Source organism: Mucilaginibacter sp. L196 (genome assembly GCF_009765905.1).
Lineage (GTDB): Bacteria > Bacteroidota > Bacteroidia > Sphingobacteriales > Sphingobacteriaceae > Mucilaginibacter.
Genome location: NZ_LMUO01000006.1, coordinates 166,018 through 281,360, shown reverse-complemented (window position 1 = coordinate 281,360; position 115,343 = coordinate 166,018). Strand labels below are relative to the sequence as shown.

The 115,343-nt window shown below is 40.2% G+C and carries 104 protein-coding genes and 1 tRNA gene (2 of these 105 only partly in view); 69 read left to right on the top strand and 36 right to left on the bottom strand.

Translation table 11 applies throughout. The features are described from left to right. The 4 genes from secA to GSQ74_RS02295 all read left to right on the top strand — a co-directional run. Positions 1 to 1,761: the 3' portion of a preprotein translocase subunit SecA gene (secA, locus tag GSQ74_RS02310; protein ID WP_158989629.1), read on the top strand. The gene continues 1,551 nt to the left of window position 1, outside the view; 1,761 of the gene's 3,312 nt are visible here — the last part of the coding sequence; its start codon lies beyond the left edge, outside the window; the stop codon is at positions 1,759 to 1,761. Next, the gene (locus tag GSQ74_RS02305; RefSeq protein ID WP_158989627.1) at positions 1,697 to 2,236 is read left to right on the top strand and encodes an SPOR domain-containing protein; all 540 of its coding nucleotides are present in this window, start codon (positions 1,697 to 1,699) and stop codon (positions 2,234 to 2,236) included. The genes secA and GSQ74_RS02305 overlap by 65 nt, the downstream gene beginning before the upstream one ends. Next, the gene (locus tag GSQ74_RS02300) at positions 2,233 to 3,417 is read left to right on the top strand and encodes a M20 family metallopeptidase (protein ID WP_158989924.1); all 1,185 of its coding nucleotides are present in this window, start codon (positions 2,233 to 2,235) and stop codon (positions 3,415 to 3,417) included. Before GSQ74_RS02305 ends, GSQ74_RS02300 begins: the two co-directional genes overlap by 4 nt. A gap of 119 nt (positions 3,418 to 3,536) precedes the next feature. Further along, positions 3,537 to 4,463 carry a hypothetical protein gene (locus GSQ74_RS02295; RefSeq protein WP_158989625.1) on the top strand — a complete coding sequence of 309 codons (927 nt, stop codon included), beginning with the start codon at positions 3,537 to 3,539 and terminating at the stop codon, positions 4,461 to 4,463. A 102-nt stretch (positions 4,464 to 4,565) separates the two neighbouring features. On the opposite strand, the gene asnS is transcribed toward GSQ74_RS02295, so the two are convergent. After that, positions 4,566 to 6,014 carry an asparagine--tRNA ligase gene (gene asnS / locus GSQ74_RS02290; protein ID WP_158989623.1) on the bottom strand — a complete coding sequence of 483 codons (1,449 nt, stop codon included), beginning with the start codon at positions 6,012 to 6,014 and terminating at the stop codon, positions 4,566 to 4,568. A gap of 172 nt (positions 6,015 to 6,186) precedes the next feature. Between asnS and GSQ74_RS02285 the strand changes: the two genes are divergently transcribed. From GSQ74_RS02285 to GSQ74_RS02270, 4 genes are read left to right on the top strand one after another with little or no spacing between them, the layout of a single operon-like run. Continuing rightward, the gene (locus GSQ74_RS02285; RefSeq protein ID WP_158989621.1) at positions 6,187 to 7,056 is read left to right on the top strand and encodes a DMT family transporter; all 870 of its coding nucleotides are present in this window, start codon (positions 6,187 to 6,189) and stop codon (positions 7,054 to 7,056) included. 48 nt (positions 7,057 to 7,104) lie between these two features. Beyond that, positions 7,105 to 9,051 (top strand): DNA primase, encoded by a 1,947-nt coding sequence (dnaG, locus tag GSQ74_RS02280; RefSeq protein ID WP_158989619.1) that lies wholly within the window; start codon positions 7,105 to 7,107, stop codon positions 9,049 to 9,051. Beyond that, a complete protein-coding gene (locus GSQ74_RS02275; protein WP_158989617.1) occupies positions 9,051 to 9,419 on the top strand; it encodes a YraN family protein in 369 nt (122 codons plus the stop codon). The genes dnaG and GSQ74_RS02275 overlap by 1 nt, the downstream gene beginning before the upstream one ends. Positions 9,420 to 9,423: 4 nt before the next feature. Then, positions 9,424 to 10,491 (top strand): glutaminyl-peptide cyclotransferase, encoded by a 1,068-nt coding sequence (locus GSQ74_RS02270; protein WP_158989615.1) that lies wholly within the window; start codon positions 9,424 to 9,426, stop codon positions 10,489 to 10,491. A gap of 102 nt (positions 10,492 to 10,593) precedes the next feature. Here the strand turns inward: GSQ74_RS02270 and pgi are convergent, their stop codons facing one another. Then, positions 10,594 to 12,240 carry a glucose-6-phosphate isomerase gene (gene pgi, locus GSQ74_RS02265; protein WP_158989613.1) on the bottom strand — a complete coding sequence of 549 codons (1,647 nt, stop codon included), beginning with the start codon at positions 12,238 to 12,240 and terminating at the stop codon, positions 10,594 to 10,596. A gap of 253 nt (positions 12,241 to 12,493) precedes the next feature. Between pgi and GSQ74_RS02260 the strand changes: the two genes are divergently transcribed. The 6 genes from GSQ74_RS02260 to GSQ74_RS02235 all read left to right on the top strand — a co-directional run bounded on the left by GSQ74_RS02260 (position 12,494) and on the right by GSQ74_RS02235 (position 20,242). Further along, positions 12,494 to 12,931 (top strand): hypothetical protein, encoded by a 438-nt coding sequence (locus tag GSQ74_RS02260; protein ID WP_158989611.1) that lies wholly within the window; start codon positions 12,494 to 12,496, stop codon positions 12,929 to 12,931. Positions 12,932 to 13,078: 147 nt separating this feature from the next. Continuing rightward, positions 13,079 to 14,171, top strand: a protein-coding gene (gene prfB / locus GSQ74_RS02255) for a peptide chain release factor 2 (RefSeq protein ID WP_158989609.1) whose coding sequence is annotated in 2 segments (ribosomal slippage) — positions 13,079 to 13,138 and positions 13,140 to 14,171 — 1,092 coding nt in all. Because the reading frame shifts where the segments join, the coding sequence is not laid out codon by codon here. A gap of 6 nt (positions 14,172 to 14,177) precedes the next feature. Continuing rightward, entirely contained in the window at positions 14,178 to 15,083 is a 906-nt protein-coding gene (locus GSQ74_RS02250; RefSeq protein ID WP_158989607.1) for an alpha/beta hydrolase, read from the top strand. 194 nt (positions 15,084 to 15,277) lie between these two features. Further along, positions 15,278 to 17,575 carry a Tex family protein gene (locus GSQ74_RS02245; RefSeq protein WP_158989605.1) on the top strand — a complete coding sequence of 766 codons (2,298 nt, stop codon included), beginning with the start codon at positions 15,278 to 15,280 and terminating at the stop codon, positions 17,573 to 17,575. A 255-nt stretch (positions 17,576 to 17,830) separates the two neighbouring features. Then, the gene (locus GSQ74_RS02240; RefSeq protein ID WP_158989603.1) at positions 17,831 to 18,814 is read left to right on the top strand and encodes an aspartyl protease family protein; all 984 of its coding nucleotides are present in this window, start codon (positions 17,831 to 17,833) and stop codon (positions 18,812 to 18,814) included. After that, positions 18,815 to 20,242 carry a glycogen-binding domain-containing protein gene (locus GSQ74_RS02235; RefSeq protein WP_158989601.1) on the top strand — a complete coding sequence of 476 codons (1,428 nt, stop codon included), beginning with the start codon at positions 18,815 to 18,817 and terminating at the stop codon, positions 20,240 to 20,242. 230 nt (positions 20,243 to 20,472) lie between these two features. Here the strand turns inward: GSQ74_RS02235 and GSQ74_RS02230 are convergent, their stop codons facing one another. Further along, positions 20,473 to 20,949, bottom strand: coding sequence for an Lrp/AsnC ligand binding domain-containing protein (locus GSQ74_RS02230; protein ID WP_158989599.1), 477 nt, complete (start codon positions 20,947 to 20,949; stop codon positions 20,473 to 20,475). A 153-nt stretch (positions 20,950 to 21,102) separates the two neighbouring features. Here GSQ74_RS02230 and GSQ74_RS02225 point away from each other — a divergent pair. Next, positions 21,103 to 21,214: transfer RNA gene (locus GSQ74_RS02225), tRNA-Asp, on the top strand. Positions 21,215 to 21,605: 391 nt separating this feature from the next. Here the strand turns inward: GSQ74_RS02225 and GSQ74_RS02220 are convergent. Then, positions 21,606 to 22,187, bottom strand: coding sequence for a porin family protein (locus GSQ74_RS02220; RefSeq protein WP_158989597.1), 582 nt, complete (start codon positions 22,185 to 22,187; stop codon positions 21,606 to 21,608). A gap of 128 nt (positions 22,188 to 22,315) precedes the next feature. Between GSQ74_RS02220 and GSQ74_RS02215 the strand changes: the two genes are divergently transcribed. Further along, a complete protein-coding gene (locus GSQ74_RS02215) occupies positions 22,316 to 22,531 on the top strand; it encodes a hypothetical protein (RefSeq protein WP_158989595.1) in 216 nt (71 codons plus the stop codon). Positions 22,532 to 22,725: 194 nt separating this feature from the next. Continuing rightward, entirely contained in the window at positions 22,726 to 24,471 is a 1,746-nt protein-coding gene (locus GSQ74_RS02210) for a S41 family peptidase (RefSeq protein ID WP_158989593.1), read from the top strand. On the opposite strand, the gene GSQ74_RS02205 is transcribed toward GSQ74_RS02210, so the two are convergent. Beyond that, the gene (locus GSQ74_RS02205) at positions 24,472 to 25,032 is read right to left on the bottom strand and encodes an isoprenylcysteine carboxylmethyltransferase family protein (RefSeq protein WP_158989591.1); all 561 of its coding nucleotides are present in this window, start codon (positions 25,030 to 25,032) and stop codon (positions 24,472 to 24,474) included. It abuts the gene before it with no gap. 173 nt (positions 25,033 to 25,205) lie between these two features. Continuing rightward, on the bottom strand, positions 25,206 to 27,257 hold the full coding sequence (locus tag GSQ74_RS02200; protein WP_254060798.1) for a prolyl oligopeptidase family protein: 2,052 nt from the start codon (positions 27,255 to 27,257) through the stop codon (positions 25,206 to 25,208). A gap of 534 nt (positions 27,258 to 27,791) precedes the next feature. Between GSQ74_RS02200 and GSQ74_RS02195 the strand changes: the two genes are divergently transcribed. The 10 genes from GSQ74_RS02195 to pdeM all read left to right on the top strand — a co-directional run bounded on the left by GSQ74_RS02195 (position 27,792) and on the right by pdeM (position 36,416). Beyond that, the gene (locus tag GSQ74_RS02195; RefSeq protein ID WP_158989587.1) at positions 27,792 to 28,286 is read left to right on the top strand and encodes a hypothetical protein; all 495 of its coding nucleotides are present in this window, start codon (positions 27,792 to 27,794) and stop codon (positions 28,284 to 28,286) included. A 128-nt stretch (positions 28,287 to 28,414) separates the two neighbouring features. Further along, positions 28,415 to 28,867: a hypothetical protein gene (locus tag GSQ74_RS02190; RefSeq protein ID WP_158989585.1), complete on the top strand. Its 453-nt coding sequence runs from the start codon at positions 28,415 to 28,417 to the stop codon at positions 28,865 to 28,867. A 61-nt stretch (positions 28,868 to 28,928) separates the two neighbouring features. After that, the gene (locus GSQ74_RS02185; RefSeq protein WP_158989583.1) at positions 28,929 to 29,675 is read left to right on the top strand and encodes a UDP-2,3-diacylglucosamine diphosphatase; all 747 of its coding nucleotides are present in this window, start codon (positions 28,929 to 28,931) and stop codon (positions 29,673 to 29,675) included. Between the two features lie 177 nt (positions 29,676 to 29,852). Next, on the top strand, positions 29,853 to 30,926 hold the full coding sequence (gene prfA / locus GSQ74_RS02180) for a peptide chain release factor 1 (protein WP_158989581.1): 1,074 nt from the start codon (positions 29,853 to 29,855) through the stop codon (positions 30,924 to 30,926). A gap of 335 nt (positions 30,927 to 31,261) precedes the next feature. Beyond that, positions 31,262 to 32,194: an FAD:protein FMN transferase gene (locus tag GSQ74_RS02175; protein WP_158989579.1), complete on the top strand. Its 933-nt coding sequence runs from the start codon at positions 31,262 to 31,264 to the stop codon at positions 32,192 to 32,194. Positions 32,195 to 32,401: 207 nt separating this feature from the next. Beyond that, a complete protein-coding gene (locus GSQ74_RS02170; protein WP_158989577.1) occupies positions 32,402 to 32,749 on the top strand; it encodes a hypothetical protein in 348 nt (115 codons plus the stop codon). 20 nt (positions 32,750 to 32,769) lie between these two features. After that, the gene (locus tag GSQ74_RS02165) at positions 32,770 to 33,651 is read left to right on the top strand and encodes a hypothetical protein (protein ID WP_158989575.1); all 882 of its coding nucleotides are present in this window, start codon (positions 32,770 to 32,772) and stop codon (positions 33,649 to 33,651) included. A 6-nt stretch (positions 33,652 to 33,657) separates the two neighbouring features. Continuing rightward, positions 33,658 to 34,341, top strand: coding sequence for a response regulator transcription factor (locus GSQ74_RS02160; protein WP_158989573.1), 684 nt, complete (start codon positions 33,658 to 33,660; stop codon positions 34,339 to 34,341). 3 nt (positions 34,342 to 34,344) lie between these two features. Next, positions 34,345 to 35,673: a cell wall metabolism sensor histidine kinase WalK gene (locus GSQ74_RS02155; RefSeq protein WP_158989571.1), complete on the top strand. Its 1,329-nt coding sequence runs from the start codon at positions 34,345 to 34,347 to the stop codon at positions 35,671 to 35,673. Between the two features lie 77 nt (positions 35,674 to 35,750). Continuing rightward, positions 35,751 to 36,416: a ligase-associated DNA damage response endonuclease PdeM gene (gene pdeM / locus GSQ74_RS02150; RefSeq protein WP_158989569.1), complete on the top strand. Its 666-nt coding sequence runs from the start codon at positions 35,751 to 35,753 to the stop codon at positions 36,414 to 36,416. On the opposite strand, the gene GSQ74_RS02145 is transcribed toward pdeM, so the two are convergent. Further along, a complete protein-coding gene (locus tag GSQ74_RS02145; protein ID WP_158989567.1) occupies positions 36,417 to 37,559 on the bottom strand; it encodes a TlpA disulfide reductase family protein in 1,143 nt (380 codons plus the stop codon). Between the two features lie 165 nt (positions 37,560 to 37,724). Here GSQ74_RS02145 and GSQ74_RS02140 point away from each other — a divergent pair, with 165 nt between their 5' ends. From GSQ74_RS02140 to GSQ74_RS02125, 4 genes are all read left to right on the top strand, one after another. After that, a complete protein-coding gene (locus GSQ74_RS02140) occupies positions 37,725 to 38,510 on the top strand; it encodes a succinate dehydrogenase cytochrome b subunit (protein WP_158989565.1) in 786 nt (261 codons plus the stop codon). Positions 38,511 to 38,592: 82 nt separating this feature from the next. Then, on the top strand, positions 38,593 to 40,527 hold the full coding sequence (locus GSQ74_RS02135) for a fumarate reductase/succinate dehydrogenase flavoprotein subunit (protein ID WP_158989564.1): 1,935 nt from the start codon (positions 38,593 to 38,595) through the stop codon (positions 40,525 to 40,527). Between the two features lie 88 nt (positions 40,528 to 40,615). Beyond that, the gene (locus GSQ74_RS02130; RefSeq protein WP_158989562.1) at positions 40,616 to 41,404 is read left to right on the top strand and encodes a succinate dehydrogenase/fumarate reductase iron-sulfur subunit; all 789 of its coding nucleotides are present in this window, start codon (positions 40,616 to 40,618) and stop codon (positions 41,402 to 41,404) included. A 377-nt stretch (positions 41,405 to 41,781) separates the two neighbouring features. Beyond that, on the top strand, positions 41,782 to 42,849 hold the full coding sequence (locus GSQ74_RS02125; RefSeq protein ID WP_158989560.1) for an ankyrin repeat domain-containing protein: 1,068 nt from the start codon (positions 41,782 to 41,784) through the stop codon (positions 42,847 to 42,849). Between the two features lie 224 nt (positions 42,850 to 43,073). On the opposite strand, the gene GSQ74_RS02120 is transcribed toward GSQ74_RS02125, so the two are convergent. After that, positions 43,074 to 43,334, bottom strand: coding sequence for a hypothetical protein (locus GSQ74_RS02120; RefSeq protein WP_158989558.1), 261 nt, complete (start codon positions 43,332 to 43,334; stop codon positions 43,074 to 43,076). Positions 43,335 to 43,395: 61 nt separating this feature from the next. Here GSQ74_RS02120 and GSQ74_RS02115 point away from each other — a divergent pair, with 61 nt between their 5' ends. Then, positions 43,396 to 45,312, top strand: coding sequence for a S9 family peptidase (locus GSQ74_RS02115; RefSeq protein ID WP_158989556.1), 1,917 nt, complete (start codon positions 43,396 to 43,398; stop codon positions 45,310 to 45,312). Between the two features lie 188 nt (positions 45,313 to 45,500). Here the strand turns inward: GSQ74_RS02115 and GSQ74_RS02110 are convergent, their stop codons facing one another. Continuing rightward, the gene (locus tag GSQ74_RS02110; RefSeq protein ID WP_158989554.1) at positions 45,501 to 46,097 is read right to left on the bottom strand and encodes a hypothetical protein; all 597 of its coding nucleotides are present in this window, start codon (positions 46,095 to 46,097) and stop codon (positions 45,501 to 45,503) included. Further along, positions 46,087 to 46,557: an RNA polymerase sigma factor gene (locus GSQ74_RS02105; RefSeq protein WP_158989552.1), complete on the bottom strand. Its 471-nt coding sequence runs from the start codon at positions 46,555 to 46,557 to the stop codon at positions 46,087 to 46,089. The genes GSQ74_RS02110 and GSQ74_RS02105 overlap by 11 nt, the downstream gene beginning before the upstream one ends. Positions 46,558 to 47,068: 511 nt before the next feature. Here GSQ74_RS02105 and GSQ74_RS02100 point away from each other — a divergent pair. Further along, entirely contained in the window at positions 47,069 to 48,373 is a 1,305-nt protein-coding gene (locus GSQ74_RS02100; RefSeq protein WP_158989550.1) for an APC family permease, read from the top strand. 2 nt (positions 48,374 to 48,375) lie between these two features. Here the strand turns inward: GSQ74_RS02100 and GSQ74_RS02095 are convergent, their stop codons facing one another. The 5 genes from GSQ74_RS02095 to GSQ74_RS02075 form a co-directional block, all read right to left on the bottom strand. Continuing rightward, complete coding sequence (locus GSQ74_RS02095) at positions 48,376 to 48,801, bottom strand: DUF1801 domain-containing protein (RefSeq protein WP_158989548.1); 426 nt, start codon at positions 48,799 to 48,801, stop codon at positions 48,376 to 48,378. Positions 48,802 to 48,973: 172 nt separating this feature from the next. Next, complete coding sequence (locus GSQ74_RS02090) at positions 48,974 to 49,552, bottom strand: STM3941 family protein (protein WP_158989546.1); 579 nt, start codon at positions 49,550 to 49,552, stop codon at positions 48,974 to 48,976. 117 nt (positions 49,553 to 49,669) lie between these two features. After that, positions 49,670 to 50,437 carry a Ku protein gene (locus tag GSQ74_RS02085; protein WP_158989544.1) on the bottom strand — a complete coding sequence of 256 codons (768 nt, stop codon included), beginning with the start codon at positions 50,435 to 50,437 and terminating at the stop codon, positions 49,670 to 49,672. Positions 50,438 to 50,573: 136 nt separating this feature from the next. Continuing rightward, the gene (locus GSQ74_RS02080) at positions 50,574 to 50,729 is read right to left on the bottom strand and encodes a lmo0937 family membrane protein (protein ID WP_158989542.1); all 156 of its coding nucleotides are present in this window, start codon (positions 50,727 to 50,729) and stop codon (positions 50,574 to 50,576) included. A 106-nt stretch (positions 50,730 to 50,835) separates the two neighbouring features. After that, positions 50,836 to 52,635 carry a M61 family metallopeptidase gene (locus GSQ74_RS02075; RefSeq protein WP_254060790.1) on the bottom strand — a complete coding sequence of 600 codons (1,800 nt, stop codon included), beginning with the start codon at positions 52,633 to 52,635 and terminating at the stop codon, positions 50,836 to 50,838. Between the two features lie 224 nt (positions 52,636 to 52,859). Here GSQ74_RS02075 and GSQ74_RS02070 point away from each other — a divergent pair, with 224 nt between their 5' ends. Next, positions 52,860 to 53,261, top strand: coding sequence for a response regulator (locus GSQ74_RS02070; protein WP_158989540.1), 402 nt, complete (start codon positions 52,860 to 52,862; stop codon positions 53,259 to 53,261). Continuing rightward, the gene (locus GSQ74_RS02065) at positions 53,245 to 54,096 is read left to right on the top strand and encodes an N-acetylglucosamine kinase (protein WP_158989538.1); all 852 of its coding nucleotides are present in this window, start codon (positions 53,245 to 53,247) and stop codon (positions 54,094 to 54,096) included. The genes GSQ74_RS02070 and GSQ74_RS02065 overlap by 17 nt, the downstream gene beginning before the upstream one ends. A gap of 224 nt (positions 54,097 to 54,320) precedes the next feature. On the opposite strand, the gene lnt is transcribed toward GSQ74_RS02065, so the two are convergent. The 5 genes from lnt to rsmI form a co-directional block, all read right to left on the bottom strand. Continuing rightward, on the bottom strand, positions 54,321 to 55,940 hold the full coding sequence (gene lnt / locus GSQ74_RS02060) for an apolipoprotein N-acyltransferase (protein WP_158989536.1): 1,620 nt from the start codon (positions 55,938 to 55,940) through the stop codon (positions 54,321 to 54,323). Then, complete coding sequence (locus GSQ74_RS02055; RefSeq protein ID WP_158989534.1) at positions 55,937 to 56,452, bottom strand: DUF1572 family protein; 516 nt, start codon at positions 56,450 to 56,452, stop codon at positions 55,937 to 55,939. The genes lnt and GSQ74_RS02055 overlap by 4 nt, the downstream gene beginning before the upstream one ends. A gap of 63 nt (positions 56,453 to 56,515) precedes the next feature. Next, the gene (locus GSQ74_RS02050; RefSeq protein WP_158989532.1) at positions 56,516 to 58,813 is read right to left on the bottom strand and encodes a hypothetical protein; all 2,298 of its coding nucleotides are present in this window, start codon (positions 58,811 to 58,813) and stop codon (positions 56,516 to 56,518) included. Continuing rightward, the gene (locus tag GSQ74_RS02045) at positions 58,743 to 59,792 is read right to left on the bottom strand and encodes a hypothetical protein (protein ID WP_254060789.1); all 1,050 of its coding nucleotides are present in this window, start codon (positions 59,790 to 59,792) and stop codon (positions 58,743 to 58,745) included. The genes GSQ74_RS02050 and GSQ74_RS02045 overlap by 71 nt, the downstream gene beginning before the upstream one ends. Positions 59,793 to 59,967: 175 nt before the next feature. Then, on the bottom strand, positions 59,968 to 60,684 hold the full coding sequence (rsmI, locus tag GSQ74_RS02040; RefSeq protein ID WP_158989530.1) for a 16S rRNA (cytidine(1402)-2'-O)-methyltransferase: 717 nt from the start codon (positions 60,682 to 60,684) through the stop codon (positions 59,968 to 59,970). Positions 60,685 to 60,813: 129 nt separating this feature from the next. Between rsmI and serS the strand changes: the two genes are divergently transcribed. Continuing rightward, entirely contained in the window at positions 60,814 to 62,085 is a 1,272-nt protein-coding gene (gene serS / locus GSQ74_RS02035) for a serine--tRNA ligase (protein WP_158989528.1), read from the top strand. Positions 62,086 to 62,223: 138 nt separating this feature from the next. Here serS and GSQ74_RS02030 read toward each other — a convergent pair whose 3' ends face one another. The 6 genes from GSQ74_RS02030 to aspS all read right to left on the bottom strand — a co-directional run bounded on the left by GSQ74_RS02030 (position 62,224) and on the right by aspS (position 66,839). After that, positions 62,224 to 62,637, bottom strand: a complete 414-nt coding sequence (locus GSQ74_RS02030) for a hypothetical protein (protein ID WP_158989526.1) — start codon at positions 62,635 to 62,637, stop codon at positions 62,224 to 62,226. A 212-nt stretch (positions 62,638 to 62,849) separates the two neighbouring features. After that, the gene (locus GSQ74_RS02025) at positions 62,850 to 63,539 is read right to left on the bottom strand and encodes an SIMPL domain-containing protein (RefSeq protein WP_158989524.1); all 690 of its coding nucleotides are present in this window, start codon (positions 63,537 to 63,539) and stop codon (positions 62,850 to 62,852) included. A 92-nt stretch (positions 63,540 to 63,631) separates the two neighbouring features. Continuing rightward, entirely contained in the window at positions 63,632 to 63,952 is a 321-nt protein-coding gene (locus tag GSQ74_RS02020; protein ID WP_158989523.1) for a low molecular weight protein tyrosine phosphatase family protein, read from the bottom strand. Beyond that, entirely contained in the window at positions 63,953 to 64,441 is a 489-nt protein-coding gene (locus GSQ74_RS02015; protein WP_158989521.1) for an FKBP-type peptidyl-prolyl cis-trans isomerase, read from the bottom strand. A gap of 164 nt (positions 64,442 to 64,605) precedes the next feature. Then, positions 64,606 to 65,085, bottom strand: a complete 480-nt coding sequence (locus tag GSQ74_RS02010) for an FKBP-type peptidyl-prolyl cis-trans isomerase (RefSeq protein ID WP_158989519.1) — start codon at positions 65,083 to 65,085, stop codon at positions 64,606 to 64,608. A 2-nt stretch (positions 65,086 to 65,087) separates the two neighbouring features. Next, complete coding sequence (gene aspS, locus GSQ74_RS02005; RefSeq protein ID WP_158989517.1) at positions 65,088 to 66,839, bottom strand: aspartate--tRNA ligase; 1,752 nt, start codon at positions 66,837 to 66,839, stop codon at positions 65,088 to 65,090. A 530-nt stretch (positions 66,840 to 67,369) separates the two neighbouring features. Here aspS and GSQ74_RS02000 point away from each other — a divergent pair. From GSQ74_RS02000 to gap, 4 genes are all read left to right on the top strand, one after another. Beyond that, the gene (locus GSQ74_RS02000; protein ID WP_254060788.1) at positions 67,370 to 69,787 is read left to right on the top strand and encodes a TonB-dependent receptor; all 2,418 of its coding nucleotides are present in this window, start codon (positions 67,370 to 67,372) and stop codon (positions 69,785 to 69,787) included. Positions 69,788 to 70,039: 252 nt separating this feature from the next. Continuing rightward, positions 70,040 to 71,737 carry an alkaline phosphatase PafA gene (pafA, locus tag GSQ74_RS01995; protein WP_158989515.1) on the top strand — a complete coding sequence of 566 codons (1,698 nt, stop codon included), beginning with the start codon at positions 70,040 to 70,042 and terminating at the stop codon, positions 71,735 to 71,737. A gap of 92 nt (positions 71,738 to 71,829) precedes the next feature. Then, positions 71,830 to 72,456, top strand: coding sequence for a thiamine phosphate synthase (locus tag GSQ74_RS01990; RefSeq protein ID WP_158989513.1), 627 nt, complete (start codon positions 71,830 to 71,832; stop codon positions 72,454 to 72,456). Positions 72,457 to 72,669: 213 nt separating this feature from the next. Then, on the top strand, positions 72,670 to 73,662 hold the full coding sequence (gap, locus tag GSQ74_RS01985; RefSeq protein WP_174236897.1) for a type I glyceraldehyde-3-phosphate dehydrogenase: 993 nt from the start codon (positions 72,670 to 72,672) through the stop codon (positions 73,660 to 73,662). Here the strand turns inward: gap and GSQ74_RS01980 are convergent, their stop codons facing one another. Further along, the gene (locus GSQ74_RS01980; protein WP_158989511.1) at positions 73,663 to 74,256 is read right to left on the bottom strand and encodes a hypothetical protein; all 594 of its coding nucleotides are present in this window, start codon (positions 74,254 to 74,256) and stop codon (positions 73,663 to 73,665) included. A gap of 150 nt (positions 74,257 to 74,406) precedes the next feature. Between GSQ74_RS01980 and GSQ74_RS01975 the strand changes: the two genes are divergently transcribed. The 5 genes from GSQ74_RS01975 to GSQ74_RS01955 all read left to right on the top strand — a co-directional run bounded on the left by GSQ74_RS01975 (position 74,407) and on the right by GSQ74_RS01955 (position 79,765). Continuing rightward, complete coding sequence (locus tag GSQ74_RS01975; protein WP_158989509.1) at positions 74,407 to 74,838, top strand: GNAT family N-acetyltransferase; 432 nt, start codon at positions 74,407 to 74,409, stop codon at positions 74,836 to 74,838. 97 nt (positions 74,839 to 74,935) lie between these two features. Further along, on the top strand, positions 74,936 to 76,126 hold the full coding sequence (gene pgk, locus GSQ74_RS01970) for a phosphoglycerate kinase (protein WP_158989507.1): 1,191 nt from the start codon (positions 74,936 to 74,938) through the stop codon (positions 76,124 to 76,126). 100 nt (positions 76,127 to 76,226) lie between these two features. Continuing rightward, entirely contained in the window at positions 76,227 to 77,351 is a 1,125-nt protein-coding gene (locus GSQ74_RS01965) for an acyltransferase (RefSeq protein ID WP_158989505.1), read from the top strand. 192 nt (positions 77,352 to 77,543) lie between these two features. Beyond that, entirely contained in the window at positions 77,544 to 79,391 is a 1,848-nt protein-coding gene (locus GSQ74_RS01960; RefSeq protein ID WP_216846662.1) for a CocE/NonD family hydrolase, read from the top strand. Between the two features lie 32 nt (positions 79,392 to 79,423). After that, entirely contained in the window at positions 79,424 to 79,765 is a 342-nt protein-coding gene (locus tag GSQ74_RS01955) for a hypothetical protein (protein ID WP_158989503.1), read from the top strand. Positions 79,766 to 79,848: 83 nt separating this feature from the next. On the opposite strand, the gene GSQ74_RS01950 is transcribed toward GSQ74_RS01955, so the two are convergent. Next, on the bottom strand, positions 79,849 to 80,415 hold the full coding sequence (locus GSQ74_RS01950; RefSeq protein WP_158989502.1) for a thioredoxin family protein: 567 nt from the start codon (positions 80,413 to 80,415) through the stop codon (positions 79,849 to 79,851). Positions 80,416 to 80,542: 127 nt separating this feature from the next. Between GSQ74_RS01950 and GSQ74_RS01945 the strand changes: the two genes are divergently transcribed. From GSQ74_RS01945 to GSQ74_RS01865, 17 genes are all read left to right on the top strand, one after another. After that, the gene (locus GSQ74_RS01945) at positions 80,543 to 80,989 is read left to right on the top strand and encodes a hypothetical protein (RefSeq protein ID WP_158989500.1); all 447 of its coding nucleotides are present in this window, start codon (positions 80,543 to 80,545) and stop codon (positions 80,987 to 80,989) included. Between the two features lie 269 nt (positions 80,990 to 81,258). Continuing rightward, positions 81,259 to 81,732 carry a division/cell wall cluster transcriptional repressor MraZ gene (locus tag GSQ74_RS01940; RefSeq protein ID WP_158989498.1) on the top strand — a complete coding sequence of 158 codons (474 nt, stop codon included), beginning with the start codon at positions 81,259 to 81,261 and terminating at the stop codon, positions 81,730 to 81,732. Beyond that, complete coding sequence (gene rsmH, locus GSQ74_RS01935) at positions 81,725 to 82,630, top strand: 16S rRNA (cytosine(1402)-N(4))-methyltransferase RsmH (protein WP_158989496.1); 906 nt, start codon at positions 81,725 to 81,727, stop codon at positions 82,628 to 82,630. Before GSQ74_RS01940 ends, rsmH begins: the two co-directional genes overlap by 8 nt. Next, complete coding sequence (locus GSQ74_RS01930) at positions 82,627 to 83,034, top strand: FtsL-like putative cell division protein (RefSeq protein ID WP_158989494.1); 408 nt, start codon at positions 82,627 to 82,629, stop codon at positions 83,032 to 83,034. The genes rsmH and GSQ74_RS01930 overlap by 4 nt, the downstream gene beginning before the upstream one ends. After that, on the top strand, positions 83,031 to 85,139 hold the full coding sequence (locus GSQ74_RS01925; RefSeq protein ID WP_158989492.1) for a penicillin-binding protein: 2,109 nt from the start codon (positions 83,031 to 83,033) through the stop codon (positions 85,137 to 85,139). The genes GSQ74_RS01930 and GSQ74_RS01925 overlap by 4 nt, the downstream gene beginning before the upstream one ends. Then, positions 85,136 to 86,599, top strand: coding sequence for a UDP-N-acetylmuramoyl-L-alanyl-D-glutamate--2,6-diaminopimelate ligase (locus tag GSQ74_RS01920; RefSeq protein WP_158989490.1), 1,464 nt, complete (start codon positions 85,136 to 85,138; stop codon positions 86,597 to 86,599). The genes GSQ74_RS01925 and GSQ74_RS01920 overlap by 4 nt, the downstream gene beginning before the upstream one ends. An 18-nt stretch (positions 86,600 to 86,617) precedes the next feature. Continuing rightward, positions 86,618 to 87,859, top strand: coding sequence for a phospho-N-acetylmuramoyl-pentapeptide-transferase (gene mraY / locus GSQ74_RS01915; protein WP_158989488.1), 1,242 nt, complete (start codon positions 86,618 to 86,620; stop codon positions 87,857 to 87,859). Between the two features lie 54 nt (positions 87,860 to 87,913). Next, the gene (gene murD, locus GSQ74_RS01910) at positions 87,914 to 89,302 is read left to right on the top strand and encodes a UDP-N-acetylmuramoyl-L-alanine--D-glutamate ligase (protein WP_158989486.1); all 1,389 of its coding nucleotides are present in this window, start codon (positions 87,914 to 87,916) and stop codon (positions 89,300 to 89,302) included. Between the two features lie 51 nt (positions 89,303 to 89,353). After that, positions 89,354 to 90,505, top strand: coding sequence for an FtsW/RodA/SpoVE family cell cycle protein (locus GSQ74_RS01905; RefSeq protein WP_158989484.1), 1,152 nt, complete (start codon positions 89,354 to 89,356; stop codon positions 90,503 to 90,505). A 107-nt stretch (positions 90,506 to 90,612) separates the two neighbouring features. Then, entirely contained in the window at positions 90,613 to 91,722 is a 1,110-nt protein-coding gene (murG, locus tag GSQ74_RS01900; protein ID WP_158989482.1) for an undecaprenyldiphospho-muramoylpentapeptide beta-N-acetylglucosaminyltransferase, read from the top strand. A 68-nt stretch (positions 91,723 to 91,790) separates the two neighbouring features. Then, complete coding sequence (murC, locus tag GSQ74_RS01895; RefSeq protein ID WP_158989480.1) at positions 91,791 to 93,146, top strand: UDP-N-acetylmuramate--L-alanine ligase; 1,356 nt, start codon at positions 91,791 to 91,793, stop codon at positions 93,144 to 93,146. Continuing rightward, positions 93,139 to 94,014, top strand: coding sequence for a cell division protein FtsQ/DivIB (locus GSQ74_RS01890; RefSeq protein WP_216846661.1), 876 nt, complete (start codon positions 93,139 to 93,141; stop codon positions 94,012 to 94,014). The genes murC and GSQ74_RS01890 overlap by 8 nt, the downstream gene beginning before the upstream one ends. A 1-nt stretch (position 94,015) precedes the next feature. Continuing rightward, positions 94,016 to 95,362: a cell division protein FtsA gene (ftsA, locus tag GSQ74_RS01885; RefSeq protein ID WP_158989478.1), complete on the top strand. Its 1,347-nt coding sequence runs from the start codon at positions 94,016 to 94,018 to the stop codon at positions 95,360 to 95,362. A gap of 172 nt (positions 95,363 to 95,534) precedes the next feature. Then, positions 95,535 to 97,136 carry a cell division protein FtsZ gene (ftsZ, locus tag GSQ74_RS01880; RefSeq protein WP_158989476.1) on the top strand — a complete coding sequence of 534 codons (1,602 nt, stop codon included), beginning with the start codon at positions 95,535 to 95,537 and terminating at the stop codon, positions 97,134 to 97,136. A 125-nt stretch (positions 97,137 to 97,261) separates the two neighbouring features. Then, entirely contained in the window at positions 97,262 to 98,506 is a 1,245-nt protein-coding gene (locus GSQ74_RS01875; RefSeq protein WP_158989474.1) for an aminotransferase class I/II-fold pyridoxal phosphate-dependent enzyme, read from the top strand. Positions 98,507 to 98,582: 76 nt separating this feature from the next. Then, entirely contained in the window at positions 98,583 to 100,013 is a 1,431-nt protein-coding gene (locus tag GSQ74_RS01870) for a glycoside hydrolase family 125 protein (protein ID WP_254060797.1), read from the top strand. 241 nt (positions 100,014 to 100,254) lie between these two features. Continuing rightward, positions 100,255 to 100,431, top strand: a complete 177-nt coding sequence (locus GSQ74_RS01865) for a histone H1 (protein ID WP_158989470.1) — start codon at positions 100,255 to 100,257, stop codon at positions 100,429 to 100,431. Between the two features lie 64 nt (positions 100,432 to 100,495). Here the strand turns inward: GSQ74_RS01865 and dapA are convergent, their stop codons facing one another. From dapA to ligA, 3 genes are all read right to left on the bottom strand, one after another. After that, positions 100,496 to 101,377, bottom strand: a complete 882-nt coding sequence (gene dapA / locus GSQ74_RS01860) for a 4-hydroxy-tetrahydrodipicolinate synthase (protein ID WP_158989468.1) — start codon at positions 101,375 to 101,377, stop codon at positions 100,496 to 100,498. 124 nt (positions 101,378 to 101,501) lie between these two features. After that, positions 101,502 to 101,729: a hypothetical protein gene (locus GSQ74_RS01855; protein ID WP_158989466.1), complete on the bottom strand. Its 228-nt coding sequence runs from the start codon at positions 101,727 to 101,729 to the stop codon at positions 101,502 to 101,504. Between the two features lie 106 nt (positions 101,730 to 101,835). After that, positions 101,836 to 103,848, bottom strand: coding sequence for an NAD-dependent DNA ligase LigA (gene ligA / locus GSQ74_RS01850; RefSeq protein WP_158989464.1), 2,013 nt, complete (start codon positions 103,846 to 103,848; stop codon positions 101,836 to 101,838). Positions 103,849 to 104,041: 193 nt separating this feature from the next. Between ligA and GSQ74_RS01845 the strand changes: the two genes are divergently transcribed. Further along, positions 104,042 to 104,815: a porin family protein gene (locus GSQ74_RS01845; RefSeq protein WP_158989462.1), complete on the top strand. Its 774-nt coding sequence runs from the start codon at positions 104,042 to 104,044 to the stop codon at positions 104,813 to 104,815. 160 nt (positions 104,816 to 104,975) lie between these two features. Next, on the top strand, positions 104,976 to 105,281 hold the full coding sequence (locus GSQ74_RS01840; RefSeq protein WP_158989460.1) for a YXWGXW repeat-containing protein: 306 nt from the start codon (positions 104,976 to 104,978) through the stop codon (positions 105,279 to 105,281). Between the two features lie 64 nt (positions 105,282 to 105,345). Here the strand turns inward: GSQ74_RS01840 and GSQ74_RS01835 are convergent, their stop codons facing one another. After that, on the bottom strand, positions 105,346 to 107,118 hold the full coding sequence (locus GSQ74_RS01835; RefSeq protein ID WP_254060787.1) for a DUF885 domain-containing protein: 1,773 nt from the start codon (positions 107,116 to 107,118) through the stop codon (positions 105,346 to 105,348). 163 nt (positions 107,119 to 107,281) lie between these two features. On the opposite strand from GSQ74_RS01835, the gene GSQ74_RS01830 reads away from it, so the two are divergent. Next, positions 107,282 to 107,758 carry a DinB family protein gene (locus tag GSQ74_RS01830; protein ID WP_174236896.1) on the top strand — a complete coding sequence of 159 codons (477 nt, stop codon included), beginning with the start codon at positions 107,282 to 107,284 and terminating at the stop codon, positions 107,756 to 107,758. A 35-nt stretch (positions 107,759 to 107,793) separates the two neighbouring features. Further along, complete coding sequence (locus tag GSQ74_RS01825) at positions 107,794 to 108,378, top strand: pentapeptide repeat-containing protein (RefSeq protein WP_158989458.1); 585 nt, start codon at positions 107,794 to 107,796, stop codon at positions 108,376 to 108,378. Between the two features lie 7 nt (positions 108,379 to 108,385). Here the strand turns inward: GSQ74_RS01825 and GSQ74_RS01820 are convergent, their stop codons facing one another. Continuing rightward, positions 108,386 to 109,669, bottom strand: a complete 1,284-nt coding sequence (locus tag GSQ74_RS01820) for a DUF3887 domain-containing protein (RefSeq protein WP_158989456.1) — start codon at positions 109,667 to 109,669, stop codon at positions 108,386 to 108,388. Positions 109,670 to 109,853: 184 nt separating this feature from the next. On the opposite strand from GSQ74_RS01820, the gene GSQ74_RS01815 reads away from it, so the two are divergent. Further along, on the top strand, positions 109,854 to 112,280 hold the full coding sequence (locus GSQ74_RS01815; protein ID WP_158989454.1) for an outer membrane beta-barrel protein: 2,427 nt from the start codon (positions 109,854 to 109,856) through the stop codon (positions 112,278 to 112,280). 6 nt (positions 112,281 to 112,286) lie between these two features. On the opposite strand, the gene GSQ74_RS01810 is transcribed toward GSQ74_RS01815, so the two are convergent. Continuing rightward, on the bottom strand, positions 112,287 to 112,673 hold the full coding sequence (locus GSQ74_RS01810) for a DUF1634 domain-containing protein (protein WP_158989452.1): 387 nt from the start codon (positions 112,671 to 112,673) through the stop codon (positions 112,287 to 112,289). A 1-nt stretch (position 112,674) separates the two neighbouring features. Continuing rightward, entirely contained in the window at positions 112,675 to 113,511 is an 837-nt protein-coding gene (locus GSQ74_RS01805) for a sulfite exporter TauE/SafE family protein (protein ID WP_158989450.1), read from the bottom strand. A gap of 151 nt (positions 113,512 to 113,662) precedes the next feature. Between GSQ74_RS01805 and GSQ74_RS01800 the strand changes: the two genes are divergently transcribed. Further along, on the top strand, positions 113,663 to 114,721 hold the full coding sequence (locus GSQ74_RS01800; protein WP_158989448.1) for a class I fructose-bisphosphate aldolase: 1,059 nt from the start codon (positions 113,663 to 113,665) through the stop codon (positions 114,719 to 114,721). 195 nt (positions 114,722 to 114,916) lie between these two features. Here the strand turns inward: GSQ74_RS01800 and GSQ74_RS22645 are convergent, their stop codons facing one another. After that, the gene (locus GSQ74_RS22645; protein WP_216846666.1) at positions 114,917 to 115,099 is read right to left on the bottom strand and encodes a response regulator; all 183 of its coding nucleotides are present in this window, start codon (positions 115,097 to 115,099) and stop codon (positions 114,917 to 114,919) included. Between GSQ74_RS22645 and GSQ74_RS22955 the strand changes: the two genes are divergently transcribed. Then, positions 115,062 to 115,343 carry the 5' portion of a GNAT family N-acetyltransferase gene (locus GSQ74_RS22955; RefSeq protein ID WP_158989446.1) on the top strand. 3 nt of this gene lie beyond the right edge of the window, so only the first 282 of its 285 coding nucleotides appear in the window; the start codon lies at positions 115,062 to 115,064; its stop codon lies beyond the right edge, outside the window. The genes GSQ74_RS22645 and GSQ74_RS22955 overlap by 38 nt on opposite strands.

The window sequence follows — 115,343 nt, the reverse complement described above, 5'->3', positions numbered from 1 at the left end:
GTTGATGAGCAAACCGGCCGTGTATTGGATGGCCGCCGTTACTCTGATGGTTTACACCAGGCAATTGAGGCTAAAGAAAATGTTAAGGTTGAGGATGCTACCCAAACAATGGCAACCATCACCCTGCAAAACTACTTCCGTATGTACCACAAACTTTGCGGTATGACGGGTACTGCTGTTACTGAAGCAGGTGAGTTCTGGGAAATATACAAACTGGATGTGGTTGAAATACCAACCAACACCCCGGCCAGCCGTGCAGATATGCAAGATTTGGTTTACCGTACCGTTCGCGAAAAGTATAATGCAGTAGCCGACGAGATTGTAAACTTAACCCAGGCAGGCAGACCGGTATTGGTGGGTACTACATCGGTAGAAATATCAGAATTATTGAGCCGCATGCTTAAACTGCGCGGTATTAAACATAACGTACTGAATGCCAAAATGCACCAGAAAGAGGCCGATATTGTGGCTGAAGCAGGTAAAACAGGCACCGTAACTATTGCTACCAACATGGCTGGTCGTGGTACGGATATAAAATTAGGTGCAGGTGTTAAGGAAGCCGGTGGTTTAGCCATTGTAGGTACCGAAAGGCATGAATCCCGCCGTGTAGACAGGCAGTTGCGTGGTCGTGCGGGTAGGCAGGGTGATCCTGGATCGTCACAATTCTTTGTGTCGTTAGAGGATAACCTGATGCGTTTATTTGGTTCTGAGCGTATTTCAAACCTGATGGTGCGTATGGGCGTTGAAGAAGGTGAAGTGATCCAGCATTCGATGATCTCAAAATCTATCGAACGTGCGCAGAAGAAAGTAGAAGAAAATAACTTTGGTGTACGTAAACGTTTGTTAGAGTATGATGATGTGATGAACTCACAGCGTACTGTTATCTACTCAAAACGTAAAAACGCTTTATTTGGTGATCGCCTTGATGTGGATTTGAGTAACACCATTTTTGATGTGGTTGAGGATGTGGTTACGGAATACAAAGAGCAAAATAATTTTGAAGGTTTACAGCTGGAGATAATTAGATTGTTCTCTTTAGATATTGAGATCAGTCATGACGATTTTACTGCCTCATCGGTTGATAGCTTGACCGATTTGATATATGCTGAGGCGATGGGCTTTTACAAACGTAAAGCTGAGGCAATAGCTCAACAAGCTTACCCGGTTTTAAAAGATGTATATGATACCCGTGGCCAATATGTAGAAAATATTATAGTGCCATTTACCGACGGTGTACATGGTTTGCAAATTGCCGTTCCACTTAAAAAAGCTATTGATAATCACGGTTTAGAAGTGTTTAAATCGTTTGAAAAGAACGTAACATTGAGCGAGATTGATGACTCATGGAAAGAGCACTTACGCGAGATGGATGAGTTAAAACAATCAGTACAAAACGCGGTGTACGAACAAAAAGACCCTTTGTTGGTTTATAAATTTGAGGCTTTCGAATTATTCAGGAACATGCTTGCAGCCGTGAATAAAGAGATGGTGAGTTTCCTTTTCAGAGGGGGGATTGCGGTGCAACAACAGCCTGATGAAATTCGCGAAGCAAAACCATTGCCACGTACTGATTTGAAACAAATGCGTACATCAAAACCAGAATTGGCTACCGAAACTAACGGTGTACCAACCATGACCGATACCCGCGAAGTGCAGAAACCAACTCCTGTTAGAGTAGAGCAAAAAACTAATAGGAATGATCCTTGTCCTTGCGGTAGCGGCAAAAAGTTTAAAAACTGCCACGGCCAGGGCCAGGCATAAAAAGTTGTTGATGAAGAGTGGGGTATCTGTTTGGAGAACTGTATTCGCCGTGTCGATAAAATGTACGGTATTTATTGGCTTGCTTAGTCTGCCTGCCTTAGTATTAGCGCAAACGCGTGGTAAGGTAGAAGTGGATAGAGACCCAAAAGTTGATTCGCTGATCGGTAATTATTTGGTAGGAGGGGGTAAAACCAATACTGGTGAACCCGCTTTTTCGTCTTCAAATGGTTACCGGATACAAATATTCAGCGGATCTGACCGGAAACAAGCTTACAATGTACAGTCGAAATTCCAAAACAGGTTTCCCGATACGCATACTTATTTATCCTACCGCGATCCAAACTTTAAAGTAAAAGTTGGTGATTTCAGATCGCGCATAGAAGCTGAAAAAATGGTTGAAGAAATGAAGCCTGCTTTTGGCGGACTTTTCATCATATCCGAAAAAATAAACCTACCAAAACTCGATACAGAATAATGAAAGAGAAGATACAGGACTTAGCCAAAACTATTTTTGATGATGTGGTAGCCAATCGCCGCCACCTCCATTCTCATCCTGAACTTTCATTTCACGAAGTAGAAACTTCGGCTTTTATAGCTAAAAAATTAAATGAGTTAGGCTTAGCGTACGAGCGCATGGCCGACAATGGTTTGGTTGCCCTGATAAAAGGCGAAAAACCATCAGACCAGGTTGTAGCGCTGCGCGCCGATATGGACGCATTGCCAATATTGGAAGCTAACGATGTTCCTTATAAATCACAAAATACAGGTGTGATGCACGCTTGCGGGCACGATGCGCACACCTCATCATTATTAGGTACAGCTAAAATATTAACCAGCTTAAGAAGCGAATTTGGCGGCACTGTTAAGCTGATATTTCAACCTGCGGAAGAAAAACTGCCGGGTGGTGCCAGTTTAATGATCAAAGAAGGCGTATTACAAAACCCAACACCGCAGGCTGTTATCGGCCAGCATGTGATGCCTTTTATAGATGCCGGTAAAGTAGGTTTCCGTGCGGGTAAATACATGGCTTCGGCTGATGAGATTTATGTTACCGTAAAAGGTAAAGGCGGCCATGCCGCGCAACCACAACAAAATATTGATCCGGTATTAATTACCGCGCATATCTTAACTGCCTTACAACAGGTAGTAAGCAGGTTTGCTGATCCTAAAACACCATCGGTTTTATCGTTTGGCAAAGTGATAGCAAATGGAGCTACCAATGTTATTCCTAACGAAGTTTATTTGGAGGGCACCTTCCGTACCATGGATGAAGCATGGCGCGCGGAGGCCCACATCAAAATGAAAAAACTTGCTGAAGGTATTGCTGAAAGCATGGGCGGCAGCTGCGATTTTAACATTATGAAAGGCTATCCTTTTTTAGTGAACGAAGAAAAGCTAACGGCATCGGCCCGTGGCTTTGCTGTGGAATATTTAGGCGAAGAAAATGTACTCGACCTGGATATATGGATGGCTGCAGAAGATTTCGCCTATTACTCACAGGTAGCGGATTCATGCTTTTACCGTTTAGGTACCCGTAACGAAAGCCGTGGCATAACTTCATCAGTGCATACACCAACTTTTGATGTGGAAGAATCTGCACTGCAATTGAGCACCGGTTTAATGGCGTATTTGGCTATTAAGCAATTAGGTAATTAAAAGATTTTAAACCATGTCATTGCGAGCGAAGCGCGGCAAACTTGTAGTTAGCATGGCGAACAATGCAAGCTACGAATTTGCTTCGTCGTTCCTCCTCGCAATAACATAGAAGAATAAATATGGTTAAAAAGATAATATTCTCCTTATTCTTCATCACCATCAGTTATTGCTCTTTCGCGCAACAACCACGCTACAACCCCGATACTATCCGCACCATTGTTATTGATTCCGTTGTCAATATCCACTCCCACAAATTAAATGTGCAGGATTTTATTGATGCCGTGCTTGCGGATACCAGCTTCTTTCAGGCGTTTCGCAACATGAAGAAGTATTCTTTTATCGGCGAGAACTACATCTACACTTACGATAAGAATAATAAGATAAACGGAAAGGTATACCGCAAATTCAAACGCATCGAATCAGGTGGTAAACAAACCATTGATTATATAGCTAAACGTGATAGTGGTAATGTGTACAAGAAAGACGGTAAGTACCAACTATACACCGTAAATATGTTCGACTACATATTTATGAATGCTTACAAGTCTGGCTACGGTTCAGGGTCGATGATCCAGGGCAAACCCGATAGCAAAGATCAATCTTATAAAGACAAACTCAAGATATTAATTTTCGCGCCCGGGCATAGGGTGGATGGCATCCCGTTCATCAGCAACAAAACAGAAATATTTTCGCCGGATATGCGGCCACTGTATGACTACCAATTCGCGCGGGGAACTTATTTAGATTCTATCCCTGTTTACCGTTTCCGGGTGGTGCAGAAAGCAAGTACATCAAACAGCGATGTAGTGATCAAGGAACTCACCACGATATTCGACACCCGTACATTCCAGATATTGGGCCGCTATGTAAACATTCAATACCACAACTTGTTTATTGATTTGGATGTAAAGATGAACATGGAACTCAACCGCTTTAACGGTGATTTAGTGCCTACTAAAATAACTTACCAGGGCGATTGGAATATCCCCTTTCATAAGGATGAGAAAGCAAGCTTTTTGATTGTGCAGAAGGAGTATACGAAGTAGTTCTTTAACTTTTGTCATTGCGAGGAACGAAGCAATCGCGAACTATGCAAGGTCGCTTTTCTCCGTGCGATTGCTTCGTTCCTCGCAATGACATGGTTGTTATTAAAATTCCGCGTTTTTAGGGGACCTTGGGAAAGGGATCACATCTCTGATGTTACCCATGCCGGTAACAAACAGTACCAAACGCTCAAAGCCCAAACCAAAACCAGCATGCGGACAAGCGCCGAACCTGCGGGTATCTAAATACCACCAAAGTTCATCTTTTGGGATACCCATCTCGTCCATGCGTTGTTCCAGTTTGTCTAAACGTTCCTCACGTTGCGATCCGCCTACAATTTCGCCAATGCCTGGGAATAGAATATCCATAGCACGTACCGTTTCTCGGCCTTGCGCGTCAGGCTCATTTTGGCGCATGTAGAAGGCTTTTATATCTTTAGGGTAATCTGTTAGGATTACCGGTTTTTTAAAGTGCTTCTCTACCAAATAACGCTCATGTTCCGATTGCAGATCAGTTCCCCAGCCTTCAACCGGGTATTGGAACTTTTTCTTTTTATTTGGGGTTGATTCTTTTAAAATATCGATAGCTTCGGTATAAGTCAATCGCTCAAAATCGTTATCCAAGCAAAATTGAAGTTTGTCTAATAACGACATATCCGAGCGTTCGTTCTGAGGCTTCTGTTTTTCTTCCTCCTCTAAACGCTGACTTAAAAACTCAATATCTTCTTTGTTTTTATCCAAAGCATAACGGATCACATATTTCAGTAATTCTTCAGCCAGGTTCATGTTATCGGTTAGGTCATAAAAAGCCATTTCCGGCTCTATCATCCAAAACTCGGCTAAGTGGCGGGTAGTGTTTGAGTTTTCCGCACGGAATGTTGGTCCGAATGTATAAATATCGCTCAAAGCCATCGCGCCAAGCTCGCCCTCTAACTGACCAGAAACCGTAAGGTTAGTCGGCCTGCCGAAGAAATCCTGTTTGAAATCTATTTCACCATCTTCTGTTTTTGGCGGATTTAATAGGTCAAAGTTAGTTACGTGGAAAGTTTCGCCCGCGCCTTCCGCATCGGATGCGGTGATGATCGGTGTATGCAGGTAAACAAACCCTTTCTCCTGAAAAAACTGATGTACGGCAAATGACAGACTGTTACGCACACGGAATATCGCACCAAAAGTATTGGTACGGAAACGTAAATGCGCAATCTCCCTTAAAAACTCCAAACTGTGTTTTTTAGGCTGAAGCGGATATTTCTCAGGATCGCTATCACCCAAAACCTCAATTTCGGTAGCTTTAACTTCTACCGTTTGCCCTTTACCTAATGATGCCACTAACTGGCCAACAACGCTTATAGCCGCGCCGGTAGTGATGCGTTTTAATAGGGTAGGATCAGTATTTTCAAAATCAACAACAACTTGCAGGTTGCTATTAGTTGAGCCATCATTTAAAGCTATGAACTGATTATTACGGAAGGTACGTACCCACCCTTTAACGGTTACCTCAATATTGGTTTGTTCACTTTGTAGTAATGCTTTAATTTTTGTGCGCTGGCCCATGAATATTATATTTTGAGTGGCAAAAATACAATTATTTGATTTATTGTCTGAACTCGAATTTGTTGAATTTGAGAATTTAGAGAATGATTGACGCCATATTTATTCGATTAATTCATAAATTCTCTCAATTCCGGTTCATACATTGTTTAAGTTTGAAACTTATCCACTATCAATGAATCCGAAACTGAGCCTGGCTATAGGCGTTTTATGTATTTCGTTCTCGCCTATATTTGTGAAGTTGGCTGGGGTTTCGCCGCTTGGCGGGGCATTTTACCGGGTTGCGGTTGCCTGGGTTTGCCTGGTGCCTTTTTGCATCATCAAAAACAAATTACGTGTTAGCCGCAAGCAACTCATCATCGCTTTAATTGCAGGTATAGTGTTTGCTTCGGATGTAGCGGTTTGGAATATCTCTTTATTAAAAATCAGCGCTACGGTATCAACCCTAATCGCCAACCTTGCCCCGGTTTGGGTGGGATTGATTAGTTACTTTTTGTTTAAAAAGAAATCAGGCAAATTATTTTGGATAGGCACGTTCATTGCCATTTGCGGCATGGTGATATTGGTGGGTTATCAGCATATTTTACATTTGGAATTAAATGAGGGGATATTATTAGCTACGTTAGCCAGTTTGTTTTACGCCATCTATATCCTCATTACCAAAAATATAATGGCGGATATTGATGTGTTTTCCTTCATGTTTTACAGCATGTTGAGCGCCAGCTTGTTTTTACTGATAATTAATTACTTTATGGGGAACGACATTATCCATCTATCCACTAAAGTGTGGTTATGCTTTATCGGGATGGGGTTAATTTGCCAGTTAGCTGGGTGGTTAACTATCAATTATTCGCTGCGCTATTTGGAATCAACAAAAGTCGCTATTACATTATTGAGCCAAACCGTATTTGCAGGTTTGATGGCTGCGGCTTTTTTAAGTGAGCGCCTGGAATTTAACGAGATCATCGGTAGTGTAATTGTGTTGGCTGGCATAGCTACAACATTTTTAAAGCCACGTAATCAATCAAATAAAATTGTATCTTAACGTTTGTTAATTTTCAATTGACGATTTGCGCTACCTTTGCAGTTGCACATGATAACAAAACCCACCATCGACAGAATAATGGAAGCCACCGATATAGTGGAGGTGATAGGGGATTTTGTGCAATTAAAAAAGCGGGGCGCTAACTACGTAGGCCTATCGCCGTTTGCTAACGAGCGTACACCATCGTTCACGGTATCGCCGGTTAAGGGTATTTTTAAAGATTTTTCAACTGGTAAAGGCGGTTCGGCGGTTACTTTTTTGATGGAACTGGAGAAATTTACCTATCCAGAAGCATTAAAGTGGTTAGCCAAAAAGTACGGTATTGAAGTTGAGGAGACGGTTGAAACAGTTGAAAATAATGAAGAAAACCAGCATCTTGAAAGCCTTAGAATAGTTTCTGCTTATGCCGGCAAGTTTTTTCATGAAACTTTATTAGAGACTGATGAAGGTAAAAATATCGGTCTTAGTTATTTCAAAGAACGTGGGTTTAATAATGAGGTAATTAAAAAGTTTGAACTTGGTTATTCACCTGATCAATGGGAGGCATTTACCAGTCAGGCGTTAAAAGATGGTTATCGTGCAGAATATTTAATTGAAAGTGGGTTATCGGTTAAACGTGATAATGAAACACTTTATGATCGCTATCGTGGGAGGATAATATTTCCAATTCATTCCGCCACTGGCAAAATTGTTGGTTTTGGTGGCAGGACTTTACTAAGAGATAAAAACGTTCCGAAATACGTTAACTCGCCAGAATCGCCGATATACAATAAGTCCAATATATTATATGGATTTTATTTCGCTCAAAAAGCTATACGCAGCAAGGATAAATGCTATTTAGTTGAAGGATATGCGGACGTAATTTCTGTCTTTCAATCAGGAATTGAAAATGTTGTAGCATCTTCAGGAACATCTTTAACTGAACAACAAGTTAGACTAATAAAAAAGCAAACCAGCAATCTAACAATATTATACGATGGTGATTCTGCTGGTATTAAAGCTGCGATTCGTGGGTTTTCATTATTATATAAAGACAAGCTTACAGTCAGGATTGTAACATTTCCTGACGGTCATGACCCGGATTCTTATGTCAGAAGCGTAGGATCAACGGCATTCGAAAACTACATTGAAAAATCATCAAAAGGAATAGTAGAATTTTATTTAACAACTATTCAAGAAGATGAGTTAAAGGATCCCATCAAAAAAATTAAAGTTGCAGATGATTTAGCTGAAATATTGTCAAATAATTTAGAGCCTGAATTTAGAAGCTCTTATACGAGACAAGTAGCTGAAAGATTAAAGATTGATGAAAGAAATTTTATCAATCTTGTAAATAAACTCATTCTTGCTAAGGTCAAAAAGGAAAGCAGCCAAATTAGACCCACTCCTGAATTTGAAGAAGATATTCAAGATAGGGTTGAAATAGATTCTTCGAAATTAAGCGAAGAAGAATCCAGTTTACTATATGCCGAACAAAGCCAGGAAAAAGAAATTGTACGTTTACTTTTATCTTACGGTAATAAAATGATCGATTGGGATGGGATTGCCAATACCTATATCGGCCCGTTTATGATAGCCGAGCTAAGCGACGTGGAATTTGAACACCCAGCCAGTAAAGCATTTGTAGAAATTTATAGTAGAGAAGTGGAAAATGGCGTTTTGCCGGATGAACAGCACTTTATCCATTACCCTGATAAGGACATTGTGGATTTGACCGTAAACCTTATCTCCACAAAATATACCCTGAGCGAAAACTGGTACGAGATGCACCGCATTTTAGTGCCTGATGAGCAGGTGAATATGAAAGCCACTATTTTAGGTGCTATATTTCATCTTAAAAAACAAAAGGTGGGTAAAATACTCCAAAATCTGCGCAAAGAACTCCAAAAAACGGATGTGGAAGCCGACCAGGAAATTTTGCTGAGCCAGTATATACATATGAAAAAGGTGGAGAAAACCATATCCGATTATTTAGGTTCTGTTATATTGAAATAATGGCGGTACACCTGGAGTTGGGTCGCAGGGGCGAAAGTTTGGCCAAAACACATTTGGGAAATGCCGGTTATGAAATACTGGATGAAAACTGGACTCACGGCAAAGCCGAAGTTGACCTGATTGCATACAAAGACAAGGTTATTATATTTGCCGAGGTAAAAACCCGCACCGGCAACGCTTTTGGCGAACCGGAGGATTTTGTTGATGCCCGCAAACAAAAGTTGCTGGTATCCGCTGCAGATGAATATATTTACCTGATGGATCACCAGGGAGATGTGCGGTTTGATATTATCTCCATTTTATTTGATAAACAAGCGAATTATACACTAAAGCATATAGAAGATGCGTTTTGGCCTCATGCCACTTAATACTATGAATAATAAATTTAAATTACTTTTAGCTGCTGTTGTATTGGTGGCCTTTGGTTGTAAACATAAAGTAGAAAATAACTCATTAAGCCTTTCCCCCGAAGCCGGTACATCCTATAAGCAAGGTGATAAGGTTAATTTAAAATTGCATTACGCCAATGACTCCACACCGGATTCGATAGTATATTTTATTGATTCTACCAGGATCGCTTCGTTAAAGGATTCGTCTGCATTATCAGTTAAAACAGATACCATGCTGTTAGGTCCGCGGGTATTTACTGCTAAGTTTTACCAGGGCGGCAAGAGTGTGGATGCGTCAACAAACATCGTATTATTTGCAGCCAAAGCACCGGAGGAGCTTACTTTTAAAGTGATCAAGAAATTTCCGCATGATACCAGCGCGTATACCGAGGGGATATTGTACCAGGATGGTTTTTTGTATGAAAGTACAGGCGGCGCGGGGTCGGATTTAAGAAAAGTGGATTTGGAAACAGGCAAAGTAGTTCAAAGAGTAAAAATTGACCCTAAATTATTTGGTGAGGGTATTTCCATAATAGGCGATAAAATATTAATGCTTACCTATCATCAGCCCGAAACGGCTTTTGTATTTGATAAGAATACGTTTAAGTTGATCAAAACGTTTATAAACAACGTTGGTGTTGAAGGCTGGGGGATGACTTTCGACGGTAAAAAGATCTACTTTGATGACAGCACCAACCGCATCTGGTTTTTGAATAAAGATACTTACAGAGAATCTGGTTATATTGATGTGTATGATGATAAACACGCCATTGATTCAGTAAACGAACTGGAATACATCGACAATAAAATATACGCTAACATTTACCAAAAAGACACCATTGTAGTGATCGACCCCAAAACCGGTGCGGTATTGCAAAGGGTTGATATGAAAAACCTATGGCCATCAAAGGACCGCCCTGCACATTTTGATGATGATGGAAACAATGTGTTAAACGGCATAGCCTGGGATGAAAAAGGTAAACGCCTTTTTGTAACCGGTAAAAAGTGGCCTTATATTTATCAGGTGGAGTTTGTGAAGAAAACCCCCTAACCCCCTGAAGGGGGAACAATAGCCCAATAGTTGCAAAACAAAAAGAGCGTGAAATTTTCACGCTCTTTTTGTTTTGCAACTCCCCCTTCAGGGGCTGGGGGTTTACCTCCAAGCCTTATATTGATTGATCAACCCATTTGTTGATGCATCATGACTGCTTATCTCCGCATCGTTTTTCAATTCCGGTTGAATTTTTTGGGCCAATTGTTTACCCAGTTCCACACCCCATTGATCAAAGCTGTAAATGTTCCAGATAATACCCTGAACAAATATTTTATGCTCATACATGGCTAGTAAAGAGCCTAAGCTGCGTGGGGTGATCTTCTTCAATAAGAAAGAGTTTGTAGGGCGGTTGCCATCAAACTCTTTAAACGGAGCCAGTTTATCAATCTCTTCCTGTGATTTACCTGATGCCTTTAACTCGGCAATTACTTCATCAATGGTTTTGCCGTTCATTAATGCCTCTGTTTGGGCAAAAAAGTTCGACACCAATAACATGTGATGATCACCTAATGGATTATGAGATTGTGCAGGAGCTATAAAATCACATGGGATCATTTTAGTTCCCTGATGTATCAGTTGGTAAAAAGCATGCTGACCGTTAGTGCCGGGCTCCCCCCAAATAATCGGGCCGGTTTGGTAATCAACAGCATTGCCATTGCGGTCAACGTGTTTGCCATTGCTTTCCATATCACCTTGCTGAAAATAAGCAGCAAAACGATGCAAATATTGGTCATAAGGCAAAATAGCTTCAGTTTCTGATTCGAAGAAGTTATTATACCAAACGCCTATCAATGCCATGATAACTGATGGGTTATCCTCAAATTCAGTATTTTTAAAATATTGATCATATTCATGAGCGCCTGTTAACAGCTCAACAAAGTTTTCGTAGCCTAAACTTAAAACTATAGACAAGCCAATCGCGCTCCAAAGTGAATAACGACCACCTACCCAATCCCAAAACTCAAACATGTTCGCAGTATCAATGCCGAATTTTTCAACGCCTTGGGTATTTGTTGATAAGGCTACAAAATGCTTAGCCACATCTTCCTGTTTACTGCCATTAGCTAATAACCAATCTTTAGCGCTTTGCGCGTTAGTCATGGTTTCCTGGGTGGTGAAAGTTTTTGAGGCGATCAGGAATAAAGTAGTTTCGGGATTTACTTCTTTTAAAGCTTCGGCAATATGGGTGCCATCAACATTGCTTACAAAATGCATTTTTAAATGATTCTTGTAAGGGCGTAATGCTTCGGTAACCATTACGGGGCCTAAGTCGGAACCGCCAATGCCAATATTAACTACATCGGTTATTGCTTTGCCGGTAAAGCCTTTCCATTCACCTGATATGATTTTTTCACTAAAAGTTTTCATTTGTGCCAGCACACGATTAACATCCGGCATTACATCTTTTCCATCAACTAAAATTGGCGAGTTGCTGCGGTTACGCAAAGCGATATGCAATACAGGGCGCTGCTCCGTAGCGTTGATCACTTCTCCCGAAAACATAGCACCAATTGCATCTTTTACCCTACATTCCCTGGCCAGTTGCATTAATAATGCAAGCGTCTCATCGGTGATGCGGTTTTTAGAATAATCAAGCAAAATATCCTCAAATCGAGTTGAAAATTTACTAAATCTTTGATTATCAGCTTTGAAATAATCTTTGATGTTTTGCGCTGTAATATCAATGTAATGATCGGCTAAATATTTATAAGCCTGGGTTGTGGTAAAATCAATGTTTGGCAGCATAGTTGTATAGTTTTAAAAGCAAAAATAGGATTAAAAAATTCAGGTGATAATTTTATCTGAATCTTTAATAATTCAGTGTATAAATAACACACCCTCCTTAGTGTTTGTTTTACACATTCAAAATTGCAATATTTAGAAATATATTTCGTTTTTGTTTAGAATATAAAAATTATTATTTCATATCTTTGTGTTAATAATAAAAAAAATCAGCTTTAGTAATCAAATTGTTAATTGGCTTTTAAAATTAAAATCAATGTTTGAAAAACTTTTTATGCTTGTTAAAAATAACGCCGGGACGGCTGTTATGGACAATCCGCTAATACCGGAAAAAAGCCGTGAGGCGGTGATCAATGATGCAACCAGCTCTATCATTGAAGTGTTGAAGGGACAGATGGAAGGTGGTAAATTAAAGGACATGGTGAATTATTTTCAATTCGCCGGTATGTTTAATAATCCCCTTATATCAAGCACGGTTAAAAAGTTTGCTAATAAATTGAATAATTATTATGGTATTGATTCGACGGAATCCCTTAAGATTTCTAAGGCTTTAATAATCCCTGCTATGCAAGAGTTAATAAAGGAGTCGAAAGACGGACAGGAAAAAGAATTTGCATTGAGCACATTGCTATCAAAAATAAGTGGCAACTTTATTGATATGACTGCTATATTAAACCAGGCAGCTTTAGCTTAAATAATTTTAACGACCTCTATATGGGCTTGCCGAAAGGCAGGCCTTTTTTGTCTGAACCAGGATTTAGCGGATTAAACGAATTTTAGGACACATCCTGTCCATCCGTTTAATCTGTTAAATCCTGGTTCTAATTTTTATATTTGCCATATGACTAAAGAACAAGTTCAGGATTTAAGGGATAGAGTAACTTCCCTGAGGAGGCATCTTTGACATTGATAAGAAACTGGATGCACTGCAAATAGAGCAGGATATAACTATTGGTCCCAACTTTTGGGATCACCCTAAAGAAGCTGAGAAAGTATTGGCTTCCATCAAAACCAAAAAAGTGTGGACCGACGCCTTTCAAAAGGTGGTTGCTGTTGTAGAGGATGCCGGCGTAATGTATGAATTTTACCATGCAGGCGATGCTACTGAAGCAGAAATGCAGGAACAATATAACGCCGCGATAAAAGCGGTTGAAGAGCTGGAATTTAAAAATATGCTTTCGGCTGATGAAGATCAGCTGAATGCAGTATTGCAAATTACAGCCGGTGCCGGTGGTACTGAAAGCTGCGACTGGGCAGGTATGCTGATGCGTATGTACATGATGTGGGCCGAAAAAAACGGGCACAAAGTAACTGAGCAGGATTATCAGGAAGGTGAAGTGACTGGTGTTAAAACGGTTACCCTACAAATAGAAGGCGAATTTGCCTATGGTTACCTAAAAGGCGAAAATGGTGTGCACCGTTTGGTGCGGATCTCTCCTTTCGATTCAAATGCTAAGCGCCATACATCTTTTGCATCGGTATATGTTTATCCGTTGGTTGATGATACCATCGAGATCGACATTAATCCGTCGGATATTGAGTTTGAAACCTTCCGCTCAGGCGGTGCAGGTGGCCAAAATGTGAATAAGGTAGAAACCGCTGTGCGTTTATACCACAAACCATCAGGCATCATTATCAAAAACCAGGAATCACGTTCGCAATTACAAAATAAGGATAACGCGATACGCTTACTGAAATCGCAATTGTATGAGGCCGAAATGCGTAAGCGCATGGAGCTAAGCAACGCGATTGAAGGCAATAAAAAGAAAATTGAATGGGGGTCGCAGATTAGGAATTACGTACTGCATCCTTATAAGTTGGTTAAGGATTTGCGTACCGATCACGAAACATCAAACGCTGCCGCGGTATTGGACGGCGATCTGGATGATTTCCTGAAAGCTTATTTAATGGAATTTGGCGGACCTAAAAGTTAATTGAATATGAAAACGATATTATTTGCATTAATGCTGATGACAACTGCAACATTTGCTCAGGAAAAAGCTATTCCGCTCTATCCCGATGGAATCCCAAATTCAAAGCCTACACCGCCTACTTATGTTGAAACTGGTGACAGTGAGAGTTTGTCAAAGGTTTCAATACCAATGCTGATACCATTTTTTCCTAAAGCAGGCACTGCAAATGGTACTGCTGTTGTTATTTGTCCGGGCGGTGGGTATGAGCATTTGGCAATTGGTCACGAGGGAACTGAAATAGCAGCCGCATTTAATAAAATTGGAGTTACTGCATTTGTACTAAAATATCGGTTGCCAACTGATGAAACCATGGTTGATAAAACTATAGGTCCGCTACAGGATGCGCAGCGAGCTATACAAATGGTTAGAGAAAATGCGGCTAAATGGGGCATCGATCCTAATAAGGTGGGTATTATTGGCTTTTCGGCAGGTGGGCACTTAGCATCAACCGCTATAACACATTTTGATAAGGTAGTTATCAGCAATAAAAACAATATTAACCTGCGCCCGGACTTTGGTATGCTATTATATGCGGTAATAAGCATGGGCCCTAAAACACATACCGGGTCTAAAGAACATCTGATTGGTAAAAATGCTTCGCAAGAGTTGATGGATCTCTACTCTAACGAAAAACAAGTTACCGCTAATACTCCACCCACCTTTTTAGTGGCTGCTGAAGACGATAATGTAGTACCGGTTGAAAATACACTGATGTTTTACCACGCTTTATTAGATAATAAGGTAAAAGCTGAAATGCACATTTACCAGGCTGGTGGGCACGGTTTCGGCCTGCACAATAAAACAACCAAAGACCTTTGGTTTGATAGGTTGACAAACTGGATGGATGAGAATGGTTTGTTAGGGAAAAAATAACACCTTTCCCCTTTTTAAGAGTTTGTCATTCTGAGCGGAGCGAAGAATCTGTAAATTGGTTTCGACTGTACAGATTCTTCGCTCCGCTCAGAATGACAAAAGTTAGAATGGCAAGAAAGTACCAATATTTGTTTAAAACTCCTTTTTGTTTTCTAATTACAGATTCCCAATTTCGCCTCCCTGAATTTTGATATATGAGCATCCATTTCAAAAAAATAGCCAACGAATTATCAATTGCCGAAAAACAAGTAAGCGCAACCGCCGCTTTGCTTGATGAAGGCGCAACCGTACCCTTTATATCCCGCTACCGTAAGGAAGTAACCGGTACTTTAGATGAGGTACAAGTAACCGCCATCCGCGATCGTATACTGCAATTGCGCGAGCTGGATAAACGTCGTGAAGCTATTTTAAAATCGTTGACAGAGTTGGGTAAACTAACTCCGGAACTGGAAAAGCTGGTTAACGAAGCGGAAACTATGGTAGCGTTGGAAGACATATACCTGCCATATCGCCCAAAAAGAAAAACACGTGCTACTGCTGCCAGGGAAAAAGGCTTGCAGCCATTAGCCGATCAAATATTCGATCAAAACAGAGTAGACCTTGATACTGAAGCTGAAAAATATATTGATGCCGAGAAAGGTGTAAATACCATTGAAGAAGCATTAGCAGGCGCGCGCGATATTATCGCGGAGCAGATGAGTGAGAATGCCGAGGCGAGAACCAAGATCAGGACTTTGTTTGTAGAGAAGGGAACATTCGCATCCAAAGTAATTCCGGGAAAAGAAGAATCTGGAATTAAGTATAAAGATTATTTTGAGTGGACCGAGCCTGTAAAATCAGCGCCATCACACCGCATCCTGGCTATGCGCCGTGGTGAAAAAGAAGAGATACTGTGGCTGGATATTAAACCGCAGGAAGAAGAAGCGATTGCTGCCTTGGAAAACATGTTTGTGAAAGGCAATAACACTTCCACAAACCAGGTACAGTTAGCTATTGCTGATGGTTATAAAAGATTGTTGAAGCCGACGATGGAAACCGAAATCAGGCTATTGACCAAAAAGAAAGCTGATGAAGAAGCCATCAGGGTATTTGCTGAGAACGCCCGTCAGCTTTTATTAGGTGCACCGCTTGGGCAAAAAAGGGTAATGGCTATTGACCCCGGCTTCCGTACAGGCTGCAAGGTGGCATGTTTGGATGAGCAGGGTAAACTATTAGAAGATACCGCCATCTATCCGCACACAGGCCCAGGACAAGCACGAGAAGCAGAAAAGACCACTAAACATCTTTTTGAAAAACATAATATCGAAGCCATCGCCATTGGTAATGGCACTGCAGGCCGCGAAACCGAAGTCTTCATCCGTAACCTTAACTTACCTAATACAGTTATTGTGATGGTGAATGAAAGCGGCGCGTCAATCTACTCTGCATCAGAAGTGGCGAGGGATGAGTTCCCGGATAAGGATATTACCGTTAGGGGCGCGGTATCTATCGGTCGCCGGTTGATGGATCCATTGGCTGAGCTGGTAAAGATCGACCCAAAATCTATTGGTGTTGGGCAATACCAGCATGATGTGGATCAGAATAAATTACAAACATCATTAGATGATACCGTTATCAATTGCGTAAACGCCGTTGGTGTAGAATTGAATACGGCATCCAAACAGATACTGGCTTATGTGTCGGGCTTAGGTCCGCAATTGGCGCAAAATATTGTGGAGTACCGTGATCAAAATGGCGCGTTTAAACAAAGAAGCCAACTTAAAAAAGTTCCCCGTTTGGGCGATAAAGCTTTTGAGCAGGCGGCAGGATTTTTACGCATCCATCATGCGGATAATCCACTGGATACAAGCGCTGTTCACCCGGAAAGATATGATTTGGTACTGCAAATGGCTAAAGATGCCAATTGTACCGTAAAGGATTTGATGAGTGACGATAAACTGCGCAAAAGCATCCCATTGCAAAAATACACCTCGGAAACCGTGGGTTTACCTACGCTAAACGATATTATGGCAGAGCTTGCCAAACCCGGTCGTGACCCACGTGAACAGTTTGAGACGTTCAGCTTTACTGATGGGGTTAACTCAATTATCGATTTGAAGATCGGTATGAAACTGCCGGGCATTGTAACCAATATTACCAATTTCGGCGCTTTTGTGGATATTGGTGTTCACCAGGATGGTTTGGTGCATTTAAGCCAGATCACTAATCGCTTTATTAAGGATGCTAACGAAATTTTAAAGGTGGCCCAAAAAGTTGAGGTTACGGTTGTTGAGGTGGATGTGAACCGTAAACGCATATCCTTAACCATGAAAGACAATGAAAAGCGTGAACCCGTTGCTCATAAGTCATCATTTAACAAACCGGTTGCTAAACATACGGGCACAGGTTCCTCCCCGAGAGATCATGCGAGGACGGTAAATAAAAATACTACTCCTGAACCTGAAGGTGATTTGCAGTTGAAGTTGGCGGCTTTGAAGAATATGTTTAAGTAGGATTTTGGAAGAAGCTCTTAAAACTCCACGTCATTGCGGAGAACGAAGCAATCTCTACATAGGCAGGTCGGCGTTGTAAGTTCGCTCTGTATTGTTTATAGATTGCTTCGTTCACAGCAATTACGCGGCGGGAGTCGAAAACTATGGCTAATCTTTTCACAATGAAAAGATTTAGGAATTAAAGATAAATAAAAAGCCTGTAACGTATTGACAATAAATACGTCTATAATACAGTTGTCTGTTTATCTTTAATCTATGCGCAAAACCTGCCTTTTCCTGTTGCTGTTCCTCACTTGCTTTTGGGGTAACAGGGTATTGGCCGCTGCCAGGTTTACGCTAAAGGATATCAATAACAACAGAAAGACCATCAACACAGACTCCGACCCTTATGGCGAATTTAAAACCATAGTGGTGCCGATAAAACGCGCGGGTAACCTCATCATCATAGAAGCGCAGCTGGATACCCTTGAAGGTAACTTTATATTGGATACCGGTTCGCCCGGACTTACACTAAACGAAACTTATTTCCGGGATGCGGCGCATGAGGAGGACAAGGAATCAGGTGGCATAAACGGGCAATCCGCCTCTTTTACAACCGTCATCCATAATTTCTCTATCCTTGACCTGCATTATGACCGGATCACAGCTGACGTTACTGATCTGTCGGCTATTGAAAACAGCAAGGGGATTAAGATACTGGGCCTGTTGGGCACACGCCTGTTTGCCAAACTGGCCATTACGGTTGATCTGTTTAACAACCTGCTGTACATTCATAAACTGGATGATAAAGGCGAGATCCTCCCCGGCGAACGCCCGTTTAACCAGCCTGACATGAAAACATCATTTAAATTATTGGACGATGTGATATTTATTAAAGGCAGCATACAGGATGAAGACATGTGGCTGGCCTTTGATACCGGTGCTGAAAGCAACCTGCTTGATTATGATAACTTTAAAAAGCTGGCCCGGCGAATGAAGATCATCAGCCATACTACCGTAACAGGCATAGGTGGCAATGGTTATGAAAATAGCTATGCCTTTTTTGATAAAATGGTTATTGGTAACTATGTGTTTAAGCGTAACCACATTATGCTTACTCGGCTTGATCAGCTGGGGAAAGTTTATAACACTACCGTGGATGCCATATTGGGATATGATTTTTTCTCGCGTGGTATTTTCACCATTAATTTCGTCAAAAAAGAATTGGAAATGTACATTTACACCTACCCGGATAAATAAATGGACAGGTTAAAATATATTATTTCATTACTGACGCTGTTATGGTTATCAGGAGCCTGCGTAGATGGCTATGCACAGCGGCCGGGTAATCAGGTGAAAAGCTATGACCATATTATCTTACTGCTTGATCTTAATCGGCCCGACGACGCGTTAGATAGTTTACTTACTAATGCCGGCGTTGCCAACCCGGAGATCAGAAACATTAAGAACGGTAATTACCAGGCATTGCAGAAAGCAGGGTGGAATACGGTGCTGATGCCCGGAAATAAGCTCCGTATTGACCGGCCTTTAACTAGTGTACCACCCGGAAAGGCGTTTGCCGTAATTCAGCAAAACCAGATCCCCTTCAGGCCTGGCTATCCGGTGGAAGTGTATGGTGTAAATAACTTTGCCCGTGTTACCGTGCATGAGTTACCCAACGGGCTAACACGTTTCTTCGTCCCCGGCAGATCAAACGCCAAACGGGTGATGCTCTCGGGTAGTTTTAACGACTGGAGCACGTTAAAGGGTTTAATGCTTAAAACCGATAGCGGCTGGATCAAAGATGTAAAGCTGGAACCCGGTGCTTACGAATACAAATATATTTTTGATGGTAATTGGGCTATAGATGACAACAACAACCTGCACCGGGGTGATGGCATAGGGAACATTAATTCTGTTTATTACCGCTATAATTTCACATTTAAGCTCACCGGGTACGGCAATGCCCACCGGGTGGTAGTAATTGGCAGCTTTAATAACTGGAACCCCAACCAACTGATTATGGAACCCGGGCATGATGGCTGGCAACTCAATTTATATCTGCACGACGGCATGCACCTGTACCGCTTTCTGGTAGATGGTAACCCTATTACCGACCCGGACAATAGATTAACCAGCAAGGATGTATCCGGTAATAAAAATTCGGTGTTAAACTTGGGTGCCACCGTTAGCTTCAGGTTGAGCGGCTTTGAAAACGCCAAACATGTTTACGTGGCCGGCGATTTTAACAATTGGGTGCCCGATGAATTGTTAATGAAGCGCGTTGGCAATGCCTGGATATATACCCGCGTTTTTGCAGCCGGAAATTACCAGTATAAATTTATTGTTGACGGGCAATGGATGGTTGACCCCACCAATCCGCATACGGCGCGTTTTAAAGGCGAAACCAATTCATTGATTACGGTTGGCCCTAACCACACTTTTCGTTTAAAAGGCTATGCAAGCGCGCGCAGTGTGAGCCTGTCAGGCACTTTTAACACCTGGGACCATTACGGCTATACCATGGAGCACAAAGGCGATGAGTGGGTCATCAGCATGTGGCTAAAACCCGGCAAACAATTGTATAAGTTTATCGTCGATGGCAATAATTGGATCATAGATCCCGGCAATAAATTCTGGGAGCAAAATGCAGAGCATACCGGAAACTCGGTGTTGTGGGTGGATTGAGCGATTAAAAATGGTACGGAAAATACCGCCATGGGCTGAAATCTCAAACTGACAGTCATTGCGAGGAACGAAGCAATCTTTACTTAGGACATTCCAACTTGCAAATCCGCTCTGTACAGTATAGAGATTGCTTCGTTCCTCGCAATGACGGTCTATTAAAGATTCTCCGAATAAAAACAAAAAAGCCACGTTATCTAACGTGGCTTTCAAATGTCAATTTAAGTAAATTTTTATTCCAAAGTTATCTGTCTTTTAATGCTTTCTTCTAAAGATATAAACGTTTCCGTGCGTTGTACGCCGGTTATGCCTTGTATGTGCTCATTCAGTATTTCGCGCAGGTGGGTGGTATCGTGACAAACAATTTTCGCGAAGATACTCCAGCTGCCGGTGGTGTAATGCAGCTCTACTATTTCCTTTACGGCTTTTAGCTGTTTTACGGCCTCGTTGTACTGTGAGCCTTTTTCCAGGTAAATACCCAGAAAGGCCGTTATATCATATCCAAGTTTTTGGGGATCAACCTCTAATGTGGCACCTTTTATCACACCCATCTCTTCCAACTTTTTCATGCGCACATGGATTGTTCCGCCCGAAACGATCAACTCCTTTGCAATTTCCGTGTACGGAGTGGTTGCATTCTTCATTAAAATCGATAAAATCTGAATGTCAAGATTATCAATTTCTAAATTTTGGGCTTTTCTGTGGGTCATAAATTTTAAATTCTATACTAATATACAAGTTTAATTAAAATAAAACTAAAAATAAAATATTATTGTTGAAATATTTGCAAGAAATTGATGGGTCTATTAGATTTGTAACAAGCAAATAACCAATTGCAAACGTTCTTTCAAAACAAAACATAATGTTGGGTGGTGAAATTTTTGGCAGACACACCTCCTTGTCCCGGTGGCGGAGATCATAGAAAACCCGAAGCGGGCTAACTACTCTGTGGAGGTTCGAATCCTTCCCCAACAGCAATTACCTGGCGGTAATTTTATCCTGTAGGATGGTGAAATTTTTGGCAGACACACCTCCTTGTCGCGGTGGCGGAGATCATGGGAAACTCTTAGCAATAAGAATAACCACTCTGTGGAGGTTCGATTCCTTCTCCTACAGCTCTTCTCATAATTTAGGTTTATAATTGGTTAGTAAAGGCCTCCTGCCCATCAGGAGGTCTTACTTGTTTTATAGGCTTTTTTGTTCAAAAAAATAATAGCATATTTTATTCTTGTCATTGCGAGGAAAGAAGCAATCGCGAACTTTGCATAGTTAGATTTGCTTCCTTGCGATTGCTTCTTTCCTCGCAATGGCAAATAAAAAAGGCCATTGCTTTCGCAATAGCCTTTAATTCTTTTATCACAAGTAATTACAATATCTTAAACCCAACACTCAACGACCATATATTCGCCCGCTGGCCATAATCACTATTCAATTTACTTAACCCGCCTTCATAACGTAAATCAACAGTTGCCGCGCCAACATCAACACCGGCACCTACCTGGTAACCTAATGTACTATTGTTATAATGCCCAAAATCTGCATAAGCTCCATCAACATTAGCTGAAAAGCTTTTGTCAGTATTTAAAAGATAAGAATATACCGGGCCGGCCATGATCCTGAAATTCATATTGCTTGTACCAAATGATTCGCCCAACAGCAATGGAACGTTAAGGGTAGTAAACCTCACCTTGCCACTAAAGTCATCGCTATTGTCGTTAGAATCGAATTTGCCACCACTGCTGCCCAGGTATGCTTCGGGTTGTAAATATAACCCTGTACCGAAGCGGGCAAATACACCTGCCTGGAAACCGGCTAAGGTTGATTCATGCAGATTATCGGTATTGATGCTTGAGAAATTAGGCCCGGCCTTGATGCCGAGGCTAAATTGTGCTTTAGCACTAATGCTGAATGCTATTAGTATTGCTAAACTTAGTACATACTTTTTCATAGGTTTTTTAGTTTTGTTAATAACGTGGTTTGATGCAAATGATTGCGAATGGTTTAACCATTATCGGGCAAAAAAAATTTGACTTAAGGGAGAACGTATTTTTTATATTTTTGTTGAAAATATATAACATGGCAGAGATCAGTATATCAAACCAGGAATGGTCGAGGGTAAAAATTAAAATTCAGCGTAAATATAACCATTTAACCGACGAACAGTTGCAGTATACCGAGGGACAGGAAGAAACCCTTATCAATAAACTTATGCAACTGGTTAACCGTAAAAGGGAATATGTGGTTTTTACTTTGAAAAAAGCGTTGGTAAATATTGATAATAACAGGCTGTAAAAGAGATTTGAGATGGGAGATTTGAGACAAGAGACAACTTCGGTTGGATGATTGTAAAAATCTTAATCTAACATCTCAAGCTAGTATCTATATTCCAAACCTTATACTTATTTTTATAATTTACCGTACATATTATTGAGTTAGCGATTTTAGATTTTATATCTCAAATCTTACGTCTCAAATCTCATATCTAAATGAAAAAGAATTATAAAAAGCTGTTGTTGGGTGCCGGTGTATCAGTGCTGGCCATTGGTTTTTGGGGTTTTAGCGATGATTTGTTCCAGGTATCTAAAAACCTGGATGTTTTCGCATCTTTATATAAAGAGGTTAATTTGAATTATGTAGATGATATCAACTCATCTAAAATGATCAAGACCGGGGTTGATGCCATGTTGGATGGTTTGGACCCATATACCGAATTCGTCCCTGAATCGGAGATTGAGAATTATAAGCTGAACTATGTAAGTACACAATATGGCGGCGTAGGTGCGGGTATATTCTCAAGAAATAACAATGTTTATGTATCGGAGGTATTCGACGGGTTCCCGGCTCAAAAAGCGGATATACGCCCCGGCGACCAGATTGTTAAAATAAACGGTATTAACTTAACCAGCAAAAATAGCGATGAGGTAAGCCTGCTTTTAAAAGGATCAAAAGGCGCTCTTATAAAATTGCTGGTAAAAAGAGGTGATGATGCCCCGGTTGAAAAAGACCTGGTGCGCGACGAGATTAAACAACCTAATGTTTCTTACTATGGTATGGTATCAGGCAATGTGGGCTATATTAAGTTGGACAGGTTTTTGGAGAACTCCGGTGATGAAGTAACCAATGCATTGGTGGAATTGAAAAAGAATAATCCTAACGGTATTATTCTTGATCTTCGCTCAAATGGCGGCGGTATTTTGCAGGAAGCTGTAAAAATCGTTAATCTTTTTGTGCCGAAGGGAACCGAAATCGTATCACAAAAAGGGAAAATAAAGGAAAAGGATATTACCTATTCCACTGTTAATGCACCTTTGGAGCCTAATTTGCCCTTGGTTGTTTTGGTTAACAGTCATTCAGCATCAGCATCAGAAATTGTTGCCGGTTCGTTGCAGGATCTTGATCGTGCAGTTATTATTGGTCAGCGTAGTTTTGGTAAAGGGTTGGTACAACAAACATTCTCGTTGCCTTACAATAGTTTAGTTAAAATTACTATCGCTAAATATTACGTGCCATCGGGCAGGTGCATACAGGCGCTTGATTATACCCACCGTAAGGATGATGGCAGCGTTGTTAAAGTTGCGGACTCGCTAATGCACGAGTTTAAAACCAAAGATGGCCGCTCAGTTTATGATGGTGGTGGCATATATCCTGATATTTTTATGAAGCAGGAGCATTTTGCTACCATTACCCAAAGCCTGTTGGGTAAGCTGCTGATATTTGACTACGCCACACATTACCGCGAAACCCATGCTAAAATAGCTGATGCACATGTTTTTGCCATGTCAGATGCGGATTATGACGATTTTGTAAAATACTTGTCGAATAAAAATTACAGCTACAACAGCCCTGCCGAAAAAGCACTCGACCAAATGAAGGATGAGGCAACAAAGGACAAGCAATTTAGCGCCCTACAGCCTGAGTACGACAACTTGAAAGCGAAGCTATTGGCAACCAAAAGTAACGACCTGCAATTGCATAAGGATGAAATAAAACAAGTGTTGGAAAACGAGATAACTTCCCGTTATTATTTTCAGCGTGGCCGTTATGAAACTAACTTTAAGTACGATAAGGACATTGCGCAAGCCGTAAAAACCATGCAGGATAAAATGCAGCTTGATTCTATTATAAAAGGTGAAGGCCAGTATAAAGTAATTGGTAAACCCATTACGGCAACCGCGCTAGCTGCCGCGAAAAAGGCAGATGCTGACAGCGATGACGACGATGATGGCGAATAGCTAAAATATACCCGGTATAATTTTGCTTACCCGCTTTTTGTAATTGATATATTGTTCGCCGAACTCGGCTATAAGTACTTGCTCTTCCACCTTAATGCGGTGATTGATTGCCCAAAATGATGGAATAAGTATAATTAAGAAGCTAAGTAAACTATCAGTACAAAGGCCAAACCCTGCAATAATCATTATCAAACCCAAATAACTAGGATGCCTTACTATTTTGTACCGTCCGGTTGTTTTTAGGTTGTGTTCATCGGTAATGGTTACATCAACTGTGAACATTTTGCCCAGTTGTATAACTGCCGCCCACCGGATGGCGAAGCCAAGTATGCATATAGCCATGCCGATATATTCTATTATTGTGTAATCACCCAGTACCCATATATGATAGGCAGAAGAATATGGGCCAATAGTAAAACAAAGAAATATTACTATCCAAAGGATCAGCAAAGATCGCCTGTCTTTATTATTCTTTTCGCCGCTATTTTTTGAGCGCTTAAAAATTAGTAGCGCTACTTCGGAGGCGAAGAATAGGATCTGTAAATAATAATACGGCGACATATTGATTGGTTTAGGTGAAGATAGCGAAAATATTTCTTCTTGTCTTAGAGCGTCATTGCGAGGAACGAAGCAATCTCTATACTATACAGAGAAGACTTGCAAGACCGACCCTTCCTAAGTAGAGATTGCTTCGTTCCTCGCAATGACGCGGTTGGTTGAGATGTGTGTTTCCTTTACCAGGTTATCCCAATATTCTGAAACATAAATGCCCATTTATCAGCCTGCTCATTAATTACCTGCGCGGTTGATTTGCCTGCGCCGTGGCCTGCCTTGGTTTCAATGCGGATGAGTACAGGTGCAGGGCCTTGCTGATCTTCTTGCAAGCGTGCCGCGAATTTGAAAGAATGGGCAGGTACTACACGATCATCATGATCGCCGGTGGTTATCATGACTGCCGGAAAATTACCCGGTTTTAAGGCGTGGTATGGTGAATACTTATATAGATATTCAAACATCTCCTGCGAATCTTCCGCTGTGCCATAATCATAGCTCCAGCCTGCGCCTGCGGTAAATTTGTTGTAGCGCAGCATGTCTAACACACCAACTGCCGGGAAGGCGACTTTAAATAGATCTGGGCGTTGGGTGATCATTGCGCCGATCAATAATCCACCATTTGATCCGCCTGAAATAGCCAGGTAATCTTTAGAAGTGTATTTATGTTTGATCAGGTATTCCGCAGCAGCGATAAAATCATCAAATACATTTTGTTTTTTTAGCTTGGTGCCTTGTTTATGCCATTTTTCACCATACTCGCCGCCGCCACGCAGATTGGCTACGGCGTAAATTCCGCCATGTTCCAATAATATAATGTTTGATGTGCTGAAGGCAGGCGTAAGGCTCACCCCGAAACCACCATAGGCGTACAATAACAATGGATTTTTACCATTTAATGCCGTTCCTTTTTTAAAGGTAATGATCATCGGGATTTTGGTTCCATCTTTTGATGGATAAAAAACCTGTTCAGACTGGTACTGCTCCGGATCAAATTTCACACCTGATTTTTTATATAGGGTTGATTGTCCGCTCGCAATATCATACTTAAATATAGTGGATGGATAAACATAGTTGGTGAAGGTATAGTACACTTCCTTTTCCTCGATCTTGGCACCGAAACCGCTTGCGGTACCAACTGATGGCAAGACGATGGTACGTTCCAGCTTGCCATCCATATTGTATTGTTCGACTAACGAGGTAGCATCTTTTAGATACTCCGCGAATAACTTCCCTCCGCCGGTGGTTACTGTTAACACATTTTTAGTTTGGGGGATCAAATCCTTCCAATAAATAGGTTTTGGCGAGGACGCATCAACAGTCACCAATTTATAGTATGGCGAATACAGGTTGGTTAATATATAAAGCATACTGCCTTGATTGCAGATAATGCTATTCTCGTTATCAAAATTATCAACCACATTAACAATAGGGTTGCCGGGTTTGCTCAGATCTTGAAAATAAAGTTCGTTACCCGTGGTGGTATTCGCGGTGGTGATCACCAAAAAACGTTCATCTTCAGTTAAATAAGCACCAATATATCGACGTGGAGTTGCATCGCCACCAAAAATCAACTTATCAGTACTTTGTGGTGTGCCTAGTTTATGGTAGAACAGTTTGTGATGATCTGTCATGCCGGATAGCTGGCTGCCTTCTTTTGGGTTATCATAGCTGCTATAGTAAAAGCCATCGTTACCATGCCAGGCTATTCCACTGAATTTAACATCGGTCAGCGTATCGCCAACGGTGCCTTTATCCGCAGTATTAATAATGATCACCTTGCGCCAATCAGAACCGCCTTCGGATAGTTGATAGGCCGCCATGCTGCCATCTTTTGTAAAGTCGATGCCCTGCATGGATGTTGTACCGTCTTTAGAGAATGTGTTGGGATCTAAAAACATTTCGGGTGCACCATCGCCTAATTGGCGGTATAAAACTGCCTGACTTTGCAGGCCATCGTTCTTATAAAAATAACTGTATTTGCCTTCTTTAAATGGCGCGCTGTATTTTGCATAGTTCCACAAAGTTTCCAGCTGCTTGCGTATGGCTTCGCGGTAAGGTATTTGCGAAAGGTAGTTCTCAGTCACCTTATTCTCGGCTATAACCCATTCTTTAGTGTCCTCGGCGCGGTCGTCTTCTAACCATCGGTAGGGGTCAGGCACCTGGGTGCCGAAGTAGGTATCAACAGTATCAACTTTTTTAGTGTGTGGGTAGGGAAGGGCTTTTATATTCATTTGTTGGGCGTACAGGTGGCTGCAAATTAAAAATGCGGGTGCATATAAAAAGGCAGTTTTCTTCATTTTGTTTATTGTATAGAGAGATAAAGATAGTAATTTGGAACAAAGAGGGAAGAGCGGAGTGTGAGGAGCGGGCAATGTCATTAGGTGAAGTTTTTTTACCCTCTTTCCGGCTTGCCGGAGAGAGGGTGGTTGAGCGAAGCAAAGACCGGGTGAGTAAACTATACGAGCGACATTGACGCAAATGCCCGGCGTACAGCTGACTCACCCCGAATGCGCTGCGCTGTTCGACCCTCTCATCGCCTGTGGCGGAAAGAGGGTGAAAATAAATAGCTCCTTAACTTAGATGGCATTGGAGGAGCGGTAGCGTATTTTTGAGATTGATGATTTTTGACATGTAGTAATAGTATATTTTTTTAATCTCTAACGAAATAATAACTCGTATAATATGCGATTAATACGATCGTTTTTAAATAAACTAAACCTTTTGCGTTTATAGTTGTCATACAGCCAAACAACAATATACTATTTATGAAAAAGTTAATTCTTACCGCAGTTATATTATTAAGCTGCTTAACATTCAAAAATGCCAATGCGCAATTGCGTTTAAGCTTAGGTGTAAACATTGGAGCACAACCTGAGTGGGGCCCTGTTGGTTACGATCATGCTGATTATTATTACATACCCGATGTAGGCGCTTACTATGACGTTAACGCGCATCAATATGTTTATTTAGAGAATAATGTATGGGTACACCGTGGCTTTTTGCCAGACAGATACCGCAACTATGATTTATACGGTGGTTACAAAGTAGTAGTTAATGGCCGTAACCCATGGATGCGTGATAATGTATACCGTGCTCGTTATGCAGGTTACAGAGGCCGTCGTGGGCAGTCAATAATTCGTGATAGCCGTGATAATCGTTATGCTAATCACTGGCATGGCGATGATGGTCACGGTGGTGGAAACCGCGGTCAGCATGGTGATCACGGACATGATGGCGGCGACCACGGACATGACCACTAATATTTAATAGCGTAATAATAAATAGAAAGACTCTCCACATTTGGGGAGTCTTTTTTGTTAAAACTAAAAGAAATCCCGATAGCATTGTTTTACAGCGGGGATGCTGTTTTAAGTATTATATTTGCCGCATGGAATTGGACGAAAATAACGTACCTGAAGAACAGGAAGGCGACTACGTTGAAATTTATTCTAAAAAAGCTATCTTTTGGTTTTCGGTATTGGCAATGCCACTTATTGGCGGCGTATTACTGGTAATGAATTTAAGGGCAGCGGGTTTAAAAAAGGCCGCCTACATGGTCGCAATATTCTCGGTTTTATATACCGCAATGTCCGACTTAGCGGTAAGCGAGTACCTGATGCATTATAAGGTAGATTTAGCGGTATACAACACTAATTTATTCGTTTTAAGTTTAATGTCTATAGGGCTAAATATTGGGGGCGGTTTAATTCTGTCAGAGTATTTCTTTAAAAAATATTTCCCCGAAGACGATTATTACCCTAAAAGCATTGCCAATCCTTTATTTATCACCGTTATTTTAGTAATCGCTTTAAAGTTTTTGGGTATTAATGCAGGTCTTTAATTAAAAAGCTTCAACAAAACTTACATTTGTATTTTTTAGTCCGATAATATATCCCATACAAATGGCCGAACGCTCTAAACTTTATTTCGCTTCTGATGTACACCTGGGTGCCGGTACTTATGCCGGTAGCCGTGAGCGCGAAGCCAGGTTGGTGCGTTGGCTGGATATGATTAAAACGGATGCTGCCGAAGTTTTTTTAATGGGCGATCTGTTTGATTTTTGGTTTGAATATAAAACAGTGGTGCCCAAAGGATACATCCGTTTGCTGGGTAAACTGGCCGAGCTAAGTGATGCTGGTATTAAAATATACTTTTTTAAAGGCAACCATGATATGTGGATGTTCAATTATTTTGAAAAGGAACTTGATGCAACAGTTGTGAGCGATGAACTGGTGATAGAACGTAACGGCAAAAAGTTTTTCCTTCACCACGGCGATGGGTTAGGACCAGGTGATAGCTTATACAAAGTGCTTAAAAAGTTTTTCCGCAGTAGGTTTTGCCAGTGGCTTTTTGCCAGGATACACCCCAATTTGGGTATTGGGATAGCCAATTACTGGTCGCAGCACAGCCGCATCGCTGGGGCAAAGGATAAGGATAAAATTGATACTCAACAGGAGTGGCTGGTGATTTACTGCCGCGAAGTATTGCAAAAAACTTTTTATGACTATATGGTATTTGGCCATCGCCATGTACCATTGGATATTGCACTCGACGAAAAAAGCCGCTATATTAACCTTGGCGAGTGGGTTCATTATAGCTCTTATGCGGTGTTTGACGGGGTGTATATAAAGCTGGAATACTTTGTTTAGATGTGCACATTTATTCATCTCACACATCAAAAATACGGCCCATATCTATTTACAATCAGGTGAATTAAAATCTGCCTAAAAAATCGTAATTTTGTGGGCTTTTTAAACGAAGCAATAAACCTAGTGTGCCGGGAACAATATAAGCGGTAAGGGGTTAATTATTTTTCAGAAAATTATATGTTAGAGAAATTAGAAGCGATATTTCAACGCTGGAAAAACGTTGAAGCAGAATTAAGCAGCCCTGATGCCATGGCTGATATGAAACGCTTTGCCCAATTAAATAAAGAGTATAAAGATTTGGCTAAGATTGTTGACGAGTATAATATATACCGCAACATCATGAGCAATATCGACAGCAATAAAGAAATCTTAGCTACTGAAAAGGACGAAGAATTTCGTGAAATGGCTAAAGGTGAGTTGGACGAGTTATTGGTAAAACGCGACGAAATGGAAGAAATTATCCGTTTAATGTTGATACCGAAAGATCCGGAAGATTCTAAAAATGCCATTGTGGAAGTTCGCGGTGGTACAGGTGGTGATGAGGCAGCACTTTTTGCAGGTGATCTTTACCGTATGTACATGCGTTTCTGCGAAAAACGTGGCTGGAAAACTGAACTGGTTGATTATACCGAAGGTACATCAGGCGGTTATAAAGAAATTGTATTCAAGATCATCGCCGAAGATGCTTACGGTACTTTAAAATATGAATCGGGTGTGCACCGTGTACAACGTGTGCCCGATACCGAAACTCAAGGCCGTGTACATACCTCGGCAGCAACAGTGGTGGTATTGCCAGAGGTTGATGAGTTTGACATCGATTTGCAAGTGAGCGACATCCGTAAGGATTTGTTCTGCGCATCGGGCCCGGGTGGTCAGTCGGTAAATACAACATACTCGGCTGTGCGTTTAACCCACTTACCAACAGGTATTGTTGCACAGTGCCAGGATCAAAAATCTCAGCTTAAAAACTACGATAAAGCATTACAGGTATTACGTTCGCGTGTTTACGAAATGGAGCTGCAAAAGCACCTGGAAGAAACATCTAAAAAACGTAAAACCATGGTTTCTACGGGTGATAGATCGGCTAAAGTGCGTACCTACAACTATCCGCAGGGCCGTTTAACCGAGCACCGTATTGGTTTAACCATATACAACTTACCGGGCGTAATGAATGGTGACATTCTTGAAATAATGGAAGCCCTTCAGTTTGCTGAAAACGCCGAAAAACTTAAAGAAGGTACGGTAGCGTAACTCTTTTTAATGTGCATTTTTAGATGTGCAGATATGTAAATGTGCGGATGTGCGGATGATGAACTTCATCTTGCGGTCCGCACATTTCTGTTTAGGATAATACTTATCATCAATTTAATCATTTGCACATCCGCAAACCTGCACATCAAAACATTGTCACATTGCTGCTAATAAAACATCGCGCAATCTGTTTTCATCTCATTTTCATAAAGGCCCGTTACTTTAGTATATAATATTAGAAATAATATGTAATTGCCATTAAATTATATGGTACTTGCATAGGCTGATAAGAGAGTGGAGAGATTTATTTGATAACGGAGATTTAATTTATTACGATGCTGGCAGTAAAAACAATAAAGAGTAATTCAAATATTTTCAGGCGTGCAATATGGCTGATGGGTAACCAATTTGAGATTAGTATTGTAGCAGATGACATTATGTGGGCTGAAGAGCGTATTGCTAGTGCTATAAATGAGATTAACCGTGTTGAAAAGTTACTTAGCGCGTTTTCTGATAGCAGTAATGTTACGGAGATCAACCGTAATGCTGGTATACAACCGGTAAAAGTTAATCCCGAAATTTTTTGGTTGGTTGACCGCGCTATTAAAATATCTGAACTTACATATGGCGCATTTGATATTACTTATTTTTCAGGTGATAAAGAATTAATAACCGCCAATAATAAAGCCACAAAAAAGGTAACCACATTTGGTAACTACCAAAGTGTAATGCTTGATGATAAGGCAATGACGGTTTTTTTGAAAGAAGAAGGCATGCGCATTAGCTTTGCCGCCAACAGTAAAGGCTACGCTGTTGATAGGGCAAAGTATATTCTACAATCACAAGGTGTAAGCAGCGGTGTTATAAACGCCGGTGGTGATTTATTAACCTGGGGATTGCAGCCCGACAGCCAACCATGGACTGTTGCCGCAGCTGATCCGGAATTACAAAATGTAGCTTATGCCGATTTAAATATCAGCAATATGTGTATTGCAACAGCTGTTAACAGTGATGAAAATGTTGCTATTACCAATAAACAGGCTATCAAAAAAATCAACCCTAAAAAAGGTTTCCCGGTTAGTGGTATTGTTAGTATGAGTATTGTTAGCCCAAGTGCCGAACTATCAGGTGCTATGGCAAACCCGATGATTACTATTGGTGTAAACGCCGGCTTATATTTAATAAATAAATTAAACCAGATAGGTTGTGTGATTATTGATGATCAGCAACGTGTTTATACTTCAAAAGGCATTTCCTTAACGGAATAATGCTTTCCGTTAAGTTTTTGTCAAACTACCTATGCTAAATTTTTGTGATGTAAATTTGAAGGGCCTTGTGGGTCTTGTCGTTGGCACAAAATGTTGGTAGTAATTGGCCTGTTTAAGCAAGTATCTAATTAAATATTGCCGTATCCCCTACGGCAGTAATATATAAAATTATAAATTTAACATATTTTTAAGTTTTTCTCCTTCTGAATGATAAAGTGGTTTGCGTATATTGTCCTGTTGTTGATCATGACGCCCGGTTTATCATCAGCCAAAAAAAGAGCCGCTTCTTGTGCTACTTTTTATAATGGCGTACCTTTACTGGTACCTGGTAACGCGTTGATTGATACCACTTCATCAAAAACTACTAAACATCAGCAAGACGCGGACGATAAAAAGAAAATTAAGGAAATAGCAAAGGCCAGGCGACAACCAAAACCCGAAAAGATTGTTCCGGTTGATGGGGCTCCTGAGGCTAAGAAGCAGAAGCCAAAACGACAACGCCGGCCTGAAGGGTTGGAGCAACCGCCTGAAATTCCGAGAAGAAATGATAATTAGTAATTAAATAAAGCTGAGAAATGAAATATTTATGCGTGATGCTTTTTTTGTTAACTACCGCAACTGCCAATGCGGATGTATCAAAGCTGCGCGCTATTTTTGCTGATACCCCGCATAAAGTTGTCGATACCGATAGTGTTGTTCACAAACGATCATTAATAGTAGGTGTTAATTATGGCAGTGATGCTATGTTTTTCGGTCGTACGGGCCCCATCAAATATCCTTTTGTATCAAGCGATGCCATCTACAATACCAAAAATGGCATATTTATTTATGGTTCGGCATTAAAGGTTTTGGGCTATGGGCAGCTATATGACGAGATTGACTTAGGTGGCGGATATTTGTATAAATACACTAAGGATTTTGGAGGTTCGGTAAGTTATACGCGCTTTTTGTTTAATTCGGATGCTCACGTTATCAAATCAGGATCATCAAATGATATTAACTGGATGAACGCCTATGATTATGGAATCATGAAATCGGGCGTTACCTTCGATTATCTTTTTGGTAAATCACATGACTACTTTGTAACGCTAAATACTTCCCATCATTTCGAATCTAATTTTAGCATTTTTGATGATAAGGATTATTTGACCGTTACCCCGGGTGTGAGCGTTATTTTGGGTACCCAAAACTTTGTACAGCGTTACTCGCTTGATTATGATTACAGACAACAAGCCAATAATATATTTGATAATGGCCCCAATGAACAACATATGGCCGCGTTAAATGGTATGTTTAACGTGCTCAACTATAGTTTTAAAGTACCTATAGCTTATAACAGGCCGCATTATACTATTGAATTTGCCTACAAATACTCTATACCGGTAAACGTGGAGGGTGTTTTAATGAATACCAAGGAGTCATTTTATAATTTAACATTTTATTATGTTTTTTACTAAAACCGCATGAATGTTTTAATTATTGAAGATGAGAAAGCGCTCGCTAAAGAGCTTGAAATATTTTTAACCAATTACAATTATGTATGTGAGGTTTGCTACGATGGCACCTCGGCATCAGAGCGTGTGGCGGTTAATTTATATGATTTTATATTGATAGACCTTGGTTTACCAGATTATGAAGGCCTCGATCTGTTAAAGGAGGCAAAAGCCAGTAACCCCGATGCCGCCTATATTATTTTAACCGCCCGTGCCGAAATTTATGACCGCATTAAAGGTTTAGATATGGGGGCTGATGATTACCTGGCTAAACCGTTCTCGTTACTTGAATTGCAGAGCCGCATGCAGGCTATCACCCGCAGGAAATTCGGACTAAAAAATAATATTGTTGAGTTGGGCGAATTTCAGGTGAACCTTACCGACAGGGTTATCACCCATAATGATATTGAAATATCAACTGTAACCAAAAAGGAGTTTGACCTGATCGCTTATTTAATCTTACATAAAAACCGTACGGTAACCCGTAACCAGTTAAGCGAGCATATTTGGGGAAGTATTATAAATGATGATTACGACTCAAATTATATTGACGCGCACATCAAAAACATCCGTAAAAAATTAAATGCATTCGGGCCGCCGGACTGGCTGGAAACCGTACGTGGTTTAGGTTACAAGGTGAAAATTAACGCATAGTATTTGAAACTCAGAACAAAACTTACGCTGTTTAATACCATATCAAAACTGGTAATTGTAACCTTGTTTGTTTTGCTTTTGCCGGTGCTGATTAAAAATATCAATATAAATTATACTGACAGCCGCCTGCGCAAGCAACGTGATGAGGTATTGCAAACGGTAAAAAACGTAGGTATTAAATACTATATTGAGGATGGGACAAACTATGCGGGCTATACACCTATAAAGGATGTATACGTAAGTTTGGATCGGGATACCACTGCCGAAAATCTTGACAATATAAAAAATGAGGCCCGTAAAGTAGAGGCCGATACCATCCAATACCGCATATTAAGTCACGATTTTAAGGCCGACAACAAAAAATATTTATTGGAGATAGGTATAAGCCTTGATACTGTAAATGAGCGTACGGCCCCCCTGCAAAGTATTGCTTTTATGGTGCTGGTAGTAATGGTTATTTTAACCATCCTGGCCGATCAGCTGTATTCCGATTATATCCTGCGGCCATTGGGCTTGATTATTAAGACCAAACTTATCGGACAAAAGTTCCCCAATTTTGGGTCCTATAAACAAGTTGAAACAAGTACCGACGATTTTCAGCACCTTGACATCAGTATCCATGAAATGATACAGACGATTGAGAGTACCTTTCAAAAAGAACGGGAGTTTATCTCCAATGCATCGCATGAGCTGATGACGCCAATATCTATACTGCAATCAAAAATTGAGAACATGTTTGAGGAGGAGGATATTGCTGACGAGATTAAAGGCCGCCTGCTCGAGATGCAAAAGATACTGAACAGGTTAAAAAGCATCACCAAAACTTTGCTATTGATATCGCAGATTGAAAATGATCAGTTTTTAAAAGAAGATCAAATCAGGATTAGTTCATTATTACAGGAAGTATATGACGAAATATCTATCCGTTTTCAGGATAAGAATATTAATTATTCTGTAGAGGTGCGGCATGATTTTTTATTGGTGAACGTAAATAAGTTTTTACTGTTTAACCTGCTTTTTAATTTGATTAATAATGCCATAAAATATAACCGTGAAAATGGTGATATACACATTGATGCATCGCATGAAAACGGTGAATATGTGGTTGAAATTATTGACAGCGGCGTAGGTATTAATCCTGCCGATATTCCATTTATTTTTAATCGGTTTAAAAAGTTGAAGCAATCTTTGCAACAGGATAGTTTTGGATTAGGCCTGCCAATTGTAAAATCCATTGCCGATTTTCATCGCATCAGGATTGATGTGGCATCAGAAAAAGAAAATGGTAGTACTTTTAAATTGATCTTCCCCGCGAGTTTGATAGCAAAGTAAGTGCCTGTTTTTCTTGTGCTTTGTCAAAAGATAAAAATCAATTTAAATGGCAAACCAAGCTTTGCTACTTTTGTAATATGGTAAATACTACCGCCGTATCTTTTAATTTGCTCGATCAGGATCTTCTTCTTCTGCCGCAAAAGGCTATTTACTGGCAGCAGGAGCAGGCGCTTATTGTAGCCGATGTGCATTTGGGTAAAGTTGGGCATTTTCGTAAAGCCGGTATAGCGGTGCCACGGGATATGGAGCAGAATGATTTAGCCATGTTATCCGATTTGATTGATGAGCACAAGCCCAAGAAGATCATTTTTTTGGGTGATTTTTTTCACAGTGATTTAAATGCGGATTGGGATTGGTTTGTTTTATGGCGAAAGCATTTTCCTAAACTGGAGCTGATCCTGATTCGTGGCAACCATGATATTATTAACGACCAACATTATATCGACCTTGATGTGGCGCTTCATGATGAACTACTGATCGACCCGTTCCTGATGCTTCACCATCCATTGAATGATGAAGCTTTAAAGAGTGCCATGGGTTATGTTCTTTGCGGGCATATCCATCCGGGTGTTAGCTTAAGCGGCAAGGCCCGGCAGCATATTACTTTGCCTTGTTTTGCTTTTGGCAAGAAGCAGGCCATTTTGCCGTCGTTTGGTAAGTTTACAGGCAGGGTAGCCATCCGCAGCCAAAAAACTGACCGCATTTTTGCCATCGCCCCCAATAAGGTTATCGCTATTGATTAATTATTTCTTCAAATCCTTGTCTATCTCGTCGTATAGATCGTTAAAATCAACATCTCGTTTGATGATGTGCCAGTTACCATCAACCAAATCATAAGTTGGGATGGTGCTAACCGCCCAATCGAGCATATTAGGTGAGGTTTGGCCTTGCAGGTCGCTTACCTGTATCCATGGTAATTTTTGCTGTTGTATTGCATTTACCCATTCATCCCGCTTGGTATCCATTGAGACGCTTACGATAGTGAAGTTTTTATTGGCTAACAGATCGGAATAGGCATTGAGCAATTTAACATGATTTAGCTTGCATACATCGCTGTTAGCTTGCCAAAACTCCACCAAAATTATTTTTTTATCACTAATACTGCTTTTATCAAAAGGTTTGCCATCCAATGTTTTGCCTGATATTTTTGGTGCCGGTGCACCTTCGGCAAGTTTCATTAACTGGCCAAGGTCATCAGCTTCGGCTTTGCCATTATCGGTATTTTTTTGCTCAGTAGTAAACTTTTGATAGATGGGATTATAAGCTTCAGGATTTTTTTTATAGTCAACCTGTGCCATTACAAATGCTTCAATATCATTCTGCGGGTTTTTGTTTACATAATCAGCTAAACTTTTGGCTTGTACGGTACTTAAGCTTGCCGTTACCAACTTCAACTGTTTTTGCAGATCGAAATATTGATCGCTACCTACAACAACAGGCGAATTTTTGTCGTACAGCATATCAGAGATGCTGTCGGCCTGTTCAGTTATATCATGTACTTGCTGAAATGAAGTAGCATAATAATTCGAAAGCTCATTCTGGATTTTTGAATCAGATTTTATGGTTGGATATAGATATAATTTATCCTTATCAGCGGCAATGGTATAGTTTCCGCCTTCTAAATAAACCTCGTATAGTTTTTTCTTGTAATCTTTCTCCAGATCAGGTACAATAAACAGGTCATAAAACCCCGGTTTTTGTAGTACATTTTTGGTGTGGAATTTACCATCAGCTATCAATACAGATAAAAGCTGGATGCCTTGCGGGTCCTTTATTATAATGGCTCCATTGCTTATGCCATCTATAGTGCCATTAATCTCAACATATTTTGTACGGTTACAACTACTAATTAAAATAACAAAAGCAAAAAAGTATAAATATTTCATTGGGTGATATTAGGTCCGCACTAATATAAACCAATACCAATGGAGTGCAAATTATAATCAAAGCTTAGATTGTTTCTAAATAGCTAATTCGGCACTAAATAGCCAAAAGCATTTATATCTTTTGGTATTTAATAAATACTTTTGCGGAAATAAATCTAATTCATAATGAGCGAATTTAAACAAACCTTTAACTCATCGCTGGGCAAAAAGCTAATAATGGCTTTAACAGGCTTGTTTTTGTGTACTTTTATAATTGTACACTTAGGCGGTAACCTGTTATTATTTAGTAACGATAATGGTTATGGTTTTAACTTATATGCCAACTTCCTGACGCATTTCCCCCCAATTGAGGTTGTTGCCTATATATTATACGTTGCTATAATAGTACATGCATTATATGCCCTTATTATTACCGTAAAAAACCGCAGGGCACGCCCGGTAGGTTACGCTGTAGTAAATAAATCACCAGCATCATGGTCATCAAAAAACATGGGGCTTTTGGGTTCTATCCTGTTTTTCTTCCTGGTGGTTCACATGAGCGATTTTTGGTATAAATACAAATTTACCAACGATGTAGCGTTTAAGGAATACCGTACCGACCTGGCTACTAACCAAACAATAGAAAGCGATTATACTCCGGTTTCGCCAACATTTGAGCATTCAGCAACTGTTGAAAATAACGTAGAGATTGTTCGTGTTAAGGATATCCACGCAAAAGTAGCGCATAGCTTTAGCAACATTTGGTATGTACTATTATATGTGGTGGCTATGGGCGCATTGTCATTCCATTTACTGCACGGTTTTCAGAGTGCTTTCCGTACACTGGGCTGGGTACACCGCAAATACACACCAATTGTTGAGTCTGTTGGCACCTGGTTGTTCGCGGTTATTATTCCGTTAGGCTTCGCCGCTATGCCAGTTGTGTATTATTTTATGAGTTTAAATAAATAAGTTAATTAAGTTGAATGGTTGATTAAGTTAAGCGGTTTGCCTACTCACTCAATCAACAATCAACCGATAAACCAAATATAAAATGAGTTTAAGTGCTAAAATTCCAGAGGGCCCATTAGCCGAAAAATGGAGCAAGCATAAGTTCGATCTTAAGCTGGTTAACCCTGCAAACAAACGTAAGTACGACATTATTGTGGTAGGTACAGGTTTGGCGGGTGCTTCTGCCGCAGCATCATTAGCCGAATTGGGTTATAATGTTAAAGCATTTTGTTTCCAGGATAGCCCGCGTCGTGCGCACTCTATTGCTGCGCAGGGTGGTATTAACGCTGCTAAGAATTACCAGAATGATGGCGACAGCGTTTACCGTTTATTTTACGATACCATCAAGGGGGGAGATTACCGTGCCCGCGAAGCTAACGTTTATCGTTTAGCCGAGGTATCAGTAAACATTATCGACCAATGTGTTGCACAAGGTGTTCCTTTTGCACGTGAGTACGGTGGTTTGCTTGATAACCGTTCATTCGGTGGCGCGCAGGTATCACGTACTTTTTACGCGAGGGGCCAAACGGGACAACAATTACTGTTAGGTGCTTACTCGGCATTAAACCGCCAGATACACCACGGTAAGGTTAAAATGTATACCCGTACCGAAATGCTGGATGTGGTTGTTGTTGATGGAAAAGCGCAAGGTATCATCACCCGTAGCTTAACTACCGGCGAAATTGATACACACACAGGTCATGCTGTATTATTGTGTACAGGCGGTTATGGTAATGTGTTTTATTTGTCGACCAACGCGGCAGGATCAAATGTAACAGCAGCCTGGAGGGCACACAAACGTGGTGCATTCTTCGCTAACCCTTGTTATACACAAATTCACCCTACTTGTATCCCTGTAACCGGCGATCACCAGTCGAAACTGACTTTGATGTCGGAATCATTGCGTAATGATGGTCGTGTTTGGGCGCCAAAAACTCATGCGATAGCTGAGCAATTACGCAAAGGCGCGATTAAAGCGGCACAAGTTGGTGAAGCAGACAGAGATTACTTTTTAGAAAGAAAATATCCATCATTCGGTAACCTTGTTCCGCGCGACGTGGCGTCACGTAATGCTAAGGAAATGGTTGATGATGGCCGTGGTGTTGGTGGCTCGGGAGTAGCAGTATTCCTTGATTTTGCTGATGCGATAGCCAGGCTTGGTAAAGATGCGGTTGCTGCTAAATATGGCAACTTGTTTGACATGTATTACCAGATCACGGATGAGGATCCTTATTCTCAGCCAATGCGTATCTACCCTGCGGTTCACTATACTATGGGTGGCCTTTGGGTTGATTATAACCTGAGCACTAACGTACCGGGATTATATGCTTTAGGTGAGTGTAACTTCTCTGACCACGGTGCGAACCGTTTAGGAGCATCTGCATTAATGCAGGGCTTGTCTGATGGTTATTTTGTTATCCCTTATACTTTGGGCGATTATTTGGCTACTATCGGTCCAAAGCCGGTTGATGCTAATCATCCTGCTTTTGCTCAAACCAAAAAAGACGTAACCGACTATATAGCTAAATTATTAGCACTTAGGGGTACCAAAACAGTTAACGAATACCACCGCGAATTAGGCCTAATTATGTGGGAATATTGCGGAATGGCCCGTACTGCTGAAGGTTTAACCAAAGCAAAAGGACTGATACACGCTTTAAGGGCTGACTTCTGGAAAAACGCTATTGTTTTAGGCGATAACGAGGAAGTAAACGCGTCGCTTGAAAAAGCTGGTCGTGTAGCTGACTTTTTGGAGCTTGGCGAACTTATGGTTGACGATGCGCTGATGCGTAATGAATCATGCGGTGGCCACTTTAGGTTAGAGTCGCAAACACCGGAAGGTGAGGCTTTACGCGATGATGAGCACTTTGCATTTGTTGCCGCCTGGGAATATACAGGTGATAACCAACCAGAGAAACTTAATAAAGAAGCCCTGGAATTTGAATACGTGCATTTAACACAAAGAAATTATAAGTAGTAGCTAGTATTTAGTATCAAGTATCAAGATTTTTTATCTAGCTACTTGATACTAGCTACTTGATACTTAAAATACAAACTCTAAGAAAATGAGTACTAACGGAAACATGAACCTGACGCTGAAAGTATGGCGCCAAAAAAATGCACAAACAGCGGGCAAGTTTGTGACTTACCAGGCTGAAGGTATTTCGCCGGATATGTCGTTCCTGGAGATGCTGGATGTGGTAAATGAAAGCCTGATCCATAAAAACGATGAGCCTATACATTTCGACCATGATTGCCGCGAAGGTATTTGCGGTATGTGCTCGTTATATATCAACGGTCACCCGCATGGTCCAAAAAGGGCAATTACAACCTGCCAGCTGCACATGCGTACTTTCCACGACGGACAAACGATTACTATCGAGCCTTGGCGCGCTGCACCTTTCCCGGTTATAAAGGATTTGGCAGTTGACCGTTCAGCGTTTGATCGTATACAACAGGCTGGTGGCTACGTATCGGTAAATACCGGTGGTGTGCCTGATGCTAACGAAATCCTTATCCCTAAAGTAATAGCTGACGAGGCATTTAACTCGGCTACCTGTATCGGTTGCGGTGCCTGCGTTGCGGCGTGTAAAAACGCTTCGGCTATGTTGTTTGTATCGGCTAAAGTATCACAGTTCGCGTTGTTGCCGCAAGGTCAGCCTGAGCGTTATAGTCGCGCGCAATCAATGGTAGCGCAAATGGATGCCGAAGGTTTTGGCAACTGTACCAACACCGGCGCCTGCGAAGCAGAATGCCCTAAGGAAATCAGCCTAACCAACATCTCGCGCATGAACAATGATTATTTAAGTGCCAAGCTTTTCAGAGAAGAGCATGCGCATGAGAATAACGGATAATTAGATCCAAAGCCCTAATTTATTTATATAGCAGAGCCCTTGGAAAAGGGCTTTTGCTTTTTATGAGTTTTTTCTACGTCATTGCCATAACGAAGCAATTACGATGGAATTTTACTGTTTCAAATGGTACAAAATTGCGGTTAAAATATTAGATTAGTGCGGTGAGCACCGACCAGAAGCTAAATCTCTATATAAGCAAATTTCTCTGTGAAATATATAGATTGATTCATTCCTGCAATGAGGTTATTTTATGTCAATGTGGATACACGCGGCACACATGCGCCAGCAATATTTTGTTTTAGACTGTGAAATATTTCCGTTTCCCCCTATACAGACTTTATTGAGCTGAAAATCGATGCTTAAATTATAAACTGAACATGGCAAAAAAAAGAAAAACTCTTCCTAAAAACTTTAAAGAACTTATTGAAGCATCAAATATTGGCGATCTGATAGCCGTATTTGAAACATGTGAGCTCAATGCTACAGGAGGATATCCCAAAGAAACCGCACTCAGCTTTTATGATGTTCCAGAAGAATTAATACGGTGGCTTATAGCAAACGGGGCAGATGTAAATATTGCCGATGATATATATAATAGAACCCCACTTCATGAGCATGCAATGCGTTGGAATGGAAATGTAGCTGTTTTGCTTGAATTGGGTGCTAATATTGAAGCTAAAGATACGAATGGTAATACGCCTTTGCACATGGCTGCAGGTAATGGTTTTAATTTAAATAATGTACAGTTGCTGGTTTTAAAAGGTGCAGATATTACAATAAAAAATGATCGGGATGAAACGCCATTATTATATGCATTAAAACGCGCAAATAATATAAACATTGTAAATCTGGTTGCGATTTCCGATATCTTACTTCAAGAAGGAACAGTGTCTATTACCGTAGAAATGCAAAAAGCAATTACGAGTATCGGAGAATCTTTTGAATTTCACAGAGAGGGTTTTAAAAAAGAATCTTTGACGGCAACGGACGAGGCCTTATCTCAATTGTATAAAAAGTTTAACGTAACTCCAATAAAAAAGAGATTGCTACATGATGGCATATCTCCAATAACTGTTACCGCATTAAAATGGGAAGATCAATATAATGAATTGTGGGATTTATTAGTCCCATCCAGCGGCCCGGCAAAAACGGTACAAGGCGAAGTTGTACGTATTACAGGAAAAGTGAGAGATGAAATATATAGAAATGGTGGTGTTAATTGGAGCAGCGATTTTAAAAGAATGTTGGATGATCTAATTAGCCACCTTGGGACAGGTGTGTCATTAAATGAAACTTTGCTTAATGAAGCGACGGCTATTGCTAAAGAAATTCGCCGCACCGGAAATGGTGATGATGAACCGTCACGCTTATGTGAACTGGCAACAACATGGGTTATGACTAACCCAAACTCAATATTATTAAGTAAGCCTAAATATAACATATAATAACGCATGCGCCAGCAATAGGCGGAATACCGAAGAAATGTAAAAAACGTGCTGAAGTACGAAGCATCTGTACAAGCGTAAACCAACTTACAGATTCTTCGCTATGCTCAGAAGGACACCCTTTTTTAATCTTCCGAACGCCATTAGGCTCCACCCTAGCGAGTGCAAGAAATTTTACTGTTTCAAAATGGTGCAAAATTGCGGTAAAAACGCTATAAAATGCCTCAAATAATGGCAAAAAATGGTGAAAAATGTGTGTTTTTTAGTGCTTTTTGGGGCCTAAATTGGGTGTTTTTAGCCCGAAAAGCCGCTAAATAAGTGGGTAAAAACGGGCTTTTTAGGGTTGTTTCGGGCGTTTTTTTGGCTAAAAGTGTACCAAATGTACCAGTTGTTCCACTTGTACCGTGGTACAGCGCCACTTGCAGAGCCACACCTATCCCCATCTTCCCAATAGCGTACATTGCCATGTCATCGCTCCCAATCACATAAATTTATTTTTATCTTTAAATCGATTTTAACCCCACTCATTTTTATCAATGTATCATAATGAAAAACAGGATTCTTATTTTGCTATTTCTAATAATTTCGGGTATGACAGCTAATGCCCAAAATTTACTTACCCCTGAATTACTTTTAAAGCTGGGTCGCGTTAGCGGCAAGGGGATTTCTAAAGATGGTAAGTATGTGATCTACACCGTGGGTGTGCCCGATATTGCTGGCAATAAGATCGTCACCAAAACATATAGCTTGCCTATTGAAGGTGGTACGCCATTTTTGGTTACTGATTTGAATGAGTGGATGGCCGATGATAAAGTATCGCCGGATGGTAAATATAAGATCAGCAGCCAGGATATTAAGGTGGAAAAAGTTTCGGGAACTGATTATTATCCTGACCTGAAAAGAAGCAATGTACTGATATATGATAGTCTGAACTATCGCCATTGGGATACCTGGGAGGATGGTAAATTTGGCCACGTAATGCTTGCGCCAATGGTTAATGGCAAACCCGGCAAGGCCAAAGATTTGATGCCTGGTGAGCCTTATGATTGTCCGCTGAAACCTGATGGTGGTGATGAGGATTTTGTGTGGAACCCGGATAGCAAAAGAGTTGTTTATGCCTGCAAAAAGAAATTCGGTACTGCTTATGCCATTAGCACCAATACTGATATTTATAGCTATGATATTGCTACGGGCATAACCACCAATTTAACAGCGGATAATCCTGGTTATGATTTGCAACCAACCTTCAATAAAAAAGGACAAATGGCCTGGCTGCAAATGAAGCGTGATGGTTATGAAAGCGACAAACAAGATTTGGTTGCTACAACCGGCACCTTCAAATTAAACCTTACCGCACAGCGTGATGATATACATGTGGGAAGCTATAAGTGGGCTGAGGATGGTAAAAGTCTTTTCTTTATCGCGCCGATAAATGGTACTTCGCAATTGTTTAATGTAACTTACCCGGGGCTTACCAAAATGATGCCTGTTATTACCCAGGTTACTGCAGGCGATTTTGATGTGAATGATATTGTTGGCCAAAAAGGGAAAACCCTGATAGTTACCCGTGGCGATTTTAACCATGCGAACGAGCTTTACACCGTAGATATTACCAATGGCTTTATGAAACAATTAAGCCATGTTAATGATGAGATTTACGGCAGTTTAGCCATGTGCAAAACAGAGCGTCGTTCCGTTAAAACGGTTGATGGTAAGGATATGCTGGTTTGGGTGATCTATCCGCCAAACTTCGACAAAACTAAAAAATACCCGACTTTGCTTTATTGCGAGGGTGGGCCGCAAAGTCCGTTGACGCAGTTTTATTCTTTTAGGTGGAATTTGCAGTTGATGGCATCGAACGGATACATTATTGTAGCGCCAAATCGTAGGGGTATGCCGGGGCATGGCACTGCATGGAATGAAGAGATCAGTAAGGACCACGGTGGTTTAGCTATAAAGGATTACCTGAGCGCGATAGATAATGTAAGCAGCGAGCCTTTTGTTGATAAAGCAAGATTAGGTTGTGTTGGCGCGAGTTATGGCGGTTACTCCGTGTATATGTTGGCGGGTGTTCATAAAAAGCGTTTTAAAACTTTCATAGCGCATGATGGTATTTTTGATTTCCGTAGCATGTATGGTACCACAGAAGAGATGTGGTTCCCGAATTGGGATTACGGCGGCCCGTATTGGGATAAGAATAATGCCGCTGCCCAAAAATCATATAGAGAGTTTTCGCCAAGCAATTATGTTGCTAATTGGGATACTCCGATATTGATCTTCCACGGTGAAAAAGATTTCCGGGTGCCTTTGGAGCAGGGTTTACAGGCCTTTCAGGCTGCGCAATTACAAGGTATTAAAAGCAGACTGATTGTGATGCAGGATGAGAACCATTGGGTGCTGCATCCGCAAAATGCGCTGGTGTGGCAGCATGAGTTTTACAGGTGGTTGAAGGAGACGTTGTAACCTTTCTTTTTTGTCATTTCGTAGCGAAGAATCTTCTGCGATTTGCATTCGAACTATGCATAATGCAGAAGATTCTTCGTTCCTCAGAATGACAATTTTGTTCAAACCCTGTTATACTTACGAAGTTTAAAAACTAAGTCTGCTTCAACTGTACAGATTCTTCGCTCCGCTCAGAATGACAAAGTAGTTTATTCCGTTTCCAATTGCCCGTTAATTTGCTCTAATCTTGCTATTATATCATTCAACGTCTTTTGCTTTTTCCGGATATTATACGGCCTTAAATAAAAAAAGGTAAACGCCAGGCATAACCCTATTATCAGGTAAAAGATAATTCCCCAAACCGGCGTCATGCGCATTACCGGCTGCACCATGAATAAAAATACTCCCAGGGATAGGCATGCGAAATAGATATTCGTTATCACAGTATTTAAAAATGCATCTTTTCGCTTTATAGTGATCAATTGGTTTAAATAGTCCTGGTTACTTATCTCAGGATTAGTTTTTAATATTAGGGGAATCAATTGATTGTATGCTATTAGATATGTTAGGTAAGCTATCACTTCTAATATCACACCAATTTTAGTTGTCATTTGTGCCTTATCCATAGTAAAACCTACATGTATTACCAATGCAGCAGTCGCCAACAGCACTACGTTCGTGATTACCAGTTGATACCGGAAAATTCTTTTTAGTTTTTCAGCTCTCATAGTTATTTGTTTAATATCAGGTTTGGCATCAATGGGTTGTTTGTTCCATAATGCTTTAAAGTCCATTTCAGTGCTCATAACTTTCAAATTTTTTGGCTAATCGTTCCTTTATGCGGTATATTTTAACCCGTGTGTTTGTCTCGCTTAGGCCTACAATTTTGGCTATCTCTGCCTGTTTAATATCTTCCAGTTCCAATGATATAATTAGGCGATCCGTTTCGGGGAGTTCCGATATACATTTATATAAAAACTGAACCGCGGGTTCAATATCATGTGCAATAGTTTCTTCTATTTGCTCGGGCATCTCGCTGCGTGGTATGCGATTTTGCCGCTCTATCTGCCGCAGGCAATTGTTGGATGCAATGCGAAATATCCAGGTACCAATGGCCGATTCGTTCCTGAATTTTGGTAGTTGCTGCCAAATGGTAACAAACGTTTCCTGCGCTATATCTTTCGCCCAGTCATGGTCATTAACATAGCCCATGCAAATGCGGAAAACCTTGCTCCAATAGGTTTTGTAAATTTCCTCAAATACCATTTAAATGCTTTTTTGCCATATATGCTTATTTTACCTTTAGATACCAAGATTTTAAAAATGCTACACTTTTTGAGCTTATTAATATATATTAATAATATATATTAGTGGAATATTACTTCATTCCCCTAATCCCGGTTTAACAAACCAAGTTGTTGATAATTATTTATGGAAAAAAATACCACCAAGTGTCCTAAGTGTGATACCGGGTTCCTTAATTCGCGCGTAAAAAGAGCACAGATTGTTAAAGTTTTCTTGTTTTGGCTTCCTATTAAAAGGTATAAATGCAGTAATTGCTCCCGGAAAACTTATGTCTGGAAATAATATAAAGCAATGTCATTATGAATAATAGGAAGTGGATAGACTTACGAAGTTTTTAAAACTTCGTAAGTCTATCTCACCAGTACAGATTCTTCGTTCCTCAGAATGACAATTAAATATTGAATTCAATTCATTCTTTAATAATGCCGATTAAAATCAATCGTATTTTTTATGTTTACGTTAAACATCAGCATTGAAAAAAATACGCCCTATACAGCTTGTTGCTATTATTTTCTTCACAGTTTCCGGCGGGCCATATGGGCTCGAACCTTTGCTTACTTATGCCGGGCAGCATGGCGCAATACTTTTGTTGTTACTTACCCCTTTACTTTGGGATGTACCTGCCATATATACGGTGCTCGAGTTAAACAGCATGATGCCCGTAACCGGCGGCTATTACAAATGGGTAAAATATGCTTTAGGAAACCGCCTGGGCTTTTACGAAGGCTGGTGGACCTGGCTTTATACTTTTGTTGATCTGGCCATTTACCCCGTGCTGTTCGTGATTTATGCAGGCTTCTTTTTTCCTGGTGCTGATGCTTATAAACTTCCATTATGCCTTGTATTTATATGGATATCGGCGGGGCTTAATATATTGGGGATAGTACCGGTAGGTAAGGTGTCGTTATTTTTAGGGGCGATTGTTTTAATGCCTTTTATCATATTGTATGTATTAGCTTTTTACCATCATAGTGGGAGTATAGTTTTGCCTGCACCGAGTTTAAAAGGAATTACTTTTCCGTCATTAGGTATGGCATTGTATACTATTATGTGGAATTGTTTGGGCTGGGATAATACTACCACTTATGCCGAAGAAGTGGAGAAGCCTATCCGCTCGTATCTTACCTCCACAATAAGCGCTTTCGCTATAGTAATTGTGGTTTATTTTTTGGTGATATGGGTTTCGCAGTTGTCGGGTATCAGCGCGGCGCGATTAAAGGATGAAGGTTTTCCGGTGGTAGCAACCATTATCGGCGGGCATTGGCTGGGCGCGCTTATCGCTATTGGGGGCATGGCCAGTTGTTTGGGTATTTATGCGTCGGTACTGCTGTCGGTATCGCGCGTGCCGATGGTGATGGCTGAGGATAAATTGCTTCCATCTAAATTAAATAAGCAGCATAAGCGGTTTAATACGCCGTATATATCCATCATCGTATGCTCTGTTGTAGTGAGCGCCATGGTACACTGGGACCTGGAGGCTTTGTTTATTATTGATGTTACCATTTACGGAGCTGGTTTGGCATTGGAGTATATTTCGCTGATCAAGCTTCGGATTAATGAGCCTGATACTTATCGACCATTTAAAATACCTTTAGGAGTTAAAGGACTGTGCATGGTGATAGCTTTGCCAACTATTATTTATTTTGTGGCTTTTACGGGTGCGCTGTCATCTACCCAAAATGGTGTTATGGCAGCGTTATTTGCCTTGGTACTTTTATGCAGTGCCGAGCTGTTGTGGCAGATAGTAAAGCGCAGAAAAGCATTTACTAATCAATGATTTTAAACCTGATTTGGATGTTTTTCCTTTAAAAACCTGATGGATTCTCTTATCAGGCTTTCTAAAACATTTATATCAACATCATCTAACTTTTTAATATAAAGGCAACCTTTGCCTGATTTATGTTTCCCTAACTTCTGAAGGAGTTCTGCTTGTGCTGGGAAGCCGGCTAATACATATAACGTAATATTAGCTTTCCTGGGAGAAAAACCGGTCATGCATATTTCACCTGAACGGCCGCTTTCGTATTTATAAGTGTATTTATCAAAGCCAACAATCGCAGGGCCCCACATCCTGGGTTTTTCACCGGTAACCTTTTCCATTAAATTAATGATGGCATAACAATCCGCACGAACCTTATCATCTTCTACAGCTGCTATAAAACTGTCTACAGATCTTTCCGTAAGTTTTGTTTTTGCTTCAGTCATTATAATAATTGTTGATAATTATTATAAAGCTACTATTCTATTGAATGAATTCAAAGGCTCTATAGCGCTATCATTCACGAAAAAGACGTTTTGGCGGCCTTGTTTGCTTTTGTACTTTTATGCAGCGCGGAATTATTATGGCAGATAGTGAAGAGAAGAAACGCTTTTAAGGTTACTCAATAACGTTGGTCTTCGCGTTGAGGGTATAGGAAGATAATCTGCTTGTTAAAAGAGAATATATAGTATCAAAGTTGCCCTTTAAGTTATTGGTTGCTATACTCAGGGGTGCGCCAAAATTTTTATAATTGAGTTTAAGGGTTCTTTTAATCCAGGCTCCTTTTTGTTGTTCGATATATTCTTCGGGATTTTTTAGGTGTACCCCTATCAATTTTGTTTGTAGCACCTGTTGTATGCTGAATTTTTCAACTTGATTCCAGGGAATAAACCTGTTTGAAAATATACCAGGGTTTATGGTGATCCCTTTATCATCAACTATTAAGCCCGGATTATTGTTAAATAGCATGAACAAGAATGCCAATGAGCATCCACCAAAAAAAATAATAGAGGAAAATCCAGCGATTAGGCCCTTCCACCGATGCCAATTATCCAGGTTTTCGGGTGAAGAGGCATTCTGGATAATCCATAGACCCAGGGCCACGAAGGTTAGGGATAACAATAATAATAAAGCGAGTTTAGTTTTGCTTTGTGGAATGGCTATACTGCCAGCATTAACATCATAATCAACTTTCATGAGTTATCTATTGTCTGAACTCGAATTTATGGAATTCGATGCATTTTTGGAATTTTTGATTGTTCTTTAATTCTAAAAATTCCAGTTCACACAATATCTGCAATGATGTTTTGATAATTACGCACCCTTTTTCAAGCTCTGCATCAGTTTTTCGTACAGGTCATCGCCTGATGTTTGGGCTTGTGGTTTAAGCTTTTTAACGGTAGCGCGTTTGCCTTTTGATTTATCTTTGATTATTTGCAACAGCTGGCTGCTGTATTCATCCTTAAATTTCGATACATCAAATTTTTCGGCGTATTGGTTAATGAGGGTCATGCCCATATCCAGCTCTTTTTTGCTGACCTCAATTTTATCCGGCAAATTTAAATCCTCGGTACTGCGAATTTCCTGCCCGAAACGGATGGTGGTTACTACTAATACATTTTTTACCGGGTGTACTATGCACAGGCTTTCGGTATTGCGCAGTACAAAGCTTGCGAGCCCTGCTTTTTTTGATTGGGTGAGGGCTTGTATCAGTAGCGCGTAGGCTTTGTTGGTTTTGGTATCGGGTTCGGTATAGTAGGATGTTTCGTAAAACATGGGGTCGACATCAGCTATATCCACAAAACTTTCTATTTCAATTACTTTGCTTTTCTCGGGTGCGGCATCGGCAAAATCCTGTTCGTCCATTACTACATAGCCGTCATCCAGTTTGTAGCCTTTTACAATTTTATCATATGGTACCTCTTTATGCGTTTGTTCGTTAATCCGTTGGAAACGGATGCGGGAGTGGTCGCGGCCATCGAGCATGTCAAAATCAAGCGAACTTTTTTGTACTGCCGAATATAGTTTTACCGGGATGCTTACCAACCCAAACCCTAACGAGCCTTTCCAGATAGACCTCATAACTAATTTATTAATGTGTTTTATATAACTTAATAAACCTGAAAACAGTTTTGTTTAAAATTTAGATGTTTATTGACGGTAAATAAAAAAGGCGTTTCATGTTGTATGAAACGCCTTTTTTATAAATATTTTCAGCCTATATTGCTGTTGGCCTTCTGATTATGCCTAAAATTAAGGCTATAATAGCTATAACCAATAAAACATGTATGATGCCTGTTGCAGAATACAAAAATACGCCTAATGCCCAGCCTATGAGCAATATAACGGCTATAATATACAGTAGTGAATTCATGGTGGGGTTATTTAATTAATGATTCTCATAGATGACAGTAGTAACATTACTCTTTACAGGAATGTTTTAATTGTTATGAAATGTTCACAAATTAATTAACAACCAGTTATAATTTAAGCCATTTGGTCCTCACTTTTAGTTGTTGTGCCGATGGGGTTGCCACCGTTTCTATCTTGTATTTTACCAATTCGTTTCTGAGTAAAGTTACAGGTAATACCAGTGATAAGCCATCGCGGTTTATGGTTATGGAGAGTTTATCGCCTACTTTTTTATTGGCGAGTATACTGTTTGCATCAGTAACGGGTATGCCATCAACCGATACAATTTCATCGTTAACGTTTATACCATCAACCCAGGCGGAGCCGTCGCGCAGCACACTTGTTACAAATATTTTGCCGCCGCTGTTTGCGGTCATAACGCCTAATGATGGGTCGTTACTGCCTGCAGCCTCGTCGGTAAGCTGGTAGCCTGCATAGCCCAGGTATTTGTTGTAATTCACATCAGCCACGCCGTAAACGTATTTTTTGTAGAAATCGTCCAAGTTCTTACCTACGAATTTTTCGAGTCCTTTTTTAAACTCGGCATCGGTATAACCACGTTTCAGGGTTTTGTAATACTCATGGTACATGTATTTCATCACATCATCCAATGAATATTTGGTATGGCTATCATTAATAATTTCCAGATCAAGCAGCATGGCTGCTACAGAGCCTTTGCTGTAATAGGATATGGTACTGTTGTTTGAGTTTTCGGTAGGGCGATAAGCCTTTATCCAGGCATCGTAGCTGGCATCGGCAATACTTTGGAATTTTTTGCCCGGTGTGTTCTCCACCTGGTTAATATCATTAGCCATAACGCCTAAATAGTTATCGGCATCAATAAGGTTGGCATGCCTTAAAATAATGTCCTCATAATAAGCGGTAAAGCCTTCGGCTATCCACAGGTCGGTGGTGTAGTTTTCGTTGTCATAATCAAACGGGCCTAATGCTATCGGGCGTAGGCGTTTAACGTTCCATAAATGGAAATGCTCGTGCGCAACCAGGCTTAAAAAGTTTTGATAACCACGCGGCGTGCCATAAGCATCGCGCGAAGCGCCCAAAACAGTTGAGCTTAAATGTTCCAAACCACCGCCGCCACGCAAATAATTGTGTACAATAAAAACGTAATGCTTGTTTGGATTTTCGCCATAAACCGAGGTTTCCTGTTCTACAATTTTGGCTATATCGGTTTTTAATTTATCTCTATCATAATTACCGCCGCCGTACATGGCTATCTGGTAGTGTACACCCGCTGCCTCAAAACCAAAAACATCCTGGTTGCCTACTTCAATAGGCGAATCATATAAAATATCGTAGTTGGGAGCATGCACGGTGAAAGGATCATTACTTACCATATCTAAACTGGTAGATACTTTATCCCAGCCGCCGAAAGGCACAATGTGTATGGTTGAAGGCTGATTAAGCATTCCTTCGGGATAAATAAAAATTCCTGATGTTGACAGGAAGGCATGCGAAATATCAACAAAAGCGGTACGCACCGAAACTTCAAAACAATATACTTTGTACTTGATGGTTACATGATTTAATCCTTTTGTGTTAATGCTCCACCAGTTTTTGCGTGTTTTTACAAAAGGGATTTCTTTGCCATTAGCACTTACTGTAAAGCCTTCTACGCTTTTGGCAAATTCACGTACAAGGTATGATCCGGGAGTCCAAACGGGCATTTTTAGTACTAATGTTGACTGGTTAAGGTGCTCGATATTCATTTCAATATCAGCATAATGGGCTTGTACCTGGGGGAAAGTAACGTTGTATGAAATTGTTGCGGGGCTTGCAGCGTTACTTGTATTCACATTCATAAAAAATAGTATTAAAGAAAAAAGGGCAGTTACTTGAGTTTTTTTCATTAGGGCAATTTATAAAAATAGTTAATTGTCTTAAAAAGCAATATTGTTAAAATAAATGATAAAAATACCATGTAGCACGCTATCAAACCAATTAATACTCATGAAATATTTTATACGTACACGTATATCAAAAAAAATTACATACATTAACGTTGTAAAACCATATCTTTAAATAATATTACACGTATAAATCCTAAATACTACTTTAGTAATTAACAAAAAGAATGACGGCCGCACGCTACAAAACTTGTTTACTCATTGACGATAATTACATCGATAATTTCGTTACAAGGAAGATTTTGGAGAGCGGCAATTTTGTTGAGGATGTTATTGTAAGGCAATCGCCGGATGAGGCTATTGAATCATTACTTGCGGGCACGATAGCACCTGATGTGATTTTCCTAGATATAAGAATGCCTTTAATGAGCGGTTTTGAATTTTTGGAAGAATATGATAAACTTGTATTCCCAAATAAGGAGAACATAAAAATATATATGCTATCATCGTCGCTCGATCCGACTGACATGCAAAAGTCGGAACTTAATAAACATATCACTAATTTTATTCATAAGCCTGTAACCCAAAAGGCACTGGAAGAGGTATTTTCAAATGATCTTAGTTGCTGATAGCGGTTCTTCAAAAACAGACTGGTTGCTGGCCACACCACAGCAGGAAACACAACAATTCAGAACATCGGGACTAAACCCTTACTTTTTAACCGAGAAGGAGATAGCCAAGATTTTACGCGACCAGGTGCCTGAACTAATTGCGCAGGGTAGCGAAATTACTGAAATTTATTTTTTCGGCGCGGGATGTTCAAGCCCCGACAGGCACGAGATCGTATCGAATGCCCTGAGCCAGTATTTCCCCAAAGCGTTTATTAGTGTTGATAGTGATCTGTATGGCTCAGCTTATGCTACTTGCGGGCATGATAAGGGCATATGTTGCGTGTTGGGTACGGGCTCAAATATTTCGTTTTTTGATGGCGAGGAGATACATGCCGGCAAACATGGTTTAGGTTTTGTTTTGGGCGATGAAGGCTCGGGAACCTGGTTCGGTAAGGCGCTGGTCACCGGGTTTTTATATGGCAATATGCCTGATGACATTAACGCTAAATTTGAAAAAACTTACCATCTTACCCGCGAGGATGTAATAAAAAATGTATACCAAAAACCGGGTGGTAATTCTTACCTGGCTGCATTCTCTAAATTTCTTACTGAAATAAGGACTACCGAATATGCACAGACTTTATTGAAAGATGGATTTCAGGAGTTTATTGATACGAATATTAAATCGTACCCGGAGTATCATAAATACAAATGCCACTTTGTAGGTTCTATATCCCATGTTTTTGCTGATGAGTTAAAGGCGCAATGCGAGGCTAATGGTATACGTGTTGGCAAAATTATCCGCCAACCGATACATGATCTGCTGGATTTTATGCTGGAGAAGAGTGCCTGAACTCGAATTTTTGGAATTTGTTGAATTATGGGTTTGTAGTGTTTTTTTTACTCCTTGTCATTCTGAGCGCAGCGAAGAATCTGTAAAGTAGTTTACACCGTACAGATTCTTCGTTCCTCAGAATGACAAAAGGTTTATAGTGCTATTCTTTTACTTCCTTTGTTAATGAGGACACTAACAAAGGATAAGAATTATGGTAATTCTTTAATTCTATGAATTCAGGTTCAGACAATGTTTATTCTTTTCTTCCTTCTCACCAATACCCAAACAATTCCAAGCACAGCTAAAATGCAGCCTATATGCGCTATGTAATCGCCATGCAGTACGTAAAATGTTAAATCTGAATTCAGATTAATATCTTGTTTGATTACCGTTTTTACCCACCAGCCGGTTTGCTGCACAATATCGCCACGTTGGTTAATAAACGCCGATATACCAGTATTTGCCGAGCGGCATACCCACCTGCGGGTTTCGATTGCCCGTAGTTTGGCATAATCAAGGGCTTGGTCTTTACCTGATGTGTTTCCCCACCAACCATCATTAGTGATGATAGCGATGAACTGCGCCCCCATGTGAACCGAGGTGGCTACGTACTCGCCCCAGATGGATTCATAGCAGATTACAGGATCGGCGCCTATGCCACTTTGAGAATAGAATACAGTTGGTGCTGGCTGACTGCCATAGCTGCCTGTAGCGCCTCCTAAATGCTCAAATACAGGTTTTAAAAAGAACAAGGCATTGCCAAAAGGTAATGATTCGGCACCGGGTACCAGTTTTGATTTATGATAGAATTGTACTTCGGCAGAATTCTCAATATTGATGGCCGCGTTAAAGCTATCGAAATATTCACCCGGATTCTCGGTAGGACTGGCAGTTTTGGTGAGTCTTGTGTTATATATTTTAAAGGTTTCGGCACCGGTAATAACGTTGCCATTTTTGTACTTGTTTAAAAAGTGCTGTATCTGTAAAAAGTAGTTATTGCTGCGGATCTTATTTTCATCAACCTGATCGGCGATGGCCGTTTCGGGCCAAATGAAGAATTCGGTATTGGCTTGTCCGATTGAATCAGATAAATGAGTTAAAATGCCTATCTGTTCCTGCGCGGGGAAAGTTGATTCCTTGGCATAAGGATCAATATTGGGCTGCGCGACAACAATGTTTGACGGATTGGGTTGCTCCTGGTAAGTATCATAAGTATAGTACGAGCAGCCAAGCGGTAACGCCAGTATCAGCACAAAACTTGTTATTAAACTTAATCTGGTGGCTTTGCTTTGCGCTTCGCGGAGGCCTGCGTAAAGCAAGAATATCAGGATATTTACTACCCAAATCCATAGTGTACCGCCGTAAACGCCGGTGTACGAGTACCATTGTATCCATTTATGGCTTACGGCGAAACCGTTGCCTAAGGTCATCCAAGGGAAATTTAAATCCCAACTTTGGTGTAGGTATTCGTAGGCTATCCAAAAACAAACCAGGCCAATTAAGCTTAACCAACGGCTTGTACTTAATCGCATACGATAATATAACCAACAAGCCGACGACATTAATAAAGGACCCAGCGAGTACGGAATCAAAGTGATAGGCACAGCCACCAGCGGACCAATAGTTTTAAGCGAATTATAAACCCAGTAAATACAAAGTGTGTTCCAGATGAAAAAACCTAGAAAGGTGATGTAGAAGATTTTCTTCCCCTTTTTAGTGATGTTGGATTGGATGATGTTTTCCATAGCTATCAGCATCGGCACAAAACCAATGAAGAGCAGGAAAGTAGTGTATGGAGTAGGTGGCCAGGCTATCCACAATAGTAAACCTGAAAGGATGGATAGGATTATGCTTTTTTTCATTTGTTAAATTTCTCGGCGTTAAAATCGTCAGATTTACCCGGTGGGATTGATAATGGCTTCCAATCAGGAGCAAGCATTTTACCTATCAATACAATTTGCCCAACATGGTAGGGGTAATGTGTTAATTGCCTGTTTATGGCATCAACCACACTATGCGGCTCGTTACGGATGTACACCGTTTTTTCCCAATCGGCTTCGGTAATAGAATTTAAAGCATTAAAAAGACATTCCCAACCCGCATTCCATTGGGCTAATAATTCCTGCCGTGTTGTTGTTACGGTATCAAATTCGGTGTCACGGTTTCGCCATTCCTTTTCGCCATCGGTATTTAAAAAACCTGTCCAACGGGAAAGCATATTTCCGGCCATGTGCTGTACAATTATAGCAATGCTATTGCTCTGCTGATTATATTGCCAAAGCAAGTCTTCATCTTTTAATTGATTAAAGGTGCTTTCGCCAAGTGTTTTATAGGATTGAAAACGCTTAACAACGCTATTTAAATATGTTTCCATTAGTTATTTCGCTTACAAAATTGAGCGAGGCTAAAATTATGGATTTATATAATGGTTTTCACTTTAATAATGGTCGGCATTTTTCGTCGGTGCATGAGACTTACCATCAACAAAATCCTTAAAATATCCGCATTCGTTTAAAACATCCTGATAATAGTTGGTTTGCGAGTAGTTGGCTTTTAGCTCTGTAAAGTATTTTTCTGTCCAGGGTGTGGTTACGTCACTCTCTGGCAGGCTGTAATAGTTGTTGTGCTCGCATTTGGCTGCCATAAATGTGCATTTGGCTTTTTGATCATTAGTTTGGGCATAATTGCGGGCTAGCAAGTAATATTTCTCAGCGATTTTTTGCGAGTAGATTTCAACGCCCGTAAAAATATCGGACCCATAAAACGGCCGGTTGTTTCCGTAATAGCTGATATTGTAATAAGCATTCGCCAATAACAGGGCATTCCGGTATCTGTCCTTACCAGCGTTCAAATCAGCTTTAATATTGCGAAGTGTTTTTAAAAACGTTATCGAGGTGAATTTTTGCTTTTGCTTGGCTGCCTGGTCGCAATCGTGGCAATCCTGGATATGGATATTGAAAGGGTTAGCTGGCAAGGTATCATATCGGATGGTATCTATCTTACTCCTTATCGCGATTGCCTTATCAATGTCTTCTTTATAAGCGCACATGATCGCCTGGTGATAATAAAGATTATTAATGGTATACGGATAATATCTTAGCATCGTTTTTTCAAAAGGCGTTTTATTGGGTTTATTGATCAGGTCGATCATTTTTTGTACCCATTTGTTATTGGTATAAGGTATAATCGTATCTATAAAACAGCCTGCTTTTAGTGTATCACCTTGTTTTAGATATACGCTGGCTATTGCATACGAACAATTCCCAACTCTTAATCCTTCAATAGTGCCATTCTTCTGTACATCCCTAAGCCAGTTTAACGGCTCTACCAATCTCGCTTCGGTTTGTGCATCTATGCGTTGCAGTTGGTCTGCATCCAAAAATATGCACAGCATTTTATATTGCGCCATCACGAGTTTATCATCAGCTGGGAGCTGATCTTTCGCTTTGGCATAAAACTTACCGGCTTGCGCATAGTCTTTATGGATATAATGCAGGTAACCCGCGGCAATATTCCAGAAATAAGGTTTTGCGGTATTGTTTTGTAAGGCTATTGAATCTACTACCTTTCGCTCGTCAATAGAAATCCCCAAATTCTCAACTGAATTAATGCTATCCTGAGTCTGGTATAGGTTGTGGCGGGGTAAGTAATAGATGCTGTTGTCGCTGGCTTCCCGGGCATTAATCACCCTACTTAATAACAGGGTTACTTTTTCTGATTTTGGGTCGATAGCTACAATCTCTTTAATAGCCCTCAGCGGGTCATATTCCATGCCGAGCAGGTGCCACAGCGTGATTTTTTCTTCGTTGTTTTTTGCCAGTTTGAGCGTTTGCTGCCAGTCGGCATCATCCTGTGGATGAAAGCTAAACTTGCTTGGGATCTTCATCTCGTAAGAAAAATCGTAACAACGGCTATATAAATAATTGGCAAGCGCGTAATTATGCATGCTGCGATAGTAACCGGCCACGTAGCCCAATGTACGGTAATAGGTTAAATTTTGCGGGAACTTGGTTTGGTACTTATTAAACAGTAATAAAATTTTTGCCTGATTATTTACCTGGTGCTTTTTGCGGCCAGCGGTATCTTCAAAAAAGTAATAGTAGCGTACCAATTGAAATAATAACCGCTGTTTGATAAATGGCTTTTTAGATGAATTGAAAGCGGTGGTAAGTTGCTCTTCCAACCCGTCGGGTGCGATAGGGGCGGGTCCTGGATCTGAGTACCACCCTCTGTCTTCGGCAATTGCAAACTTTTCGCAATCCTTGGCCAGCCGCAAATAATCAAATAAATTATTTAAGGTGTTTTTATCCAGCTTGCCTATATCCATGCTGATGGAATCTTGTTTGGGAGGCGGAGTAGTGCCGCTGAGAATATTGTATACAGAATCTATTCCTTTTCTGTCGCCTTTTAACAGCAAATAGTTTAAGGTGGCGGGGTTTAATTTATGTTTAAGATAAGCATCCCATTCATCAATTACCTGGTTGTTGAACCGTTGGTTGTTATCATCAACTTCTACATTTTTACCATAATACCAATTCTCGCTATCGTAAAAAAATGGGGTATATTGTTTTGAAACGAATGCTTCCGGACTAAAAATTGAAGCTGGGGTGTCATCCTCAAAGGCGCAAGCCCAAACGGTACCGGCAACAGCCACGCTGCATATACTAAAGATCAGCAGAAACCTGGTTGATTGTTTCAGCTTTAAATTCTGATAAGTTGAGGTTACCCAGTTCATAATAAATGATAGTTCTGTTTTTTTGAAGCGACAAATGAGCCGATAGTTGGCTTGCCGCCTTTTTCAATAAATTTACATCTGTTACTTCAAGTTTAAAAATATCATTTTGTTTGATGTAAACGCCGTTTAAAAAGAAACTTTTTTTTGCTGTGAAGGCGTTGCCTCTACAGTCGAAATTTTGAGTATTGGTAAAGTCTTTTTTGTCGGGATTACTATAAAGCTGCATCAATCGCCCTTCACGAATCTGGATCGCCCATGAAAAAAGCGGCAAAGCCACATCAAGCTGAATCGGGTATTGCGGGATATAAGTAATATACTTTTCGGCATCGGCCGGATTATAAATAGAATTTGGCTGTTGCAAATTATTATTCAGCGTACCCATGTTGTAAAACATTAGCACCGCTTTATCTACTGGCGGTACACCTGTAAGTTGTTTGTATTTAACCTGGTGCAAGCGTATGGTGGCCTGTAGCTGGTGTTTATTTAGTGCTTTAAAGGCCTTTAAAAAAGTGAAATATTTATCGCGGGTGGTTAATGTCCAGTCGCAATCAAATTGTACCGCCTGGTAGTTTATGTTTGCTTTTGCCGCAATGCGGTTAATAAGGTTGTTGCTGTTTGCGGCGAGGCTATTTATAGCAGTATCGGGTAAGTTTTCAAACGTTTTATTGGCGATAAAGATAACCGGGGTTATGTTTAATTGAGCTACAGACTGGGCGAAAATGACTACCGCGTTTGGAAACGCTTTTTGTGTATTATTATCCCAGCTTATATCAAAAAAACGCAGGTATAATTTATTGCCGGATGTTGCCTTTAAAAGCTGGCTTTGCTGCGCGTTTAGGCTGAAATTGCTTTTCCAATAATAGAATGCGCTGTTGGCCTCGGCGTGTTTTTTGCAGGATTGTAATAAGCAAATGATCGCTAAAAAAGGTAATAGAAAATACTTTTTGCCAGCTGAGAAACTGTTTAAAAATGACTCCATGTTGTTATATAAACACAAATAAAATCGTGATTGCTGTAAGCGTAACATATAGGTCTCTGACTTTGCAAATGCAAACCGTGTCATTGCGAGGTACGAAGCAATCGCGAACTTTGCGAGGCTGCTTTTCTACGTGCGATTGCTTCGTACCTCGCAATGACATGGTGTTTTATTATTGTTATTCGTCGTCCTCGTCCTGAGAACTTTTTTTGTTTGATACGCTTTGTTTTGGCCCAATACATATTACAAACTCGCCTTTTACGGGATGTGTTTCGTAATAAGTTTTAACTTCTTCAACGGTGCCGCGTACTGTTTCTTCAAACATTTTGGTTAGCTCACGCGATACGGAGATCAGGCGGTCGGCGCCAAAGTAGGTGATCATCTCATCCAGCGTTTTTAATAAACGGTGAGGGGATTCATACAATATGATTGTCCGCTCTTCTTGGGCTAAAAACTTATAACGTGTTTGGCGGCCTTTTTTTAATGGCAAAAACCCCTCGAAACAAAACTTATCGGTTGGGAAGCCTGAGTTAACCAACGCCGGTACAAACGCGGTTGCGCCAGGTAAGCATTCAACAGCCAGATCATTTTTTAATGCTTCGCGGACCAGAAAAAAACCCGGATCGGAAATAGCCGGTGTGCCTGCATCTGATATTAGCGCAACGTTTTTGCCCTCTTTTAAAAATTTAACTATTTCGAGTGACGACTGGTGCTCGTTATGTTGATGATGCGAAAATACCTTTTGATGGATGTCGAAATGCTTTAGCAGCGGGGCAGAAGTACGTGTGTCTTCAGCCAAAATCAGGTCGGCTTCCTTTAAAACACGGATGGCCCTAAAGGTCATGTCCTCCAGGTTGCCTATGGGGGTGGGTACTAAGTAAAGTTTACCGCTCATAATTTTTTTGTCATTGCGAGGTACGAAGCAATCTCGTAGCTATGCATTTCATTAAATATATACGACGAGATTGCTTCACTACGTTCGCAATGACAATCAAGTTTATATCTTTGCCTAAAAAATAAAATAATGCTGCAAGTTAGTTATATCCGTGATAACAGGGAACAGGTTTTAGAACGTTTAGCTGTAAAAAACTTTAAACAGCCACAATTGGTTGACGAAATTATTGAACTGGATGAAAAACGCCGTCAAACACAAAACCAAATGGATAGTGTATCGGCCCAAGCTAACTCCGCTGCAAAACAAATAGGCGAGCTGATGCGTGCTGGTAAAAAGGATGAGGCTGAAACCATCAAAGCCAACACCGGTGCATGGAAAGAAGAGATAAAAACTTTGGGTGATGCCTTAGCGGCTACCGAAGAGGAATTGCAGCAAAAAATTGTGTTGTTGCCAAACTTGCCGCATAGCTCTGTACCTAAAGGTGCAACACCTGAGGAAAATGAGGTAGTGTTAGAGAATGGTGCTAAACCAAGCCTTTATGAAGGGGCTTTACCGCACTGGGAGCTTGCCACTAAATACAATTTGATTGATTTTGAGCTGGGTGTTAAAATAACCGGCGCTGGTTTCCCGGTATATAAAGGCAAAGGTGCTAAACTGCAACGCGCGCTGATCGCTTACTTTTTGGATGAGGCAGAAAAAGCAGGTTACAGCGAAGTGATGTTGCCGTTACTGGTTAACGAAGCATCAGGTTTCGGAACCGGGCAGTTACCGGATAAAGAAGGACAGATGTATTTTGTGGGGCAGGATAACTTATTCCTGATACCTACTGCCGAGGTGCCTATTACCAACTTATACCGTGATGTGATTTTAAAGGCTGATGAGCTGCCGGTGAAGAATTGCGGATATACGCCATGTTTCCGCCGTGAAGCGGGTTCATACGGTGCGCACGTACGTGGACTAAACCGTTTACATCAGTTTGATAAGGTAGAGATTGTACAGGTGGTGCATCCTGATACTTCATATGAGGTATTGGAAGGCATGAGCGCACATGTACAGGGTCTATTGAAGAACTTAGGCTTACCATACCGTGTACTACGTTTATGCGGTGGTGATATGGGCTTTACCGCAGCCTTAACTTACGATATGGAAACCTGGAGCGCCGCGCAACAACGCTGGTTGGAGGTTTCATCAGTATCAAATTTTGAGACATTCCAAGCTAATCGTTTAAAATTACGTTTTCGTAATGCAGAGGGTAAAACTCAGCTTGCCCATACCTTAAATGGTAGTGCACTGGCATTGCCACGTATAGTTGCCACCCTGCTGGAAAATAACCAAACCGAGGATGGTATTAAAATACCAGAGGTATTGGTGCCATACACAAAATTTGAGTGGATCAATTAAGAGATTTTACCGGCTAAAAGCGGCTAAAATGGTTCTTTTACGGGTGATTTTGGGTGGGTAGCGGTTGTAAATTGCCCTTTTTAATGCTTTATACTGTTTTTTATAGTAGAAATATAGCGGAAAATGGGTTAAAAAGGCTTAATTATGCACGTTTGACAGCGTGCCTAAAACCGGTCTTTCTAACATTTCGGTGAAAATGCTGAAGATATTTTTGCTTTTTTGGATCGCTCTTAGCTCTTCTTCGTACACAAAAAAATCAACCCCTATGGCTTTTAACAGGCTATCGGCTTTTGGCTCGACCTTTGATTTATAGCAGCAGATCTTGATTTTACTATAGAAATTGTTGGTTCTGATTCTGCGAATGATCTTTTCCAGATCTTTGCTGATGAAATTATAGTCAAAAACAATGAGGTTAGGGGTTGATTCGTAGATAGACGGGAATATATTATTTATGGTATGAATGTGCCTAACATGCTTATAATCAGCAGTTAACTGATGCGAAGATATTTCTGGTGCAACTAAAAGCACCTTCTTAAAACGGGTACGAATCATGCTTAAGCAATTAGGTTTTTAAATATAGAATGTAAAATTCACATTGTCAAGCAGTTATTAAATAAATTTTGAAAGATTAAAATTTATTTACGATTTCTTAACATTTATTAAAACAAATTGCCCAATAAATTGCGATGATGAACATTCTATCGCCCGTATACGCTTAATGCATTTCAGAAGTTACTCAAAATGTGAGAATTACGTAAATATTTTTATTTAACTATCTCAAACACCGCGTTTACCTGGAAACTCAGCTTAATCGTCTTGAAATCGATGTCAGAAACGGGAGCTGAGGCCATGCCAACCGACATCGTTTTTGCCATATACATTCTTGGTTGCGGGTAGTTACTGTTATCAACTTCGGTGATATTAATCGGGTCGCCCAATTTGGCACCGATACCGTTTAGCAGGTATGTCGCTTTATCCCTTGCTGCAAGCAGGGCTTTTAACTTTAATTGATTTTTTAGCTGGTCTGCTTTTGAGTATTCGTAGCTATCGATATTGGTAGACTGTATGCCTTTAGGGTCAACTGCGCTTAGTATCTGATCGAATTTATTCAAGTCGCTTAATTTTAGGCTGTACTGTTTACTTGCTAAAAAATCAGGAGATTTCTTTTTCTGGTAATTGTTATTCCAGGCAGATATATTGTTTATGGTGAAATTTTCCTTAGGTATACCTGCCTCTTTAACAGCCGCTTCCAATTGATTTTCCAGTTGATCAATAGTAACCCGTGTTTTGCCGTTCATGTATTCCTGTAGTGATATTGACACATAGATCACATCGGGAGTAACCTCCTGTTCGGCAGTGCCGCTCACTTCAATTTTGCGGCGCAGATCAACACTTTGGGCGAAGGCAGAATAAGTAAAGGCAAAAAAGGCAATAAGGATGAATAACTTTTTCATAATTGTGTATTTGTACCGGTATGACGGCTTGAACGAAGATATAGTTTAACGGTTCACAAATTAAACCACATTATCCCAAAAAAGTTTGGTGACTATAAATAATCCTGAAGCGAAATCCTTAAAATATCGATCAATTCGGGGGTATTGAATTGATAGTTATCCTCGATGTCTAAAACAATAATTGGCTTATGGGTAATAGATTTTTGGAAATTCTGCTCTAGTATTTTACGGTGTTTGCGTTCCATCACAAAAATAAAATCAGCCCAATCAATCATTTTCTGATTGACCTTAATACGCGCTTTATCACTGGTGCCGGCAGATTTTGCCGAATGTATAGCGTGATTTTTAAACAGTAGCTCAGCTGTAGGGCTGCGCCACTGGTTTTTGCTGCAAATGAATAGGAGGTTGGGCAATTATTGATAAAAGCCTATGAGGTCAATAGTAAAATCAAGCACTGCATTAGGTGGAATAGTTACCGCTCCGGCGGTGCTTCCCGAATCGGCGTAAGCAAGTGCAGATGGGATGATCAACCTGATTCTGGCCGCTTTGTTAATGTGGTCGGCACCTAGCATCGGAATGCCTATTTGCCAGCCTTTAATAAGACCAGGCATGCCCAATACAGTTGCAGTTTCAGTATCGAATACCGTACCATTGAGCAGTTTTCCAACGTAAGATACCTGTACGGTGTCTGTTACTGTTGGGTGAGCGCCTGGATTTTGGGTTACTATTCTGTAATATAGGCCGGATGGATCTTTTGTGAGGCTATCAATATTGTTAGCTTTTATATAAGCCTGTATTTTCAGCTCATCAATTGTAGCCTGCCTGGTATCATTAAACGTTTGCTTTTTGCATGCAGAAAATAGAATGATAAGTAATCCGGATAGTAAAAGTATTCTCTTCATATTGTTGTATAACGCTATAACTGATTTTTTGAGTGAAAATTATATGCTGTACTAATTTTAACAGTTTATATTAATGGTGCCAAGTTAATAAAAAACATTTTATGCAGGCTTACCCAATTATTGCAGATACTGTAATTTTATTGTTAGGAAAGCCGCCGTTATTATTAATTAGTGAAACTAACCAGTTGAATGGTAAATATTAGTACTGAATTGTTTGGTATTAACGCACTTGGTGAATTATTGCCATAGCCATAACGGGATGGTAATAAGAGTATTATAGTGCCGCCTGTATTAATAAATGGGACACCTATTTGCCAACCTGTAATCAAATCAGCTAATGGAGACCCTCCGATATTACCTTCGGGCGCAAATACCGTTCCGTTAAGCAGCGTGCCCTGGTAATTAACATTTACCGAAGAGCTAGCCGTTGGATATGCGCCTGTACCTGTCGCGATTATTTTATAATAGATACCTGAAGACGAATCTTTTTTTACACTATCAAGGCTATGTGATGATATATAGGCTTTTATTAATCCGTCATCAATGATAGCTTGTTGTGCTGCACTAACTGTTGCAGTGTTTTTTTTGCATGATACAAACCCAACAGTTAGTATCGACAGGATTATTATAAAAGTTTTTTTCACTATTAAAGGGGTAAGGTAGTGGTTATTTTAAGTTCATTTAATTGAGCATCTGATATACTTGATGGTGTATCGATCATCACATCGCGGCCTGAATTGTTTTTGGGGAACGCTATAACATCACGGATTGAATCCAATCCTGCGAAAATAGAGCATAACCTGTCGAAACCAAAGGCAATACCACCATGCGGAGGTGCGCCGTACTCAAAGGCATCCATCAAAAAGCCAAACTGTTTTTGAGCTTCTTCTGGTGAAAAGCCTAAGTGTTTAAACATTAAGGCTTGTAAAGTCCTGTCGTGTATACGGATAGAACCACCGCCAATTTCAGTACCGTTGATTACCAAATCGTAGGCATTGGCACGTACTTCGCCGGGTTCGGTATCCAGCATGGCTATATCTTCAGGTTTTGGCGAGGTGAATGGGTGGTGCATAGCGTGGTAACGCTCGGTTTCCTCGTCCCACTCTAATAATGGGAAGTCCAACACCCAGAGTGGCGCGAAATCATTTTTATTACGCAAACCTAAACGGGTGCCCATTTCAAGGCGTAGCTCGTTCATTTGCTTGCGTACTTTTTGGCTTTGGCCTGCTAAAATCAGGATCAAATCGCCCGGTTCAGCCTTTAATGAGGCAGCAAGGTTGGTCAGGTCATCTTCACCGTAGAATTTATCTACCGATGATTTTAAAGTACCATCAGCTCCGTAACGACAATAAATTAAGCCTGTTGCACCGATTTGAGGGCGTTTTAACCATTCGGTTAATTCATCCAGTTGCTTGCGGGTGTATTCGGCACAACCTTTAGCATTGATGCCTACTATTAGTTCAGCATTATCAAATATGCTGAAGTTTTTGCCTTTCATGATGCCGTTTAGTTCCACAAACTCCATCCCAAAACGAAGATCTGGTTTGTCTGAACCGTATAAACGCATGGCATCAGCATATTGCATGCGTGGGAATTTGATCAGGTCGATACCCTTAACTGTTTTAAACAGGTGGCGGGTAAGGCCTTCAAATATGTTTAATATATCTTCCTGGGTGATGAAGGATAGTTCACAATCAATCTGGGTAAACTCTGGTTGACGATCAGCTCTTAAATCCTCATCCCTGAAACATTTCACGATCTGGAAATAACGATCGAAACCACTCACCATCAACAACTGTTTAAAGGTTTGTGGTGATTGTGGCAATGCGTAAAACTCGCCCGGGTTCATGCGGCTTGGAACCACGAAGTCACGTGCACCTTCGGGCGTTGATTTGATCAGTACCGGGGTTTCCACCTCGATAAAATCAAGTCCGTCTAAATATTTACGAACTTCCTGGGCCATTTTGTGGCGCAGCATCAGGTTGTTGCGTATTGGGTTACGGCGCAAATCCAAGTAACGGTATTTTGCACGTAATTCCTCACCACCGTCGGTTTCATCTTCAATGATGAACGGCGGTGTTTTTGATGAATTTAATATCTCTATATCAGTAACAGCAATTTCAATATCGCCGGTTACCATTTTTGCATTTTTGCTGGTACGCTCAATTACCTTACCGGTAACCTTTAATACAAACTCGCGGCCTAAGCCTTTAGCCTTTTCGCGCAGGGTAGCATCGTTATCAGTATTTAAAACCAATTGAGTTAAGCCATAGCGGTCGCGCACATCAATAAATGTGGTAGCCCCCAAATCGCGCGATTTTTGTACCCATCCGCATAAAGTAACGGTTTCGCCTAAATTGCTGATGGTTAATTCGCCGCAGGTATGTGTTCTTAGCATAGTACGTATTTATAAAGTTTGCAAAAGTAGTTTTTTTGAATGAAGTCCGAAAGGTGGAAAGTCAGAAAGTCCGAAAGAGATGAGATCAGAAAGCCGAAAGTAGGAAAGATTTATAAATAATGCTTATTTGTTTCTTATGTAAAGTGTTTTTTTAAAGAAGAGCATAGAGTGGATAACTAAATGTCATTGCGAGGAACGAAGCAATCGCACGTAGAAAAGCGGTCTTGCAAAGTTCGCGATTGCTTCGTTCCTCGCAATGACATGGAGGTTTAATATGCCAAATTCCGAAATCATTTCTATCTTTGCCCTATAATTCTCAAGGGGTGCCTTGCTTTGAGCAATCAAACTGAAAGACAGGCTGAGATCAAACCCATTGTTGTTTTAGAAGTCGTGATTAAAAATCATCGACCTGTAAGACGAACATGCACCTGATCCGGGTAATGCCGGCGTAGGGAGAGGTAATAAGTTAAGTGTACTGCATATTCAACCCTTTGGTATGCAGATGGTTTAACAAGTTTTATTTATTCGTATTGAAGAAAAATTTACTCGTGGCGTTTTTCGCCTTGCTGTTGCCTGTTTTGGCATCGGCCCAATTCTCTATTTCCGGTAAAGTTACCGACCAGCAGACCGGCGAGCCATTATCAGGCGCTACCATCCGTATTCAAAACTTAAACCTCAGCACCAGTTCGGGCACCGATGGCAAGTACGTTTTTACCAACTTAAAAGCCGACAATTACAGCATCAAGATCACGTATATTGGTTATCAGGCTACCATCAAAACCATCAACTTAAAAAGTAATATCACTGTTAATTTGTCGCTTAACACGACAACTATTTTGAACGATGAGGTTACTGTAAATGCTACACGGGCAGCCATTAACGCGCCTATCGCTTTTACCAATTTGAGTGGTAAGGATATTCAAAAAAATAACCTTGGCCAGGACCTGCCTTATCTGCTGGATCAAACCCCATCGGTTGTTACTACATCAGACGGCGGTACGGGAATTGGCTATACCTATATTCACATCCGTGGGTCTGATGCTACACGTATAAATGTTACCATTAACGGCATCCCATATAATGATTCGGAAGAGGAGGGTGTTTACTTTGTTGATATACCGGACATTGCTTCTTCGGTTAATGATATACAAATACAGCGTGGCGTGGGTACATCAACCAATGGCGCGGGTGCTTTTGGGGCTAGTATCAACATACAAACAACTACCCGCCGCGATACCGGTTACCTGGAGTTGAATAACTCAGCCGGTTCATACGGTGCGTTGAAAAATACCTTAAACATAGGTACAGGTCTTTTAGGCGGTAAATTTACTTTTGATGGCAGGCTATCGAGCATTACCTCAAACGGGTATATCGACAGGGCTTCAGCTAACCTGAAATCATACTTTTTAAATGGTGCTTACTATGGTAAAAATACGCTGATCAGGTTAGTAACCTTTGGTGGTACCGAGCATACTTACCAGGCATGGAATGGTGTACCCGAAGATAGTATAAAGGCAGGTAACCGTACTTATAATGGCCTTGGTTTAGAACCCGACGGCAGCTTCTATCCAAACCAAACAGATAATTATACCCAAATACACTATCAATTATTGGTGGATCAAAAAATATCGGACAAAATATCATTTAGCGGTGCGCTGCATTATACGCATGGGTATGGTTATTATGAGGAGTACAGAACGGCTGATTCTGTTAAAAATTACGGGTTAAAACCTAACGCCAATGATACTACCAGTAATTTAACCCGTCGCCTGTGGTTAAATAATAAATTTTATGGCGTTACTTATAACTTTAAATATCAGCCTAACCACAACTTTAACTTTAATTTGGGCGGTGCTTATAACGAATACCGTGGTGAGCATTATGACAATATTGAATGGTCGCAACAAAATTTGGGTATCGGCCCGAATTATCAATACGAAAGTGATAACGCCTTTAAAACCGATTTCAATATTTATGGTAAGGCTGATTACAAGTTAGGCAAATTCATTTTGTATGCCGATATGCAGTACCGCCATATTTATTATTCGTTTTTAGGTTTTAACGATGCCTTACAAAACGAGCAGGAGCAGGTGAAGCTAAACTTTTTCAACCCGAAGGCAGGTATCACCTACCAGATCGACCCCAAAAGTAATATCTACCTATCATTTGGTGTAGGTAACCATGAGCCTGATAGGGATGATTATGTACAATCAACGCCTGACAGTCGCCCCAAGCCTGAGAACTTAAAAGACTGGGAACTGGGTTACCGTACTACCCAAGGTATATTTACCGGCGGCATCAACGCCTTTTATATGCTGTACTACAATCAGTTGGTTGTAACCGGCGCGCTGAATGATGTAGGCGACCAGATACAGAGCAATGTGAAAAACAGTTTCCGTGAAGGTTTGGAGTTTGATGGCAGGATAAGGCCAAACAAATGGTTTATATGGTCGGCAACGGCATCGTTAAGCGCTAATAAGGTTAAAAACTTTAACCAGTACTTGTTCGATTACGATAATAACACAACGGTTGATTATCAGTATAAAGAAACGGATATAGCTTTCTCGCCCAACTTTGTAGCTTCCAGCGAAATTGGTTTTATGCCATTTAAAGGCAGCGAGATCGCTTTGATCAGCAAGTATGTAAGCAGACAATATTTGGATAATACATCCAATATCAATCCTCCGGGCTATGCGGCTTCTGATCCTACATCTAATCGCTACTTAAACAGCTATTTTGTGAATGGCCTAAGGTTGAATTATGACTTCAGTATAAAATCGGTTAAAGACATTGGCATTAGCTTATTGATAAATAATATTTTCAGCGAGAAGTATGAATCAAACGGCGCAACCTACCCGGATATAGAAAGCGGCAAAGTGGTAAACTATAACTATTTGTTCCCACAAGCACCAATTAACTTTTTGGTTGGGTTGAGTTTGAAGTTTTAATCAAGTGCGAGGAGCGTAGTGTAAGGTGCATTGGTTGCGAGATTGAAGTTTAAGGAGATAGACCAATTCCCCCCTTGAGAGTAATAGCCCATGAATAGACATATATACACATTTTTATGTCTATTCATGGGCTATTACTCTCAAGGGGGGAACCCAATGCTCGCTATTGAACTTTAATTTAAACTTCCCTTAACATAAGCATCACGTGAAATTTTTATTACATTACTGATATTTGCACACTAACCCAAAACAATGAAAATTAAACATTTACTTTTAGTAGCGTTTGCATTTATTGCTGTTAATGTATCGGCACAAACAAAAAAGAAAAAAACTATAATAGCCGCGCCAGTCGCTCCGGCATCAACTCAGATTCCCCGCCCTAAATTGGTTGTGGGTATTGTGGTTGACCAAATGCGCTGGGATTACCTGTACCGCTTTTATAATCGTTACCAAAGCAATGGTTTTAAACGTTTATTGAATGAGGGTTTTAGCTGCGAAAATACCCAGGTAAATTATATCCCGACCTTTACCGGCCCGGGACATACTTGTATCTACACGGGATCGGTGCCATCTATACATGGTATTGCCGGTAATGATTACATCGTTCAGGCTACTGGAAAATCAATGTACTGTGCCGAGGATAACAGCGTGCAAACTGTGGGTAGTGAATCAAAGGCAGGACAGATGTCGCCGCGTAATTTGCTGGTGACTACCGTTACTGATGAGTTGAGGTTGGCGACTAATTTCAGGTCGAAAGTTATAGGTATAGCCTTAAAGGACAGAGGTGGGATTTTACCTGCAGGACACACTGCCAACGGCGCTTATTGGTTTGATGACAAGAGCGGAAACTGGATAACCAGTACCTATTATATGAAGGATTTGCCACAATGGGCAAAAGACTTTAATGACCAAAAGTTACCTGAAACCTACTTAAAGTTAGATTGGATCTCACTATATCCGGTAGAAACCTACCTGCAAAGCACCCCAGACGATAGTAAATACGAAGGAAAGTTTAGTGGAACCGATGCGCCAACTTTGCCGGTAAAAACATCAGCAATTTATAAGAAACTGGGTCTTGGACTAATCCGTTCTACACCTTATGGTAACACCTTAACTATTGATATGGCAGTTGCCGCTATAAACGGCGAGCAATTGGGCCAAGGGGATCAAACCGACTTTTTAGCAATGAGTTTATCGTCGCCGGATTATATTGGTCATCAGTTTGGTATTAACGCGGTGGAGATCGAGGATACTTACCTGCGTTTGGATCGAGATATAGCTAACTTCCTTACCTTTTTAGATGCCAAGGTGGGTAAAGGTAACTATACAGTTTTCCTTACTGCGGATCATGGCGCGGCGCATAATACCGCGTTTTTGAATGATCACGATATTCCGGCAGGTGTGTGGGATGAAGCATCGGTTTTGAAAGATATGAACAAGACGCTGATGGATAAATACAAAACAGATTCGTTAGTTTTGAGCCTGAATAATTACCAGGTAAACTTTAACTATCGCATTGTAAATTATCTGCATATTGATCAGGACGAGCTTAAAAAGGAGTGCATCAAATACCTTCAGCAACAGCCGGAAATTGAATATGCGGTAGATATGACTAAAGTAGCTTCGTCCAGCATTCCTGAGCCTTTGCGCGAGCGTATAATCAACGGCTATAACGCTAAAAATAGCGGTGCTATACAGATCATATTAGATCCGGCATGGTTTACAGGTCACGGTTCAGGCGATGGCGGTCCAACGGGCACCACACACGGCACCTGGAATCCTTATGATAACCATATTCCGCTGGTATTTATGGGATGGGGTATACAGCACGGCAGCGCGGTACGGGAAGTGCACATGACGGATATTGCGCCAACCATTGCCGCTTTATTGCATATACAAGCACCAAATGGTTGTATTGGTACGCCGATACCTGAGGTGTTGAAGAAGTAGTAGGCCCCACCCAAACCCTCCCCGGTAGGGAAGGCTTAAAACTTTATTTAAAATAAAAGTCTCCCCTACCGGGGGAGATTTAGAGGGGGCTTATGAAAAAATACATATCAAAATTCCACTATCTAACACAAGACTTGCCTAACCGCAGCCATGTTGAACAAGCAGAAATAGCTTGTGCCGCAGGCGCTAACTGGCTGCAATACCGTTGCTTAACCAAAACGGACGAGGAACTGATAGAAGAAATAAACCAGATAGCCGAGATCTGCGATGAATGGGGGATGACACTGATCGTCACCAATCATTATCATTTATTAGATCAGGTTGATGCGCAGGGTGTTCACATTGAGGATTTTGAGGCTGACCTGAAATCCATCCGTGAGCATATAGGAGAGGATAAAACTTTAGGAACTTCGGCCACCAATACTAAAGACCTGATAAGGGTACAAGCTACCAGGGTGATTGATTATTGCGGTTATGGCCCGTTCGCGCATACCGATACTAAACCAAATAACAAACCGCTGCTTGGTTTTGAAGGTTATCGCTTGGTGGTAGAGCAGTCTATTGAGATCCCTGTAATAGCGGTAGGGGGCATACAATTGGTTGACGTTGAACCTTTATTGGCAACAGGTGGTATTTATGGTATAGCCGTATCGGCAGCTGTAAATAAAGCTATTGACCCGGGTAGGGCGATAAAGGAGTTTTATAAGAAGTTATATTAAGAAAAACAAGATCATCGTCATTGCGAGGAGTGTAACGACGTGGGCAATCATCGACTATACAGAGTGGAATTGCAAGTTTGACCTGTAAGTCGGGGATTGCCGCGCTGCGCTCGCAATGACGTTAGTATAGTCACCTCCCCGCCATAGTTCAAACTTTATTATCGTATTAAAATCAGTCTGCGTAAATTTGCGGTTCAATACTGACACTAAATTATGAGAGTTGCAATAAACGGTTTCGGGCGAATAGGAAGAATATTTTTAAGGAATGTGTTAAGCAAGCCTGATATTCAAGTTGTTGCCATAAACGATTTAACCGATACATATACGCTGGCTCATTTATTTAAGTATGATTCCGTTCACCGTGGCTTTAAGGGAACGGTAACCGCTGATGATGAGCATCTTTACATCAACAATCAAAAAATAAAAATACTCTCAGACCGCGAACCATCAAACCTTCCCTGGAAGGAAATAGACATTGATCTGGTAATAGAATCAACCGGTAAATTCATCACCCGCCAAGGTGCAGAGCAGCATCTGGCCGCCGGTGCCAAGCAGGTAATTATCTCAGCGCCATCAGGCACTAAGGATGTTCCTACGGTGGTTTTAGGGGTGAATGATGGTGAGGTTGATTTGCGTTCGCCAATACTCTCAAATGCCTCCTGTACCACCAATAACGTAGCAGTAATGGTGAAAATATTGGATGAAAACTGGGGGATTATCGATGGTTATATTACCACCGTACACTCCATGACAGGTGACCAAAGTCTGCATGATGCGCCACATAAGGATTTGCGGAGGGCGAGGGCGGCATCAGCCTCCATCATCCCCACAACAACAGGGGCGGCAAAGGCTGTAACCGCCATTTTTCCTCATTTAGATGGACGATTAGGTGGTGCCGGAATACGTGTACCAGTACTAAACGGCTCATTAACAGATTTTACCTGTAGCCTTAAAAAGCTGCCAACAGTTGAGGAGATCAACGCTGCATTTAAGCAAGCGGCGCTTGGCCCAATGGAAAATATTTTAGAGTATACCGAAGATCCTATTGTATCAACCGATATATTGGGCAACCCACATAGCTGTATATTTGATGCACAGCTAACTTCTGTAGTTGGCGGCCTGGTAAAAGTGGTTGGCTGGTACGATAACGAAATGGGATACTCAAGCCGTTTGGTTGATCTGGCTCAAAGGATTAGCGAGTTATAATTATTTTAGAGATAGGTACAGTACACTTGTACTTGTTGTTGTAGCAGGGTAATCCTTGCCAAAATAAGCAAACGAACTAAAGCTTATCTTATCAGTAGTAACAGTATTTACAGAATCTTTTTCGGCAGTTGCCAGTTGGGCATTATTGTAAACTTTGCTAAAGATGAATGGCCGCTCAACGGTAATATTCTTCATCGCGGTACCATTGATGGTCGTATCGGTTATTGTTTTGGTAACGTTATTCAGGTTGTCATCAGCCCAGTCATAGGTATAATCACCATATTGGTCATACGCGTTATAGTTGAAATTCTTTAATAAGGAACCGCTGAAATCCTGGGTTAAATGCAATGCATACGATAGGTTCAGTCCGTTAGGAGGAATAAACAAACTTACATTCTCGTAATATATCATCTTAAGCGTATCGCCGCTTACACTGGTTACCACGTATTGAATTGGGGCGTTAAACTTTATTTCGTGTATCAAAACCTCCGTATCGATAGCAGCGTTTTTCATCGAGCTGACACCCGTTTTCTTGCAACTGGTAATGGCAAAAATTAATATTAGTACCGGTAAAATGAGTTTAACGTATCGCATCGATCTTAATGTATGCAATATGCGTGCTACAAGTTTAATTTGACCCTATTTGGCTGTGAAGTTTACTTATAAAAATCGGATACAAATTCACTATAATTGCCTTTCGGGCATATAATGCCCATTTTGTGAAATTTTCACAACAATAATAAAATGATAGAATTTATTAAATCCACCGATATACTGCAAGTTCGGAACATTGTTTTACGCGATAATAAGCTTACACCCGACGAATGCCGTTTCCCGACTGATGAGATCGAGGGCGCGTTTCATTTAGGATATTATGATGGTGACACCTTGGCTACAGTGGTCTCTCTGCATCCCCAAAATTACGGTGAGTTTACTGGCAATGGCTACCAACTGCGCGGTATGGCTACGTTAGCCGAGTATCGTGGCAAAGGCTTTGGCAAAATCATGGTTGATTACGCTGTAAACTACCTTCGACAAAAAAATGCAGGCTATATATGGTGCAATGCCCGTAAGGTGGCTTCAAAGTTTTATCACGACTGTGGTTTCGAAATAATTTCAGATGAATTTGAGATCAAAGGCATTGGCCCGCACTATGTTATGAGCCGCCAATTATAGTGGTAACATTTAATTAAAACAGCTTTTTTACTTTTACGTTCAGGATTTAGAATTAAAATGCTGAATTTGGCGCCCGATTACATTAAGACTAAACAATATGAAAACCATAGATCAAATAAGTTTTGCCGGAAAACATGCCCTTATCCGTGTGGATTTTAACGTTCCTTTGGATAAGGACTATAACATTACCGACGATAACCGAATGACGGCTGCCCTGCCTACCATCAAAAAGATATTAAATGATGGTGGTGCAGTAATACTGATGTCGCACTTAGGACGTCCAAAAGGTGGTCCGGAAGAAAAATATTCATTGAAGCATTTAGTGCCTCATTTATCTGATCTGTTAGGTCAGCAGGTTGAATTTGCTAATGATTGCATTGGCGCAGAGGCTATTGAAAAAGCAAAAAAACTAACTAAAGGCGAAGTGCTTTTGTTAGAGAACTTGCGTTTTTATAAGGAAGAAGAAAAAGGTGATGTTGATTTCGCTAAAAAATTAGCCGCTTTGGGTGATGTTTATGTGAATGATGCCTTTGGTACTGCTCACCGTGCACACGCTTCAACAGCGGTTATCGCGCAGTTTTTCCCAGATGCCAAATACTTTGGTTACCTGATGGCAGGCGAACTTGCAAATGCCGAAAAAATATTAAATAACGCTCCTAAGCCATTTACGGCTATTATGGGCGGTTCAAAAGTGTCCGACAAAATTGAACTGATAGAAAAGCTATTGGATAAAGTTGATAATCTGATTATTGGTGGTGGTATGGCCTACACTTTTGCTAAAGCAGACGGTGGCAATATAGGTACTTCACTGGTTGAAGCCGATAAACTGGAACTGGCGCTAAGCCTTAGACAAAAAGCAAAAGAAAAAGGTGTAAACCTGTTGCTTCCGGTTGATAATATTACGGCCGATGCTTTTTCAAATGATGCAAATACCGGCTTAGCCAAAACAGGCGAGATACCTGACGGTTGGATGGGCTTGGATATTGGTCCTGAAACAATTAAGATATTCAGCAAAGTAATTGAAGAATCGAAAACCATTTTATGGAACGGCCCGATGGGGGTATTTGAAATGGAGAAATTCCTGATTGGCACCAAAGCTGTTGCAGAAGCAGTTGCAAAGGCTACCGAAAATGGCGCTTTTTCATTAATAGGTGGCGGCGATTCAGCTGCGGCAGTTGCCAAGTTTGGTATGACTGATGAAGTTAGCTACGTATCAACAGGTGGTGGCGCATTGCTGGAATACATGGAAGGCAAGGAGTTACCTGGCGTAAAAGCAATAAATGAGTAATCGCTATTTCCACTATAAATGATAAATAAAAAGCCCCGCTTCGGGGCTTTTTATTTACCTAATTTATATATTGCAGCTCATCTAATTATTAAATCTATTAATGAATGTTCAGGTTTCCAGATCCGGCTTTATCCATTTAATTAGGTGGTTTGCAGCTGTATTGGTCGTGGTGAATCACCTGCGTTCATTTATTTTTAAGGATTTTGTAGATCTTCCTTACTCCAATTTATTAGTTAAGGCGTTTTACTTTATTACAGCGCTGGGCCATACAGCAGTAGTGGTGTTTTTTGTAATAAGCGGGTACCTCATTTGCGATTCGGTCGTTAAACACACCCTTAGAGGTGATTTTATACTTAAAATCTATTTTATAAAAAGGGTGAGCAGGCTTTACGCTGTTCTGATTGTAGCCTTGCTGTTAACCGCTTTGTTTGATTTTACAGGAAATTACTTCGACAGGTTCGGCGTATACCAGCACCACATGATTTTCTCAAGCCTGCCATATAACATATCCAGTACAGAAAATATCGGGTATTTTCTTACTTCATTGTTCATGCTGCAAAACATTATTCACCCTGCATTTGGCAGCAATGGCCCGTTATGGAGTTTATCCTATGAATTTTGGTATTATGTGCTTTTCCCGTTGTGCTGCATCTTGTTTTTCTACTTCTTTAAACGTCTGTTCAATATTAAATACCTTATTGGTTCTGTTATCGGGCTGATATTGGTTACACTGCTGCTTACCAAACCTATCCTGCTTTCCTATCTCATCTGGCTAACAGGGCTCATACCAATTTTTCTGCACTTAAAAAATCGGGCATTTAAATACATAATCCCTGCGGTTACAATTCTATACTTGATTATGAGCAAGACTATAGTTAATTTTTTGCCACCCGGACTTATTGATGGTCTATTCGGTATCCTTATCGCTTTATGGATCTCCGCTTTTGATAATGTGATACTTAAAAATAGGTTTTATTTTTTTAACGAACGTTTAGCCAGTTTCTCTTATTCGCTGTATTTGGTCCATTTCCCTTTTATGTTAATGATTCTGACTTTGCTGTATAACCTCAATGGAACAGGTTTTAAAATGGTACCTTCAATAGCGAGCTTTAGTTTGTTTTTTATAATGCTGATCGTGATCATGCTGTTCTCTTACCTGGTGGCTACATTCACCGAATATAAAACACCACGCATTACTCATTTTTTAATTAAACGATTTTCTTGATCCAGCACCTACTGACAAAATATCGTCAGTGCCTTTTTACTTTTATCCCATATATTAGTACTTCTCCACGGCATAAACCGCTGCCGTTATATTATGCGGTGGCTGATTTAACATATTTGTTCAACCTGTTAATTTGAAATTTCTGTAATTCTAATGCAGACATTGCTAGTTTTGTATTTTAACTGATCATCCATGAAAAAACTATTCACAGCTATTGGCTTTATGCTTTTAGCTACATTCTCCTTTGCGCAACAACCACAAGCTCCGGATGCCGAATACATAAAGGCAAGCTATACTAAATACGAGTACGAGATCCCAATGCGTGATGGCGAAAAGCTATTCACATCGGTTTACGTTCCTAAAGATCAGTCAAAAAAATATCCCATCATGATGGATCGCACCTGTTATAGTGTTGCGCCTTATGGGGTTGATAAATATAAAACTGCAATAGGCCCGTCTTCATTATTCACACACGATGGTTTCATCTTTGTTTATCAGGATGTGCGTGGCCGTTTCATGAGCGAAGGTATATTTCGCGAAATGACTCCCGAATTAGAGAATCATAAAACCAATAAAGATGTTGATGAAGGCACCGATACTTACGATACCATTGATTGGCTAATCAAAAATATACCCAATAACAATGGCAAGGTAGGCGTATGGGGAATTTCATACCCCGGCTTCTACACCACTACATCTTTGCTTAGCAGGCACCCTGCTTTAGTCGCGGCATCGCCGCAGGCACCAATTGCCGATTTGTATCGCGATGATGCCTTCCACAATGGGGCGTTTATGCTGGCTGCAAACTTTGACTTTTATCCATTTTTCACCAACAGGCAGGACGATAAACCAACCCAGGGCAAAGGGTTTAATTTAGATTTTGGCACAAAGGATGGTTACGAATATTACTTGCGCATGGGGTCAGTTACACACACTAACGACATCTACCTGCAAAATTATAAAGACACTGTTCGCCTATGGAACGAGATGCTTGAACACCCGAATTATGATCAACATTGGAAAGATCGTAATATATTAACTCACCTGCACGATATTAAAACCGCTGTATTGGTTACCGGCGGATGGTACGATGCTGAAGATTTATACGGTGCAATAAACACCTACAAAACATTAGTAATGGATAACCCAACCACGCCAATATATTTCGCGATGGGCCCATGGGTACATGGCGGTTGGTCGCGCGGCCCTGGCGATCATTTAGGCGATATTGAATTTGGGGGTGCGCAAGGCCCTTATTATCGCGAAAAGATAGAGTTTGCTTTCTTTAGTCATTATTTAAAAGGAACAGATAGCGATATTCCAAAAATATCCACTTTCGAAACCGGTAAGAACGAATGGAAAACCTACAAAGCCTGGCCTCCAAAAGATGCTGAAGACAAAAATCTTTATTTCCTGCCGGGAGGTAAATTATCTTTTACACCGCCAACTAACACAGGTGATTATAGTGATGCTTATGTATCCGATCCGAACAAACCGGTGCCATTCATTAGCGATATTACCGATGATATGAAACGTGAGTATATGACCGCAGATCAACGATTCGCATCACGCCGACCGGATGTATTGACCTATAAAACGGATGTGCTGGATAAAGACGTAACGCTTGCAGGCAACATTATCGCAAACCTAAAAGTATCAACCACGGGCACCGATGCTGATTGGGTAGTTAAAGTGATAGATGTTTACCCTGATTCCGCTCAAAACAATAGGTTCACTGCGCCAAATACCTTCATGTCCAACTATGAGCAAATGGTACGCAGCGAGGCCATGCGCGGAAAATATCGTAACGGCTTTGATAAACCCGAGCCTTTCATCCCCGGAAAAATAACCCCGGTAAATTTTGAATTGCAGGATGTACTGCATACCTTTAAAAAAGGGCACCGCATTATGGTACAGGTACAAAGCACCTGGTTCCCACTGATCGACCGTAACCCGCAGATATTTGAAAACATCATGAAAGCAAAGGATAAAAAGCAACAAATAAAATTTATACTTCAAAAGAGCATCCAAGTTATTTGAAGGTTAGGGTGATGTAATATGAATTTTGAGTTATGAAAATAATATGTGTCCCAAAGGATTCTATTGCAGAAAAACGGTTAGAATATGATTTAGCTGAAAGCGATGAATTAATAGAATTAAACTTTGAGGATGAATCATTCTATAAGCTTTGGAATACTGGTTTTTTCAATTCAATTAATAAAATGATTGGCATAATAATAGACGATTTCGAGGATGAACATATTTCGAATATAACTGAAATTAAGAAAGTTATTGATAGTGATATATTTAGTAATTATTCACTCGACAAAAAGCTTGATATCATAACTGAAAAAATTAAATCATTATTTGAAGAAGCATATAAACGTAAAACAAGTATTCGTTTTTTCTTTTAGCGATAAACTCATTGCCGTCCCATTTATGGGGCGGTTAAAAAAAATAAAGAACGTTGGCTTTAGCCAAACAATCTAAAATAAGTTTAATTCGCGTTCGTACTCGCAGGCTTATTCTTCAAAAAACGATTTTTAATAACAGCCAATTGCTGGTCACTCAATTTTGATGATGATTTCAGCAAACTCATAAAATAAGCCACTTCATCAGCCTCAGCAGGGCAGCCAACATTATCTTTAGCAGTTCCGGTTGTAGCGCCAAGTGGTGGTTTGTAGGAGTTACCGTAGGCTTTGCCGCTTGGGGTCAATATCACCCAAAAAGGTATGCCGCCGTTAGGGTCGCCGTTAAAACTTTTCATCACATCAGTACCGCCTGGATTTTCAAGGTTTTGTTTGCCCGGGCGTTCTAAAATATCCAGGTAAACAATAATGTAATTATCATTAAACAACTTTTGGCAATCAGGGTCATTAATAGAGGCCTCCATCTTTTTGCACCAGCCGCACCACGAAGCATGAAACATCAGGATCACATTTTTATGTTCGCTATGCGCTTTTGCATAAGCTGCATTTAATACAGTGGTCGAAGAGTCGGGAGCGCTTTGTGCAAAGCTTCCAAAGCTTAACAGCACCAGCATTAAAGTGAATAATGTTTTCATGGTCAATCTATTATGTAAAAATACATTTATCGGCGGTAATCGCAATACTTATTCAGTATAAATCTGAAAACAATTTCTGTTATCGTATAGTTAGTTATTCAAATGCTTAAGAAAGGAAATTAATACGATGGCCCAGGTATCAAGTTCGGTAAAGAAGATGCATTTCGCTGAGATCGTGCTTATCCTTTCTGTAGTGGTAGCAACCATTGTAAGGTATGCGTTCGGTTTTCAGTCATTCTTTTTTCTGGAGATATTCTGCATCTTGCTGGCACTGATGTATTTTCCTTTCGGTTTTTACTTTATAGGCAAACCGACTGATAATTACAATAATACCATAACTATCGTACTGGGGTTTATCTATGCTTTAGGGATGATGGCTATATTGATAAGCGAGGTAAATATCGATAGTTACCGCTATCCGCTCATTGCCGATTTCTTTGTTTTAGCAGTTGTTATAGGCTATTTACTTTACAGGCTCCGTTCTGCCGAATTTCCTCGAGTTTACATAAATGCGCAATTAATCAGGATTGCTTTCATTGTGTTTGTCAGTCTTTTTATCCTGATCGCTAAATAATACCCCGTTTTTTGAGCAATAATTTTAGCCCTTCCCAACTTATGGGCGCTCGCTATTTGCTCAAATAAACTTATACACCTTTAACTAACATATTGTCGCCAATTATTTCCGCAAAACTTGCGGGTAAACCGGCTTATACCCAGTTGTTTCAGCCTGAAAATCAAAAAATAAGCTATAGCCAAAAATGTTGAAAACTTTTGGTGTTTCAAAGTGGTAGAAAGTGGTAAAAGTATTTACTTTTACATAACAATTAATGCTATAGTCAGCTAATGTCGTATTTGACCGGAGAATTTGAATGTAAATTGGATCCTAAATCAAGGATGATGATTCCCTCTGGCCTCAAGAAAAAACTTCCTGAGGTAGAAACAGAAGGGTTAGTCATTAACCGTGGTTTTGGTGCCAAAAAACATTTAGTAATTTTCACAAAGTCGCAATGGGACAAAAAGCTGGACGAACTTAGCAAACTTAACGAATACGAAGAAGATAATATTAAGGTGATTCGTTATTTCACCCGTGGCGCTACCGAGTTAAGTCCGGATGCTGCCGGGCGCGTGTTGTTACCAAAATTCCTATTGGAATACGCTGGTATTAAAAACGATATAATCCTTACTTGTTTGATCAATAAGATCGAGGTTTGGGATTCGTCGACTTATAATGAGATGATGGATGAGGAGCCGGATAACTTCGGGCCGTTAATGCAAAAAGTATTGGGCAACAACAAAGCAGGAGGGAAAGATGAGTAACACTTACCATACCCCTGTAATGCTTGCCGAATGTATCGAAGGTTTAGATATAAAACCAAACGGTACTTATATTGATGTAACCTTCGGCGGTGGAGGGCATTCCCGCGAGATTATGAAACATTTGGGCGAAGATGGCCAATTGTTGGCATTCGATCAGGATGTGGATGCGCAGCAGAATATCATTGCTGATGATCGCTTTACTTTTATTGATCAAAATTTTCGTTACATAAAAAACTTTACCCGTTTGCATGGCGCTGTTCCGGTTGATGGTATTTTGGCTGATCTGGGTGTTTCATCTTATCAGTTCGATCAAGCCGAACGCGGTTTCTCCATCCGTTTTGATGCGGCGTTGGATATGCGTATGAACCAGGCATCAGGTATTAGTGCAAAGGATGTTGTGAACACTTATTCCGAAGCCGATTTGCATAAGATCTTCGGTGTTTATGGTGAAATAAAAAACGCGAAATCATTAGCCAATACAATTGTAATGGCTCGATTGATTGCGCCGATAGTTACCATTGCTGATCTGAAAAATGCTATCTCGGCACGCATCCCGAAAGGAAAAGAAAACAAATACCTGGCACAGGTTTTTCAGGCCTTGCGCATTGAGGTTAACCAGGAGCTGGAAGCATTAAAGGATTTCCTGACCCAGTCGGCTGATATTCTGGTATCTGGCGGCAGGTTGGTAGTAATGTCTTATCATTCGTTAGAGGACAGGCTAGTGAAAAACTTCATCGCCAAAGGTAAGTTCAGTGGCGAGGTAGAAAAGGATTTTTTTGGAAACGATCAAAAACCTTTGGAGGCGGTAAGTCGCGGTGCGATAACTGCATCCGAAGAAGAAATAAAATTGAATAACAGGGCACGAAGCGCGAAATTAAGGATAGCTGTAAAAAAATGACCAATCGTTTACGCACAGAAATTCAGGAAGAGGTAGAAGCCGAAAAAAAGTTGGTTGTTGAGGAAAAGACTGTAAAGGAAATCCCCGATAACTTTTTAACGCAGTTTCTAACCAAAGGCTTTATTACAACTGAGGCAGCTACCAAAGCACTGCCTTTTGTGTTGTATGTGGCCCTGCTGGGTATGGTGTATATCGGCAACCGTCATTTGGCCGAGAAAAATATCCGTGATATTGATAAGCTCACTAAAGAAGTAAAAGAACTAAGCTGGGATTATAAATCAACCAAAGCTGATCTGGCTTTTAAAAGTACTTTAACCGAGGTTGAGAAGCGTGCCGATACTTTAGGTATCAAAACATCTATGCAGCCGCCGCAAAAAATAACCGTGAAGGAGGATGCGCAATGAGCATAAGAAGTAACATACTACTCAGGGTTTATTTGGCATTCGGGCTGATATTAATTTTAGCCGGGGCGGTAATGGTGCAGGTTGTTCGCCTGCAATTTGTGCAGGGTAAAAAATGGAAAACCATGTCGGCCAAGCTATCTACGCATTATGAAGCGGTAGAGGCGGCCCGTGGTAATATTTTGGCTGTTGATGGCAGTTTGCTGGCAACTTCAGTACCTGAGTATGAACTGCACATGGATATGATGGCCGGTGGTATATCCGAAGATAAAGTATTTTATGGTAAGGTAGATTCATTGGCGCTTAAGCTTTCGCGGTTATATCCTGATATGTCTGAAAGTGGTTTCTCCCGTTTGTTGCGCGATGCACGTAAAGATAGCTCACGCTATGCGCTAATCAGGCGTAAGGTAACTTATCAGGAATTAAAACTGATTCGTAAATTTCCCTTATTTAACCTGGGTAAATATAAAGGTGGCTTAATTGTGGTTGAGCAAAACCTGCGCATACTACCATTTCGCACCTTGGCAGCCCGTACTATTGGTTATAAAAACGAAAACGTAAAAAACGCGGTAGGCCTTGAAGGTGCATACTCTAACTATATTAATGGCGAAAACGGTAAACGCTTAATGCAGCGTACTGCCGGCGGCACCTGGATTCCTGTTAATGACGATGACGATGAAGTTCCTGCAGTGCAAGGTGCCGATATCCTATCGACTATTGATGTTAATTTTCAGGATGTTGCGCAACAGGCGCTTAAGGCTGAATTGGTAAAAAGTCAGGCCGATCATGGTTGTGTTATCCTGATGGAAGTAGCTACCGGCGAGATTCGTGCTATTGCCAATTTTACCCGTACTAAGGATGGAGATTATCAGGAAAAATTAAATTATGCCATTAGCGATGCTACTGAGCCAGGGTCGACTTTCAAGCTGGCAACCTACATGACTTTGCTCGATCAGCATAAGATAGATACCAGCTCGACCGTTGATGGCGAGGGCGGTAAAAGTCACGTAATACCGGGTAATAATAAATACACGGTTACTGATGTGGAGCATAACAATATTATATCAGCCAAAGAAGCATTTGAATTTTCGTCTAATGTAGCTGCTGCAAAATTTGTATATAAGTATTACAACTCAAATCCTTCAGAATTTATTGATAAACTATACAGCTATCACTTGAATGAAAAATTGGATTTGCAAATCTCCGGAGAAGGTCAGCCTCTTATAAAAACACCAAAGTCGCGCTCATGGAGTAAATTAACATTACCTCAAATGGCTTATGGTTACGAAGAAAAATTAACGCCGTTGCAATTGCTTGCCTTTTATAACTCGGTAGCGAATAATGGCAAAATGATAGCGCCAATATTTGTTCGCGAGATACAACGTATGGGTAATACGGTAGAGCAGTTTCATGCAAGAGTGATCAATCCTAAAGTATGTTCTGATGAAACTTTAGGTAAGCTTAGAGGAATGCTCGAAGGTGTGGTAACCGATGGTAATGTTAGAAAGATAATCAAAAACCCATTGTATACGGTAGCAGGTAAAACAGGCACAGCGCAAATTGCTAATGGTTCATCAGGCTACGGGGTTAATAAATTACACCAGGCATCTTTTTGCGGATATTTCCCGGCTGATCATCCTAAATATTCTATGATCGTGGTAATCAATAACCCAACTGTGGGTTCATATTTAGCAGCCTTAGTTGCTGGTCCGGTTTTTAGGCAAATTGCTGATAGGGTTTATGCCAGTGATCTGGATATTAATCAGGCTCCGCCGGTTCATTTTGTTGGTAACACCACCTTGCCTTCAATTAAACAGGGAAATACAAAAGCATTGCACACGGTTTACAATGCGCTTAATGTTAAACCATTGTATGCATCTAATACACCAAGTGTTGATACCAGTAACGGTATTACTTACCAGGAAACAGACTACAAAAGTGGCGTAGTGCCCTCAGTAGTAGGTATGGATTTAAGTGATGCCTTGTACAGGTTGGGTAATGCGGGTTATAAAGTAATAGCACGTGGTAGTGGCATGGTTACTGCACAATCAGTAACGGGTGGTAGTGAAATACCTAAAGGATCAAAAATAACAATTGAATTGCAATGAAGTATTTGAGCGAAATAATAGAGGGGCTTGCATTCACTGAACTACAGGGGAGTGCCGATGTTGAGATCACCGCGGTAGTATTTGATTCACGTAAGGTAATACCGGGCTCACTGTTTGTGGCTGTAAAAGGTACTGTTGTTGATGGCCATGATTATATAGACAAAGCCATAAAAGATGGTGCTATAGCTATTATTTGCGAGGATCTTCCCGCTCATACAGCAGGTGAAGTCGACTTTTTGATGGTTGCTAACTCAGCTATAGCTTTAGGCATTGTATCCGCTAATTTTTACGATAATCCATCCAAAAAATTAAAGCTGGTTGGCGTTACCGGCACTAATGGTAAAACCACCATCGCCACTTTATTATATCAATTATTTCGTGATTTGGGTTATAAATGCGGCTTGTTATCAACCGTGGAAAATCAAATCAACGGACAAATAATCCCATCTACCCATACCACTCCCGATCAGGTTGAACTAAATAGGCTGATGGACGAAATGGTAGAAGCAGGTTGCGATTATTGCTTTATGGAAGTAAGCTCGCACGCAATTGCGCAGCACCGTATACAAGGTTTGGTATTTGCTGGTGGTATATTCACCAACCTAACACATGACCACTTAGATTACCACAAGACTTTTGCAGAATACCTGAAAGCTAAAAAAGCATTCTTTGATGGTTTGCCTAAAAATGCCTTCGCGTTAACCAATGTTGATGATAAGAACGGCAATGTAATGCTGCAAAATACCATCGCCTACAAAAAATCATATGGCTTAAAAAACATGGCCGATTACAAAGCCAAGATCTTGGAAAATCAGTTTGGTGGTTTATTACTGCAGATTGATAATCAAGATGTATGGTTTAAAATGGTGGGTACATTTAACGCCTACAATTTATTAGCTGTTTATGCTGCCGCGATGTTGTTGGATCAGGACAGGGCGAAAGTGTTAACAGTACTAAGTAAACTATCAGGCGCCGAAGGTAGGTTTGAATACATTGTTGCTGCCAATAAGATTATTGGTATTGTAGATTATGCCCATACCCCTGATGCTGTACAAAACGTGTTAAGTACCATTCACGACATCCGTAAAGGAAATGAAAAAGTAATAACCGTTATTGGCTGTGGGGGCGACAGGGATAAAACCAAACGCCCTATTATGGCTAAAGTTGCCTGTGAGTGGAGTGATAAGGTGATACTGACATCCGATAACCCACGCACTGAAGACCCTACGCAGATTATCAAGGATATGGAAGAAGGCGTTGACCCGGCATTTAAAAGAAATACGCTGAGTATTGCTGACAGAAAAGAAGCGATCAAAACAGCATGTCATTTAGCTCGCCCCGGCGATATTATATTATTAGCCGGTAAAGGCCACGAAAAATACCAGGAAATAAATGGCGTAAAAAATCATTTCGATGATATGGAAGAATTAGTTAACCAATTTAAATTAATGGAATTGTAAGCCAATAAATAAAAGAAGATGCTATACTATCTGTTCAATTATTTAAATAAAAATTACAGCATTCCGGGAGGAGGGGTGTTCCAGTACATCACGTTCCGTACGGCTATGGCTGTGATAGTATCGTTGATCGTAACTACGGTGTATGGCCGCAGGTTAATCGATTATCTGCGCTACAAACAGGTAGGCGAAAGTGTAAGGAACTTAGGTTTAGAAGGCCAGATGCAAAAAGCAGGTACACCAACAATGGGTGGTATCATTATTATTTTGGGCATACTTATCCCAACGTTGCTATTTGCCAAGCTGGGTAATATCTACATCATCATGATGATAGTTACTACCCTGTGGTTGGGTGCTATTGGCTTTTTAGATGATTACATTAAAGTATTTAAAAAGAATAAAGAAGGATTAGCCGGAAGATTCAAAATTACCGGGCAGGTTGGGTTGGCGCTTTTTATAGGTTTCACCATGTATTTTAATACCGACATCATCATTCGCCAGGAAGTTAAGCTGCCGGTTAAGTATGATGCACCTGTGGCTTTTCACCTAAAAGGTAACGCGCCTGTTTATACGCAGGATATTAAATCTACCAAAACTACCATACCATTTTATAAGAACAATGAGTTCGACTACGGCAAGGTGTTGAAATTCATTGGTAATGGGTACGATCATTATTCTTTGGTAGTATTCCTGTTTTTCGTAATCGTGATCATAACAGCGGTATCAAATGGTGCCAATATAACCGATGGTATCGATGGACTGGCGACGGGAACATCAGCCATTATTGGTATTACGCTGGCAATACTGGCTTATGTGTCAAGTAATACAGTATTTGCGGATTACCTGAACATTATGTATATCCCCGACTCAGGCGAATTAGTGATTTTCGCGGGAGCATTTGTTGGTGCATGCGTTGGTTTCTTATGGTACAACTCATACCCTGCGCAAGTATTTATGGGCGATACCGGTAGCTTGGCAATCGGTGGTATCATCGCGGTATTCGCCATCATGATCCGTAAAGAGTTAATGGTGCCATTGCTTTGTGGCGTATTCCTGATAGAAAATGTATCGGTAATCATGCAGGTATCCTGGTTCAAATTCACCAAGAAAAGATATGGTGAGGGTAGAAGGATCTTCCTGATGGCGCCGCTGCATCACCACTACCAAAAAAAAGGTTTCCACGAGGCGAAAATTGTAACACGTTTTTACATCATCTGCATACTGTTAGCCATATTAACAATAATAACATTAAAGTTGAGATAACCCCCCGATCCCCTGAAGGGGGAGGATAAAATATAAAGAGAGTATAAATATATAATGATAAACGAAAGCACCCATACCGCTAATCAAAAACTACTCCTTCAGGGGGCTGGGGGGCGTATTGCCATCCTCGGCGCCGGCGAAAGCGGTGTGGGTGCGGCATATCTTGCCAAACAGCAGGGTTATGATGTTTTTGTATCTGACTTTGGCGCTATTGCTGATAATTATAAAAAGCAGTTAACCGACTGGAATATACCTTTCGAAGAACAACAACATACAGAAGCTGAAATTTTAAAAGCTGTTGAAGTAATAAAAAGCCCAGGTATACCTGATAAGGCTCCAATCGTTAAGAAGATAAAAGAAAAAAACATACCGGTTATCTCCGAAATTGAATTTGCAGGAAGATATACTGATGCGAAGATCATCGGTATAACCGGCTCGAACGGAAAAACAACCACAACCAGCTTAACCTATCATATCCTGAAAAATGCGGGTTTAAATGTAGGTCTGGCTGGTAATATTGGTAAGAGTTTCGCTTACCAGGTAGCCACCGAGAAATTCGAGTATTATGCATTAGAGTTAAGCAGTTTTATGCTGGATGACATGTATGATTTCAAGGTTGATATTGCAATACTGCTAAATATAACGCCTGACCATTTAGATCGTTATGATTATAAAATGGAGAACTATGTGGCATCCAAATTCCGCGTAGCGCAAAATCAAACCGCGGCTGATTATTTTATTTATTGTGCTGATGATCCTGAAACCATTAAGGGAATGGAATCGAGGAGCTTTGCGGCACAATTGTTACCATTTTCGATAGAAAAAAGCATTGAACCGGGAGCATATCTCGATAAAGACAATATTGTCATCAACACACACCAACAACATTTTCAAATGTCAATCAACGAACTGGCCCTGCAAGGCAAGCACAACATCTACAATTCTATGGCATCAGGTATTGTAGCAAAAGTGCTCGAATTACGCAACGAAACCCTAAGGGAGAGCATGGGTAATTTCAAGAACATTGAACATAGATTAGAGTCTGTTGGAAAGATTTCCGGCATCAGTTTCATCAATGATTCAAAAGCTACCAATGTTAATTCAACATGGTACGCGCTTGAAAGCATGACCAGCGACGTGATCCTGATATTGGGTGGCGTTGATAAAGGTAACGATTACAGCATGCTGAAAGAACTGGTTAAGCAAAAGGTAAAAGCCATTGTTTGCCTGGGTAAAGATAACAGCCGCATACATGCTGCTTTTGAAGATGTAGTTGACATTATAATAAACACTTCATCAGCGGAAGAAGCGGTGCAAATGTCGTACCATCTGGCAACCAAAGGCGATACGGTTTTATTATCACCAGCCTGCGCAAGCTTCGATCTTTTCAAAAATTATGAAGATAGAGGAAGACAATTTAAACAAGCAGTTAAAGAATTATAAGAGATAAGTAAATCGGTGAAATCACAATAAAATCGGTGAAATCCAAAGACAATGAATAAGATACTCAACAATACAAAAGGCGACAGATGGATCTGGCTGATAGTAATATTACTCTCGGTTATTTCGTTGCTGTCTGTTTATAGCGCTATAGGCAGCCTTGCGTATAAACGTGGGGTAGGTGCTGAGTCTATTTTGATGAAACACGTAGCGATGATGCTTGCCGGTTTGGCGTTAATGTACATCTGTCATCGGTTGGATTATCGCTATTATGCAGGTATATCAAAATTACTGATGTACATAACTATTCCGTTGTTGATCTATACCCTTGTTTTCGGTAGTCACGTGAATGATGCCAGCCGTTGGATAGCGATACCGGGTACGGGATTAAGTTTCCAAACATCCGATTTGGCCAAACTTGCGCTCATTACGTACCTGGCAAGAACGCTCTCCAAAAAGCAGGAAAATATCAAGAATGTAAAGGAATCTTTTGTGCCGATTATGGGTGCGGTTTGCGTGGTATTTATATTAATCGCATGGGCCAACCTTTCAACTGCTTTAATGTTGTTCGGTGTAAGTATATTGTTGTTAATAATGGGCCGTATCAGCGTTAAACAAATTGCCATTACCTGTTTAGCCGGAGCCATATTATTGGGCGCGGTAGTAATGCTCGGCCCGCGGAGGCACGTGTATATGGCTCGTATAGATACGTTTCTGCATCCCGAAAAAGCTAATCCCGATAAATCATACCAGGCAGATCATGCTAAAATAGCTATCGCCACAGGCGGTATCTTCGGTAAAGGCCCGGGACAAAGTAGCGAGATAAACTATTTACCAGAGGCATACTCAGATGAAATTTATGCCATCATCATTGAAGAATATGGATTGGTGGGTGGCTTTCTATTAATAGCCATTTACCTATTTTTATTATATCGCTGCATAAAAATCGCTACCAAAGCGCCAAAAGCCTTCGGTACATTACTAGCAGCAGGATTAAGTTTTAGCTTAACCATACAAGCATTTGCTAATATGGCAGTAGCGGTAGGTTTAGGGCCGGTAACAGGTGTTCCTTTGCCATTTGTAAGTATGGGTGGTACATCAATACTGTTTACAAGCATAGCGTTTGGTATCATACTATCGGTTAGTCGTGATAATGATGAAGCTAAAGTGGTAGTGGGTGAAATAAGAGAAGTAGCAGTAGCGTAAGCTTTGCGATTAGTAATAAAACCGGCAGGTATCCGTCGTAGGCGGAAAATGTTGGTAGAAAAAATAAAAATTAATTCCGCCATAGGTGGAAAATATAACATAAAGCAATGTCAGGCAAAAAAATAATAATAAGTGGTGGTGGTACAGGAGGGCATATCTTCCCGGCTATTGCTATTGCCAATGCATTAAAAAAGCTTGATCCAACAACCGAGATTTTGTTTGTAGGTGCGCTCGGCCGTATGGAAATGGAAAAAGTTCCTGCTGCGGGTTATAAAATTATAGGTCTGGATATTCAGGGTATACAGCGTGGTTCGATAGTTAAAAACCTGCAATTCCCAATCAAACTGATTGGCAGTTTGAGGAAGGCGTTAAAAATAATAAAGGATTTTAGACCAAATGCGGTTGTAGGCGTGGGGGGGTATGCATCGGGGCCGTTATTATATGCGGCATCTATCAAAGGCATCCCTTATTTAATACAGGAGCAAAACTCGTATGCTGGTATTACCAATAAATGGTTGGGTAAAAAGGCCGCCAAAATATGTGTGGCATATGATGGCATGGAGCAGTTTTTTCCTGCTAAAAATATCATCAAAACCGGCAACCCTATCCGTAAAGAGTCGGTTGATATCGCAGGCAAGAAAATGCAGGCGATTGAGTTGATGAAATTATCCAACGATAAAAAAACGATATTGGTAACAGGTGGTAGTTTGGGTGCGCGTACACTAAACAATAGCGTGATGGCAGGCTTAGATAAGATTATTGCTGCCGATGTGCAGGTTATATGGCAGACAGGTAAATTCTATTACAAAAGCATCATCGAAAAGCTGGGCGAAGATTACAACCCCAACATTCGCATAATGGAGTTTGTAAACCGCATGGACCTGGCTTATGCAGCTGCTGATATAATTATATCACGTGCAGGGGCAGGTACAATAGCCGAATTATGCGTAGTGAAAAAGCCGGTGATATTAGTGCCTTCGCCAAATGTGGCCGAAGATCATCAAACTAAAAATGCACTGGCATTGGTACATGATAACGCGGCTGTTTTTATTGCTGATAGAGATGCCGAAGCAAAATTGATATACAGAGCTATTGAGCTCTTAAATGATACAGACAAACGAAAAACATTAAGCAATAATATTGGTAAACTGGCACTGCCTGATGCCGATGAGGTGATTGCGAAAGAAGTTATGAAAATAACAATTAATAACAATTAGTTTAATCTTAGCCTCTTCCTCCGCGCTAGGCGGGGGAGAGGTTTTTTGAAACAAGGAGTAAAAGTAAAATGGAACTGCAAAACATAAAAAGAGTTTATTTGGTAGGCATAGGCGGCATTGGCATGAGTGGCCTTGCGCGCTATTTTCATCATTTAGGCTGTATTGTTTGTGGTTACGATAAAACTTCAACTGATTTAACTAATGAACTGAAAAACGAAGGCATCCAGATCATTTTTGATGATAACGAGGAATGGATACCGATGAGCTTCCGGCAACCTGACGAAGGTACGCTGGTAATTTACACCCCCGCTATTCCAAAGGATTCGGCAATTGTTGGCTTTTTTCAAAAGCGAGGATTTGAACTATTTAAACGCTCACAGGTTTTAGGTCTGATAAGCAAAGGAAAATATACAGTAGCTATTGCGGGTACACATGGTAAAACTACCACATCAACAATGGTTGCCCATATCTTGAAAGATTCTGGTAAAGATTGCTCTGCATTTTTGGGTGGTATCGCATCAAACTATAACAGCAATGTGCTTTATGGTAAAAACGATATAGTAGTGGTTGAGGCAGATGAGTATGATCGCTCATTCCTTACCCTATATCCGGATATCGCGGTAATCACTTCAATGGACGCCGATCACCTGGATATTTATGGCGATCATCAGCATTTAACAGATTCTTTTAAAATGTTCGCCTCGCAGATAAAAGCAGGCGGCGTTTTAATTCATAAACAAGGTTTGCCTTTAGATACAGGTTATACTTATAGTATTAAAGATGCCGCCGATGCTATCGCGTTAAATATTCGTATTGAAAACGGTAGTTTCTATTTTGATTTCAGGAATGTAAATACTGATATTAAAGATATTCAGTTAGGTATTCCCGGCTTCCACAATGTAGAAAACGCCACTGCCGCTATCGAAGCAACATTACGTTTAGGCGTAAAAAATGATGCGATAAAAAGTGCTTTAGCATCATTCCGCGGAGTACACCGCAGGTTTGAGTACATCGTGAAAACGCAGGAGCATGTTTATATTGATGATTACGCGCATCACCCGGAAGAATTGCGTGCTGCCATCAACTCCGTAAAAAAATTATACCCAGACAGAAAATTAGTAACCATTTTCCAACCACATTTATTTACCCGCACCCGCGATTTTGCTGATGGCTTTGCCGAAGTGCTGGATATGACGGATGAATTAATCCTGTTAGATATTTACCCGGCCCGCGAGTTGCCAATTGAAGGTGTGGATGCAGAAATAATATTAAGTCGCATGAATTTAGTTAACAAACGTAAGCTAACTAAACAGCAAACTATTGATGCCATAGCAAATGAAAAACCAGCCCTATTGTTAACAGTAGGCGCGGGCGATATTGATCAGTTGGTTGAACCTTTAAAAAATGCTTTAAGTAATGTTTAAGAAACCCATTGTTAGGTACATCCTTATAAGCCTTTGCTGGTTAATCAGCTTGGGTGGCGTGGTTGTGCTCATGAGTTTCATTGAAATTAAAAAGGCACAGGTTATTTGTAAGGATGTAAAAGTTTATATCCCCGGCAACCAATATTTTATTGATCAACAAGAGATCGATAATATTTTGCACGTAAAAAATCATACGTTAATAGGCAGGCCAATTGAAAATATTAACATACATGCATTAGAGGATAAGCTAAAAGCTAATCCTTTTATTGAAACTGCGAGGGTTTATATTGATATGGATGATGTGATCAGGGTTGAGATCACCCAGCGCCAGCCCATATTGCGTATCATGAATCAATACGATCAGGATTTTTATGTGGATTCTCATGGCTTGAAGATTCCGTTATCCAATAACTTTACCGCGAGGGTATTGGTAGCTAACGGTTTTATTGATGAACCGTTTAGTGGTAAGGTAGATACATTGCATACTGATATCGCTACCCAGATTTATAAAACTGCCGATTATATCCGCAGGGATTCGCTTTGGGATGCGCAAATAGCGCAGATCTACGTAAATCAGGCACACGAAATTGAACTGATACCTCGTGTAGGCAGTCAAAGGATATTATTAGGTAATGCGGATTCGCTGGATGCGAAGTTCCACAACTTGTTGATTTTTTACAAAAAAGCATTGCCGCAGGTAGGGTGGGGCATGTATAAAATTATAAATATAAAATATGCAAACCAGGTTATCGGTGTAAAAAACCAAATAACCAAACAGGATTCGCTTGCCGCTATTGCCGCCAAAAAGGATAGCGTGATAAAGAATTCTATTAATACAATTACAGACACATCTCAAATAGTGAAATAATATGGACAAAGTTTTAAGCCAGGAAAAGAGTTCGCCAATCGTGGTAGGGTTGGATATCGGAACTACAAAAATATGTGCCATCGTTGGCCGCCGAAGCAAAAACGGGAAGATTGAAATACTGGGTATCGGAAAGGCTGAATCGGCGGGTGTAACGCGCGGAATGGTTTCAAATATTGACAAAACCGTGCAAGGTATCATCCAGGCAGTTGAAGTTGCGGGCACACAATCCAATGTAGAGATACGTGTGGTAAATGTGGGTATCGCTGGTCAGCACATCAAAAGTTTACAACACCGTGGGCTAATAACCCGTCGTGATTTAAATAGTGAAATCGGCCGCAAGGATATTGACAAACTAATTGAGGATATGTACAACCTGGTAATGCCTCCGGGTGAAGAGATCATCCATGTATTGCCGCAGGAATTTACGGTAGATAGTGAACCGGGTGTAAAAGACCCTATCGGTATGGCTGGTGTACGTTTGGAAGCAAACTTCCACATTATATCTGGCCAGGTTACTGCTATCAAGAACATTGTAAAGTGTGTAAATAAAGCAAACCTGGAAAGCCAGGAATTGATACTGGAACCATTGGCGTCTTCTGAGTCGGTTTTGAGCGATGAGGAAAAAGAAGCCGGTGTTGTTTTGGTTGACGTTGGTGGTGGTACTACCGATGTGGCTATTTTCCACGAGGGCATCATCAGGCATACCGCTGTGATTCCTTTTGGTGGCAACAGCATTACCGAGGATATCCGCGAGGGCTGTTCAGTGATGCGCAATATCGCGGAGCAATTAAAAGTAAGGTTTGGTTCTGCCCTGGCCGAAGAGAACAAAGAAAACGAGATTGTATGTGTACCCGGATTACGTGGGCGTGAGCCAAAAGAAATATCTGTTAAAAACCTGGCTTTTGTTATCCAGGCCCGTATGGAAGAGATCGTTGAGCATGTGTATTACGAGATCAAATCTTCGGGTTATGAGAAAAAACTGATAGCAGGTATAGTAATAACAGGTGGTGGCGCACAGCTTAAACACCTGACACAATTGGTAGAGTATGTTACCGGTTTAGATTGCCGTGTAGGATACCCTAACGAGCATTTGGCGAAAAATGAGGTGTTGCCAAAAAATATATACGAAGAGCTACAAAGCCCAATGTTTGCAACAGGTATAGGCCTGTTGATAAAAGGCATCCAGAAAATGGAATATAACGGACAAACACAGTCTGCTACTGAGTTAAAAGTTGAAAAAACTAAAGTTGTCGAGGAAAGAAAAACCGGCGGTTTATTTGCCAAAATTCTGGAAGGAAGTAAAAAGTTTATAAAGGATGATATAAAGGATGAGGACTTTTTAAAATAAGAATAAATAAAGCTAAACACATCAAAATTGATTGTGATTAGTATACTTATTCACATATAGTAACTTTTCCACATTGTTAACGATTGTGGAAAAACCTTGTGGAAAAAGTCATATTATTACATTAGTGAAATCTAATAATTCGTCAAAATAGATATAACTGAAAATAAGGATTATGCAGTTCGAGATGTTAAAAGAAAAGTCATCAATCATCAAAGTAATTGGTGTTGGCGGCGGCGGCGGTAACGCGGTAAACCATATGTACAAGCAAGGCATTACAGGTGTCGACTTTATTATCTGTAATACTGATGCGCAGGCTTTGGAACTTAGCCCTATCCCAAACAAGGTACAATTAGGAGCTAGCCTAACCGAAGGTATGGGTGCAGGCTCAATCCCCGAAGTAGGCAAAAACTCGGCTATTGAAAACATTGACGATATAAAACAAATGCTGGGTTCCAATACCAAAATGTTATTTATAACAGCAGGTATGGGCGGTGGTACGGGTACAGGTGCAAGCCCTATAATTGCCAAAGCCGCACGTGAGTTAGATATATTAACCGTAGGTATCTTCACCACTCCGTTCTCATTCGAAGGCAAACGCCGTAAGATGCAGGCCGATGCCGGTATGGAAGAACTGAAAAAATATGTCGATTCATTTTTGGTGATTTCAAATGACAGGCTTCGCCAGATATTTGGTAACCTTACCCTAGGATCAGCATTCGCGCAAGCAGATAACATTTTAACAACTGCCGCTAAAGGTATTGCTGAGATAATCACGTTGCCGGGTTATATAAACGTTGACTTTAAAGACGTACGTACCGTTATGAAAGATAGCGGCGTATCTATAATGGGTAGTGCAACCGGCGAAGGCGAAAATCGTGCTTTAAAAGCTGTTGAGGGCGCTTTGTCATCACCATTATTAAAAGATAACGAGATTGAAGGTGCACGTTATATCTTGCTTAACATCAGTTCTGGTACTACAGAAGTAACTATGGATGAAGTAAGTATAATTACCGATTACATACAGGAAGAAGCCGGTTTAGCTGCCGACCTGATATGGGGTAATTGTGTTGACGAGAATTTAGGTGATAAAATATCAGTTACTATTATAGCTACCGGTTTCCAAACCAAGGATGAGCGTGAAAAAGAGAATAGCAGCAAGAAAATTGTTTCCATGCTCGTTCCTGAAAACACACCATTGGTTAAACCGGTTAATGAATTTATAAATCATGTAAAGGAAAACGCACCTGCCGAACCTTATATGAAACATGCTGCGCAAAAAGAAGAAGCAAAGCAAACCGGCTTATTTGATCTGTTCGCATCGCGCAACGAAGATTCGGGTACGGTAAAATATAACCTTGCTGACGAACCATCAATGGAAGAAGCGGAACCTGATATGGGTGAGTTTACTTTCAAGGTAGCGGAATCTATCAGTTATGAGCCTGCTGCGGAAATTCAGACACCGGAGCCGCAAATTGAAAAAGAACCTGAGCCTGTTGTTGGTGCCGATGATTTGAAAACAGAAGAATCAATGGAAGAGCAATTGCGCAAATCTCGCGAGCGTATTATGCGCTTAAAAGATCTGAGCATGAAACTGCGTACCGGCAACATACAGGAAATGGAAAGTGTGCCGGCATACAAACGTAAGGAAATAGCCTTGCAGGAAACCCCTGCATCTGATGAAAGTCAGGTATCGCGCTTTTCCTTGTTGCCTGATAGTGAAGGGAAAATAGAGATCAGAAATAACAACTCTTTCCTGCACGATAATGTTGACTAATTACTTCAAAAATATGTTTGAAGCCTTTGCGTATAATACGCAAAGGCTTTTTTACGTTTTGTGGATTGTTAAGGCCCTGTAAAACGGCTATATTTGTAAAATTTTTAACGCATAATTTTACCATTTTGGATTTATTTGACAAGATTTTAAAAAGCATGGGTGGCCCGCTTGGGCAGCATCAAAAATGGTCGCATGGTTATTTTTCCTATCCAAAATTGGAAGGCGAAATAGGCCCGCACATGATGTTTAACGGTAAAGAACACTTGGTTTGGAGCCTTAACAATTATTTAGGTTTAGCTAATCACCCCGAAGTAAGAGCGGCTGATACGCAGGCAACTGCTGATTACGGTTTGGCTTATCCAATGGGCGCCCGCATGATGTCGGGTAACTCCATCCATCATGAAGAATTAGAAAACGATTTGGCAGCCTTTGTAGGCAAAGAAGCTGCATATTTACTAAATTATGGTTACCAGGGAATGTTATCTATTATAGATGCGCTGGTTGATCGTAATGATGTTATCGTTTATGATGCGGAATCACATGCTTGTATTATTGATGGTTTGCGCATGCACATGGGCAAACGCTTTGTGTATCAGCATAATGATTTGGAGAGCTGCGAAAAACAATTGGAGCGCGCTACTAAATTAACAGCGCAATCAGGTGGTGGTATTTTGTTAATTACCGAAGGTGTATTCGGTATGTCGGGTGCGCAGGGTAAATTAAAAGAGATCAGCGAGCTTAAAAAGAAATTTAACTTCCGTTTATTGGTTGATGACGCGCATGGTTTTGGTACCATGGGGCCAACTGGTGCAGGTACCCACGAAGAGCAGGATTGTGTTAATGATGTGGATGTTTACTTCGGTACATTCGCCAAATCAATGGCAGGCATCGGTGGCTTTGTAGCAGCAGATCGTGAAATCGTTAATTACCTGCGTTATAATATGCGCTCACAAACATTTGCTAAAGCTTTACCAATGCCAATGGTTATCGGCCTTAAAAAACGTTTCGAATTGCTTAAATCCAAACCTGAATTGCGTGAGAAATTATGGTTGATCGCTAGAACGCTGCAAGCGGGTTTAAAAGAACGTGGTTTTGATATAGGCGTAAGTAACACCATGGTTACCCCTGTAATTTTGCAAGGTGATTTATACGAAGCAACCGCTTTAACCCGTGATTTGCGTGAGAACTACAGTATCTTCTGTTCTATAGTGATTTATCCGGTAATACCAAAAGGTATTATTTTATTAAGATTGATACCAACCGCGGCACACAGTCTGGAAGATGTACAACGCACATTAGATGCTTACACGGAGATGGGCGAAAAATTAAAAGCAGGATTTTACAAAGAAAACAACGTTCCTGTTATTTAAAGTATAAAGAAACATTTACATTAGCCTTTCGGATAGCCGAAAGGCTTTTTTGTTTATAAACCAATTTTAAACTATGATCTCACGCCGCAACTTTATAAAAGTTAATGGAATTACAACCGCCGGTATCGGCATGGGTTTAAGGCCTGCCTGGTTCGCCAATAAGCTTGCTAAATTTGAAAGCCTTCGCCCTAAATTAGCCGACCGCAAGTTTACTAGCGAAGCTGTTGAAGCAAAAATAAAAAGCATCAAAGCAACTATAAAAGATCCCGAACTGGCATGGCTATTCGAGAACTGTTATCCCAATACCTTAGACACTACGGTTAATTACAGTGAAGCCAATGGCCGCCCGGATACCTTTGTAATTACAGGCGATATAAACGCCATGTGGATGCGCGATTCATCTGCGCAGGTTTGGCCTTATATGCCACTGATAAAGTCGGATGCGAGGCTTAAAAACGTAATTAAAGGCGTAATAAACAGACAGGCTAAGTACATCCTGATTGATCCTTATGCTAATGCCTTTAACTTCGGTCCAACGGGTAGTGAGTGGGATTCTGATAACACCACCATGAAACCCGAATTGCACGAACGCAAATTCGAGGTCGATTCACTTTGTTACCCGGTAAGATTAGCCTACAACTATTGGAAAATAAGCGGCGACAGCAGCTTTTTTGATGAAAACTGGCAAAAGGCAGGCAAGCTAATTGTGCAAACATTTAAACAACAACAACGCAAACACGATTTAGGCCCATATCATTTCCAGCGCAAAACAGAAGTATCTACCGATACCGCACCACTTGGTGGTTACGGCAACCCTGTTAAACCTGTCGGATTAATATGCTCAGTTTTCCGTCCTTCGGATGATGCCACTATTTATCCATTCCTTGTTCCATCTAATTATTTTGCGGTCATCAGCCTAAACCAAATGGCCGAAATGTATCGTAATATTGCTAAAGATGATATAACTGCAAATGAGTGTACAGTTTTAGCAAAAGAAGTACATGCTGCTTTGGAGAAATATGCAACTGCTCAGCATCCGATATACGGTAAAGTTTTAGCTTTTGAGGTTGATGGTTTCGGTAACCAGTTATTTATGGATGATGCCAATGTGCCAAGTTTATTGGCGTTGCCATATTTGGGAGCTATGACTGAACAAGATCCGCTATATCAAAATACACGGCGAATGGTATTAAGTCATGATAACCCATATTTCTTTAAGGGCAAAGCAGCCGAAGGTATTGGCGGCCCTCACGTTGGGTTAAATTATATATGGCCAATGAGTATTATAATCCGGGGCTTAACATCAACAGATAAAGCAGAAATAAAAACCTGCATCAGTTGGCTACGATCAACACATGCAGGCACCGGTTTTATGCATGAGTCGTTTAATAAAGATAATGCTGCTGATTTTACCCGTAAATGGTTTGCCTGGGCTAATACCTTGTTTGGCGAATTGATCATAAAAACACATCAAAATCATCCGGATATTTTAGCATCAAACTTTTAAATATTTTTTTTGAAGATATTTTAGTCAATTGTTAAAACGTATAAGAGGTAAAGGCTTTACCTAATGGAACTATATTATTATTAAATAATAAGGATATAATATCCGAAATAATGCAAAATGTTGAAAAAAACCACTTTAAAGGCCGTATTTTTTTTGGTTTAAAGTTTTTTTTTAGATAAAAAGATTTTAGATTAGCTTTAAGTTAACAATAAACCCTCATTATTTAAAAGGAGTAACACAAATGAAGAAATTTACTGAAGTAAAGGAATTGATTGCATCACTTGAGGCAGACGCTGACAAGTTTTACAACAAAGGTAACAGTGCGGCAGGAACCCGCGTTCGTAAAGGTATGCAAGACCTTAAAAACCTTGCTCAGGCGATTAGACTGGAAGTCCAGGAATCTAAAAATACGAAATAAAGAGCCTCTGGAAAAGAACTTTACATGATGTGTAAAAAGCCCGGTTTAATCAACCGGGCTTTTTTTATTTGATTAGTTTTTGTGTTTCTTGTATTATTTGTTGGGCGGTGGAATCGCTAACCTGTACCAATGGTAACCTTAGCGTGTCGCCGCAGATTGCTAAATGTTTCAAGGCTGTTTTAACCCCGGCCGGGCTGCCTTCAACAAACATTAATCTGGTGAAATCGATAGCCTGCAAATGAGGTTTTTGCGCAGCTTTATAATCACCGTTAAGGCATAAGCGTATCATGTCTGAAAAATGGCGTGGTATTGCATTAGCTACTACCGAAATAACACCTACAGCACCTAATGCTATCATAGGCAAAGTAATCGGATCATCGCCTGATATTACTACAAAACCTTCAGGCTTATCGCGCATAATCTGGTTAAGCTGATCAAAGTTTCCTGAAGCTTCTTTGGTGCCGATAATATTCTTAAAATCCTTAGCAAGCCTCACAGTAGTTTCCGCGCTTACATTGCTGCCTGTACGGCTGGGTACGTTGTATAAAATTACCGGTAGGGGCGATACTTCGGCTATGGCTTTATAATGTTGATATATGCCTTCCTGTGTTGGTTTATTATAAGCGGGACTGGCAGATAATATGGCATCGTAACCAGTAGTATCAAATTGCTTTATCTGCTCAACTACATCAAGCGTATTATTGCTCGCAATGCCGGCTACAAGGCCAACTCGGCCTGCAACAACTTGCGCGGTATGGGCAAATATCTTCTTCTTTTCTTCCTGGCTCAATGTGGCGTTTTCGCCGGTTGTTCCTAAGGATACGAGATAATCAATCCCGTTATCAATTAAATAGTTTACCAGGTTTGTAAGCCCGTCGTAATCAACCTGCCCGTCTGCCTGAAAAGGAGTCACAATAGCCACTCCAGTTCCGTGAAATTTGTTCATGTTTATTGTTAAAGGATGCTAAGATAAGATTTTATGATTTTAGCTTATAAATTTTTGATCTTTTATCTTAATATCGCTTTAATGATTAAACAAAAAGGGAAGGCCGCATATATGTTTTGCGTTTTTATGAAGCCTTTTGCACCGGGGCATCTTTTTCAAATACCTTATGGGCCTTATTCTTTAAATTCCAGTCACTAACATCTGTTAAGCCAGGTTTCGTACTGTAATGGTTCGGGTTATTTGGGCACATTACGGTATATTTTGATTTTTCTAATTTCAAAACCGGCCTTGCGCCGCATTCTTTGCAGGGCTCGCAAAAAATAGCTGATTGTATTTGGTAAATTTGAGACATGGTAATAGATAATAGGTGGGCATGGTTATAGATCCCTATTAGTTAAACGAGGGAACCTTGATAAGGTTTAATTCATATCAATTTTATTACAAACTATATTTAAAAATCAGTTTAGCATAGCCAGCAACTCCTCGTCTGAAATAATTGGAATATTTAATTTTTGGGCTTTTTCAAGTTTGGCGGGGCCCATGTTATCACCAGCAACCAGGTAATTTAATTTAGCCGATATACTGCTCAAAATTTTCCCACCGTTTTGTTCAATAATATCCTTTAATTCATCTCTCGAATATTTTTCAAAAACGCCCGATATAATAAAGCTTTTACCGGATAAGCTTTCACTATCTAGCTTTAATTCTTTCTCTTCGGCTATAAATTGTAATCCTTGATTTTTTAGCTTCTCAATCTCGTTGATATGCTGTTCATTATCAAAATATTCCCTAATGCTTAAGGCTATGCGATCGCCTATTTCTTCAGCAGCTATCAATTCGTCGTAGTTTGCTGCAATCAGGTTATCAATAGTTTTAAAATGATGTACCAGCTTTTTAGCAACTGTTGCACCTACGTAGCGTATCCCTAAACCAAATAATACTTTTTCAAAAGGCATTTTTTTTGACTGTTCAATACCTTCAATCATATTATTGATGGATTTCTCACCAAAACGCCCCATTTGTTTTAACTCATCGCTATGTAAATGCAGGTCATAAATATCATTTATACGTTTTATAAAACCCTTTTCATACAATGTCTCAATTGTTTCATCCCCTAACCCATCAATATTCATGGCTTTACGACCAATAAAATGCTGCATCTTACCAACAATTTGTGGCCGGCAGCCTTCATCATTAGGGCAATAGTAAGCGGCTTCGCCCTCTTTGCGTTCTAATAATGTTCCGCATACAGGGCAGTGGGTTATGTATTTTATTGGTTGTTCCGATGTTCTTTTAGTCAGGTTAACACTAATGATCTTTGGAATGATCTCACCACCTTTTTCAACATATACCCAATCGTGCTCATGTAGTTTTAAGCGTTGCTCAATTTCATCGGCGTTATGCAATGTGGCGCGCTTTACGGTTGTGCCTGCTAATAATACAGGTTTTAAATTTGCTACCGGGGTAACTGCTCCGGTACGGCCAACCTGGTAGGTTACCGCTAAAAGTTCCGTTTCAACCTGTTCAGCTTTAAATTTATAGGCGATAGCCCACCGTGGCGATTTAGCGGTAAACCCAAGCTCCTGTTGCTGCGAATAATTATTTACCTTGATAACTATCCCATCAATATCGTAGCTCAACTTATGCCGCCCACTGTCCCACTGGTTAATAAAGGCTAATACATCGGTAATATCCCCACATAATTTACTATGCTCATTTACAGGGAAGCCCCAACTTTTTACGGCTTGCAGACTTTCCCAATGTGTTTTAAATAAGGGTTTATCGGTATATAAAAAATACATAAAACTATCCAACGGGCGTTTAGCTACCTCCCCTGAATCTTGTAGTTTTATGGTGCCCGACGCGAAATTTCTGGGATTAGCGTAAGGTACCTCACCATTTTCTATCCGCTCATTATTCAGGCGTTCAAATGCTTTAAGATGCATAAAAATTTCGCCACGCATTTCAAAATGATCGGGGTAGCCGCCTTCAGTAATGTGTTTAGGGATACTATGTATAGTACGCACATTAGTTGTCACCTCATCTCCCTGCACTCCATCTCCGCGTGTTACCGCACGAACGAGTTTGCCTTCTTCGTAAGTAAGGCTCATTGATAACCCATCAAACTTTAACTCACACACATATTCAAAATTATCACCAATGGCTTTGCGTATGCGCTGATCAAAATCAAGCAATTCCTGTTCGTTATAGGTATTGCCTAAGGAAAGCATCGGCCATTTATGCCTCACGGTTTTAAACTCTTTAGTTATAAAGCCGCCAACTTTTTGGGTAGGGGAGTCGGGGTCAGCAAACTCAGGAAATTGCTTTTCAAGGCCGATTAATTCTTCAAGCTTTTTATCAAAATCATAATCTGAAATGGTTGGCATAGCCAGCACATAATAGTTGTAATTATGCTGCTTTAATTCGGCATATATTGATGAGATCTTCTTTTTAGCTTCTTGCGGTAACATAGGAACGAAGATAATAAATTAGTATGTAGTGATATTTAAAACAGACCATTCTGCCAAAGATTAAAACTAAATTTATTCTAAATAGTTAAGTATAAGCGTTTGTAATTCTACTCCTATTTGCTATAAATGAACGCAAGCATCAATTTGCGTTGATGCAGTCAACTAATTTAAGTAACCTTTAAATCTTGTTTTTATGAAAAAATCAATTTTGTACTTATTAGTTTTAGGTCTATTGTCTTATTTTAATGCAAGTGCTCAGGATATAGCAATAGGCGTTCGCGGAGGTATTAGTATCCCAAATTTAACGGCGGGTGGTAGCCAGCAAAATCCCCTAAATACCGGTTATAGCTCGCGGCAGGGGCCGGATGCGGGAATATTTGCCGAGTTTAAGTTCAGCGATCTGTTTTCATTACAACCAATGCTTGAATATTCATCTCAGGGAGGAAAAAAAGATGGGTTGCAGGCATTCCCTACACCACCACAGGTAATTGAAGCGAATCAGGCACAAAATCAAATCTCGCCAACATATTTGTATGCGAATTATAAAAGTGAGGCTAAGTTAAATTATCTTATGTTGCCTGTTCTTGCAAAATTTGGCTATAATTTTCATCAATCACCTTTTAGAATTTACATTGATGCCGGGCCATTCTTAGGTTTGCTTGTTTCGGCACATCAGGTAACCAGTGGGTCAAGTGAATTTTATGCTGATGCATCAGGCCAACAGCAGCTACCTTATGGCGAACAGTCTTTTAACGATAATAATAATATTAAATCCCAGCTTAACAAGGTGAACTTTGGTATTGAGGGTAATCTGGGCCTAGCTTATAAAATAAAGCGAAGCAGTATTTTTATTGAAGGGGGAGGGAATTACGGCTTTTTAAATATACAAAAAGGGACTGCAAATGGTAAAAATAATACTGGTGCCGCTACTGCTGATGTTGGTTATGCATTAGCATTTGGTAGATAATAAATAGCTGTATTTGAATGAAAAGGCGGTAGTTAAAATCTAGCGCCTTTTTTTGCTAATTCGCAGGCCTCAACAAAAAAAACATACCCCAAAGCAAATTTCAATTAAACCATTTTTAGATTTAGGTATCTCATTATTATAAAACAAATATCAATCTATTATGAAAAAGCTAAGTAAAGTTTTAATGTTATTTATGGCGGTATCGTTATTTACTGCTGTAAAAAGTAATGCACAAATTATAGTAAGAGTACGCCCTGCACGCCCACGTACGGTTATTGTTGCCCGCGGTCCTGCACCATCTCCGCGCCATGTTTGGGTTGCTGAGGAATGGACCAATAGGGGTGGGAGATATGTTTACCAGGCTGGTTATTGGGCATTGCCGCCACGCCCACATGCTGTTTGGATAGCAGGCCACTGGCGTAACCGTTCAAGAGGATATGCTTGGGTTCCTGGTCACTGGGCATAATTATTAAATAAGAAAGGTGATATATTTTATATCGCCTTTCTTATTTGGATATGCTTATTTAAAACTAATTAGCATCCTTGGTTATGATTTGTTTTTTCATCATTGCCTCTTTAATATATTTAACCGGGGCACTGCCATAGCTTAAAAACTTCTCGTTAAAATCTTTAAGGTTATACTTATCTCCCTGGTCTTTTTTCCAGGCTTCACGTAAATCCATTATTTCTTTGTACCCGGTAAAATAGCAATCCAATTGTACGCTGGTTTCAGTTACACGAGTCCATTTATTTTCAGCCTCAGCCTGTTGTTGAAACGCCTCGTGAGTTAGTAGTTTAATGGCATCCGCCTTAGTCATACCGCCTGCATGTACGCTGTAATCCAAAATTGCATTACACACCGAACGTAAGTGCCACTTGTACCACATTAACCTCATTTCAGGTTCAGTACTATCATAGCCGTTATCCATCATCATTTGCTCGCCGTAAACAGCCCATCCTTCAATCATGGCATTATTACCCAGTACTGATTTTATTAAACTTGGTGATTGATTTGCATAAATTAACTGAACATAATGGCCTGGTATAGCTTCATGAATGCTGAGGATTTGTAGTGTATAGTTATTGTACTCGCGTAAATAACTCTCAGCTTTTTCAGGTGAATAATTCGCTAAGCTACCAACGTTATAATAAGAGTTTCCATCTTTATCATAAGGGCCAGGCGAACTCATGGATGCGCCCGCTACACCAGCCATATAAGCAGGTTCTTTACGAATAATAAGTGGTTTTGAAGCATCAAGCGTAACCAAATCCTTTGTTCTTACAAATGAGGTTAACTTAGGTATTGTGTTTTCAATAGTTGATTGGAAATCTGCAACTGTGGTATGTTGAGCAGAGATAGTATCCAATAATTCGCCAATTAAATCAAGGCTATCTTTTGGCATTGCTTTGGTGCCAAAATACTTAGGCCATAATTGTTTGCTAAGTTTTGCCATTTCGCGATGCACATATTTTTTGCGCTCCATAGCAGCATTAAATATCTGTTGCGATGTGTACTGTGATTGCAGAACATATTTAAACTTATCATCATAAAGCTCCTTACCCAACCTAAAACTGCGCGGATGATCGTTTTTCATATTTTTTAACCAATCCACAAAACCTTTTATAGCAGTAATTGATGCAGTTGCCCGGTCAAGCATTAATTTCTTTTCTGCTTCAGGTATTTTGGTTTTACTTAACGAGTCAGCAAAATCTTTTTCAAAAACCCCTGAACCACCTGTTAGCTGTTCTTCTGCAAGATTAGTAAGCTCAACAACCGGGTCCTTAATTTGCTTCTGCGCTTCTTTATAATACTCGGGAATAAAAGCCATCTTCTCATAAAAATTACGCAGGCGCTTATCAAGCGGTGCATAATGCTCATTCAAAATGGTAGCAAAAGAGCCAATTACATTATATTGGCTTGGGTCCCACATGTATTGTTTTGAGGTGGTAATTTGCCATTGCGAATATTGCAATTGGTTTTGCATTATGTAATAATCTATCCTGTTGTCCTGCGATAATTTCTCTACCGGGTAATGATCCAGTGAATCAAGCTGCACTTTGTCAAAATCAAGCATCTTGTCGCGGTTTTTATTGCTCGGAGCATATAAAAGGCTATCATACTTATGGTATCCTACCGATGTTGCCCAATCCGGGTCATGTTTCCATAACGCGTCCAGAAACGCACTTTCATAAACGGTAAATGCGGCATCATCTTTAGTCGTTTCTGGCCCAACAGAGCCATCTTTTTTACAACCTGTAAAAAATGCCGCCGCAAGCAGGAGTGGTATGATTATTTTATTCACAGTGGAATCAATTAATTTTTTAAAGGTAAACTTAAAACTTTTAGCTGAAATAAAATCATTTCAAATAAAATCGGTAGCAGCGATCAACAATTGTGGCGATTTTAAATTATCGAATATTGGCAACTAAAAACCAGTATGGCTGTTATTAAGTAAAATTACATCAATGGATAATCAGAATAAGAAATTAGTTGCCGAATTATCAAAATTGTTACTGGGTGGCAGCGCGCATGCCGATTTAAAAGAAGCACTGGCTGGTTTACCTGCCGAATTACGGGGTGCTAAGCCCGATAACTTACCTTACAGTATTTGGCAGTTAGTTGAACATATTAGAATTGCGCAATGGGATATGCTAAATTTTTGTATCGATCCCAATCATCAATCTCCTAAATGGCCCGATGAATATTGGCCTAAAGAAACAGCACCAATTGATGATGATGCCTGGAAGGACTCTATTAAACAAATTAACAGCGACAGTGATGAATTTATTTCGCTTGTTGAAAAGAGTGATTTGTATGAACCAATACCGGGTGGAAACGGACAAACCATTCTATTGGAAGCGTTGCAAATGGCTGATCATACTTCATACCATATAGCCGAAATTATTATTATAAGGAGATTATTAGGCGCCTGGAAAAAGTAAAGAGCATTTAAATTATATCTTTGCTGTATACAGATATGGATATTTTAAATACAGCTTTGGCGCATGATAATAAAACGTTTGAAGGTATAAGTTATACCGGAAAATCGATTAAAAATAGAGAATTTCAGAGCTGTATTTTCAAAAAGTGTGATCTTTCTGATACGGATCTGTCACACAATAAATTTTTAGAGTGTACTTTTCAGGATTGTAATCTGTCTATGGTCGCGTTAAATGGCGCTACACTTAATGATATAAGTTTTATCAATTGTAAAATGCTAGGTGTAAATTTTAGTGATTGCCTTAGCTTTTTATTTGGTGTGAAATTTGATTCCTGCATATTGGATTATTCATCATTTATGGGCAGGAAAATGACAAAAACGCAATTCTATAAATCATCCATAAAAGAAGTAACCTTTAGCCAGGCTAATTTGGCAGGATCATCTTTTAGCGGATCAGATTTAATGGGTGCTGTTTTTAATCGTACCGATCTTAGTTCAGTTAATTTTGTTGATGCCCAGAATTATATCATCTATCCTGAGCTCAACAACATTAAAAACGCGATTTTCTCTTCACAAGGATTAGCAGGTTTATTAACTGCTTATCAAATTAAAATAGTTTAATACACGGTTATTTTAACTTTTGTATAAAATCAACTATATCCGTCACCATTTCTGTATTAAGTGGCAGGTCGGGTTGTTTATAGGTAGCTAAGTTCGCCTCTTTGTCTGCTGGTGCTGTTTTTAACACATAATTCATGCCTCTTATCAGCATTAAATAAGCGCTTGATTTTGCACTTTTTAGTTTCTGTCCATTATCAACAGTTACCTGTAAATCGGTAGTGCCTTGAATAAGAAGTATCGGCATCCTTAATTTCCTTATTACTTGTGTGGGATCATATCTGCACCACGACATCATATAAAATTGTACGCTTGGCCGTGCAATAGAGTATAATTGCGGGTCTACATTTGGATTTATTTTTCCTCTTTTTAAACTATCCAATATGTTTTTTATACCATCAGCCATATACTGCGGTTGGTTTTTCATTTGGTCTGTCAATATCTTTTCGCCCGGGTAGCCTGCTCCCTCCAATGATATAAATCCTTTTATAGGCTCATCAGTAGTTGCCAGCATACCCACTAGCGCACCTTCACTGTGCCCTGCTATCACAATTTTTGAAAAACGTGCATCACTTGTCAGCAAATCAATTATGCTAACAACATCATCAACATTGTCCTCAAACCTTAGCTCGCTTTCTTTTTGGTTGCCGGTACTTTGGCCAACCATTCTTCTGTCATAACGTACAGATGCGATTCCGCTTTTACCTAATGCCTCAGCCAATAACTTGTACATGTTTGTATTTAGGCCGGTAGTACTGTTGCCATCGCGATCAATAGGGCCTGTACCCGGTATAATTATTACAACGGGAATTTTTCCTGATACATCTTTAGGGGTAGTTAATGTGCCCGAAATTGTTCCTACCAATGTTTTTATAGTGACAGGTGTTTCAACCAGCGACGGATCAAGTGTATTATTAAAAGTTATATTACTTGCATTGGGTGTTAACCTTAAGCCGGTAAACTGATTTTTAGCGTTTAATGCAATATTTAATAAAAAAGCATCATTTTGAAAAATTGCTTTATATATGCCCAGAGGCTGGTTGTATTTTACAAATTCTGTTTTGTTTAGATTGCCTAGTTGCGATTTTAACTGCGTAGTTGTAGTTTTAAATACATCAAGCGGTAATGCCTGTTTCATGTCGGGGCTAAACATACTGTACACACTATCAGGCTGATTGCTGTTGTAAAAAGTTTTAAATTTGTTTACAGCTATGTGGTAACTGGTAGGTTCTGCTTGTGCCCATATTTTAACAGCGCACGATAGTAATGTAACACAAAAAATAAATTTCCTCATTTTAAATCTTTTCACTTTATAGGCTTAATTAGCGGACTAATTTAAGGATAATTTGAATATTCGGGCAGTAACAGGGTGATTAGTTATCTATCAAAATTTTTCACGGTTCATTTTTATTATTAACTTAGCGTTTAACTATAGTTACCTTAACACAAAATATAGCAGTTTTTACTGACAGTCATTAATGAAATTTTTAACCGGGTTCTTTTTAACGGGAATCATCGTAATCACACATTCCTTCTCGTACGCACAGAGTAAGTACTCTATTACAGGTAGAGCAATTGTTACAGGTACATCATTTGCCGGGGGCGCTACAATCTCATTGCTTCAACATTCCGATTCATCTGCTGTGAAATCTACCGTTTGTAATAATCAAGGTGTTTTTGAATTGAAGGGCATAGCCCCAGGTAATTATATAGTTTCAATTAATAAGCTTGGTTACAAAAAGTTTTATAGTGCACTAATCCGGGTTGCAGATAGTAATATTCATTTACCGGATGTTTCGCTATTGCCTGCAACCAGCGATTTAAAAGAAATAACAGTTACAGCTAAACGGGATTATATTGAAGTTAGGCCGGATAAAACTATACTTAATGTAGATAGAAGTATACTGGCTGCAGGTAATTCAGTTTTCGATATATTGGGTACTGCACCCGGCGTGCATATTTTAGATAACGGAATTTATGTTAAAGGTGGCCAAAAAGCCCTGATAGCTATCGATGGTAAACCTATTGGGCAATTGACTGATGAGCAACTGGCAGATTTACTGAAAAGCTATCAAAGCAGTATGATAAGCCAGATCGAGATCATTAGCAACCCGCCGGCCAGATACGATGCATCTGGTGGTGGAGTTATCAATATCATATTAAAAAAGAGTAAGGATTATGGCTTTAAAGCGAATATCACTGAAAGTGCCGCCGCCGGTCAGGATTATAAATTAAATTCAGGTATCAACCTGGATTACCGGATGAAAAATTTAAACTTCTTTGGTAGCTATAATTTTAATGACAGTAAAACCCCACGCGTACTTGATATTGATAGAACAATAGGCCAAACGACTCTTAATGAAAATTATTTGGGTGTTACTCACTTGTTAAATAATGGTTTTAATGGTGGGATAGATTATAATTTAAGCCCCAAACAAACTGTAGGTGTTTTAATGTATGGTTATCACAATCAAGTTGATATTGACAAAAGTAATACGACAGATATTTTGAATCAAGGGGTGTTAGATTCTGACATTACCACAAACTCTCATATCAATCGGTCTATTACTAGTCTTAACTATGATTTTAATTATAAAGGCAGTTTTGGTAAGGAGAGCAACACTACATTAAGTGCCAATTTTGACTATTCAACCTATAGAAGATACTCAACTGAGTTATTAGAGAATAATTTCTTTGATCCTGATGGCATACAATATCGCGATCCTTTTTTTTATATAGATAATTCACCATCTCAAATTAATGTAAGGTCAGAAAGAATAGATTTTACTCAGGCATTATCTAAAACAGGTACCCTTGGCCTTGGTTTACGAAATGATCAGGCAAATAGTAATAACAAGATTGATTTCCAACAGCGGTCTTCTGCTGATTCCGTTTATACTCCCGTGCCATCATTAACGGATCATTTCACCTACAATGAACGAATTAATGCGGCCTATGTTAATTACGATGATAAGTTTAATAACACCGGCATTTCATTAGGACTTCGTGCAGAGCAAACCAGTTCATTAGCCGAATCACTTAATCCAAATAAGACTAGTTCAAACAGCTATTTCGATCTTTTTCCCAATGTGGAAATTACACAGCCGGTAGATAAAGATAATACCCTGGTATTGGCTTATAACCGTCGTTTAACACGCCCGCAATACCAGGATCTTAACCCTTTTGTAGCATACATTGATGAATACTCCTATAGTACTGGTAATACCTTTTTAAAACCGGAGTACTTTACCACGTACCAGGTAACTGATGTATTTAAACAGAAATATAAATTAGATTTAAGTGTAGAGGTAACAAACGATTTCTTTGTGCCTATATTTCAGCAGAATGATGCAACTAAGGTATTCACCTCAAAAGTAAGTAATATAGGTACGCGTTATGAATATGATGCCGAGGCAACTTTGCCTGTTGATATTACTAAATGGTGGAACGCCAATGTGTATTTATATGGGTCGTACCAGCGATATGTTTATTACAGCGGTAACCCTGATAAAAGAACAACGGATTTTGAAATAAAAGTTACTCAAAACTTTACTATCACCAATACCATACGGGCGGAACTATTTACAGGTTGGGAGTCGCCAACTTATTATGGTATTAAACAATATGCCGATGAATGGTCTACACGAGCAGGGGTTAGCAAGTCGATTTTAAACGATAATGGTAGTATAAAATTGGCTATAAGCGATATATTTAATTCGCAGAATTATAGATACACTTCACAATATCAAAATCTTAATCTTACCGGTTTTGAAAAAGCCGGCAGCCGTTTTGTAACAGCCACATTTACTTACCGTTTTGGTAAACAGACTGTTCAAAATAATAAGCATTCCAGCGGAAATACTGATGGGCAAAAAAGATTGAATCCAAGTACTAACGATAATTAAGACGAGTTAGCCTACATGCCCGCTTATTGAGCTTATGAGTATTATAAGCAACACTAAAAGGCTTATGCCCAGATATAAATAATCCTTTTCAAGTACAAAACTTACGGTTGAAAATACTATCCGGAAAATAGGTGTAGCAATAAGCAATATAATCCCTGCCTGTATTATTGATCTGCCCTTTAGGTTGATAATTCCATTTATGAGGCCGTGCAATTGCACAAAATTTGGTATACCGTTAAACTTTGAATAATCGGGTATTGAGCCGCTATGCCTGGATATATATATAACGCCGCCAACAAATACTACAGTAATAGATACAATTACACCAATACGCAGTACCCAGCCAATAACTGCCTGCATATCGGTATCCTTAAAACGTGCTTTAGCTGCCATATTATATTTTACCAATTAGTCCGTTATAAATTAATTGTGATGCCAACCCTATCACCACAACAACAAAAACCCAGCGTAACCAGCCTGATGATTTTGTTTTTACTAATATTTTAGATCCCACCAGCGCGCCTATCAATACACCAATAACCACCGGCATTGAAATTGACGGTTCGATATATCCTCGTTGTAAGTATACCACCGCGCTTGCCGCCCCGGTAACTCCTATCATAAAATTACTTGTAGTGGTTGATACCTTAAAGGGAATACGCATTATATTATCCATGGCTAAAACCTTTAAAGCCCCCGAGCCTATACCTAATAAACCCGATAACAAGCCTGCAAAAAGCATCATTACAAATCCACCGCCAATGCGGCTTACGCTGTATTCAACAGTGCCATTTTCGCCGGGATAGCTTCCGTTGAGTTTTAATTTTTCAGCTAGGATATTTTTTTGATGCACTACTTGTACCGCCTTTTTGCGCAAAGTAAGCAGTGCCGATGTAATTAAAATTACACCTAATAAAATGGCTAAAAGATTGGTTGGAAAATATACTGCAACCATTGCACCGGTTACAGCGCCTAAGGTAGTGGCTACTTCTAAAAACATGCCCAAACGCATATTGGTTATACCCTCCTTAACATAGGCCGCAGCCGAACCTGAAGATGTTGCTATGATAGATACCAGTGAAGCGCCAATGGCATAATGTATATCAACATGCAGAAATACAGTAAGTAATGGGATAATTATAAAACCGCCGCCAAGGCCGGTTAACGAGCCTAATAACCCTGCAAAACATGAACCAACTAGTATAATTAGGGTGAATTCAAGTACCGGCATATATTCCTGAGATCGATTAAAGTGCTAAAGTAGTAATAAAATAAGGGAGCCCGAATTGTTATGGATAAATGTTATTTACATAAATCAGACACATTTACAACAACAATAAGCTTAAGTTAGTGTTATATATTTCAACCTTTAAACATAATTTATGGCCTACAAAAAGATACTTGAGCTATTAGGTAATGATGCCGATAGTTTGCTGCAGCATAAATGCACAACTTTTTCAAAAGACTTGCTGCATGTTCCCTCACCTGATTTTATTGACAACATTTTTATAAACAGTAACCGTAACCCGCAGGTTTTGCGCAACCTTGCGGCTATACATAATCATGGCCGACTTGCCGGTACCGGCTATATGTCTATTTTACCTGTCGACCAGGGAATAGAGCACACAGCAGGCGCATCATTTGCGAAGAATCCCTTATATTTCGATCCTGAAAATATTTTGAAACTGGCAATTGAAGCGGGGTGTAATGCAGTAGCAACAACTTTTGGTAACCTAGCTATTGTGGCACGTAAATACGCGCATAAAATTCCATTTCTTGTTAAAATTAATCATAACGAGTTATTAACTTATCCAACAAAATACAAGCAAATACCTTTTGGTAGTGTTGATGATGCCTGGAATTTAGGTGCTGCCGCTATTGGCGCTACCATATATTTCGGTTCAGAGGATTCTGATAATCAAATTGTGGAAATTGCTAAAGCATTTGAGCGCGCGCATGAGTTAGGTATGGTTACCGTTTTATGGTGTTATACACGTAACAATGCTTTTACCAAAGATGGCGTAAATTATGAAACCGCTGCTGATTTAACAGGACAGGCTAATCATTTAGGTGTAACCATTCAGGCCGACATCATTAAGCAAAAGCTACCCGATGTGAATGGCGGTTTTACAGCTATAAAATTTGGCAAAACCGATCCGTTAATGTATAGCAAGCTTACTACTGATAACCCCATTGATATGTGCCGTTACCAGGTAGCTAACTGTTATATGGGCAGGGCAGGACTAATAAACTCCGGAGGCGAATCGCACGGAACAAGTGATATTGCCGATGCCGTTAAACAGGCTGTAATTAATAAAAGGGCAGGTGGCTCAGGATTAATTATGGGCCGTAAATCATTCCAGCGCCCATTTAAAGAAGGGGTGGAGCTAATAAACCTTGTTCAGGATGTTTATTTGGCTAAGGAGATTGATTTGGCATAGCCAATTATCATATTAATCACTTTTTTACAGCTTTAATTTTTTTTAATTGAGCTGTTTTTAGATATTTGAGGCGATCGCTGTTAAAGCGGTCGCAAATTCTCTTATGGTGCAAGGGTAACATGTCTGATTCTGGTTCAGAAGATCGTGGTTCGAATCCATGTAAGAGAACAAATCCTCAAATTTTATTGGTTCTGGTTATTGAATGGTAGTCATAAAGGCTTTCTTCAATTCAAGCAAAAACTGGTTAAAGCTAACAGGTTTCGATAAAAAGTAATCCATCCCTGCCTTTAGCGCTGCTACTTGTCCTCGGCCATGGTGCTGGCTGTCATAAAAAATTGCTATGTATAACGACTCGCCTTTAATAAATAATGAAACCAATCATAGTTTTGAAATGATTGTTGAAGGACAGCGCGCGTTTATTAATTATAGGCACATAGGAGACACCTACCTGTTAATCCATACGGAAGTGCCTGAAGCTTTACGCAATCGGGGAATAGCTAAAATCCTTGTTGAAAAGACCTTTGAATATTTGGGAAAAAATCATCTTAAAATGCGCCCTTATTGCGCATATGTTCAAGCTTATTTAAAAAACAACCCGGATTGGAAGCGATTGATAGATAAG

What these genes read in the sequence shown, in the direction of transcription:
- GSQ74_RS02305 (WP_158989627.1), top strand. Translation starts at nt 1,697, where the DNA reads ATGATCCTTGTCCTTGCGGTAGCGGCAAAAAGTTTAAAAACTGCCACG.
- GSQ74_RS02295 (WP_158989625.1), top strand. Translation starts at nt 3,537, where the DNA reads ATGGTTAAAAAGATAATATTCTCCTTATTCTTCATCACCATCAGTTAT.
- asnS (WP_158989623.1), bottom strand. Translation starts at nt 6,014, where the DNA reads ATGGGCCAGCGCACAAAAATTAAAGCATTACTACAAAGTGAACAAACC.
- GSQ74_RS02285 (WP_158989621.1), top strand. Translation starts at nt 6,187, where the DNA reads ATGAATCCGAAACTGAGCCTGGCTATAGGCGTTTTATGTATTTCGTTC.
- dnaG (WP_158989619.1), top strand. Translation starts at nt 7,105, where the DNA reads ATGATAACAAAACCCACCATCGACAGAATAATGGAAGCCACCGATATA.
- GSQ74_RS02275 (WP_158989617.1), top strand. Translation starts at nt 9,051, where the DNA reads ATGGCGGTACACCTGGAGTTGGGTCGCAGGGGCGAAAGTTTGGCCAAA.
- GSQ74_RS02270 (WP_158989615.1), top strand. Translation starts at nt 9,424, where the DNA reads ATGAATAATAAATTTAAATTACTTTTAGCTGCTGTTGTATTGGTGGCC.
- pgi (WP_158989613.1), bottom strand. Translation starts at nt 12,240, where the DNA reads ATGCTGCCAAACATTGATTTTACCACAACCCAGGCTTATAAATATTTA.
- GSQ74_RS02260 (WP_158989611.1), top strand. Translation starts at nt 12,494, where the DNA reads ATGTTTGAAAAACTTTTTATGCTTGTTAAAAATAACGCCGGGACGGCT.
- GSQ74_RS02250 (WP_158989607.1), top strand. Translation starts at nt 14,178, where the DNA reads ATGAAAACGATATTATTTGCATTAATGCTGATGACAACTGCAACATTT.
- GSQ74_RS02245 (WP_158989605.1), top strand. Translation starts at nt 15,278, where the DNA reads ATGAGCATCCATTTCAAAAAAATAGCCAACGAATTATCAATTGCCGAA.
- GSQ74_RS02240 (WP_158989603.1), top strand. Translation starts at nt 17,831, where the DNA reads ATGCGCAAAACCTGCCTTTTCCTGTTGCTGTTCCTCACTTGCTTTTGG.
- GSQ74_RS02235 (WP_158989601.1), top strand. Translation starts at nt 18,815, where the DNA reads ATGGACAGGTTAAAATATATTATTTCATTACTGACGCTGTTATGGTTA.
- GSQ74_RS02230 (WP_158989599.1), bottom strand. Translation starts at nt 20,949, where the DNA reads ATGACCCACAGAAAAGCCCAAAATTTAGAAATTGATAATCTTGACATT.
- GSQ74_RS02220 (WP_158989597.1), bottom strand. Translation starts at nt 22,187, where the DNA reads ATGAAAAAGTATGTACTAAGTTTAGCAATACTAATAGCATTCAGCATT.
- GSQ74_RS02215 (WP_158989595.1), top strand. Translation starts at nt 22,316, where the DNA reads ATGGCAGAGATCAGTATATCAAACCAGGAATGGTCGAGGGTAAAAATT.
- GSQ74_RS02210 (WP_158989593.1), top strand. Translation starts at nt 22,726, where the DNA reads ATGAAAAAGAATTATAAAAAGCTGTTGTTGGGTGCCGGTGTATCAGTG.
- GSQ74_RS02205 (WP_158989591.1), bottom strand. Translation starts at nt 25,032, where the DNA reads ATGTCGCCGTATTATTATTTACAGATCCTATTCTTCGCCTCCGAAGTA.
- GSQ74_RS02200 (WP_254060798.1), bottom strand. Translation starts at nt 27,257, where the DNA reads ATGAATATAAAAGCCCTTCCCTACCCACACACTAAAAAAGTTGATACT.
- GSQ74_RS02195 (WP_158989587.1), top strand. Translation starts at nt 27,792, where the DNA reads ATGAAAAAGTTAATTCTTACCGCAGTTATATTATTAAGCTGCTTAACA.
- GSQ74_RS02190 (WP_158989585.1), top strand. Translation starts at nt 28,415, where the DNA reads ATGGAATTGGACGAAAATAACGTACCTGAAGAACAGGAAGGCGACTAC.
- GSQ74_RS02185 (WP_158989583.1), top strand. Translation starts at nt 28,929, where the DNA reads ATGGCCGAACGCTCTAAACTTTATTTCGCTTCTGATGTACACCTGGGT.
- prfA (WP_158989581.1), top strand. Translation starts at nt 29,853, where the DNA reads ATGTTAGAGAAATTAGAAGCGATATTTCAACGCTGGAAAAACGTTGAA.
- GSQ74_RS02175 (WP_158989579.1), top strand. Translation starts at nt 31,262, where the DNA reads ATGCTGGCAGTAAAAACAATAAAGAGTAATTCAAATATTTTCAGGCGT.
- GSQ74_RS02170 (WP_158989577.1), top strand. Translation starts at nt 32,402, where the DNA reads ATGATAAAGTGGTTTGCGTATATTGTCCTGTTGTTGATCATGACGCCC.
- GSQ74_RS02165 (WP_158989575.1), top strand. Translation starts at nt 32,770, where the DNA reads ATGAAATATTTATGCGTGATGCTTTTTTTGTTAACTACCGCAACTGCC.
- GSQ74_RS02160 (WP_158989573.1), top strand. Translation starts at nt 33,658, where the DNA reads ATGAATGTTTTAATTATTGAAGATGAGAAAGCGCTCGCTAAAGAGCTT.
- pdeM (WP_158989569.1), top strand. Translation starts at nt 35,751, where the DNA reads ATGGTAAATACTACCGCCGTATCTTTTAATTTGCTCGATCAGGATCTT.
- GSQ74_RS02145 (WP_158989567.1), bottom strand. Translation starts at nt 37,559, where the DNA reads ATGAAATATTTATACTTTTTTGCTTTTGTTATTTTAATTAGTAGTTGT.
- GSQ74_RS02140 (WP_158989565.1), top strand. Translation starts at nt 37,725, where the DNA reads ATGAGCGAATTTAAACAAACCTTTAACTCATCGCTGGGCAAAAAGCTA.
- GSQ74_RS02135 (WP_158989564.1), top strand. Translation starts at nt 38,593, where the DNA reads ATGAGTTTAAGTGCTAAAATTCCAGAGGGCCCATTAGCCGAAAAATGG.
- GSQ74_RS02130 (WP_158989562.1), top strand. Translation starts at nt 40,616, where the DNA reads ATGAGTACTAACGGAAACATGAACCTGACGCTGAAAGTATGGCGCCAA.
- GSQ74_RS02125 (WP_158989560.1), top strand. Translation starts at nt 41,782, where the DNA reads ATGGCAAAAAAAAGAAAAACTCTTCCTAAAAACTTTAAAGAACTTATT.
- GSQ74_RS02115 (WP_158989556.1), top strand. Translation starts at nt 43,396, where the DNA reads ATGAAAAACAGGATTCTTATTTTGCTATTTCTAATAATTTCGGGTATG.
- GSQ74_RS02110 (WP_158989554.1), bottom strand. Translation starts at nt 46,097, where the DNA reads ATGAGCACTGAAATGGACTTTAAAGCATTATGGAACAAACAACCCATT.
- GSQ74_RS02105 (WP_158989552.1), bottom strand. Translation starts at nt 46,557, where the DNA reads ATGGTATTTGAGGAAATTTACAAAACCTATTGGAGCAAGGTTTTCCGC.
- GSQ74_RS02095 (WP_158989548.1), bottom strand. Translation starts at nt 48,801, where the DNA reads ATGACTGAAGCAAAAACAAAACTTACGGAAAGATCTGTAGACAGTTTT.
- GSQ74_RS02090 (WP_158989546.1), bottom strand. Translation starts at nt 49,552, where the DNA reads ATGAAAGTTGATTATGATGTTAATGCTGGCAGTATAGCCATTCCACAA.
- GSQ74_RS02085 (WP_158989544.1), bottom strand. Translation starts at nt 50,437, where the DNA reads ATGAGGTCTATCTGGAAAGGCTCGTTAGGGTTTGGGTTGGTAAGCATC.
- GSQ74_RS02080 (WP_158989542.1), bottom strand. Translation starts at nt 50,729, where the DNA reads ATGAATTCACTACTGTATATTATAGCCGTTATATTGCTCATAGGCTGG.
- GSQ74_RS02075 (WP_254060790.1), bottom strand. Translation starts at nt 52,635, where the DNA reads ATGAAAAAAACTCAAGTAACTGCCCTTTTTTCTTTAATACTATTTTTT.
- GSQ74_RS02070 (WP_158989540.1), top strand. Translation starts at nt 52,860, where the DNA reads ATGACGGCCGCACGCTACAAAACTTGTTTACTCATTGACGATAATTAC.
- GSQ74_RS02065 (WP_158989538.1), top strand. Translation starts at nt 53,245, where the DNA reads ATGATCTTAGTTGCTGATAGCGGTTCTTCAAAAACAGACTGGTTGCTG.
- lnt (WP_158989536.1), bottom strand. Translation starts at nt 55,940, where the DNA reads ATGAAAAAAAGCATAATCCTATCCATCCTTTCAGGTTTACTATTGTGG.
- GSQ74_RS02055 (WP_158989534.1), bottom strand. Translation starts at nt 56,452, where the DNA reads ATGGAAACATATTTAAATAGCGTTGTTAAGCGTTTTCAATCCTATAAA.
- GSQ74_RS02050 (WP_158989532.1), bottom strand. Translation starts at nt 58,813, where the DNA reads ATGAACTGGGTAACCTCAACTTATCAGAATTTAAAGCTGAAACAATCA.
- GSQ74_RS02045 (WP_254060789.1), bottom strand. Translation starts at nt 59,792, where the DNA reads ATGGAGTCATTTTTAAACAGTTTCTCAGCTGGCAAAAAGTATTTTCTA.
- rsmI (WP_158989530.1), bottom strand. Translation starts at nt 60,684, where the DNA reads ATGAGCGGTAAACTTTACTTAGTACCCACCCCCATAGGCAACCTGGAG.
- serS (WP_158989528.1), top strand. Translation starts at nt 60,814, where the DNA reads ATGCTGCAAGTTAGTTATATCCGTGATAACAGGGAACAGGTTTTAGAA.
- GSQ74_RS02030 (WP_158989526.1), bottom strand. Translation starts at nt 62,637, where the DNA reads ATGATTCGTACCCGTTTTAAGAAGGTGCTTTTAGTTGCACCAGAAATA.
- GSQ74_RS02025 (WP_158989524.1), bottom strand. Translation starts at nt 63,539, where the DNA reads ATGAAAAAGTTATTCATCCTTATTGCCTTTTTTGCCTTTACTTATTCT.
- GSQ74_RS02015 (WP_158989521.1), bottom strand. Translation starts at nt 64,441, where the DNA reads ATGAAGAGAATACTTTTACTATCCGGATTACTTATCATTCTATTTTCT.
- aspS (WP_158989517.1), bottom strand. Translation starts at nt 66,839, where the DNA reads ATGCTAAGAACACATACCTGCGGCGAATTAACCATCAGCAATTTAGGC.
- pafA (WP_158989515.1), top strand. Translation starts at nt 70,040, where the DNA reads ATGAAAATTAAACATTTACTTTTAGTAGCGTTTGCATTTATTGCTGTT.
- GSQ74_RS01990 (WP_158989513.1), top strand. Translation starts at nt 71,830, where the DNA reads ATGAAAAAATACATATCAAAATTCCACTATCTAACACAAGACTTGCCT.
- gap (WP_174236897.1), top strand. Translation starts at nt 72,670, where the DNA reads ATGAGAGTTGCAATAAACGGTTTCGGGCGAATAGGAAGAATATTTTTA.
- GSQ74_RS01980 (WP_158989511.1), bottom strand. Translation starts at nt 74,256, where the DNA reads ATGCGATACGTTAAACTCATTTTACCGGTACTAATATTAATTTTTGCC.
- GSQ74_RS01975 (WP_158989509.1), top strand. Translation starts at nt 74,407, where the DNA reads ATGATAGAATTTATTAAATCCACCGATATACTGCAAGTTCGGAACATT.
- pgk (WP_158989507.1), top strand. Translation starts at nt 74,936, where the DNA reads ATGAAAACCATAGATCAAATAAGTTTTGCCGGAAAACATGCCCTTATC.
- GSQ74_RS01965 (WP_158989505.1), top strand. Translation starts at nt 76,227, where the DNA reads ATGAATGTTCAGGTTTCCAGATCCGGCTTTATCCATTTAATTAGGTGG.
- GSQ74_RS01960 (WP_216846662.1), top strand. Translation starts at nt 77,544, where the DNA reads ATGAAAAAACTATTCACAGCTATTGGCTTTATGCTTTTAGCTACATTC.
- GSQ74_RS01955 (WP_158989503.1), top strand. Translation starts at nt 79,424, where the DNA reads ATGAAAATAATATGTGTCCCAAAGGATTCTATTGCAGAAAAACGGTTA.
- GSQ74_RS01950 (WP_158989502.1), bottom strand. Translation starts at nt 80,415, where the DNA reads ATGAAAACATTATTCACTTTAATGCTGGTGCTGTTAAGCTTTGGAAGC.
- GSQ74_RS01945 (WP_158989500.1), top strand. Translation starts at nt 80,543, where the DNA reads ATGGCCCAGGTATCAAGTTCGGTAAAGAAGATGCATTTCGCTGAGATC.
- GSQ74_RS01940 (WP_158989498.1), top strand. Translation starts at nt 81,259, where the DNA reads ATGTCGTATTTGACCGGAGAATTTGAATGTAAATTGGATCCTAAATCA.
- rsmH (WP_158989496.1), top strand. Translation starts at nt 81,725, where the DNA reads ATGAGTAACACTTACCATACCCCTGTAATGCTTGCCGAATGTATCGAA.
- GSQ74_RS01930 (WP_158989494.1), top strand. Translation starts at nt 82,627, where the DNA reads ATGACCAATCGTTTACGCACAGAAATTCAGGAAGAGGTAGAAGCCGAA.
- GSQ74_RS01925 (WP_158989492.1), top strand. Translation starts at nt 83,031, where the DNA reads ATGAGCATAAGAAGTAACATACTACTCAGGGTTTATTTGGCATTCGGG.
- GSQ74_RS01920 (WP_158989490.1), top strand. Translation starts at nt 85,136, where the DNA reads ATGAAGTATTTGAGCGAAATAATAGAGGGGCTTGCATTCACTGAACTA.
- mraY (WP_158989488.1), top strand. Translation starts at nt 86,618, where the DNA reads ATGCTATACTATCTGTTCAATTATTTAAATAAAAATTACAGCATTCCG.
- murD (WP_158989486.1), top strand. Translation starts at nt 87,914, where the DNA reads ATGATAAACGAAAGCACCCATACCGCTAATCAAAAACTACTCCTTCAG.
- GSQ74_RS01905 (WP_158989484.1), top strand. Translation starts at nt 89,354, where the DNA reads ATGAATAAGATACTCAACAATACAAAAGGCGACAGATGGATCTGGCTG.
- murG (WP_158989482.1), top strand. Translation starts at nt 90,613, where the DNA reads ATGTCAGGCAAAAAAATAATAATAAGTGGTGGTGGTACAGGAGGGCAT.
- murC (WP_158989480.1), top strand. Translation starts at nt 91,791, where the DNA reads ATGGAACTGCAAAACATAAAAAGAGTTTATTTGGTAGGCATAGGCGGC.
- GSQ74_RS01890 (WP_216846661.1), top strand. Translation starts at nt 93,139, where the DNA reads ATGTTTAAGAAACCCATTGTTAGGTACATCCTTATAAGCCTTTGCTGG.
- ftsA (WP_158989478.1), top strand. Translation starts at nt 94,016, where the DNA reads ATGGACAAAGTTTTAAGCCAGGAAAAGAGTTCGCCAATCGTGGTAGGG.
- ftsZ (WP_158989476.1), top strand. Translation starts at nt 95,535, where the DNA reads ATGCAGTTCGAGATGTTAAAAGAAAAGTCATCAATCATCAAAGTAATT.
- GSQ74_RS01865 (WP_158989470.1), top strand. Translation starts at nt 100,255, where the DNA reads ATGAAGAAATTTACTGAAGTAAAGGAATTGATTGCATCACTTGAGGCA.
- dapA (WP_158989468.1), bottom strand. Translation starts at nt 101,377, where the DNA reads ATGAACAAATTTCACGGAACTGGAGTGGCTATTGTGACTCCTTTTCAG.
- GSQ74_RS01855 (WP_158989466.1), bottom strand. Translation starts at nt 101,729, where the DNA reads ATGTCTCAAATTTACCAAATACAATCAGCTATTTTTTGCGAGCCCTGC.
- ligA (WP_158989464.1), bottom strand. Translation starts at nt 103,848, where the DNA reads ATGTTACCGCAAGAAGCTAAAAAGAAGATCTCATCAATATATGCCGAA.
- GSQ74_RS01845 (WP_158989462.1), top strand. Translation starts at nt 104,042, where the DNA reads ATGAAAAAATCAATTTTGTACTTATTAGTTTTAGGTCTATTGTCTTAT.
- GSQ74_RS01840 (WP_158989460.1), top strand. Translation starts at nt 104,976, where the DNA reads ATGAAAAAGCTAAGTAAAGTTTTAATGTTATTTATGGCGGTATCGTTA.
- GSQ74_RS01830 (WP_174236896.1), top strand. Translation starts at nt 107,282, where the DNA reads ATGGATAATCAGAATAAGAAATTAGTTGCCGAATTATCAAAATTGTTA.
- GSQ74_RS01825 (WP_158989458.1), top strand. Translation starts at nt 107,794, where the DNA reads ATGGATATTTTAAATACAGCTTTGGCGCATGATAATAAAACGTTTGAA.
- GSQ74_RS01820 (WP_158989456.1), bottom strand. Translation starts at nt 109,669, where the DNA reads ATGAGGAAATTTATTTTTTGTGTTACATTACTATCGTGCGCTGTTAAA.
- GSQ74_RS01815 (WP_158989454.1), top strand. Translation starts at nt 109,854, where the DNA reads ATGAAATTTTTAACCGGGTTCTTTTTAACGGGAATCATCGTAATCACA.
- GSQ74_RS01810 (WP_158989452.1), bottom strand. Translation starts at nt 112,673, where the DNA reads ATGGCAGCTAAAGCACGTTTTAAGGATACCGATATGCAGGCAGTTATT.
- GSQ74_RS01805 (WP_158989450.1), bottom strand. Translation starts at nt 113,511, where the DNA reads ATGCCGGTACTTGAATTCACCCTAATTATACTAGTTGGTTCATGTTTT.
- GSQ74_RS01800 (WP_158989448.1), top strand. Translation starts at nt 113,663, where the DNA reads ATGGCCTACAAAAAGATACTTGAGCTATTAGGTAATGATGCCGATAGT.